We start from the raw sequence: 115,343 nt of genomic DNA, 5'->3' as shown, positions 1-115,343 counted from the left end.
GACCAGCACCGCGAGCACCGCCGCGATCACCCCGGCCGACAGGTCGCCGGCCACCAGCAGCCGCTTGCGGTTGAACCAGTCCGCGAACACCCCGCCGGGCAGCGACAGCAGCAGGAACGGGCCGTACTCCAGCGCGTACACGGCGGCGGTCTGCAACGCGGAACCGGTCAGGTGCAACACCAGCAGCGGCAGGGTGATGCGGTAGACCCAGGTGCCGGCGTTGGAGATCACGTACGCCGACAACAGCATCTGGTAGTGGCGGCCCAACCCGCGCTGAGGCGGCTGCGTCATCGATGGCTCCCCAGTGATCGTCTCTCGACGGCACCCGAAGCTAGCGCACCAACACTTCGGCGCTACCCGAACCGTCCGTATGGTCGCGGGGGTGCTACGACCACCCGTACGCCAATGGTGTCGTTCCTACCAGCTCGGACTCGGTGGATCGCGTGACCATTTCGGTGTGCGTGTGGCGTAATACCCTGACGCCCGGGGGAGTGGCACAGGCGTCCCCTTGTTTCCGTCGCAAGTTCTGGTTAATCTCGCATATGCGGGTCTGGGGTGATGTGAGCCCGAATGGGGAGGGTGAGCGGCCCGTATTCCGTCGAACTCTGCGACGGTGATATTCGAGGGTGTGAGTCGGCTTCCTCTGGTCTTGTGTGGCGTCCGATCACCATGAGGGGAGGGATTGGCGATCGCTACGGCGGAATCTGTGCCCGTGCGCTCCGAGCTGCTGCCCCGATGGCGGTTCGAGCATGTTTTCCCGGCGGCCGACGTGGTCCTCGGCCTCCCCGACGTGGTCGCCGCCAAGGTTCAGGACTTCGTCACACGCTATCGAGGACGGATCGCGGAGCTCGCTGGTGGCTCTTTTGCCCAGGCCTGTCGCGATTGCGAGGATCTGCTGGGAGATGCCCTGCTCTTCGCGACGTACGCGGAGGCCGTCGACGCATTCGATGACGCCGGCGCGGCGGAACTGCTGGACCAATGCGACGACCTGTTCGCCCTGCTCGCCGAGGAGGCGTCCTTTTTCGAACAGGAGATCGCGGCCTTCGGTGACGCCCATGTCGCCCGGCTGCTGTCGGATTCCGAAGTGGCGGCCTATGCGAATTACGTTCGCAAGGTCCGGGCCGGGGTCGCCGCCGAACCGGCGCCCGACCTGCTGCCCCGGCTCGAACAGGCCGGCAGCGCCGCGTGGACCAGGCTGGCCCGGCAGCTGCTCGGCCGCATCAGCATTACTGACGGCGAGGACACACTCAGCCTCGGCGAGGCGTTGAGCTCGCTCTACCAGCCCGACCGGACCGTGCGCCGGCGGCGCTGCGTAGCCGTCTCGGACGCGCTGACCGCTGAGGTGGACCTGCGGGCGACCGCGCTGATGGCGCTGGCCCGGGCGCAGGCGCTGGAGAGCCAGCTGCGCAAGACGCCGGACTGGTTGCACGACCAGCGGGTGGACAACCAGTTCTCGGCCGCCGAACTCGACGCCCTGCTGGCCGCTGTGCGCGCTCGCGGCGAGATCGTGCACCGCTACTACCGTGGCAAGGCAAGGCTGTTCGGACGAACCCTCGACGAGACCGACCGCTACGCGCCGGTCGGCCCCGGGCTGATCAGTCTGGAGTGGACGGACGCGGTGTCCGTGGTGCTGTCCGCGTTCACGGCCCTTGGCCCCGAATTCGTGGACACCGCCCGGCAACTGCTGGCCGACGGCGCGGTCGACGCGGCGCCCCGGCCGGGCAAGCCGCGCAGCGCCAAGACGTTCAGCGCGCCCGGCGGCTACGCCCTGGTGCTGATGAACTTCACCGGCACGCTGCGGGACGCGCTCACCCTGGGCCATGAGCTGGCGCATGGCGTGCACACGCGTCTGTCCGCCCAGCACGGCGCGCTGAACGCCACTTCGCAGCCGATCGTGGCCGAATCCGTCGGCCTGTTCGCGGAAACCCTGGTGGCCCAGGCCTTGCTCGGCCAGCTCACCGACGCGGACGAGCGGCTGGCGGTGGCGGCCCGGCTGGTCGAGGACCGCCTGACCGCGGTCTTCCGGCAGGCCACGTTGCACGAGTTCGAGCACCAGGTGCACACCGCGGCGTGGCAGGGGCGGTCCCTGGACGCCGCCGACCTGTCCGGCATGTGGTTGGCCGGCCAGGAAAAACTCTACGGCGACGCGGTCACGCTCACGCCCGGCTACGCCCACTGGTGGAGCTACCTGGACAGCTTCTTCCTGGCGCCCGGCGAGCTGCCGGCCTACGTCTTCGGTCAGCTGGCCGCGCAGGCCCTGCGCGCGTCGCACCGGGCCGACCCCGACGGATTCGCCCGGCGCTACCAGGACATGCTGCGCGCCGGGGCGAGCCGGCCGCCGGCCGACCTGTTCGCGTCCCTGGGACTGCGGCTGGACACCGAGCAGAGCTGGCACCGTGGCCTGGACGAGCTCTCCGTCGAGGTCGACGAGTTCGCCGACCTCGCGACGACTTCCCCTATGGCCCGCCCGGATCCCCCACGGGCCGACCCCCCATCGCAGGAAGGAGGTGACCCGCCATGACCGTTGCCCTGCGCGTGCGCAAGACCAGCATCGCCGGTCAGTCCAACGAGGGCTGAGCAGGACCGAGACGGGTTCCTGGTGGACGACTCTACCGTCCACCAGGAACCACCTGGCCGATCGTATACCGGAGAGATCCCGCCATGGCTGCAGACGTTCTCCCCCAGCTCAAGCACACTTCGCCCATCTTCGTGCTGGACGACACCATCTACGTCGGCGGCTACGGCGAGGCGACGGAGATCCCGGACCCGGAGGGGTCCATCCGGCTGCTGTTCGACCTGCTCGACGGCACCCGCACCGTGGCCGAGCTGCACGCGGGGGTCGCGGCCCGGTACCCGCGGGTGACCCTGGACGAGGTGCGGACCGCCATCGACCAGTTCGACAAGGCGGGCTTCCTGCAGAACGGGGCGGTCACCGCCGAGGGCCTGTTCGACGAGTACGAGATCGGGCGCTGGGAGCGCAACTTCAACTTCTTCGGCTCCTACGTGAGCCTGGACGAGAACAAGTACGAGTACCAGCGCAAACTCCGGGACGCCCGGATCGTGCTGCTGGGCCTGGGCGGCCTGGGCTCGCACATCCTGCTCGACCTCGCCGCCATGGGCGCGGGGCACGTGCGGGTCAGCGAGTTCGACCGGGTCGAGCTGTCCAACCTCAACCGGCAGATCCTGTACCGGGACGGCGACATCGGCCAGGCCAAGATCGACCTGGCCACGGCGCGGGTCCAGGAGTTCAACCCGCGCATCGAGATCGAGAAGCGGCCCGGCCGGATCGAGTCCACCGAGGACGTGGAGCGCATCGTGGACGGCGCCGACGTGGTGATCGCCGTCGCCGACCGGCCCAAGATGGAGCTCGCGCAGTGGATCAACGCCGGCTGCGTGCGGGCCGGGGTGCCGCTGGTCACCGGCGGTCTGGAGACCCAGCGCGCCGTCTACTACACCGTGATCCCCGGTCAGAGCGGCTGCGTGGAGTGCTGGCGGACGCAGGTCTACCAGGTGGATCCGGTGTCCGCCGGCCTGCTGACCGAGAAGCGCCGGCGCAACATCGGCGGTGACAACGCCGCGTTCTGTCCGCTCGTCACCATGACCACCGGCCTGCTCATCGGCGAGGTGACCCGCCTGATCACGGGCATCGCGCCGCCGGCCGCGCTGGGCCGGATGATGGAGCTGCCGTTCGCGGACTTCCAACTGCGCGAGTGCGAACGGTGGGATCGGGTGACGGACTGCACGGTCTGTGGGCACCTGGGATAGCCGTGGTACACCGGTTGGCATGAGCGCGTTCGGGGAGTGGACGACAGCCGAAGGCCTGCCGGCGTTCGACTACCGGGCCGGGCGCGTGGTGTGGGACCGGATCCTCGATCCGCCGTGCGATCGGCACTGGGTGCACGTCGGCAACCGGCGGATCACGCTGGTGGCCGACAGCGACGGGCTCAGCGGCGTGTGGGACGAACACACGGGCTGCCGGTGGCTGGCCGAGCACACAGGCGTGAGCCGGCTGGGGGAGTTGTCGACCGCAAGCGCGGCGGACAGGCTGTTCGGGCCGACGTTTTCCCGGGTGGCGGTGGTCAGCGACGGCGTGCGGCTGGAGCGCACGGTGCTGTGCCCGGAAGGAGAAGCGCCGTGGCTCCTGATCCGGGTCGACGTGTTCAGCGAGAAGGCGTTGCGCGGCAAGCTGATCGAGCAGTGGTCGGTTCAGCCACGCGTGGTCAGCCTGGAGTTCGGTCCCGCCGTGGAACCCGCGGTTGATGATGGGCCGGCGGTGCTGTTGGAGCAGGTTGGCGGCTCGCGGGTGGTGACGGAGTCCGGGCCGCTGTCCGTGACGGTGGAGCTCGACCTGCCGCCGGGCGGTCGTAGCACGGTCTGGTTCCGGTTCGGCGTGGACGACGGTTCGGCGCTGGTCGACGCGGCGGGTCTGTACGACAGAAGTCTGGCTCTGTTACGGGAAAGGCTGCCGGCGGCGACGGCGGAGCGGGCCCCGGAGGCGGCCCGGGAGATCCCGTGGCACGCGGCCCTGCTCACCGGGGGCGCGTGCGTGGACGGCGTGCTCGGCGGGCACACCCTCGACCAGGGATCGGCCTACTCGTTCCGGCACGGCTTCAACGGCGCGGCCCGGGATCCGTTGCAGCACGCGCTGCCGCTGGTCTACCTCGAACCGGATCTCGCGCTTTCCGTGCTGCGCAACACTTGTTCCTGGGGCAGCCCGGACGGTGACCTGCCGTATGCGCTGGACGGCCGCAAACAGCCGTGGACACAGGCATTTCGACCGTCCGACCAGAACTTGTGGGCGCTGTGGCTGGCTGCCGAGTACGCGGCGGCCACCGGCGATCTCGCGGCTTTCGCGCAGCCGGTGCCGTACCACCCCTGCCACGGGGCCGAGCCGGTGCCGCTGGCCGAGAACCTCCGGCGGCGGTTCCGGTTCTTCGTCGACGAGGTCGGCCTGGGGGAGCACGGGCACGTGCGGATCCTCAACGCCGACTGGAACGACCTGGCCATCAGTGAGTCCGGAGTGGACAGAGAACTGATGGTCGAGCGCGGCGAGTCGGTGCTCAACTCGGCGATGGCCGCTTGGGTGCTGCCCGTGTACGCCGGCCTGGCCTCGCGGCTCGGCGACCCGGTCACCGCCGCGGCGGCGCTTTCGTACGCCGAGGACCTTCGCCTGCGGGTGGCCGAGGAGTGGAACGGCCGATGGTTCCGGCGGGCCTACGGACCCGACGCCGTGGTCGGCGAGGACGCCCTGTGGCTGGAAGTGCAGCCGTGGGCGATGCTCTGCGGCGCCGCCGATCCGGCGCGGGCGCGGGCCCTGCTGGCCACCATCGACGAGACCTGCCGGGCCGGCTCGCCCCTCGGCGCCCGGATCCGCCGTCCCGGCCCGATCTGGCTGTCCATCAACATGACCCTGATCTGGGCCGCCGCCCGCTATGGCCCGGACCTGGCGTGGGACGAGTGGCGGCGAATGAGCCTGCACGCCCATGCCACCGCCTATCCCGGCATCTGGTCCGGCGTGCTGTCCGGGCCGGACTCCTATCTGGAACCGGAGAGTGCCCGTCCGGGCGAGACGTGGGTGCTGCCCGACCTCGGCGCGGCCATGCAGGCCTATCCCGTCGCCAACCTGCACAGCCACGCCCAGCCACTGCTCGGCTACCTCCGGTTGCTCGGTGTCGAACCGACCGCCGACGGCCGACTGCGCTGCGGCGGCGGTGGTTCGTTCACGAGCCGCACGCTGACCGTGCACCCGGATGGTTCCGGTCGCCTGACCGGTCTTGGGGAGGTTGAGGTGCTGCACGGCGGTGGCCGCACCGGTTGGGCCACCGAGGTCGCCTGGCCTGGGACTTCCGGGTAGCCGGACAGGAGTGGCCGGGCGGGATTGGTGACACTTCGGGCAGAGCTGCTGGGTCGACGGCGGAACGGCTGGCACCATGGGACGCCACCGCGGTCGACACGAGGGCGAGGCACGACGTGATCAACTGGGATCGGTGCGGGGAGAAAGTCATCTGCGTTTTGGCCCCGTGGCAGATTCGGTGGATACGCGAGGCCATCGTCGACTACCGCGACCGGATCAGCCTGGGCGGCGACGGCCGGGACATCCGGGCCGTGGCCGGTTCGCTGCTGGCCGACATGCCGGTCCGGGACAACGTGATGGTCTTCCGCAACGAGGAGCACCGCATCGCGTGGGCGTGGCTGCTGGACGCGCTGCGGACCTCGGCCGACGACCACAACACCGAGGCCGAGGACTGGTCCTGGCTGTTCGAGCTGGTCGACTTCCTGCTCACCGCGGGCGACCGGCCGTTGGCCGGACTGCCGGACGACCCGTTGATCTGAACGAACCGCCTGTCCGCGAGGGAAAGCGGTTGCCCTTTCGACCCTTGCGTCCCGTAGGCGGTGATTCTACGGTCGGGCGATCTTCGAGCTGGGGAGGCGCCGATGCGGGCGTTGGCGGCGGTTCTGTCGATCATCTTCCTGCTGACCGGGTCGGCGGTCGCGGCGGCGCAGCCGGCCTGGACGTCGATCACCTGGGGTCCATGTCCGGACAATCCCCCGGACAGCGATTGCGGCACGCTGGCGGTGCCGTTGGACTGGAACAAGCCGTGGGGGCCGACGACAACGCTGGCGGTGGCCCGGCACAAGGCGACGGATCCGGCGCACCGCAAAGGCGTGCTGATGGTCAACCCCGGCGGCCCGGGCTCGTCCAACGCCGAGTTCGCGCTGTTCACGGGATACTTCAGCCCGCAGGTCGAGGCCGACTTCGACATCGTGGGCGTCGACGAGCGGGGCACCCAGGGCAGCAGCATCATCCGCTGCGACTTCCCGACCCCGGAGCCCAGCGACGATCCGACCACCCCGGCCGAGTTCGAGGCGCTGCGGGCGTACAACCAGCAGGTCATCTCCCAGTGCCGCAAGGACAACAGCCCGATCTTCGACTACGCCAACACGGCGATCGGCGCTCGGGACATGGACGCGGTGCGGCGGGCGCTGGGGGAGCAGAAGATCAGCTACAACGGCATCTCCTACGGCACACTGCTCGGCCAGCAGTACGCCGAGATGTACGGCGACCACGTCCGCGCCATGGTGCTGGACAGCAACATGGACCACAGCGTCAGCCTTGAGAAGTTCATCACCGACCGCGCCGACACCGCCGAGGACGTGTTCACGCAGTTCGTGAAGTGGTGCGACACCAACGAAACCTGCGTGCTGCACGGTCAGGACGTCGTGGCCGTCTGGCAGCAGGCCCTCCAGGCCGCCGGCCAGTTGGACTTCCGCGGGATCGTGTTCAACACCCTGTACGGGCCGAACTTCGCCGCCGTCGCCCAGATGATCGCCGACCAGGCGGCCGGCGGGCATCGGGTCACCCCGCAGTTCGAGTACAACTACCCGTCGATCCGGCTCGCCACCGTGTGCCAGGATTTCTCGTTGCGTATCAAGGACTTCGCCCAGTACTCGCGGCTACGGGCGGAGGAGCTCCGGCACGCGCCGATCATGCAGGGCAGCCCGATCGGCCACGACGAAGCCACCGCCTGCATCGGCATTCCCGGCCCGCCGGCCAACCCGCCGCATCGCCTCGACCTGTCGCACGCGCCCACCATCCTGCTGATGAACTCCCGGCACGATCCGGCGACGTCCTATGCGTGGGCGCTCGACATTCACCGGCAGGCGCCGGGGAACACGGTGCTGTTGACCTATGAGGGCACGGGGCACGATGTGTATACCCGCAGCAGTTGTACGCGGGCGGTGGAGGATGCCTATTTGTTGACGTTGAAGGCGGAGACGGGGAGTTGTCCTGAGGTGTAGGGGTTGCGGGTGGGTTTTGGGTGTGTGTGGGATGTGTGGAGTGGGCGGGGGTGGGGTGTTTTTTTGGGGTGGCTCCGGGTGGATTTTGCGTGGAGCCTCTGGGCGATGGCAGTCGAGGCAAAGAAGCGGGCAGGCTGCGCCTGCCTCGATCGTCGGCAGCTTATGCCATCGCCCCCCTCCACGCAAAATCCACCCTCCGAGGTAAGGGGTGGGGGTTGCTGGGGCGGTCGCGCTTTTCGGCGCTGGCGCTTTGGCTAGATTTGGATCCCCTTCACCTTTTCCTGGCCCCTGCTGCATTCATCTCCCGCTCTTCGCTTGGGCGGCCTTCTCGCCACCCTCTTCCTGGCTTTCTGGTCCCGCCCTTCGCCGGCCAGTTCTTCCTCCTTGTCGGGTGCTGTTTCGCTGTGGAGTTGTCAAGGAACGGGTGGTCAGTATTGATGGGGCCGGGTGGTGTAGTGGCGGCCTTGTGGAGTGACCCAGTGCAGGGTTCCGCCTTTGTCCAGAGTTGCCGTGTAGTTGCCATGCTTCAGGTGGTGGTGATGGGTGCAGTAGCCCTTGAGTTGGTTGGCGGAGGTTTTGCCCTGGGGCCAGGGGGTGGTGTGGTCGATCTCCTGAATGGGTGTGGTGCAGCCGGGGGCGGAGCAGACTCCGCCGGCGCTGAGCTCGGAGAATTCTTTGATTCTGGCGGTGGGGCGGTACTTCTCCCTGCTCAAGGCGTCGGCGCGGTCGTACTCGTCGAGGAGGAATCCGCGCCAGGGGCCGTGCATGGCCAGTTCGCGGGCGGAGTCGGCGGCGATCGGGCCGTACCCGTCGAGCAGACCGGGGTCTTCGGTCAACCCCATCAGGGTCTCCAGTGAGATGGTGACGTGGACTTTGACCTTGCGGTCCACCCCGTAGCCGAGGAAGCGGTCCAGGAAGGCGTCGGCTCGTTTCTGGTCGGTGGTGCGGTCGTCTTTGACCAGGGCCCGGGCATCCTGAGTCAGGAGGTCGTAGGCCTGGCGGGCGTCGATGGCTGGCAGGATGATGCTGAGCTGGGCCATGCCGTCGGGTAGCGGGGTGAACTCGACTCGCCGGTCCTCGCGGGCCTTCAGCCGGCGCTGGTCATAGCCGAGAGGGTCAGCCTCCGCCACGGCCTTGGTGGCCCGGCGGGCCAGTTGAGTGCGGGTCAGGCCGGGGGCCACGTCCGCCAGGGCCTCATCCACCTGAGCCACCAGTTCAGGGTCGGTCAGGTGCACCACCCGGTCATCCACCGTCTTGAGCCGACGGGCATCGATCTCCCCACGTCTCAACAGTTCCGCACATCGGGGTAGCCGGTCCAGGACGTCGCTGTATTCCTTCTGACGAACCACCGACTGCTCCGGCTCGTGAGTCGCCATGGCGATCTCGGCGGTGTCCTCGATTCCCCGAATCAGGCTGAGCTCGACGTAGTGGAGAGCCGCCATGGCCTTACGAGCCACGATAAGCAGAGTGAGCTTCTGATCATCGGTAAGGCCCTCGACATCCACACCCAGGAGCAGGTCCACCATGACCCCTGCGGGTTCCATGGACTCCAGCTCTCGGGTGATTTCCTTCATGCCTCCAGAATACTCGCACACATGATCGAACTCGAATCACTAACGGGTGAACTCAAGTCTGCAAAGAAAACCTTTTCCCGACCATCCCACCCCAAGAACCCCCGCCCCTTACCTCGGAGGGTGGATTTTGCGTGGAGGGGGCGATGGCATAAGCTCGTCCGCGATTCGAGGCAGGCACAGCCTGCCCTCGTTTTGCCTCGACTGCCATCGTCCAGAGGCTCCACGCAAAATCCACCCGGAGAAACCAAGGGAACTCGCTAAGACAATAAACGCCCCCGACCCTCGTCAAACTATTCCCCTGTCAAGCCATGCCCCTGCCCCGTGTCACCCCAAACGCTCCGCCCCCTACCCCGCCATAACCTCCTCCATCCCCCCGCTCTCCCGCCATTCCCTCAACAGCGCATGAAACGCAACCGCTCCCTTTCCGTACCCCTGTCGCATCCGTGGCATACCCTCGTTGTTGTAGTACCCCGGCGTGCACTCGGCGTGAAACTTGTACAGCGTCTCAGCGTTCTCGCCCAACGCTTCCTGCCACGCCTCCACCGCCGCGCTACTCGGCTCCACCCGCCGAGCCCCCCGCTTCTCCGCCTCCCGAACAACCTCAGCGATGTGCCCCGCCTGCTCGTCGAGGATGTGCACGAAGTTCACCGCCGCAGCGTTCTGCAACCCACCCATGAGGAACAGGTTGGGGAAGCCGTCGCTGTAGAACCCATGCAGGGTGCGGAGTCCACGGCCCCAGTGTTCACGAAGCGTGGTGCCGCCGCGTCCGTGCACGGGCAGTTGGCCGGTGAGGACGTCGGACATGCCGACGCTGAAGCCGGTGGCGAAGATGATGCAGTCGACTTCGTATTCGCGGTCGCCGACGACGAGGGATCGCGGGGTGATGCGGTCGACGCCGCCGTGGTCGGCGGTGTCGACGAGGGTGACGTTGGGGCGGTTGAAGGTCTGGAGGTATTCGTCGCTGAACGTGGGCCGCTTGCACATGTAGCGGTACCACGGTTCGAGCAGGGCGGCGGTGGCCGGATCCTGGACGATGTCCGTGACGCGGCCCCGGATCTGGTTCATCTTCTGGAAGTCGGCGATTTCGTCGGCCAGTTCCCGCTCGGCAGCGGTGAGCGTGTCGCGAACTTCGACGGGCGTGAGGTTGTGCAGCATGTGGGCGCTGGAGGTCCAGCCGTCGGACACCAGGTCTTCGGACTCGGCCTGCCCGCCGGCGACGATGTTGAGGAAGTTCTCCATCCGCCGCCGTTGCCACCCGGGTGTCAAGGACGCCGCCCACTCCGGGTCGGTACGACGGTTGCCGCGAACGTCCACAGTGGACGGGGTGCGCTGGAAGACGTACAGCTCCCGGGCGTCGCGCCCCAGATGCGGCACGGCCTGGATCGCCGTCGCGCCGGTGCCGATGAGAGCGATTCGCTTGTCGGCCAGCTTGTGCAGGCCGCCGTCGGCGTCGCCGCCGGTGTAGTCGTAGTCCCAGCGGCTGGTGTGGAAGGTGTGGCCGGCGAACGTCTCGATGCCGGGAATGCCCGGCAGCTTGGGCCGGTCCAGGGTCCCGTTGGACACCACGACGTACCGCGCCCGCATCCGGTCGCCCCGGTCGGTGGAGACGAGCCAGGCGTCCTCGTCCCAGCGCAGTTCGGTGACACCGGTCTGGAAGCAGGCGTCCCGGTACAGGTCGAAGTGCCGCCCGATGGCCCGGGCGTGCTGGCGGATCTCCTCGCCGGGCGCGTACTTCCACGTCGGCACATAGCCGAGTTCTTCCAGCAGCGGCAGGTAGACGTACGACTCGATGTCGCAGTGGATGCCGGGGTAGCGGTTCCAGTACCAGGTGCCGCCGAAGTCCCCAGCCTTGTCGATCACCCGGATGCGCTCGACGCCGACCTGCCGCAGCCGGGCGGCGGCCAGCAGCCCACCGAAGCCGCCGCCGACGACCACGGCGTCCACCTTGTCGTGCAACGGTTCCCGGGTGAAGTCCGGGTCGGCGTGCGGGTCGGCGCCGTAGTCGCCGGCCGGCTGGTACTGGGCCGAGCCCTCGGGGCGGATGCGTCGATCCCGCTCGGTCCGGTACTTGGCGCGCAGCGCCGCCGGATCGAACCCCAGTTCAATGGACAATGTCCTGCCCTTCGTGAGAGTTAGACGGCGGCCCAGCCGTTGTCTACGGGGAGCACGGCGCCGTTGATGTTGGACGCCGCGTCGGAGGCGAGGAAGACGATGGCCGCAGCCTGCTCGTCGGCGTCGGCGATGCGGCCGACGTTCTGCTGCAGGTACCGGCCGACGACCTGAGGGCCGTGCCCCTCGGGGTCGGCGTTGACGACGATGCCGGTGCGGGTGCCGCCGGGCGCGATGGCGTTGGCCCGGATGCCGGCGTCGCGGTACATGACCGCCACCGACCGGGTCAGCCCGACCAGGCCGTGCTTGGCCGTGGTGTACGCGGTGCCGGCGGCGCTGCCGCGCAGCCCGGCCTCGGAGATGGTGTAGACGATCGATCCCTTGCCCTTGGCCAGCATGACCGGCAGCGCCGCCCGGGTGAGCAGGAACGGGGCGGTCAGGTCGACGGCCAGGATCCGGTGCCATTCGGCGTCGGTGACGTCCGCGGCGGCGGCCATCGAGTCGGCGATGCCGGCGTTGTTCACCAGCACGTCCAGGCCGCCGAAGGTCTCGACCGCGGTGGCGACCACCTGGTCGATCACGGCCTGGTCGGTCAGGTCGCCGACCACCTCCACCGCCTTGCCGCCGGCCGCGGTGATCTCCTCGACCACGGTCTTGGCCGCGTCGCCGTTGAGATCGGCGATCACGACCTTCGCGCCGGCGGCGGCGAACTGGAGTGCCGCCGCCCTTCCGATTCCCGAACCCCCGCCGGTGACCACAACGCTCTGTGTCATAGGTGCACCGTACAACTTGTTGGCACGGAGCGCCATATAGTCAGTCGACGACAAAAAGTAGTAGGGTGCTTGACATGCCCGAGAAGACAGCGGCGCGGATGGGACGTCCGCCGCTCACCGAGCGGCGCAAGGCCGAGACGCGCCTGGAGGTGGCTCGCGTCGCCGTGGACCTGTTCCTGGCCAAGGGGGTCGCCGACACCACCGCTGAGGAGATCGCCGAGGCGGCCGGCATCTCCGCCCGCACCCTGTGGCGCTACTTCCCGACCAAGGAAAGCTTCGTCACACCGATGCTGACCGGCGGCATCGAGCACACCGCCGAGCGGCTGCGGTCCTGGCGCCGCGACCAGGACGCGGCCGACCTGGTGGACCTGCTTTGCCCGCCGAACCAGCACGCCACCGACGATCTCAAGACGGTGCGGAGCCTGATTCGCCTGACCCGCACCGAACCGGGCCTGCGCGCGGTCTGGCTGGAGGCGCACCGCGACGCCGAGCCGGCCTTCGCCCGGGCCCTCGCCGACCGTGCCGGACTGGCCGAGCCCGACCTGGCCGTCACCGTTCAGGCAGCGATGATCAACGTCGCGTTGCGGGTGGCCGTCGAGCACTTCGCGTTCCACGCCGAGGTGAAGTCCTCCGTCTATCAGGCGGCGATGCGAGAGGCTTTGCTGACCGCGGTCCGTGGCTTCCCGGGCTGACCGGCGCAGAGCCCTCGAACGACTAGGAGACACGATGTTCGACACTGCCCGCGCGATCGCCGACGGCCTGCGGTTTCCCGAAGGGGCGTCGGTCGGCGCGGACGGCTCGGTCTTCGTTCCGGAGATCGAGGGGCGTGCGCTGACACGGGTGCATCCCGACGGTCGTAAGGAGACGGTCGCCGAGTTCTCCGGTGGTGCCAACGGTTGCGCGTTCGGTCCGGATGGAGCGATCTACGTCTGCGACAGCGGTGGCTTCACCTTCGACGGCGACGACGGTGTCCGCCGTCCCAACGGCCGGGCCGATGACAACACCGGCGGCACGCTGTGGCGGGTCGACGTCGAGACCGGCGCCGTCAAGGCGGTGTTCACCGAATGCGACGGCGAGCGCATCGGCGGCCTCAACGACATCGTCTTCGACACCAACGGATCCTGCTACTTCGTGGACACCACACGGGGGATGCTCTACTACGGTGATCCCGTCGCCCGCACGGTCCACGTCGCAGCCGGCGGCTTGCACATCCCCAACGGCGCTGGTCTGTCCCCGGACGGATCGCGGCTCTACGCCTCCGAGACGTTCACCGGCCGCCTCCGGTGCTACGACATCGCCGGGCCCGGCAAGCTCGTCGAACGGCCCGACCTCCACCAGCACGAGGGCAGCCGGAACCTGAAGTGGGACGGCCTGGCCGTCGACGCCGCCGGCAACGTGTGCGTGGCCGACCTGCCGGGCTCCGGCATCCGCGTGATCAGCCCGGAAGGCAAGGTGCTCGGCGCGTTCGTCACGCCGGTCGAAGACCCGTACGTCACCAACGTCTGCTTCGGTGGCGACACCGCCTACGTCAGCTCCGGCGGCCGTGGCGTGGTGTACGAACTGCCGTGGCCGTGGGGCGGCCTGCGCCTCAACTGCCAGCCGTGAGCGTCTTCATCGTGACGTAGCTGCTCACCGCGGCCACCCCGGGCAGGCTGGCCAGCCGGTTGGCGTGGAAGTCCTCGTACGCCGGCAGGTCGGCCACCTCCACCTGGAGCAGGTAGTCGTAGTTGCCGGTGACGTGGTGGCTGTGCACCACCTCGTCCAGCTTGAGCACGGCCTGCTCGAAGGCCACCACGTCCGCGCGGGCGTGCCGCACCAGTCGGACGCCGGCGAACACCCGCAGCCCCCGGCCGACCGCGGCGGGGTCGATCAGCGCCCGGTAGCCGCGGATCACCCCGGTCTCCTCCAGTCGGCGCACCCGCCGCAGGCACGGCGACGGCGACAGGCCGACCCGGGCGGCGAGATCGGCGTTGCTGATCCGGCCGTCCTGCTCCAGCACGGCCAGTATCGAGCGGTCCACGTCATCCACGTTGGCAGGATATTGCGCCAGCCCCCGCCCTACCACACCACCTGCCCCGATCCAGGCGCTAGTTGCTGCCAAAGTTGCCGCAATCGGGGCTTTCCGGCCATTCCGTTGGCCATTCTCGTGGTGTCAGAGACATCCACGGGAGGGCAGTATGACGGGCAGCAGCACGGTCGTGGTCCACGCCGACCGCCACGTCCACCCCAGCCGCGCCGTGGCGCCGCCGATCTACCAGACGGCGACGTTCTCGGCCGACGACGGGGACGACTTCGCGCGGGTCGCCGTGGAGTCCCGGGGCCACGACTTCTACACCCGATACGGCAATCCGAACCACACTCAGGTCGCGGCGGTGGTCGCGGAGCTGGAGCACACCGAGGCGGCGATGGTCACCGCCTCGGGCATGGCCGCCCTCACCACCACCGTGCTGGGCCTGGTGTCGGCCGGCGACCATGTGATCGGGCAGAAGTCGACCTACGGCGGCACCGGGTCGGTGCTGCTGAACCTGTTGCCACGGCTGGGAGTGTCCACCACCGTGGTCGACCAGACCGACCCGGAGCAGTTCGCGCGGGCGTTGACGCCGAAGACCCGGCTGATCCTGGTGGAGACGCCGAGCAATCCGCTGTTGCAGGTCACCGACCTGTCGGCGGTGGCCGAGCTGGCCCGCGCCAACAACGTGCTGACCGTGGCCGACAACACCTTCGCCACGCCGCTGAACCAGCGGCCGGCCGACCTCGGGATCGACCTGGTCTGGCACAGCGCGACCAAGTACCTCAACGGCCACACCGACGTGTCGGCCGGGGTGCTGGCCGGATCGGCGGAGCTGTTGGACCGGATCTGGGACACCGCCGTGCTCACCGGGGCGGTGCTCGGTCCGGTCGACGCCTGGCTGCTGCTGCGCGGCTTGCGCACCCTGCCGCTGCGGGTGGCTCGCCACAATGCCAACGGCCAGGCTCTGGCCGAGGTGCTGAGCAAGCATCCGGCGGTGGCCCGCGTGCACTATCCCGGTCTGCCCGGCCATCCGCAGCATGCGTTGGCGCGCAAGCAGATGAACGGCTTCGGTGGCGTGCTCGCGGTTGAGCTGACCGGTGGTTTCGCGGCGGCCGACGCGTTCCTGGGCCGGCTGCGCTACAGCCGCCGGTCGGCCAGCCTCGGCGGCGTGGAGTCCCTGGCCGTGCACCCGGCGTCAATGTGGCGAGGAATGCTCAGCGAGGAACAGATCGCCGCGTCAGGGGTTCCGCTGGGCCTGGTCCGGCTGGCCGCCGGCACCGAGGACACCCCCGACCTGATCGCCGACGTCCTGGCCGCGGCGGACGGTGTTCACCACAAGCAGGTTCACCACAAGCAGAAGGAGACCAGCGCCTCATGAAAACCCTGATCACTGGCGGCATGGTCGTCAGCATGGACCCGGCCGTCGGCGATCTCACCCGCGGCGACGTGCTCGTCGAAGACGGCGTGATCGCCGCCGTGGCCGAGCGGATCGACGCCCCGGACGCCGAGGTGATCGACGCGACCGACCGGATCGTGCTGCCCGGCTTTGTCGACAACCACCGCCACACCTGGCAGACGGCGTTCCGCGGCATCGGCGCCGACTGGACGTTCGACGACTACGTCGTGGCGATGCACGGCACACTCAAGCCCCAGTACCGGCCCGAGGACGTGTACCTGGGCAACCTGTTCGGCCGTCTGGAGGCCCTGCACTCCGGCGTGACCACGATGCTGGACTGGTTCCACGCCGCGCAGAGCCCCGAGCACGCCGACGCCGCCCTCGACGGCCTGCGAGCCGTGCCCGGGCGGTCGATCTTCTGCTACGGCGCGGGATACCGCACCAAGGACGCGATCGAGGCCGAGGTCCGCCGAGTGCGGGCCGGCGTGACCGAGGACGGCCTGGTGACCATGGCCTTGGGCCTGCGCGGGCCGGGGGAGTCCACAATGGACGTGGTGGCCGCGGACATGAAGCTGGCGGCCGAACTCGGCCTGCGGACCAGCGTGCACGTCGACGGGCTGTCGGGCGGCCGGCCGGTCGCCGAGCTCCGCGAGCACGGATTGCTGTGGGACACCACGACTTTCGTGCACGCCAACGGGATCAGCGATGACGAGCTGCGTTTGGTGGCCGAGGCCGGCGGCTCGGTGTCGATCAGCCCGGACGTCGAGGCGAAAATGGGCTTCGGCTGGCCGGAGACCGGCCGGGTGCTGGCCGCCGGCCTGCGCCCGACGCTGTCGGCCGACGACGTCCCGTCTGCCGCTGGCGATCTGTTCTCCACCATGCGGACCGCCTTCGCCGCGCAGCGCGGCCTGAACGGTGGCCTGCGGTCTCGGGATCTGCTGGAGTTCGTGACGGTCGACGCGGCCGCCTCGTGCGGGCTCGGCGCTCGCACCGGCAGCCTCACGCCGGGCAAGGAGGCCGATGTCGTTCTCCTGCGGGCCGATGACCCGACGGTTTTCCCGGTCACCGATCCGGTCGGCGCCATCGTCTCCGCCGGCCATCCGGGCCTGGTCGACACCGTTCTTGTCGCCGGCCGCGTGGTCAAGCGGGACGGCGTGCTGATCGGCGTCGACCTGCCCGCGCTGCGAGCCCGTCTGCTGGCCTCCCGCAACCGCATCGCCGCGGCCGCCGGCATCCCGGTCGACGGCACCTGGCGTCCCTGACCCTGACCGCACAAAACCCGCCACTCCCCAGCGGTGGCGGGTTTTGTGCTGTCGTCAGCGGGCGGCGGCGGTGCGGAACGAGCGGACCGCCAGCGGGATCACCACGGCCAGCATCACGGCCAGGCTCACCAGGGCGACGATCACCGGGTGCTGGGCCGGTAGCCCGTCGCGCACCGGCGAGGACGGGTTGCCCCACAGGTCGCGGCACGCGGTCACCACGGCGCTGACCGGGTTCCAGGCTGCGATGGGCCGGATCCAGTCGGGCATGCCGTCGGTGGACAGGAAGGCACTGGACAGGAACGAGAACAGCACCACGACCAGCGCGCCGACGGCGTCGATGGTCTCCAGGGTGCGGATCACCAGCCCGACCAGCACGCCGACCCACAGCATGGTGTACACGAACAGCAGCAGGATCCCGTACCCGGCAAGGGCTTCCCACAGTCCGGTGTGGATCCGCCAGCCCAGCAGCAGGCCGGCCACCGACACCACGACCACAGTGCCGGCGGCCAGCACCAGGTCGGACAGTGTCCGTCCCATCAGGACACTGGTGCGCGAGATGGGCAGCGACCGCAGGCGATCCATCAGTCCGGTGCGCAGGTCCGACGCCACGCCGATGGCCGACGGCCCGATGCTGGCCAGCCCGACCTGGGCGGCGCAGCCGGCCAGGATGTACTCCTGGTAGTCCCCGGAGCCCGGCACCACGATGAAGTTCTTGAACAGGTAGCCCAGCACCAGCATCATCACCAGCGGGTTCATCGCGATGCCGATGAACTTGCCCGGCGCCCGGCGCAGGTGCGTCAGCTGCCGGCCCACCAGCGCGAAGGTGTCGGTGAGGGCCGAACCCCGCTCGCCGATGACGCCGCGTTCGAGCGCGAGGCTCATGACTGTCCGCCCTCCCCGGAGGATTTCCCTGTCAGCGTGAAGAAAACGTCGTCCAGCGACGGCCGGCGCAGCGCGAAGTCGACCACCTCGACGCCGGCGTCGCTCAGGGCCGTGGCGGCCGCGGCCACCGCGCCCATGCCGGCCGGCAGCTGCGCGGTGATCACGCCGCTGTCCGCCGACGCGCTCGGCTCGCCCACCGACACCTTGGCCAGCGCGGCCAACGCCATGGCCCGCTGGGCCGGCTGGGCCACCGAGACCTCCAGCCACTCCTCGCCGACCTTGCGCTTGAGCTCGTCCGGCGTGCCCTCGGCGATGACCCGGCCGGTGTCGATGACCACGATGCTGTCGGCCAACTGGTCGGCTTCCTCCAGGTACTGCGTGGTCAGCAGCACCGTGGTGCCGACGGCCACCTGCTCCCGCACCATCCGCCACAGCAGCACCCGGCTGGTCGGGTCCAGCCCGGTCGTTGGCTCGTCCAGGAACACCACCGGCGGGTCGGCGATCAGACAGGTGGCCAGGTCCAGCCGCCGCCGCATGCCGCCCGAGTAGGTGCCGGCCGGCCGGTCGGCCGCGTCGGTGAGTTCGAAGCGCTCCAACAGCTCCGTGCTGCGCTCGCGGGCCCGTTTGCGGCCCAGCCGCAGCAGAGTGCCCAGCAGCACCAGGTTCTCCCGCCCGGTGAGCAGCTCGTCCACCGCGGCGTACTGGCCGGCCAGCCCGATGCGCCGGCGCACCTCCCGTGGCTGGGTCAGCACGTCGTACCCGGCCACCTTGGCCTGGCCGGAATCAGGCCGCAGCAAGGTGGCCAGCGTGCGCACGGTGGTGGTCTTGCCGGCGCCGTTCGGGCCCAGCACCCCGAGCACGGTGCCCGCGGGCACGGCCAGGTCCACCCCCGTCAGCGCCTCATGGTCCCCGTACCGCTTGCGCAGCCCCTCTGCCCAGATCGCGTAGTCCATCTCTCGCTTCCCCTAGCGGTTGGACGTGCCCATCACCCGGCGAAGGCTGGTTGGGCGAATCGACAACAGCACCCCGTCGGCGAATTCACGCCGCTGCCGTCCGGGACAGACTCCCTCGCGCACAGGCTAGGTGAGGCATCGGCCGAAGGACAAGGTAAACGGGTGAAATTGACGTGCCCTTTTTCCGGGATCGCACGATACCGCTACGTGTGAAGTTTGCCCCAAGGTGCACGGGCGCTGCGCCGTGCGGACCAGTAGAGTCACGGTTACATGCCGCCTTCCCGAGGCGTGCCCGTGACCTTCCGGGAAAAAGCGTGACCGGTCCTGAAGTCGCCTTGACGCAGGTTTGAGCGCGGGCAAGTATGGATGGCGGATTGATCACTGGAGTGACATGCGGGTAAACCGCGTGTTAGGTGCGACTCGTCGGGAGCGGGTCGAACCAGACACATCCGATGATCACGCCGGCACTGCTGGGGAGCGGTGTCGTGGAGGAAGCGGTATCCGAGTCGCTATCTGGGGGTAGAGATGTCACCTGCTGTTTTACTGGTCCTGGAGACCGTAGAACAGGTCACCGCGCCTGCCTGACGTCTGGCCCGCGCCCGGGGTGGTCCGGGCGGGGTGACGAGCCGCGGGCGCCCGTGTCCCGCCGGCTGGGGATCTTCTGTCGTGCACGTCCTGCTCGCACGCGCTCTGGCGGCGCGCCGACTGACGTGGCTGCTTCGCGTGCCCGGATACGTTTCGTGGTGCGCTGAAAATGTGATTCTCGCCCCGGGAAGTGCTCGGGGTTGATTGTCATGCCTTTACCAATCGCGCTGGTGCCGTGACTGGCGGCACTCGGGGAGCTGTGCATGTCTGAAAAGGCTCGTATTCCGTCGTTCGCTGTTATTTCCGGTGCTCAGGTGCAGCGTGCGCTCACCGGGCGCGAGAAGCAGGTAACGGAGCTGGTCGAGGCGACGTACCGCATGCACGGCGCCGGTGAGACAGTGAATCCGCCGTCATACTTTCTTCGTTTTCCGGACAGGCCCAGTTCACGCATCATCGCGCTGCCGGCGGCGCTGGGCGGCCGTCGTCCGGTGGACGGCATCAAGTGGATCTCGAGCTTCCCGGAGAACGTGGCGGCGGGGATTCCGCGGGCCTCGGCCGTGCTGGTGCTCAACGACCACGACACCGGCTATCCGTTCGCCTGCATGGAGAGCTCCATCATCAGCGCCACCCGGACGGCGGCCTCGGCCGCGCTGGCCGCGGACTGGCTGACCCGCGACCGCACCCGGCCGGCCCGGGTCGGCTTCGTCGGCGTCGGCCTGATCGCCCGGTACATCCACACCTACCTGGCCGGCACCGGCTGGAGCTTCGACGAGATCGGCGTGCACGACCTGTCGGCCGAACACGCGAACGGTTTCTCCGACTACCTGCGCCGTTCCGGCGCCACCGCGCGGATCACGGTGCGCGAGAGCGCGGAGGACCTGATCCGCAACAGCGACCTGGTCGTGTTCGCCACCGTGGCCGGCAAGCCGCACGTGACCGACCCGTCCTGGTTCGACCACAACCCGGTGGTGCTGCACGTGTCGCTGCGCGACCTGGCCCCGGAGATCATCCTCGGCGCGACCAACGTGCTCGACGACATCGACCACTGCCTCAAGGCCGACACCTCGCCGCACCTGGCCGAGCAGCTCACCGGCAACCGGGACTTCGTGCACGCCACCCTGCCGGAAGTGTTGGCGGGCAAGGCGAAGCTGCCGACCGACCGGCCGCTGGTCTTCTCCCCGTTCGGCCTCGGCGTGCTCGACCTCGCCGTCGGCCTGCACGCCTACGACGAGGTGCGCGCCGACGGCACGCTGGTCGAGGTCCCGGACTTCTTCGCCGACGTGCACCGCTACGGCAATGCCTGAGCCGGCGTCGGACTTATCCCACCAGCAGGGGGTCGGCACGTGCCAGTGATCACCAGCCCGCAGGAGTTCAACGTGGAGGACCTCTACGTCGACCTGGCTCCGGTGTTCGACCGCCGGCTGTTCCTCAAGTGCGAGGGCTTCAACTTCGCCGGCTCCATCAAGCTCAAGGCGGCGGCCAGCATGGTCGAGGCGGCCGAGCGGGCCGGCCGGCTCGTGCCGGGCTCGACGCTGGTCGAGTCCTCGTCGGGCAATCTCGGCATCGCGCTGAGCATCATCGCGGCCAGCCGGGGCTACGGCTTCGTCTGCGTCACCGACTCGCGCTGCAACCTGACCACGCGCCAGCTCATGGAGAGCCTGGGCAGCACGGTGCACGTGATCGCCGAGCCGGACCGGGACGGCGGCTTCCTGGGGGCCCGCATCAACTACGTGCGGGCCCTGTGCGCCAGCGACAGCAAGTACGTGTGGCTCAACCAGTACGCCAACCCCGACAACTGGGGCGCCCACTTCCGCACCACCGCGCCGGCCATCGCGCAGCGGTTCCCGGACCTGGACGTGCTTTTTGTCGGCGCGGGCACCACCGGCACGCTGATGGGCTGCGCGCGCTACTTCCACGAGGCCGGCCGCAAGGTGCGCATCGTGGCGGTGGACAGCGTCGGCTCGGTGACCTTCGGCGGGCCGCCCAGCCCCCGGATGATTCCCGGGCTGGGCACCAGCGTGCGGCCGCAGCTGCTGGACGAGTCCTATGTGGACGACGTGGTGCACGTCGAGGAGCCGGACACCATCCGCATCTGCCACCAGCTGGCCCGCAAGGGCTTCCTGTTCGGCGGTTCCACCGGGACCGTGCTCTCGGGCGCGCTGAGCTGGCTGGACGAGCACGCGGACGGCAAGGACATCACCGCGGTGGCCATCGCACCCGACCTGGGGGAGCGGTATCTGGACACGCTCTACCAGCGCAACTGGCTGCAGGACATCTACGGCGACCACGTGGTCGCCGCCATCGACGCGCCGGACGCGTACGACGCGCTGGCGCGCTGATCTGGGGGAACAGGAGTGCTCGGTGAGGACTGAGGGACCAGGCGACGGTCTGCCGCTGTCGGCCGCGCAGACCGAGATCTGGGTGGGCCAACAGCTCGACCCCGGCAACCCGGTCTACAACACCGGCGGCTACGTGGACATCCGGGGCGGACTGGACGTCGACCGGTACCAGGCGGCGCTGCGGGCGACCGTGCGCGAGGCGCAGACCCTGCGCGTTCGGTTCACCCCGGGCGACGGGGAGCCGCGCCAGGTGGTGCACCCGTTCGCCGACTGGCCGTCGCCGGTCACCGACCTCACCGGCGAGGCCGACCCGGCGGCCCGCTCGGTCGAGCTGATGGAGGCCGACCTGGCGCGGCCGCTGGACTTCGACAACGGGCCGCTGTTCCGGTTCGCCCTGCACAAGATCGGGCCCGAGCACTACCACCACTACGTGTGCACGCACCACATCGTGCTCGACGGCTTCTCGTACGGCGTGTTCTACAACCGGTTCTCCCGGATTTACGACGCGCTGGGCGAGGGCACGGACCCGACCGATGGGGTGCTGGCCCCGGTGTCGGAGCTGCTGGACGACGAGGCCGCCTACGCGGCCGGGCCGAAGCTGGCGCGGGACGAGGAGTTCTGGCGCGAGCGGTTCACGGAGACGCCCGATCTGACCAACCTGTCCGGCCGCCGGCCGGCTACCCCGCGCAGCTACCTGCGGCGTTCCTCGGTGTTGTCGGACGTGATGGCCGACGTCAAGGCGGCGTCGTGGCAGGCGCGGGTGGCCTGGCCGACCTTCGTCATCGCCGCGGCCGGCGCCTACGTGCAGCGCATGACCGACAGCGACACTGTCATGCTCACCATGCCCGCCACCGCGCGCACCGGCGCCAAAGCGCGGGCGATTCCCGGCATGCGGGCCAACTTCCTGCCGTTGCAACTGCGCATCGCCGCGGCGACCACCCGGGCCCAGTTGCTCGCGCAGGCCGGCGAGCAGGTCAGCCTGACCGTGCGCCACCAGCACTTCCGCGGCCGGCAGGTGCGCCAGCTGATGGGCCTGGACCACGCCGACCAGCGCCCGTTCGGGCCGACCGTGAACGTGCTCGACTACGGCGCGAGTTTCTCCTTCGGCGACTGCGTGTGTGTCATGAACGACCTCACCAGCGGGCCGGTGGAGGACTTCCAGATCACCGCCTACGAGACGTCGGACGGGGAGCTGGGCTTCCACTTCAACGCCAACCCCGAGGTCTACCGCGAGGAGGAGCTGGCCGCGCACCAGCGGCGGTTTCTCGACTACCTGACCGACTTCGTCCGCGTCGACGCCGACCGGCCGTTGAGTCGGATCGACGTGGTCGACGCGGCCGAGCGGCGGCAGTTGTTGGTGCAGTGGAACGACTCCGCTCGCGACGGTGGCTTCGAGGGTGTGGTGGAGCGGGTCCGCCGGACCAATCCTTCTTCGGTGGCCGTGGTGGATGACTCCGGGCCGGTGACCTACGGGTCGTTGGTGCGGCGGGCGAGTCTGGTGTCCCGTGAGGTGGACCCGGGTTCGTTGGTTGCTGTGCTCTCGGACCGCAGTGCTCGGTTCGTGGCGGCGGTGTTGGGCGTGCTGGGGGCCGGCGGCGCGTATGTGCCACTCGATGTGCACGCCCCTGTCGCGCGCATCTCATCGCTGCTGGTGGACAGCGGCGTCCGGTTGTTGTTGGTGGCACCGGAGTTCATCGAGCTGGCCGCCGAGGTCGTGCCGCTCGACGGTTCGGTGCGGGTGGTCGTGCTCGGCGATCGCGAGGACGACGAGTTGGCGCCGGTTGTCGGTGCTGAGGACGATCTGGCCTACGTGATCTTTACGTCGGGGTCGACGGGTAAGCCCAAGGGTGCGATGGTGCATCGCCGGGGCATGGTGAATCACCTGTTGGCCAAGGCTGAGGATCTGGCGGTGTCGGCGACTGATGTGGTGGTGCAGAACGCGCCGTTGACGTTCGACATCTCGGTGTGGCAGATGCTGTTGCCGCTGATGGTCGGCGGCACGGTGTGTGTGGTGGACCGCGAGGTCGCCGCCGATCCCGATGCCCTGTTCGCGGTGCCGTGCACGGTGTTGGAGGTTGTGCCGTCGCTGCTGCGGGCCGCCTTGGATGGTTGGGATGCCGGTTCTGGTGTGCCGGAGTTGGCCGATCTGCGGTGGTTGGTGGTGACGGGTGAGGCATTGCCGCCGGATCTGTGTGCCCGGTGGTTTGAGCGTTTCCCGTTGATTCCGCTGGTCAACGCTTATGGGCCCACGGAGTGCGCGGATGACGTTACGCACGCGGTGATCCGGACCGGCCACGAACTCGGTGACGTCCGCGTCCCGATCGGCCGGGTGGTGCGCAACACGCAGTTGTATGTACTGGGTGACGGCTTGCAGCCGGTTCCGGTCGGTGTCCCGGGTGAGCTGTACGTCGGTGGCACCGGTGTCGGTCACGGGTACCTGCACAACACACCCCGCACGGCCGTTTCCTTCATGGCGGACCCGTTCTCGGAGGTGCCTGGCGCGCGGATGTACCGCACCGGTGACCGGGTTCGGTATCTGCCTGATGGTCAGTTGGAGTTCTTGGAGCGTCGGGACTTCCAGGTGAAGGTGCGGGGCCACCGGATCGAACTGGGTGAGGTCGAGGCCGTCCTGCGAGCCGTCCCGGGGATCACCGACGTAGTGGTCGACGTCCGGGTCGACACCGCCGGCCAGCAGCGGCTGGTGGGCTACGTCGTCGGCGCGGTCGACCCGGCGGTGGTGCGCGAGGGCGTCGCCGAGGTGCTGCCGGAGTACATGGTGCCGTCAGTGGTGATGGTCCTCGACGCGCTTCCCCTGACCCCCAACGGCAAGGTCGACCGGAAGACGCTGCCCGTGCCGGAGGCGGCGGCCGTCGGCGGTGGCCGCGCCGCGCGGGGCCCGCAGGAGGAGATCCTGTGCACCCTGTTCGCCGAGGTGCTGGGCCTGCCTTCCGTTGGCGTGGCCGAGAGTTTCTTCGACCTGGGCGGGCATTCGCTGCTGGCGACCCGCCTGGTCAGCCGGGTCCGCTCGGTGCTGGGCGTGGAGGTGCCGGTCCGGGTCCTGTTCGAGGCCCCGACCGTCGCCGAGCTGGCCGAGCAGCTGAACGGATCTGTGGACGTCCGGCCGGCCCTGGTGCCGGCTCAGCGTCCCGAGGTGGTGCCGCTGTCCTTTTCCCAGCGACGACTGTGGTTCCTGAACCGTCTCGAAGGCGCCGCGTCCGCGGCCTACAACGTCGCCTCGGTCGTGCACCTCACCGGCCCGCTGAACACCGATGCCCTGGTGGCCGCGGTGGGCGACCTGGTGGCCCGGCACGAGAGCCTGCGCACGGTGTACCCGGACGTCAACGGCGTCCCGCGCCAGCTGGTGCTGGACCCGGCGGCGGTCGCGCTGATCGTGCCGACCACCGAGATCGCCGAGTCCAAGCTGAACTCCGCCGTGCGCGAGACGGCGGCCAAGGGCTTCGACGTGGCCACCGAGCTGCCGGTGCGGGCCCATCTGTTCACTGTGGACACTGACCGCCACGCCTTGGTGCTCGTGGTCCACCACGTGGCCGCCGACGGCTGGTCCATGGTCCCGGCCTTCCACAACCTGGCCGAGTCCTACGCCGCCCGCGTCGCCGGGCAGGTGCCCGATCCGCCGCCACTACCGGTGCAGTACGCGGACTTCACGTTGTGGCAGCACGAGTTGCTGGGCAGCGAGGACGACCCCGAGAGTGTTGTCTCGAAGCAGCTGGAGTTCTGGCAGGGTGCGCTGGCCGATCTGCCTGACCAGATCGAGTTGCCCACCGACCACCCGCGACCGGCGGTCACCAGCTACCGGGGCGACCGCGTCGACTTCGAGCTCGGCCCCGACCTGCACGCCCGGATCGCCGAGCTGGCCAAGACCAACGGCGCCACGGTGTTCATGGTGCTCCAGGCCGCCCTGGCCGCACTGCTGTCCAAACTCGGCGCGGGCAACGACATCCCGCTCGGCACGCCGATCGCCGGCCGCACCGACGAGGCCCTGGACAACCTGGTCGGCTTTTTCGTCAACACGCTGGTGCTGCGCAACGACGTCTCGGGCGACCCGAGCTTCGCCGACCTGATCGCCCGGGTCCGCGCCACCGACCTGGCCGCCTACGCCCACCAGGACGTGCCGTTCGAACGGCTGGTCGACGTGATCAACCCGAGCCGCTCGCTGGCCCGGCAGCCGCTGTTCCAGGTCATGCTGGTGTTCCAGAACAACGCCGTTTCCGACCTCACACTGTCCGGAGTGGACACCGAGGTGCGGCAGGTGCCCACCGGCACGGCCAAGTTCGACCTGACCTTCGAGTTCGCCGAGCAGCCCGACCACGGCGGCCTGACCGCGCTCGTCGAGTACAGCACCGACCTGTACGAGGCCGACACCGTGCGGGCGCTGGCCGGCCGCCTGGTGCGGTTGCTGACCGCGCTGGTCGAACAGCCGGACCGGCCGCTGAGCGGATTCGACGTGCTCGACCCGCAGGAGCGCCACCGGATCCTGCACGAGTGGAACGACCACGTCGTCGAGATCCCGGACGGCACCATCACCGATGGCTTCGAGGCCCAGGCAGCCAGCACGCCCGACGCGATCGCGGTCGTGTTCGAGGACACGCGGCTAACCTACCGTGAGCTGAACGAGCGGGCCAACCGCCTGGCCCGGACCCTGGTGCGGGCCGGCATCGGCAGCGAGCAGATCGTGGCCCTGGCCCTGCCCCGCTCGGCCGAGATGATCGTGGCCGTGCTCGCGGTGCAGAAGGCCGGCGCGGCCTACCTGCCGGTGGACCCGGACTACCCGCCGGACCGCATCGCCTACCTGTTCGCCGACGCCCACCCGGCCATGGCGATCACCACGGCCGCCACCGGCGACGGCGTCCCGACGGATCTGCCCCGGCTGCTGCTGGACCGGGAACTGTCCGAACAGGACGGTTCCAACCTCACCAACGCCGACCGGATCCGGCCGGTGACCCAGCTCAGCCCGGCCTACGTCATCTACACCTCCGGCTCGACCGGCCAGCCCAAGGGCGTGGTGCTGCCGCACGCCGGCATCGTCGCGATGACCGCCGAGCAGCGGCTGCGCTTCGGTATCGGCCCGGACACCCGGATGCTCCAGTTCGCCTCGCTCAGCTTTGACGCGGCCTGCTGGGAGATCAACACCGCTCTGCTCTGCGGCGCGACGCTTGTCGTGGCGTCGGCCGAGGAGCGGGCCGGCGGCGCGCCGGTCGCCGAGCTGATCCGCCGGGAGCAGGTGAACCTGGGCGTGCTCTCGCCGACCGTGGTCGCCGCCTTCCCGCCGGACATCACCCTGCCCACCGACCTGGTGTTCATCCTCGCCGGCGAGGCCTGCCCGCCGGAGTTGGTGGAACGCTGGTCCGGCGACCGCGCGATGATCAACGCGTACGGGCCGACCGAGGCCACGGTGTGCGTGACGATGAGCTCGGCGCTGACCACCGAGACGCCGAAGCCGCCGATCGGCCGGCCGCTGGCCAACACCCGGCTCTACGTGCTGGACCAGGCCCTGCGCCCGGTGCCTGTCGGCATTCCCGGCGAGCTCTACATCGCCGGCGTCGGCGCGGGGCTGGCCCGGGGCTACCTGAACCGGCCGTCGCTGACCGGGTCACGCTTCGTCGCCGACCCGTACGGCGCGCCCGGCACGCGCATGTACCGCACCGGCGACCTGGTGCGCTGGACCGCCAAGGGCGAACTGGACTACGTCGGCCGGGCCGACAACCAGGTCAAGATCCGCGGCTTCCGCATCGAGCTGGGCGAGGTCGAGTCGGCGGTCGCGAGCCACGACGACGTCGCGCAGGTCGCGGCCGTGGTCCGCGAAGACCGGCCTGGCGACAAGCGGCTGGTCGCCTACGTGGTGCCGGCGGCGGGCGTCGAACCGGAGATCAAGGCGCTGCGTGAGCACACCGCCCACCAGGTGCCGGACTACATGGTGCCGTCGGCCTTCGTTCTGCTGGACCGGATTCCGCTGACCACCAACGGAAAGCTCGACACCAAGGCGCTGCCCGCGCCGGACTACGCGACTGTGGTCGGCGTGACCGAGGCGCGCACCCGGCAGGAGGAGATCGTCGCCGGGCTGTTCGCCGAGGTGCTGGGGTTGCCGCGGGTCGGCGTCGAGGACAACTTCTTCGAGCTGGGCGGCGACAGCATCCTGGCCATCCAGGTGGTCAGCCGGGCCCGCAACGCCGGCCTGGTGCTCAGCCCGCGTGACGTGTTCCTGCACAAGACGGCCGAAGCCGTGGCCGCTGTCGCCGAGGACGTGGCCGATGAGGCCGAGGTCAGCGCCGACGACGGCATCGGCGAGGTCGGCCTGACGCCGATCGTGCACTGGCTGGCCGAGCAGTCCGGCTCGGTGACCGGGTTCCAGCAGTGCGCGGTCGTGCAGACGCCGGCCGGCGCCGACCTTGACATGCTGGCCGCCGCGTTGCAGGCCGTGCTCGATCGCCACGACGTGTTGCGGATGCGCCTGCGCCGCAACGAGTCCTGGCGGCTGGAGGTCCGGCCGACCGGTGCGGTCGCCGCGACCGACTGCCTCACTCGGGTGGATGCCACTGGGGCGAGTGAGGACACGCTGCGGGCGCTGGTGATCGCGCAGGGCGCGACCGCACAGGCCGGCCTGGACCCCGACGCCGGGCAGATGGTCCGCGCGGTGTGGTTGGACGCCGGCCCCGACCAGCCGGGCCGCTTGATCCTTGTGTTGCACCACTTGGTGGTTGACGGTGTGTCGTGGCGGATCCTGGTGCCCGACCTGGAGGCGGCGTGGAACGCGCTGGCCGATGGGGTCGAGCCGGACCTCGCGCCGGTCGGCACCAGTTTCCGCCGCTGGGCCGAAGTCCTGGCGGCGGAGGCCACCAGCGTGCTGCGGGCCGACGAGCTGCCGACCTGGCTGGCCATGACCGCCGAGCCGGAACGTCCCTTGGGCACTGGGGAGTTGGACCCGAATCGGGACGTCCACGGCACGGCGCGGCAGTTGCGGCTGCGGCTGTCGGTGGAGCAGACGGTCGCGTTGCTGACCGAGGTGCCGTCGGTGTTCCACGCCGAGATCAACGACGTGCTGCTGGCCGGTTTTGCGTTGGCGGTGGCCGATTGGCGGCGTCGCCGGGGTGGCGATGCCGGCAACGGCGTGCTGATCGAGATGGAGGGCCACGGCCGCGAGGACATCGGCGAGCGGGTCGACCTGTCCCGCACGGTGGGCTGGTTCACCACGATCAACCCGATCCGGCTCGACCCCGGCCCGGTCGACTTCGCCCAGGTGTGGGCCGGCGGGCCGGTGGTCGGCGACGTGCTCAAGCGGGTCAAGGAGCAGTTGCGGGCGGTGCCCGACAAGGGGATCGGCTACGGCCTGCTGCGCCACCTGAACCCGACCACCGCCGGCGTGTTGGCGCGGGCGCCCCGGCCGCAGATCGGCTTCAACTACCTCGGCCGCATGAGCACGCCGAAGCCCCAGGACTGGGCGGTCAGCGCCGAGCAGGAGGCGCTAGGCGGGGCCGGCGCGGACCCGAGCATGTCGCTGCCGCATGTGGTCGACGTCAACGCGCTCACCGAGGACCGGCCGGAGGGGCCGCGCCTGGTCGCCACCTGGACCTGGGCCGGGCGGCTGCTGGACGAGCCTGCGGTCGACGACCTGGCCCGCAGCTGGTTCCGTGCCCTGGACGCGCTGGTCGAGCACGCCCGCCGGCCCGACGCCGGCGGCTACACGCCCTCGGACCTCTCGCTGGTGTCGCTGACCCAGGAAGACATCGACGAGTTCGAACTGGAAGCTGAGGAATGGTCATGACGAATCCGTTCGACGACCAGGACGGGCGCTTTCTCGTCCTGGCCAACAACGAGGGCCAGCACTGCCTGTGGCCGGTGTTCGCCGAGGTGCCCGGGGGCTGGTCGGTGGTGCACGGCGAGGACAGTCGCCAGGGGTCACTCGACTACGTGGAGCAGCACTGGACGGATATGCGTCCGGTGAGTCTGCGGGGGGTGTGAATAACGAGAGAACTGTCCCAAGTTTTCTTGCGCACACCTGCCGGCAGAGTTATCTTGGGTACTCCCCGAATGGGGTTCCGGTAGAGGTATGTATCACCGTCGTGGCCAGCATTGTGTCCGTTGTTCGTGGGGAGCGCGGCGCATGGCGGGCGGTGGAGAATGATGGGGTGGAAGCATGACCATGTCCATTGACGAGCGCAGTGTCAAGATCAAGGAAATCGTGTGCAGAATTCTTGAACTCGACGAGGACGAGGTGACCGACACCAGCCTCTTCCAGGAGGAACACGGCGCGGACTCGCTGCGCGCCATCGAGATCCTGGCGTCCGTCGAGAAGGAATTCAACATCGTCATCGATCAGGACAAGTTGTCCCAGCTGGTCAACTTGAAGGGCGTCTACGACGTCGTCGCCGACGCGGCCGGCTGGTAGGCCGATCATTCTGGCGATACGGGGAGCAGCACGCACATGCCGCTCCCCGTATCGGTGGAGAACGCTGGAGGGGGAATAATGTCCCACGTAGTTTCCGGCGCGGCCTCCGGGTTGCCGCGCCGGGTTGTCCTGACCGGTCTTGGGGTTGTCTCCAGTATCGGCATCGGGGTGGATGAATACACCGAGGGCATCCGCTCCGGGCGCAGCGGGGTGCGCCCCATCTCGGCGTTCGACACCGAGGGCTTCGCCCACTCCAACGGCGCCGAGGTGGTCGGCTTCGACCCGACCGGCTGGATCCGCACCGTGCCCGTCGAGCAGTTGGGCCGGGCCAGCCGCTTCGCCACCGCGGCGGCGCGGATGGCTGTCGAGGACGCTGGCCTGGCTGAGGGCGAGCTGTCCCAGCGGCGCGGCATGGTGTCCATCGGCACCACCGACGGCGAGGCTTTCGAGATGGACGGCCTGGTCGGCGTCGAGTTGGCCGGGGGAGCGGCCGACTTCGACCCGGTGCACGTGCGCCGGACGCCGGCCTCGCAGCTGTCCACGGCCATCGCCCAGGAGCTGCGGCTGTCCAATGTGGAGACTTCCACCATCGGCACCGCCTGTTCGGCCGGCAACTACTCGATCGGCTACGGCTTCGACGCGGTCCGCTTCGGCGAGGCCGAGTTCGCGCTCTGCGGCGGCGCGGACGCGGTGTGCCGCAAGACTTTCTCCGGCTTCTACCGGCTGGGCACGATCGCACCCGAGTGCTGCCAGCCCTTCGACATCAACCGGCAGGGCATCCTGACCGGCGAGGGCGCGGGCGTGCTGCTGCTGGAGCCGCTGGACTCCGCGCTGGCCCGTGGCGCCACCATCTACGCCGAGGTGCTGGGCTACGGCCTCAACTGCGACGCGCACCACCCGGTCGCGCCCAACCAGCAGAGCGTGGCCCGCTGCATCGAGCTCGCGCTGGAGAACGCCGGCGTCAAACCGTCCGAAGTGGACCTGATCTCGGCCCACGGCACCGGCACCAAGGCCAACGACATCTGCGAGACCGCGGCCATCCGCGAGGTGTACGGCGGCCAGCCGCCGCGCACCGTGTCGCTGAAGTCCATGCTGGGCCACAGCATGGGCGCGGCCAGCGCGCTGGCCGCCGCGGCCTGCTCGCTGGCGATCAAGCACGGGTTCATCCCGCCGACGATCAACCACGTCGAGACCGACCCGGAGTGCGGCATCGACTGCGTGCCCAACGTGGCCGTGGAGGCCGACCTGAAGATCGTCCAGAACAACGGGCTCGCGTTCGCCGGCAACAACGCGATCACCGTGCTCGGCAAGTACGAGGGGGACCGGTGACCGCCGACCGCATGATGATCACGGGCTGGTCCGTGGTCAGCCCGTACGGCGTCGGCCGCGACGCGTTCGTCGACGGCGTGCACGCCGGCCGGGCCACGGCGTCCGATGTGGACACCGAGCGCTGGCAGGTGCCGGACCGCCGGGCCAGCCTGGTCCCCGGCTTCGACGTCCGCGAGGCGCTGGGCAAGAAGGGGACCCGCTCGATGGACCGGGTCACCGGCCTGGCCGTCACCACGGTCGGCAGGCTGATCAAGGACGCCGAGGGCAACCAGGTGATCGACACCGGCCCGGACACCGGCCTGGTGCTGGGCACCACCACCGGCAGCGCGCAGTCCATGATGGACTTCACCCGGACCTCGCTGACCGCCGAGCAGCCCTTCTACGTCGACCCGGCGGCGTTCCCGAACACCACCATGAACTGCGCCGCCGGCCAGTGCGCGATCTGGTACCAGCTCAAGGGCCCCAACGCCACGATCGCCGGCGGCCGCACCGCCGGCCTGACCGCGCTGACCTACGGGCGCCGGCTGCTGCGTTCCCGGCGGGCGGCCAAGGTTCTGGTCGGCGGCGTCGAGGAGTACAGCAACGCCCGGTCCTGGCTGGACTTCCACAGCCGCGGCGACAAGAACCACGACGCCGTGCTGGGCGAGGGCTGCGTCATGCTGCTCATGGAGCCGGCCGACACTGTCGGCGCCTACGGTCAGCCGCTGGCCGAACTGCTGGCGGTCGAGTCCTCGGCCTACCTGGACAACGACCTGCGGCCGGCCCTCAAGGCCCGCGTGGACAGCGTCCTGGCGCAGGCCGGCGTGCAGCCGTCCGAGGTGTGGGCGGCGGTCGCCTCGCAGGCTCCCGACGCCACCGCCGAGGCCGAACGCGCGGTGCTGACCGAGGTCTTCGGTGCGCCGACGGTCAACCGGATCACCACCGGCGACCTGATCGGCGACACCGCGGCGGCGTCCGTGTCCTTCCAGATCGCCTCGTTGCTGGCGGCGGCCGAGCGTGACCCCGAGGCGGCCGGCAAGGTTGTGCTGGTCAGCTCGGTGGACCGCAGCGGCACCACCGGCTGCGCCGTGCTCCGGCTCCTGGGGCAGGTGTGAGGTGAGCGGTTTATCGCGGCGCAGTCCGGTGATCGCCGACGTGCGGGTGCACGCCGGTCTGACCGCCGACGGCGCGAAGTGGCGGGCCGCCGCGTCGGCCCGCATCACCGGTGACGAGCCGGTGTTCGCGGGGCACTACCCGGGATTCCCGATCTTCCCGGGCGTGTGCGTGCTGGAGTGCGTCACCCGTGGCGCCGAGCTCACCGCCTCGGAGTTCACCGCCCCTGGGCCAGGTGTGCTGCGGGGCATCGAGTCGGCGCGCTTCCTCGGCGCGGTGTTCCCGGGCGACGAGCTCGACATCGCCCTGGAGTGGACCGGGCGGGACGGGGACTGGGTGTGCAAGGCGACCGTGTCGGTGGGGAGCCGGTCGGTCGGCAGTGTGCGTCTGGGCTACAAGGCAGGGGTGGCGGCGTGAAGGTCACCCTGCCGGAGCTGCGGCGCCTGCTGCCGCACCGCTATCCGATCCTGCTGGTCGACCGGGTGCTCGACGTCGTGCCCGGCGAACGCATCACCACGGTGAAAGCCGTGACCTGCAACGAACCCTGGTACGCCGACCTCGCGGACGAGGTCACCGACGAGGAACTGGCCTATCCCTCGACCCTGCTGGTCGAGTCGTGGGCGCAGTCGGCCGGCGTGCTCGCCATGCTCACCGCGGGTGGACCTGAGGCCTTGCACGACAAGGTGATGCTGCTCGGCTCGGTGTCCGGAGTGGACTTCCACGGGCCGGTGCTCCCCGGCGACGTCGTGGAGCACCACATCGTCTTACAGCGTGACATGGGCGAAACCATGATCTTCCACGGCGAGAGCCGGGTGGCCGGGCGGACGGTGGTCACCGTGACCACCGCCGTGATGGCCTTCCGGCCGGCCGAACAGCTGCGCCCGGAGAAGGCCGGGGCAATCAGCGGGGGTTTGCGACGATGACCGACAACAACGGCAGAGTGGCACTGGTCAGCGGCGCGTCCCGCGGCATCGGACGGGCGGTCGCGCAGCGGCTGGCCGCCGACGGCTTCGACATCAGCTTCTGCTACCGCAGCGACGAGAAGGCCGCCGACGAGCTGGAGAAGGAGCTTGTCGGGCTGGGCGTGCGGGTGCTGGCGCGGCGGGTCGACGTCAGCGACAGCGAGGCGGTGCGCTCCTGGGTGGGCGACACCGAGCAGTTCGGCCCGATCGAGCTGGCCGTCACCTCGGCCGGCATCACCCGCGACGGGCCCCTGGTGAAGATGCCCGACCAGGACTGGCGGGCCGTCATGGACACCAACCTGGACGGCGTCTTCCACGTCGGCCGGTCCGTGGTGTTCCCGATGATGAAGCGGCGCCGGGGATCGGTGATCGCGATCTCCTCGGTGTCCGGTGTGTACGGACTGGCCACGCAGACCAACTACTCGGCGTCCAAGGCCGGCGTCATCGGGTTCGTCAAGGCCATGGCCAAGGAGGTCGGCCGCTACGGCATCAAGGTCAACGCGGTGGCCCCCGGCATGATCGAGACCGACATGACCGAGGCGCTGACCGCGCAGGCCCGGGCCAAGCTGCTGGCCGGCATTCCGTTGGGGCGCTTCGGCACCGCGGCCGAGGTGGCCGACATGGTGGCCTACCTGGCCTCGCCGGGCGCGGCCTATGTCACCGGGTCCGTGTTGGAGATCCACGGCGGCATCAGCATCTGACGGGGAGGAGGACGTGATCACTCGCGGGGAAGCCGAGAACTGGGACGCGGTCGTGGTCGGCGCCGGGTTCGGCGGGCTGGTGTGCGCCGCCTACCTGGCCGTCAGCGGCTACAAGGTCGTGGTGTTCGAGCACCACGACGTGGCGGGTGGCAACGGGCACACCTTCCGTCGCCGCCGGGCCTACGAGTTCGACGTGGGCGTGCACTACCTGGGCGACTGCGGGCCGGACGGGCTCATCCCGGGGATTCTCTCCGGGCTGGGCCTGGCCGAGCGGGTGCGGTTCCTGGAGATGGACCCGGACGGGTTCGACCGGATCCAGCTGCCCACCGTCACGGTGGACGTGCCGGCTGGCTGGGACCGCTACCGGGACCGGCTGGTGGCCGCGCTGCCGGCCGACGCCCACGGCATCGACACCTATGTACGCATCGGCCGGGAAGTCTGCGACCTGCAACGGTCCGGCCTGTTGCGCAGTGAAGGACTTGGCCAGCAGTCCCGGGAAAGCCTGGAGCTGATGGTCATGGCCCGGGGCAGCCTTGCCGCGCTGTTCGACCACTGTGGACTGTCCACGAGGGCCAGAACGGTGCTCGCCGGGCAGTCGGCCAACTACGGCGCGGCACCGGACCAGGTCACTGTGTCCACGCACTTGAGCATGGTCGACCACTACCTGCGCGGCGCCTACTACCCGGAAGGCGGCGGCCAGGCGTTGGTCGCCGCGCTGGTCGAGGTGATCGAGGCGCACGGCGGCAGCCTGCGCACCCGCAAGCGGGTCGAGCGGATCACCATCGAGGACGGCAAGACCACGGGCGTGCAGCTGGACGACGGCGAAGTGCACACCGCGCCGCTGGTGGTGTCCAATGCGGACTTCCGCCGTACGGTGCTGGATCTGGCCGGCGGTGAGCAGAACTTCCCGGCGGCGCTGGTGCGCAAGACACGGAAGACGCAGATGCGCCTGGCGTTCGCCGTTCTCTATGTGGCACTGGACATCGAGCTCCCCGACCGGCCGAACGCCAACCTGTGGTGGTTCCGGGACGAGGACATCGAGTCCATGTACCGGGAACTGGCCGAGGGCACGCCGAAGGAGATCCGGTCGGCGTTCTGCTCCTTCGCCTCGGTGAAGGAACAGGGCCGGGCCGACGTGTGCCCGCCCGGCCACAGCAACTTCCAGGTGATGACCCTGGCCCGGGCCGACTACCCGGACTGGGGCGTGGCCGGCGGCCCGGCCGACGGGACACGCTACCGGCGCGACCCGGCGTACCAGCGCAGCAAGCAGTGGTGGACCGACGAACTGCTGCGCACCGCGGAGCAGGCTCTCGGCCCGTTCCGCGACCACATCACGCACCTGGAGTTGGGCACGCCGCTAACCCACGAGCGGTACACGCTCTCCAGCGGCGGCACGCCCTACGGGCTGGCGCACTGGGGCGGGTTCGGGGCGCGCCCCGACACCCGAACCGTGGTGGACGGCCTTTATCTGGTCGGTCAGAACACACGCGCCGGGAGCGGGGTCTCCGGCGCGATGATCGGGGGGATCTCCTGCGCCGCACAGATCCTCGGGCGGCCGCTGCTGCCCGAGGTGCTTGGCGGCGCGGTGCTCGCGAACCCGGCCCTGCTGCCCGAGCGGGCGGCCGACTGGGATCCGCTGGCGGTCTCCAGGGGGACCCAGCGGCGCCGGGCCAAGGGCCTGGCGCGGGTGGGATGAGCGCGCTCGCGCGACAGCGGAAACACAACCACGGCAACAACGGTTCAAGAGCGGGGAATCTGGCGATGACTTCCAGTGCGCAGGTGCGGCCGGACGGCGCATCTTTCGAGGACAACACGCTGTTCGGCAACGTGCAGCCGCTTGTCGACACGGCGCTGCTGCCGGCCGGCGACGGGCAGCCCCGGGTGGTGCGCGCCGCGCACCGGCTCTACGAGCACCTGATCAGCCTGTGGGCCCCCGGCGCCATCGAGGCCGCCTTCGACCTCGGCGTGTTCGACGAGCTGGCCAAGGGCCCGGCCACCGCCGACGAGCTGGCCAAGTCCTTGTCCACCAACGCGAAGGCCACCCGCGTCCTGCTGGACGGCCTGAACGCCTACGACCTGCTGGTCCGCACCTGGGACGCCGACGGCACCGTGGTCTACGTGCTGCCCGACGAGGTCCGCGACGTGCTGCGGCCCGACGGTCTGTTCAGCCTGGCCGGCAAGATCGGCTATGACCGCCAGATGGCTTGGGGCGCCTGGCGAAACCTGGCCGAGACGGTGCGCACCGGCGCGCTGGCCGACGACGGATCCCAGCAGCACAACCAGATCTCGGCCTCGGAGTACGAGTCCCTGGTGCGCGGCATCAACTTCTGGGCCCCGCCGGTCGTGCACGCGCTGTCCGCGCAGCTCAAGGAGCACGGCTGGGCCGGCGACAAGACGGCCGGCATGCTCGACGTCGGCTGCGGCACCGGCATCTACAGCCAGCTGCTGCTGCAGCAGTTCGCCGGCCTGACCGCGACCGGCCTGGACGTGGAGCGCATCCTGCCGCTGGCCATCGCCCAGAGCGAGCAGCTGGACGTGGCCGACCGGTTCCACCCGCTGCGCCGCGACTTCTGGCGCGAGGACTGGGGCACCGGCTTCGACCTGGTGCTTTTTGTCAACATCTTCCACCTGCAGACCCCCGAGGACGCCCGCGACCTGGCCATCAAGGCCAACAAGGCGCTGGCCGACGGCGGCCTGGTGGCCATCGTCGACCAGATCGTGGTCGAGGACGAGGTCCAGCAGAACTCCACCCAGAACCGGTTCTTCCGGCTGTTCGCCGCCTCCATGATGGCCACCGGCGGCGGCGACGCGTACACGCTCGACCAGTACGACGAGTGGCTGACCGGGGCCGGCCTGCGCCGGGTCGCCCTGATCGACACCCCGATGCACCGCATCCTGCTCGCCGGCCGCGACTGAGTCGCATGCCCTGGTCGAGCACGCCGAACGGGAGGAACCCGCGTGGTTCCTCCCGTTCGGCGTGCTCGCCGTCAGCGGCTGCTCAGGACCAACTCCCGCTCGGCAATGTGCTCCGGTTCGGCGACCGCGGCTCGCGCCCGGCCCGCGGCCAGCACCGCCCGCCCGCTGATCGTCACCACGACGATCAGCGCCGCCAGCGCGCCCAGCGTCAGCACGTCCGGGTGGATCAGCGACTGGCCGCGCAGCGCCTGCCAGGTGACCAGCGCGATCAGGCCGGCGTAACCCAGAGCGGCGACCATCACCAGGCCGACGCGGACCTTCTCGTCCCGCAGCAGCAGCCAACGCCCGGCCAGCAGGCCCAGCAGCATCGCGAACAGCGGCAGCGCCTGCAGCGCGTGCATGCCGACGAAGTGCGGAATGCGCAGGTCGCCGCCGGTGGTGGACCAGTCGGTGATCGGCATGCCGGGGCCGCCGTCGGGCACGCCGACGCTGTGCCCACCGATCACCGGGGGCTGGCCGCCCTGGTCGAGGACGCGCTGCTGGTCGGGGGTGGGCAGGTTCATCAGCTCGCCGAGGGCCATGCCGATCACCGACAGGCTCAGGCCCAGCCGCAGCGCCCACGCCGTGGAGCGGCGGCCCGGCTTGGCGATCATCACCAGGATGGTGATCACCAGAGTGGCGATCCAGACGAACGCCACCATGAAGCCCATCGCGTTGTAGAACGCGCCGTCCAGCTCGGTGGCGTAGTTGAAGTGGGACATGCGGCCCCGCACGACCTGGGTCAGCAGGATGATCCACTCGCCGCTGGACAGCACCACGATCGCGGTGCCCGACCACCAGCCGACCTTGCGCAGTTTCGGCCGGGAGGCCGGCAGCAGCGAGATCACCCAGGCCAGCGTGACCGTGTACAGCGTGAACGACACGGCGAACTTGAACGGCTTCAACCAGACCGGAGCCCCGACCAGCATTCTCTGGTCGACGACGAGTCCCACCGCGCAGACCGCGATCAACGCGACCATGGCGATCGCGAACACCATCAACGGCCGATGCCAGCGCAGGACGCTCCGCATGGCTGCTCCCTTCCACAGTTCTCGTGTGGTCCTCACCTTGCCGGGTCGGGGGTTGCCGCCACACGGACGCTACGACCCAGATCGATTGGGGGGGTAAACCCCACCACCGTGGGCCCAGACCCACTGACCGGGGCCATGGAGCTCGGGCAGGATCATGGCCAACATCGGTTTCTGGAGGGATCTGAGCATCATGAGGCGCCTGCGTCTGACCGGACTGGCCATCGGACTCTCCGTCGTTTCGGTGCTCGGCTTCGTGCTGGTGACCTGCACCGTGGTCGCCGGCCTGCTGTCGTTCACCGTGCTCGGCGGGTTCCTGTTCCTCGGCCTGGTGGCGGCCCAGCGGCCGTTCACCGACCTGCACCTGCGCAGCGCCGAGAAGGTGCTGGGCCGGAGCATCCCGCGCACCCCGCGCACCCCGACCGAGGGCGGGCCGCTCGCGCGGTTCCTCACGGCCCTGTCGGACACCAGCACCTGGCGGGACATCGCGTTCCTGTTCTTCAACTTCATCAGCGGGATGACCATCCTGCTGGTGCCGGTGGCGCTGTTCCTGCACGGGCTGACCGCGTTGCTGCTGCCCGTGTTCTGGAACACGCTGCCGGTCGGCCGGCACGGCTTCCCGTACATGTCGGGGTTCTGGGTCACCAGCGCCAACGAGGTGCAGGTCGGCCTGGGGCTGGCCGCGGTGTCGTTCCTGCTCTGGTGGATCTTCACGCCGGCCCTGCTGCGGCTGAACGCGCTGATCACCGCGGCGTTGCTGGGCAGCAGCTCGGCGTCCGCCCCGGGGTACGCCGGCCAGCCGCAGGTCGGCGTGCGGTAACCGCCTACACCTCGATCCGCCACGCCCGCTGGCGTGGCGGATTTTGGCTTGTTCTTGTTCGGACACAAGAAAAGGGCGGTGCCGTGGTGGGGGAGTACCACGGCACCGCCGACGTACGGCCTCGGTGGGGACGGGATGAGGCCGGTGGGATGGGGGGAACCGGGCCGGCGGCGCGCACACGCCGCCGTGGTGGGGTGGATCCCGGTTGTGCCCCGCCATCCGAGGCGACAGCGGGAACCGGGGATGGGGTGATTCCCGGCGCCCCGCCGTCCGGTGGGGTGATTCCGGCGAGTGTCGCGCCGCCGGCGGTGTTGGGGGGACATCCGAGTCACCGCCGCCGGGCTCCCCTCCCTGGTACTCGAGGGGTCCTCTCCGGACATGCTCAATTCTGTCCTGCCGGCCATCGGGGGAGCGATGGTGGCAGAACCACGGTCGCGGTGGGGTTAACCCCCGTGCGTGACCACGACACGCAACGTTATGACGAGTGAACGGGTGGGGATCCCTGTGAAGCGTTCGGGGTTGAACGACGTCCTTCCGCTGTCGCCTTTCCAGGAGGGGCTGCTGTTCCACGCGGTGGTCGACCCGCAGGCGGTCGACGTCTACACCGTGCAGCTGGTGCTGGACTTCGACGGCCGGCTGGACGCGGCTCTGCTGCGGGCGAGCGCGCAGGCGTTGCTGGCGCGACATGCCAACCTGCGGGCCGGTTTCCGCTACACCAAGTCCGGCCAGGCCGTGCAGGTCATCCCGGCCGCGGTCACGTTGCCCTGGCAGGAGATCGACCTGTCGGGGCTGCCCTCGGCCGAGCGGGACGCCGAGCTGGAGCGGATCACCGAGGCCGACCGGGTGCAGCGCTTCGACGTGGCCAAACCACCGCTGCTGCGGGCCACCTTGGTTCGACTATCAGCCACCGAGCACCGGTTCCTGTTGAGCAACCACCACATCCTGGCCGACGGCTGGTCGATGTCGGTGCTCGTGCGCGAGCTGTTTGCTTTGTACAACAACAATGACCTGCCGCGGGTGACTCCCTACCGGGACTACCTGTCCTGGCTGGCCAAGCAGGACAAGGCCGCCGGGCTCCAGGCCTGGCGCACGGCCCTGGCCGGCTTCGAGGAGCCGACCCGGGTGGCGCCGGTCAACCCCGACCGGGTGCCGGTGATGCCCGGCAGCGCGATCGTCGAGCTGTCGGAGGAGGTCACGGCCCGGCTCAGCGGCTGGGCGCGGGCCAACGGCCTGACCCTGAACACGGTGGTGCAGGGCTGCTGGGCGATTCTGCTCGGCGTGCTCACCGGGCGGCAGGACGTCGCGTTCGGCGCCACGAATTCCGGTCGTCCGCCGGAGATTCCCGGCATCGAGACCATGGTGGGCCTGTTCATCAACACCGTGCCGGTGCGTATGCGGCTGCGGCCCGGCGATTCGCTGCTGACGGCGCTGACTTCGCTGCAGGACCAGCAGTCGGCGCTGATTCCCCACCAGCACCTGGGCTTGGCCGAGGTGCAGGGTCTGGCTGGTGTGGGCGAGCTGTTCGACACCGTGCTGGTGTTCGAGAACTATCCCTTGGACGCCAGCGGTTTGGACGCGCCGGCCGAGGGGCTGGCCGTGCGCTTCGCCGCCGGCCGCGACGCCAGCCACTATCCGTTGAACCTGCGGGTTTCTCCCGGCAAACGGTTGCAGCTGCGGCTGGAGTACGGGCCGGATCTGTTCAGCGCCGCGGAGGCCACACAGATCGTCAACCGTGTCGTCGGCCTGATGGCCACTGCGGTGGCGGAGCCGGACCGGTTGCTGGGGCGCATTGATGTGCTCGATTCGGCGGAGCGGCGGCAGTTGTTGGTGGAGTGGAACGACTCCGCTCGGGACGGTGGTTTCGAGGGGGTCGTGGAGCGGGTGCGCCGCTGTGACCCGTCCTCGGTTGCCGTGGTGGACGACTTTGGCCCCGTGACTTATGGGTCGTTGGTGCGGCGGGCGAGTCTGGTTTCCCGTGCGGTGGAGCCGGGTTCGTTGGTTGCTGTGCTGTCCGACCGTAGTGCGCGGTTTGTGGCGGCGGTGCTGGGTGTCCTCGGGGCCGGTGGCGCGTATGTGCCGTTCGACCCGAACGCCCCGGTGGCCCGGCTGTCCTCGTTGTTGGAGGACAGTGGCGCCCGGTTGTTGCTGGTGGCACCCGAGTTCGATTCGCTGGCCGCTGAGGTGGTGCCCGCTGATGGTTCCGTTCGCGTGGTTGTGCTGGGCGACGGCGAGGACGACGAGTTGGCGCCGGTTGTCGGTGCCGAGGATGATCTGGCTTATGTGATTTTCACGTCGGGTTCTACCGGCAAGCCCAAGGGTGCGATGGTGCATCGGCGCGGCATGGTCAACCACCTGCTGGCCAAGGCCGAGGACCTTGACGTGGCGGCCGGCGATGTGGTGGTGCAGAACGCGCCCCTGACGTTCGACATCTCGGTGTGGCAGATGCTGTTGCCGCTGATCGTTGGCGGCACTGTGCGGGTTGTCGGTCGTTCCACGGCGTCTGATCCTGATGCCTTGTTCGCGGTGCCGTGCACGGTGTTGGAGGTTGTGCCGTCGTTGCTGCGGGCCGCCTTGGATGGTTGGGATGCCGGTTCTGGTGTGCCGGAGTTGGCCGATCTGCGGTGGTTGGTGGTGACGGGTGAGGCGTTGCCGCCGGATCTGTGTGCCCGGTGGTTCGAGCGTTTCCCGTTGATTCCGCTGGTCAATGCTTATGGGCCCACGGAGTGCTCGGACGACGTGACCCACGCCTTCATCCGCGCCGGCGACTCGCTGAGCGAGGTGCGGGTGCCGATCGGCCGGGTGGTGCGCAACACGCAGTTGTATGTGCTGGGTGACGGCTTGCAGCCGGTGCCGGTGGGGGTTCCCGGTGAGCTCTACGTGGGCGGCACCGGCGTTGGCCGCGGGTATCTGCACAACCCGACCCGGACGGCGATCTCCTTCATGGCCGATCCGTTCTCGGACGTGCCTGGTGCGCGGATGTATCGCACCGGTGACCGGGTTCGGTATCTGCCTGATGGTCAGTTGGAGTTCTTGGAGCGTCGGGACTTCCAGGTGAAGGTGCGGGGCCACCGGATCGAGCTGGGTGAGGTCGAGGCGGCGCTGCGGGCCGTGCCGGGGATCACCGATGTCGCGGTGGACGTGCGCGCCGATTCCGCTGGTCAGAAGCGCCTGGTGGGCTACGTCGTCGGCGCGGTGCAGCCGGCGGTCGTGCGTGACTCGGTGTCGGGCGTGCTGCCCGAGTACATGGTGCCGTCGGTGGTGATGGTCCTCGACGCGCTTCCCCTGACCCCCAACGGCAAGGTCGACCGCAAGGCGCTGCCCATGCCCGAAGCCGTGACCGGTGGTGGCGGGCGTGCGGCTCGGGGCCCGCGCGAAGAGATCCTGTGCGGACTGTTCGCCGAGGTGCTGGGCCTGCCTTCCGTTGGCGTGGCCGAGAGTTTCTTCGAGCTCGGCGGCCACTCGCTGTTGGCGACCCGCCTGGTCAGCCGGGTCCGCTCGGTGCTGGGCGTGGAGCTGGCGGTACGGGCCCTGTTCGACGCGCCGACCGTCGCCGCGTTGGCGCAGCAGCTGGACGCTTCTGACCAGGCCCGACCCACGCTGGCCCCGGTTGAGCGGCCCGAGGTGGTGCCGTTGTCCTTCGCGCAGCGGCGGTTGTGGTTCCTCAACCGCCTCGAAGGCATCAGCTCGGCTTATAACGTCACTGCCGTTATCCGACTCGACGGCGCGGTCAACGAGGAGGCCCTGGCCGCCGCGGTGACCGACGTGGTGGCGCGGCACGAGAGCCTGCGTACGGTCTACCCGGAGATCGACGGTGCCCCGCACCAGCTCGTCCTCGACGCCGCCACCGAGCAGTTCACCCAGGTCGACGTGACCGAGGCCGCGCTGGATTCATGCGTCACCGAGGCTGTGCGCCGAGGCTTCGACCTGTCCGTGGACACCCCGATGCGGGTCACGCTGTGCACTGTGGACAGTGAGCGCCATGTCCTGGTCGTGGTCGTGCACCACATCGCCTCCGACGGCTGGTCGCTCGCCCCGCTGGCCCGCGACCTGTCGCAGGCGTATGCGGCGCGGGTCGGGGGCAGCACGCCGCTGTGGACGCCGTTGCCGGTGCAGTACGCGGACTACACGTTGTGGCAGCACGAGTTGCTGGGCAGCGAGGACGATGCCGAGAGTGTTGTCTCGAAGCAGCTGGAGTTTTGGAAGGGCGCGCTGGCCGATCTGCCCGACCAGCTCGAACTGCCCACCGACCACGCGCGGCCGGCCGTGGCCACCTATCGCGGCTCACGCGTGGCCTTCGACCTGGACGCCGACCTGCACGCCAGGCTGACCAAACTGGCCCGCGCCAACGGGGCCAGCCTGTTCATGGTGCTCCAGGCCGGGTTGGCCGCCCTGCTGTCCAAGCTCGGCGCCGGCGCGGACATCCCTCTCGGCACACCGATCGCCGGCCGCACCGACGACGCCCTCGACGACCTGGTCGGCGTGTTCATCAACACCCTGGTGCTGCGCACCGACGTCTCGGGCGACCCGAGCTTCGCCGATCTGATCGCCCGGGTCCGCGCCACCGACCTGGCCGCCTACGCCCACCAGGACGTGCCGTTCGAGCGGCTGGTGGACGTGCTCAATCCGAGCCGCTCGCTGGCCCGGCAGCCGCTGTTCCAGGTCATGCTGGCCCTGCACAACAACGCCGAGGTGCGCATCGACCTCGGCGGCGTGCGCGGCGAAGTGGTGCCGGCCGATCTCGGCACGGCCCGCTTCGACCTCGCCTTCGAGTTCGCCGAACTGGCCGGCTCCGGTGGTTTGCAGGCAGTGGTCGAGTACAGCACCGACCTGTTCGAGGCCGACACCGTGCGGCGCATGGCCGACCGGCTGGTGTGGGTGCTGCGGGCCATGGTCGCCGACCCCAAGCTGACCGTCAGCCGGCTCGACGTGCTCGCCGAGGACGAGCGCGAACGCCTGCTGCGCACCTGGAACGACACCGCTGTCACCCTGCCCGAGGTCTCGCTGCCCGAGCTGTTGGAAGGAGTCGTCCCAGACTCGGTGGCCGTGGCCTGCCAGGGCACCACGCTGACCTACGCCGTGTTGCACGCCCGGGCGAACCGCTTGGCGCGCCTGCTGATCAGCCACGGCGTCGGCCCGGAGTCCCTGGTCGGCCTGGTGATGCCCCGCACCGCGGACATGGTCGTCGCCCTGCTGGCCGTGCTCAAGACCGGCGGAGCCTACCTGCCCATCGACCCCAACTACCCGTCCGACCGCGTGGCTTACATGCTGGCGGACGCCAACCCGGTCGTCGTGCTCAGTGACTCTACTGTGGACATCGACTGCGCCGCGCCGCGCGTGCTGATGGATCAGGTTGACCTGCAAGGGTTCTCCGACGCCACCATCACCGACGCCGAGCGGACCGCTCCGCGTCACCCGCTCAACCCGGCGTATGTGATCTACACCTCCGGGTCTACCGGCAAGCCCAAGGGCGTCACCGTGCCGGTGCGGGCGTTCATCAACCTGCTGATGGACATGGTGCGCCGCACCGAGATCACCCCGGACGACCGGTTCCTGGCCGTCACCACGCTCGGCTTCGACATCTTCAACCTGGAGATCCTGGTGCCGCTGCTGGTCGGCGCCCGGCTGGTGGTCGCCGGCCGCGACGAAGTGCTCGACCCCGAGGCGCTGGCCCGGCTGTCGGTGGCCAGCGAGGCGACGATCATGCAGGCCACGCCCAGCCTCTGGCACGCCCTGGTCGGCAGCCACCCGGAAAGCCTGCGCCGCCTGCAGGCCCTGATCGGCGGCGAGGCCGTGAGCCGCACCCTGGCCAACTCCCTGGTCGCGGCCGCCGCTGGCGTCACCAACGTCTACGGGCCGACCGAGACCACCATCTGGTCCACCGCCGCCGACCTGACCACCTTGCGGCCCGGCTCGCCGCAGATCGGCAAGCCGCTGGCCAACACCCAGGTGTACGTGCTCGACGGGGCCCTGCGGCCGGTGCCTTCCGGGGTGAACGGCGAGCTGTACATCGCCGGCGACGGCCTGGCACGGGGCTACCTGAACCGGCCGTCGCTGACCGGGTCGCGCTTCGTGGCCAACCCGTTCGGCGGGCCCGGTTCGCGCATGTACCGCACCGGTGACGTGGTGCGCTGGGGATCCGACGGCGAGCTGGAGTACGTCGGCCGCACCGACCACCAGGTCAAGATCCGCGGCTTCCGCATCGAGCTCGGCGAGATCGAGGCCGCCCTGCTGGCCCGGCCCGAGATCACGCAGGCCGCCGTGGTCGTGCGCGAGGACCGGCCGGGGGACAAGCGCCTGGTCGCCTACCTTGTGGCCGCCGAGCTCGGCGACCTGCGCGGGGAGCTGGGCCGGGTGCTGCCCGACTACATGGTGCCGTCGGCGTTCGTGTCCCTGGACGCGCTTCCGTTGACCGCCAACGGAAAACTCGACCGCAAGGCGCTGCCCGTGCCCGACCTCGGGCCGGTGGCCGCCGACGACCGGCCGCGGACCCCGCAGGAATCCATCCTGTGTGGACTGTTCGCCGAGGTGCTGGGCCTGCCCGACGTCGGCGTGCGGGACGGCTTCTTCCAGCTGGGTGGGCATTCCCTGCTGGCCACGCGGTTGATCAGCCGGATTCGGGCCACGCTCAACGTCGAACTGCCGATCCGCGTGCTGTTCGAGGCCCCGAGCGTGTCGGCCCTGGTCGGGCGGCTCGGGGAGCAGGTCGACAACGACGCGTTCGAGACGCTGACCCCGCTCCAGCCCAGCGGCACCCAGACGCCGGTATTCTGTATACACCCGACCGGCTGCATCGCCTGGTCCTACCTCGGGCTGGCCCGCCACCTCGGCCCCGACGTGCCGCTGTACGGATTGCAGGCCCGCGGCATCACCCGGGACGCCGTGTTGCCTTCCGACATCGGGGCCATGGCCGCCGACTACCTGGAGCACATCCAGAAGGTGCAGCCCAGCGGGCCCTACCGGCTGCTCGGCTGGTCCTTCGGCGGCGTCGTGGCGCAGGAGATCGCCGTGCAGCTCCAGGACCGGGGGGAGCGGGTCGAGCTGTTGGCCAGCCTCGACAGCGACCCCCTGCCGGATGGCGACGCCATCCCCGACGACCGTCTGCTGATGGCCAACATCCTGGAGTTCTTCGGCCACCAGCCGGCCCCCGGCGACGCGGAGCCCACCCCGGCCCGGCTCGTCGAGCTGTTCCGGGCCGAGGACAACCCGCTGGCCGTGCTCGACGAACGCCAGATCGCCAACCTGCTCGACGTGTGGCGCAACAACGTCCGGCTGCACCGGGACTTCCAGCCCCGCCGCTTCACCGGCCGGATGGTGCACTTCTCCGCCATCGAGGGCGCGGCCGATCCGTCAGCCGCCGTCCGCCGCTGGGCCCCGCACATCGACGGAACCATCGACGTGCACCCCGTGCCCGCCCATCACGACTACCTGATGGCACCGGAGCCCCTGGCGCACATCGGCCAGGTGCTTGCCCGTCTGCTGTCCGAGTGAGCCCCCGCCGGTGGCGGCCTCCAGGTCGCCACCGGCGCTACGCTCTCGATCATGAGCCTGTCGATCGAGGTGGTCACCGACGTCACCGACGAGGTCCTGTCGGCTTTCTCCCGCCTGCTGCCGCAACTGTCCAGCACTGCCAAGCCCTTGGACCACGCCGCGCTGGCCCGCACCGTGTCGTGCGAGACCAACACCGTGCTCGTCGCCCGTGACGGCTCGGAGATCGTCGGCAGCCTCACCCTGGTGATGTTCCCGCTGCCCACCGGCCTCCGGGCCTGGGTCGAGGACGTCGTCGTCGACCACTCCGCCCGCGGGCGCGGCGTTGGCGCTGCCCTCACGGCCGAGGCCGTCCGCCTCGCCCGCTCCGGCGGCGCACGGACCCTCGACCTCACCACCCGCCCGTCCCGTGAGGCCGCCAACCGGCTGTACGTGCGGGAAGGCTTTCAGCTGCGGGAATCCCAGGTCTACCGGCACCCGCTCACGTGATCATGAACTCCTCGACCCGCAGCGGGCGGTTGACGATGCGCACGTCGCCGAGCCAGCCGTTGAACACCTGGTCGACCTGGCCGGCGTTCTCGTGGCCGCCGAGCAGCCAGTGCTTGGCCAGCGTGGTCAGCCCGACGGCCGGGGTCGAGGGGTTGCGGACCAGCGGGCAGCCGTCCACGTAGAGCACGGTGTGCCGGCCGTCGTTGACCACCGCGACGTGCCACCAGTGGTTCAGCGGCAGCTCGTGGCCCCAGTTGGTGGACGGGCCGTTCTGGTTGAGCGGGTAGACGTTCCACTGGAGTTCGCGGTCGCCGGACAGGGACAGGGTGACCAGCGGCTCCTGCGGATAGTCGGAGGTTTTGCCGGCGTCGGCGGCGCTGCCGCCCCGGGAGACCATGCCCTGCCAGGAGTTGGCGTCGTCGTTGAAGTCGGCCGGGATCTTGAAGAACGCCTCGAACGTGTAGCCGTGGGCGAAGGTCTCCGCGTTGAGCGGGGCCCCGGGCGCGGTCTGCAGGAACGTGCCGTGCACGGCCGGACGTCGGCCGCCGGTGAACCGCAGGCTGCCGTGGCCGGGCTGGTTCGGGTGATGGTCGGCGGTGTAGGTCAGGGCGTTGGCGGCCGTACCCGGCATGGTCTGGACCTGCGCGAGATCGTTGCCCCGCCCCGAAAGATCGGGCGCGGGCCCGGCCGCGGCGCCCTCGGCGTGGCCGTCGAACCGCCAGTACGCCAGCGTGCCCGGCACGACCATCTGCCGGGCCGGGCGCGGCGGCCGCTGCGGCGCGGGGGCGAAGCCGGCGAACCGGGTCGCGAAATCCACCGACAGCGAGAAGTAGTCGACGTCGGTGGACAGCTGGACCTCCTGCGCGGCCAGGAGATTCCGCTGCGCCGCCGGCTGCGCCATGATCCACGGCGACCGCGTCTCCACGTCGATCACGTTGCGGGCCAGGTCGAAGTGGTACAGCCGGATCATGGCCGCGCCGCCGTAGTACCGGTTCTGGTAGTTGGTGATGTGCAGGTGCACGTCGTGGCCGGCGGTGTTGGCCCGCACGGTGCGCCCGGCCGGCCAGTAGTGGCCGTTGAGGGTGAGGAAGACCTGGTCGTTGTCCTTGATCAGCTGGTCCCACAGCTCCTGGCCGTGCTCCGAGAGGTCGGCGGTGCCGTCGTCGTAGGCGCCGACGATCTCGTGCGTGGTCAGGATGACCGGCGAGTGCGGGTGCGCCGCGATCACCTGCCGGGCCCAGGCGATTCCGGCCGCCGACGGCCGCCAGTCCAGCGCCAGCACCAACCACTGCCGACCGGCGGCGCGGAAGGTGTGCCAGGTGTTGTAACCGTCCGGCGTCGCGCCGCCGAAGCTGGGGGAGTGGGCGAATCGCTTGGGCCCGAACGTCTCCAGGTACGGAGTGTCGCCCCGCTGGTCGTCGCCGCTCACGTCGTGGTTGCCGGCCACCACGCTGTAGGCGACGCCCGCGCGGTCCAACCGGTCGAACACGGTCGTTACGGCGGCGAACTCCGACGCGAGACCGTTCTGGGTGATGTCGCCGAGGTGGGCCAGGAACACGATGTTGTCGGTGCTCTGGCCGATCAGGTAGTCGAAGGACGCCGCCAGCGGGGCCGGGTGGATGCGGTCCTGGTCGAACAGGTACTGCGTGTCCGGCATGACAGCCAGCGTGAACCGGGCGCTGTCCGGATCCGGCCGCCAGCCGCGCGAGTTCGTCGAGTTCGATGACTCGTCCGCCGCCGCTGCCAGTGGCCCGCCGGCCAGGCCCACCGCCGCCATCCCGGCTCCGACCACGCCGCCGCGCAGGAAGGACCGCCGGCTCGGCCCGCCCGGATTCGCTTCGGAACGGAACTTGTCCCTGCACATGACGGCTCCCTCGATTGTTCGGAAGGCCGGTATATCCGACCGCGGGGGACCGGCGGGCGAACCCCCGGCCAATACCGGGTGTCACTCGATCTGGTGATTGGTGGCCGCCGGCCGTTGCGGCCGACCCGAGGCGTGGCACGTTAGGCCGAACGGCCCATCGGCGCGCAGCGCGGCGCGCCCTCCTTGACTAGCCAGGGGAATTCACCCGTGCTGCACCGCATCGAACCCGTCAACGCCCAGTCCTGCACCGTCCGCTTCCGCCTGGATCGCGACCACATCGGCCGCGCCGGCACCACCTCCCTCGTCGGCGACTTCAACGGCTGGCAACCCGGCCACGCCCCGTTCGTCTACCGCGGCTTCGGCGGCTACCAGGCCGCCATCGTCGTGCCCACCGGCTCCACCATCCGGGTGCGCTACCTCTCCGAACGGGATGGTTGGGGCAATCCCGACAACGTCGTCGCCGTGGACGGCGCCGACTCGGTGATCCATGTGCGGCCGGAGCCGGCCTGACCGTCGCCCGGCGCTGACGCTGCCGTCAGTGCGTTCCCCCCGCGCCCGGGACTTGACCTCCACCTTGCTCGAAGTTGGACAGTGTCCGGCGAAACGAGCGAGAGGGGGCTGGGGTGCGCGCGGTGCGGATTGCCCGGTTTGGTCCGCCGGAGGTGCTGGAGCCGGTGGTCGTCGACGACCCGGTGCCGGGGCCCGGCCAGGTGGTCATCGACGTCGAGTACGCGGGGATCACGTTCGTGGAGACGCAGATCCGCGCGGGCCGGCCGCCGGTGGCGGCGATGCTGCCGACGGTGCTGGGCAACGGGGTGGCGGGAGTGGTGGCGGAGACGGGCCCGGATGTCGACCGGGGGCTGGTCGGCAAGCGGGTGACGGCGAGCTTGAACGGGCGCGGCGGATACGCGGAGCGGGCGGTGGCGGAGGCGCAGCGGCTGATCGAGGTGCCGGACGGCCTGGGACTGGATCAGGCGGCGGCGCTGATCGCCGACGGCCGCACAGCGTTGGCAGTGCTGGGGGCGGTCGGCGATCTGGCCGGGGCGACGGTTCTCGTGGAGGCGGCGGCGGGCGGCGTGGGCGGGCTGTTGGTGCAGCTGGTGTCGGCGGCCGGTGGACGGGTGGTGGCAGCGGCGAGCGGGGCGGCCAAGCTGGCGGTGGCCAAGGAACTGGGGGCGGAGGTCACGGTCGACTACTCCGAACAGTCCTGGACCGAGGGCATCGACCGGGTGGACGTCGTTCTTGACGGCGTGGGCGGCACTATCGGCGAGCAGGCCCTGTCGCTGGTCCGCCCGGGTGGGGTGTTCTGCCCGTACGGCGCGGCGGCCGGCGCCGGGGTGTTCGGGTCGGCGGCCGATGCCGGACGCCCGGACGTCCGCACAGCCACGACCGGCATGCTGGACGTGGCCCGGCAGGTGGCCCTGGCCGGGGAAGCCATCGCGTTGGCGGCGTCCGGGCGGCTGCGCGCCACCGTGGGCCAGGTCTTCGCCCTCTCGGACGCCGCCGACGCGCACTCCGCCATCGAGAACCGGGCCACGATCGGCAAAACGCTGCTCTCGGTCTGAGGAAACGTCGTCAGTTGGCCGAGGCGGCCGACTTTCCGTGCAGCACAACGTTGGCGCTGCTGACCTTCTTGATGGCCGACTCGATCTGGGACATGCTCGACGACGAGCTCAGGCCGGGCACGGTGGCGGACTTCAAGGCGTACAACGTGAACGTGTAGGGATGTTCACGACCACCGGGGCACGGACCGAAGTACTGCTGGGTGACGGCGCCGCTGCCCATCGCCTTCTGCTTGGCCCCGTTCTGACCGGGCACCGTGTAGCCGGCGCCGAGACCTTCCGGCAGTGACACGGTCGCGGCGGGGATGTCCCAGATCGCCCAGTGCACCTTGTCGCCGCCATTGGCGATGTCTCGCAGCACAATGGCGTAGCCCTTGGCGTTGCTGGCGCCGGCGTCCCATGACAGCGGCGGCGACACGTTCTTGCCCGCCTTGTGGGTGAAGGCGCAGGTGTAGTGGTCGGGAATGGTCGCGTTGTCGGCGAACGCCGTGCTGCTGAGGGCGAAGTCGCCGGCCTGGGGCGCGACGAACGCCATGATCGCGGCGGCGGCCAGCGCCGCGCGCGAGGAGAAGAGGAATGCCACTGCGTCCTCCCATAGTCGGATGGGGCGGGCGGGTGGATAAGGAAACCTTCTTAACTTTTACTCATCTCGGACAGGGCTGTCAAGAAAGCGCTTTCAGGACGAGTTGAACTCTCACGTTCGCCTGCGTCGATGAGGATCCGACGTTTTCAGGGTTTTCAGTCCCGCGTCTTGACCTCGATATGGGTCGAGGTTGGACGATCATCGCCATGACGACGGTGCGAATCGGTGTGGGAATCTCGACCAGCGATCTCGATGGGCAGCACAAGGTTGTCGCCGCCGCGCGACAGGCCGAGCAGGCCGGCTTCGACTCGGTGTCCATTGCGGACGTTCTGCGCGGTGACGGGGGACCCACCCTGGAGTGCGTGGTCGCCGCCGCGGCGGTGGCGGCGGCCACCGAGCGGGTGCGGATCGAGTTCGGTGTCCTGGTGCTGCCCACTCGACACATTGCCTGGCTGGCCGCTCAAATCCAGGCGCTACAACATGTTTCCGACAACCGGATCGTGCTGGGCGTGGGAATAGGCGGTTTCCCGGACTCACCGCTATGGCGGGCGCTGGGCGCGCCGCGACGCCGACGCGACCGGGTCATCGAGGGAATGCTCGATGTGCTGCCGCGACTGGTCGCCGGCGAGCCGACCGCGGTCAACGGCGAGGTGATCACCCTTGGGCCGCCGGCACCCATGCCCGTCGTCCTGATCGGCGGGCACTCCGACCACGCGATCCGACGCTCGGTGAGTCACGGCGACGGCTGGTTCCCCTCGCTGATGAGCCCGGCCACCCTGGCGCGTCGAGCCGCGACCCTACGTGATCTTGCCGTCGCGGAAGGCCGCGCCCGGCCGCTGGTCCATTTCGGCACGCACGCGGCGCTCGGGCCGGACGCCGCCGAGAAGCGGGCTGAGATGCTGCGCACGCTGACCGAGAACTTCGGCCTGACGCCCGAGGACGCCGCCAGCGTCCCGATCACCGGCAGCGCCGCGCAGGTGGCCGACCGGCTCGCCGAGTACGCGGCGGCCGGGGCCGACAGTCTCACCATCGTCCTCGACGGGCGTGACTGGGAGGCCCAGCTGGACGTTCTCGCGGAAGCCCGCGCGCTGCTGCGGGCTTGAGCGGCTTACCGGGGCGTGACCAATTTGCCTTATCAGGAAAGGAGTCTTGACACAGGTACGGCCGAACTGGTGGATTCGAACCTGGCAGTTGGGGCGTGTCGTTCGGCCGTACTGGCGGGCAGTGTGGCGGCTGGCGGCAGCGGGCCGTGGGGGTAATGGTGCAGCAGCCGCTGGGCGAGTTCCACGCGCGTGTCCGGGAGACGCCGGGGGCGACCGCGGTGGTCTTCGGCGACCGGAGACTGTCCTTCGCCGAGCTGGACGAACTGTCGGCCCGCCTAGCCAACGCCCTGGGCGACCGCACCGGTGAACTGGTGGGACTGTCGGTCCGCCGTGGCCCGTGGATGGCGGTGGGACTACTCGGGATCCTGCGTTCGGGGGCCGGATACGTGCCCTTCGACCCGGCGTACCCGCCGGCACGCCTGGCGTGGATGCGCGAGGACTCCGGAATCCGCCTGATGGTCACGGAATCCGCCCTGGCGTCCCGACTGGGCCCGAACTTGGTGCTGTTGGAGGACATTCTCGGCAGCCACCCGGCGCAGGCGCCGGATCCGGCCGTGCGGTGGGAAAACGCCGCATACCTGATCTACACCTCCGGGTCCACCGGACCGCCCAAGGGAGTCACGGTCACGCACCGGAACCTGGCCTCGGTGTTGGCGGTGTGGCAGGAGATGTACCAACTGCGCGAGCATCCGCTGCGGTTCGTCTCGGTCACGGGGCTGGCGGTCGACCTGTTCCTGGCCGACCTGCTGCGGTCGGTGTTCTGCGGCGGCACGCTGATCATCGCGCCGGAGGCGGCGATCGTCGACCCGGCACTGCTGCTCGACCTGTTCGCCGAACACCAGGGCGACGCCATCGAGACGCTGCCCGGCCTGGTCAAGGCGATGGGCCGGGTGGGCAAGCTGCCGCCGCTGCGGTTGCTCTCGGTCGGCTCGGAGGGCTGGCCGGCCCGTGACTTCCGGGACCTGGCCGGCCAGATGGACCCAGACACCATTGTGGTCAACGCCTTCGGGGCCACCGAGACCACGATCGACTCCTGCGTGCTGCGGCCCACCGTGGACCACTTGGGGGAAAACGCCTTCGTTCCGATCGGGCCACCGGTTGCCGGCAGCACCGCCTACGTCCTCGACGACGAGCTGCGCCCGGCCGAGGAGGGCGAGCTGTACATCGGCGGGGCCGGGGTGGCGCGCGGCTACCACCAGCGGCCCGGACTGACCGCCGGCCGGTTCCTGGCCGACCCGTTCGCCGCCGACGGCACTCGCATGTACCGCACCGGGGACGTGGTGCGGCGCCGGCCCGACGGCTGCCTGGACTATCTGGGCCGGGTTGACGAGCAGGTCAAGATCCGGGGCTTCCGGATCGAACTGGGCGAGATCGAGAACACGCTGCTGGCCCATCCCGGAGTCTCCCGGGCAGCGGTGGTCGGGCGGCCCCGCCTGGTCGGTTACGTCGAGGGCACGGCCACCTCGGCCGAACTGCGTGACTTCCTCACCGACCGACTGCCGGCGCACATGGTCCCGGGTTCGGTGCTGGTTCTGGACCGATTACCTTTGCTGCCCAACGGAAAACTCGACCGCCGAAGCCTGCCCGCCGCCCCGGGGCCGCAGGAGTACGAGCGGCCGCGCACCGAGACCGAGGCGACGCTGGCGCGGATCTGGGCCGAGGTGCTGGGTGTGGACCGGGTCGGCGTGCACGACAACTTCTTCGACCTGGGTGGGGATTCCATCCTCGGCATCCAGATCGCCGCCGCGGCCCGGGCCGAACTCCGGGCGGTGTGGCCGTATCGCGCGTTGTTCGACCGGCCGACCGTGGCCGAGCTGGCCCCCGTGCTGACTCCCGTGACCACGCCCGAGGTCAGGCCCGTTACTGGCCAACGGCTTCCGCTGTCGGTGAACCAGCAGCAGCTGTGGTTCCTGCACGAGCACCAGCCCGGCAGCGACTACAACCTGGGCAAGGCGCTGCGACTGACCGGGCCGCTGGATCGGGACCGGCTCAACCAGGCGCTGACCGAGTTGGCCGCACGGCACAGCATGCTGCGCACCACCTTTGAAGACGGCGCGCAGATCGTGCACCCACCGGCCCCGATCGAGGTCCTGGTCACCGAGGAGCCACTGGAACAGGTGCTGCTGGCCGAGGCCGGCGTGCTGTTCGACCTGCGCCGAGGACCGCTGCTGCGCTGCACACTGGTGCGCCAGAGCGCCGAGGACCATGTGCTGGTGCTGATGATGCACCACATCATCACCGACGACTGGGCCAACGAGGTGCTGCTGTCCGACCTCGCCGCCCTCTACTCCGGCCACCAGCTGCCGGAACTGTCGGCCGACTACGCGGATTACACGCTGTGGCAACGGGAACGGCTGGCCGGCGACCGCATGCGCCGGCAACTGGATCACTGGCGGGCCGAACTGGCCGGGTTGACGCCGACCGAGGTGCCGCCGGACCGGCCACGGCCGGCGATCCGGGAGAGCGCCGGCAACACACGGATGCGCTTCCTGCCCGCCCCGGCGACGGACCGGCTCAAGGAGTTCGCCCGCGACCGCAAGGTGAGCCTGTTCACCGTGCTGATCGCCGCCTGCCAGCTGCTTTTCGCCCGCTACGGCCGGCAGTCGGACGTGGCGATCGGCACCGCGCACGGCGGCCGCGACCAGGCCGAGTGGGCCGACCTGGTCGGATACTTCGTGAACACCGTGGTCATCAGGTCCACGGTGGACGAGAACCAGACCTTCGCCGGCCTGCTGGCCCAGGTGCGGGAGACGGTGCTGGACGCCGTGGCCAATGCCGACGCGCCGTTCGAGAGCGTCGTGCGAACGCTGGCCCCGCAACGTGATCCGTCCCGTCTACCGCTGGTGCAGGCCATGGTGGTGATGCAGAACGCGCCGAGCCGCGGCCGGCGGTTCGCCGGGCTGATCGCTACCGAGATCGAGGTGCCGATGGTGGCGGCCAACTTCGACCTGGCACTGGAGTTCCGCGAGATCGACGGCCGGCTGCGGGTCGGCGCCAACTTCAGCACCGCCCTGTACGAGGCCGCCACCATCGAAAGCCTCATCGAGCACCTGGCTGGCCTGTTGGCGGAGATCGCCGAGTTCCCCGACCGTCCGCTGCGCACCCTGCCGCTCCCGGGGGCTCGCAGCCTCGTGGGTCCGCCGGCCGCACCGCCGGGCGACTGCGCGTATGACCTGTTCGAACATTGGGCCCGGCAGGCCCCGGACCAGGTGGCCGTGATCGACGGTAAGGCCCAGTTGACCTACGGCGAGCTGGCGCACCGCGTTGCCCGGCTGGCCAATCACCTGGCCGCGCAAGGGGTTGGCCCGGAGGTCCCGGTCGGCGTGCAGTTCCCGCGCTCCTTCGACCTGATCACCGCCCTGCTGGCCGTGCTCAAAACCGGCGGCGTGCTGGTCCCGCTCGACCCCAGCTACCCGAGTGACCGACTGGCCTACATGGTCGAGAACAGCGGTGCGGCCCTGGTTCTCACCTCCGTCGACGCGGCCGACGCGCCGCCGGTGACCAGCGTCGTACGGCCGGAGAACCTGGCCTACGTGGTCTACACCTCGGGTTCCACCGGGCAGCCCAAGGGCGTGGCCGTCACGCACCGGTCGCTGGTGAACTACGTGCTGGACAGCGGCCCACGGCTGCGGATCGAACCGGGGGACCGGATTCTCGGCCACAGCCCGGTCAGCTTCGACGCTGGGCTGGCACAGACGCTGGTCCCGTTGATGTGCGGGGCAACGCTGTGTCTGAGCCGGTCCGACGGCATCCCACTGGAGGATCAGCTCAACGCCGACGGCGTGACCATGCTGCAACTGCTACCTGACCTGCTGTCCACTGTGGAGCCGGACCGGGTGCCGGCGATCAAGGCGGTGTTCACCGGCGGCGACGTGTGCCCGCCCGAACTGGCCGCGAAGTGGTTGCCGGACCGGGTGTTCGGCAACATCTACGGCCCGACCGAGACCACCATCGGCGTCACCATGAGCGAGGTCCGCAACCCGGCTGCGGGGATCTCGATCGGCGGGCCGCTGGGCGGGGCCACCTGTCACGTGCTTGATCCGCACCTGCGGCCGGTGCCGGCCGGCATGGCCGGTGAGCTGTACGTCGGCGGCGCGGTGCTGGCCCGCGGCTATGTGCGTCGGCCGGGCGGCACGGCGGAGCGGTTCGTGGCTGACCCGTTCGGCGAGCCTGGGGCTCGGATGTACCGCACCGGCGACCTGGTGCGGGTGCGCGCCGACGGGGACCTGGAGTTCCTGGGCCGGGTCGACGCGCAGGTCAAGGTGCGCGGGCACCGGATCGAGCCGGCCGAGATCGAGGCGGCGCTGACCCGTCGCCCCGAGGTGGCCGAGGCCGCTGTGGTGGTGCGGGACAACCGCTTGATCGGCTACATCGTCACCACACTGGCCGTGTCCGAGGTGCGTCGGTTCCTCGCGGAATCCCTGCCGCAGGCCATGGTTCCGGCCGACTTCGTCGTCTTGGACGCACTCCCGCGGACCGCCGCCGGCAAGGTGGATCGGAACGTGCTACCCGCCCCGGAACGGGCCGTCGCCAGGTACGTCGCAGCCCAGACGCCGGCGGAACGGGCCCTGGCCGAAGCCTGGGCCGCGGTGCTCGGCCTCGCCGAGGTCGGTGTGCTGGACAACTTCTTCGAGCTGGGCGGGGATTCCATCCTGAGCGTGCAGATGGTCACCGAGCTGGCCAAGGCCGGCTGGCGCACCACGACCCAGGACATCTTCCGGCACCAGAGCATCGAACAGCTCGCGCCCACGATCACCGTGCAACGCCCCGAAACCCCCAGCGAGGACGACGGCCCGGCGCCGCTGACCCCTATCCAGCGCTGGTTCTTCGAGCGGTTCACCGCCGGCCCCGACCACTTCACCATGCCCCGGTTCGTGGAACTGGCCCCGGGCGTCGACCCGAACGCCGTCCGCGCGGCCGTTCAAGCGGTGCTGGAACACCACGAGGTATTGCGCACCCGAGTCGACGGCGACCAGTTGCGAATCGACACCGACCTCGGCGAGTACTGGGAGCAGTACACCGGAACTGACATCGACGCCCGGGTCGAGGCGGCCCACGGCGAGCTGAGCCTGCGCGACGGGCCGCTGGTCAAGGCGATCTTCTTCGACCGTGGGTCCCGGCTTTTGCTGATGGTGCACCACTTCGTGGTCGACGGCGTCTCCTGGCGCATCCTGCTGGACGACCTGCGGACGGCATACACGCAGGTGACGACCGGAGATCCGGTGGATCTGGGACCCAGGACCACCTCCATGCGGCACTGGGCCCGGCGGCTGGTGGCGCACACACAGTCCGGGGCGTTCGATCACGAGATCGCCTACTGGACCTCGCTTCTGCCGACTGAACGGCCTGCCGCGGCTCCAGTAGCCAGCACAGCCCGCCTGGAGGTCCGGCTGGACCAGGCCGAGACCCGGGCGCTGCTGCGGGAAGTGCCGGCCGCGTACCGGACTCAACCCAATGACGTGCTGCTCAGCGCACTGGCTGTTGCCCTGGGCGGACATGTCGTGGTCAACCTGGAGGGGCACGGGCGGGAGCAGCTGTTCCCCGAGATCGACCTGAGCCGCACGGTGGGCTGGTTCACCAGTCAGTTCCCGGTTCGGCTGGACCTTCCGTCCACTTCGGACTGGGGCGTCCGGCTCAAGGCAGTCAAGGAGCAGCTGCGGGCCGTGCCCGGCCAGGGGATCGGCTTCGAGGCGCTGCGCCAGCTGACCGACGCGCTGCCGGGCCGGGGCGAGGCCGGAGTCAACTTCAACTACCTGGGCCAGTTCGACGACCTGGACCCGGCCGGAGGCCTCTACACCGGCCGTGAATTCCCTACCGTCGACTGCCTACACCCGACCGAATCCCGGCCGTTCCCGCTGGAGGTGACCGGCCGGGTCGCCGCCGGCGAACTGGTGCTGACCTGGGACTACTCCCGTGACCAGCGCCAGCGCGCGGAGATCGACGCGCTGGCGGCAGCCATGCTGGCCGCGCTGCGGGAGATCACCGCGCACTGCCGGGCCGGGTACGGCGGCCGCACCCCTTCGGACTTCCCCTTGGCCGACCTGACCCAGGACCAGGTAGACGGGCTTGTCGGCGACGGCCGGGCGATCGAGGACGTGTATCCGCTCAGCCCGCTCCAGGCTGGCCTGCTCTACCACTCGCTGACCGAAGACGTGTACGCCCGTCGGATCAGCTGCCAACTCGACGGCGTCACCGACCTGGACGCGCTGGCGGCAGCCTGGCGGGACGTGGTCGCGACCGCCCCGGTGCTGCGCAGCACCGTGCACTGGGTGGGGCTCAGCGAGCCGGTCCAGGTCGTGCACCGGGACGCGCGGCCGCGGATCGACCAGCACGACTGGCGGTCCCGGTCGGCCGAGGAACAGCGGGCCGGCATGGCCCGGCTATTGACCGAAGACGAAGCGGTCGGACTTGACCTCAGCGAGCCCATTCCGCTGCGGCTCAGGCTGATCCGCCTGACCGACACCCGAGTTCAGATGCTGCTGACCACGCACCATCTGTTCGTGGACGGCTGGAGCATGTCCCGCCTGCTCGACCGGGTGTTCGCGGCCTACGCCGGGGAGCGGCCGGTGGCCGACCGGCCGTATCGGGACTATGTGGCCTGGCTGCGTGATCAGGACGAGCAGGCGGCGGTCGACTTCTGGCGGAACGAGCTGGCCGGCTTCACCGCGCCGACCCCGCTGCCGTACGACCGGACACCGCCGGCCAACCACCGGACCACCCGCACGCGAACCACGGTCGTCGCGCTGCCGGACCTGCGCGAATTCGCCCGGCACAGCCGGGTCACCGTGAACACGGTCATCCAGGCCGGGTGGGCGATGGTGCTGGCCCGGCACGCCGACGTGACCGACGTCGTGTACGGGGTCACCGTGTCGACCCGGCCGCCGGACCTGCCCGGGGTCGAGACGATCGCCGGGCCGCTGATCAACACACTGCCGGCCCGGGTCCGCCTCCGACCGGACGAGTCGGTGGCGGGGCTGCTGTCCCGTTTGCAGCAGGAGCAGGTGCGGGCCCGAGGGTTCGATCACCTGCCGCTCACCAGCCAGCAGGCGGCCAGTGAGATGCCGCCCGGGGTGCTGCTGTTCCAGTGCGGGATCGCAGTGGAGAACTACCCGGGAGATCCGCTCCACCCGTCAGGTAACGGCATCAGCGTTACCGAGTTGAGGGGTGGGGACGCAACCCACTTCCCGCTCGGGCTGGTGGTGTACCCCGACGCCGCCGAGCTGCACCTCACCTACGACACGGAACTGTTCGACGCCGCCACCGCCGACCGGTTGGCCGGGTACCTGGTGACGTCGCTGCGCGGGCTGACCAAAGGTGGTCGGGTGCTGGACATCCCGATGCTCACCGACACGGAACTGTCCGATTTGGATGATTGGCGACAGTCGGCCGGGACCGCCGAGCCGCGTTGTATACCGGCGCTGTTCGCCGAGTGGGTGCGTCGCACGCCGCAGGCCCTCGCGCTGCCCGGGATGACCTACGCCGAGCTGGACGAGCGTACTAATCGCTTGGCGCACAAACTGATCGAACAGGGTGCCCGGCCGGAGACCTTCCTCGCCACCGACGACGTGGTCGGCATGCTGGCCATCCTCAAGACCGGTGCCGCCTATGTGCCCGTGGACCCGAAGCTGCCGGCCGAGCGGCGGCGCTGGCTGCTCGACGACTGCGGGGCCCGGATCTTCGTCACCGGCCACGAGGACGTGACCGACTACCCGGCCACGCCGCCGACGGTAGAGTCGCATGTGGACAATCCCGCCTACCTGATCTACACCTCCGGTTCCACCGGCCGCCCCAAGGGCGTGGTGGTGACCCATCGCGGTGTGGTCGATCTGGTGGACACCTTCGTGCAGCGGACCGGTCTCGGACCTGGGGCGAAGATGCTGCACTGGCTCTCGATCGGCTTCGACGCCGCCTTCTTCGAGTTCTGCGCCGCCTTCCTGACCGGGGCGACCGCCGTCCTGCACCGGGGCGACACCGCCAACCTGATCGACACCATCGCCGCTGAGGGCGTGACCCACCTGGTCGTCCCGCCGGCTGTGCTGGCCACCCTGTCGGCCGAACGCATGCCGGCCGGGGTGACCGTGGTCAGCGCGGGCGAGGCGTGCACCGAGGAACTGGCGCGGCGGTGGTCGCAGAACGGGCGGATCTTCAACGGCTACGGCCCCAGCGAGGCCACCGTGTCCACCACCCTGGCCGGGCCGCTGGCCGCCGGCACCGTGCCGATCGGGCGGCCGACCAACGGCACGACCGTGTCGGTGCTGGACCGCTGGCTGCGACCGGTGCCGATCGGCGCGGTCGGCGAGCTGTACCTGGCCGGGCCGAGCCTGGCCCGCGGCTACCTCGGGCAGCCGGGGCTGACGGCCAGCCGCTTCGTCGCCGGCCCCGATGGGCAACGCGTGTACCGCACCGGGGACCTGGTCCGCTGGGGACACGACGGGAACCTGCACTTCGTCGGTCGGGCTGACGATCAGGTGAAGGTACGGGGGTTCCGGGTCGAGCCGGGCGAGGTCGAAGCGGCGTTGGACCGGCACCCGGCGGTTGGTCGGGCAGCTGTGCTGGCCGTGGGGGAGGGACCGGCGCGGCGGCTGGTGGCCTACGTGGAGGCGACGGCCGACGAGCAGGAGCTGCGCGAGCACCTGGCTCAGCGGCTGCCGGATCACCTTGTGCCGCGACAGTTCGTGCTACTCGAACAACTCCCGTTGACGGCCAACGGCAAGGTCGACCGGCGGGCGCTGCCCGAACCCGGGACCCAACGGGCCGAAGTCGACGAGCCGCCGCGCACCGACAGCGAACGGGAAGTGGCCGCGATCTGGCGGGAGCTGACCGGCCGTGACCACATCGGCGTGCGGGAGAAGTTCTTCGAGGCCGGCGGGTCCTCGCTGACGCTGCTCCAGTTGGCCGGCCGGCTGGCACTGCCGGTCGGCGACCTGCTGGACCACTCGACCATCGAGGCGATGGCCGCGCGACTGGACGCCGGGGCCGACGCGGGTGACCAGGAACTGTGAGACGGGGGAGCATGGCGCAGGAAGCGATCGCGATCATCGGTGTCGCGCTCCGGTTACCGGACGCGCACACCTTGGACGAGCTGCACGAGAACCTGGCCGCCGGCCGGGACAGCGTGCGCCGGCCGGCGCCGGACCGGGTGCGCCATGCCGGTGGCACGACTGATGCGGCCTACGTGCCCGGCGGCTACCTGGACCGGGTGGACCTGTTCGACCACCAGTTCTTCGGTCTGTCCCTGGCCGAGGCGCAGGCCATGGACCCGCACCAGAGGCTGGGCCTGCACTTGGTGCACGAGGCGGTGGAGAACGCCGGCTACGCCCCGGGAAGCCTGCGTGGCTCGGCCACGGCGGTGATCGTCGGCGCGCCCAACCAGGCCTACGCCGCCGGCTACGAGGACGACGACCCGAACCAGATCCTGGGGTCGCTGCCGTCGGCGATGGCCGCGCGCATCGCTTACCTCTTCGACTTCGCCGGGCCGACCCTCGTCGTGGACACCGCGTGCAGCGGCAGCCTCGCCGCCGTGGCGCTGGCCGTGGAGAAGCTGCGCGCAGGCCAGGCTGATCTGGCTGTGGCCGGCGGCGTGTCCCTGGAAACCGTGCTGCAACTGGACAAGGACCACGACCCGCTGCTCGGCGTGATGTCCCAGGTCGGAGTGTGCCGGCCCTTCGATGCCGCCGCGGACGGCACGACCGGCGGCGAAGGCGGCGGATTCGTGCTGCTCAAACGACTTTCGGCAGCGCTGGCCGACGGCGACCACGTGCACGCCGTGCTGCGGGGGATCGCCGTCAACCACAACGGCGCCGGGGCCACCAGCATGAGCGCCCCCAGCGCGCGGGCTCAAGCCGCCGCGATCAGGACTGCGTGGCAGGACGCCGGGGTGGCTGGCGCGGAAATCGGGTTTGTCGAATGCCACGGTTCGGGCACGCCGCTGGGCGATGTGGTCGAGGCCGATGGCCTGTACCAAGCGTTCGGCGAGCAGTTGCCGCCGATCGGGGCCGTGAAGTCCAACTTCGGGCACCTCGACCACGCCGCCGGCATGGCCGGGCTGTTCAAGGTGCTGGCCGGGCTTCGGCATTCGACGCTGTACCCGACGGTGCACTACAACACGCCCAATCCGCTTTTCCCGCTACCCGTTCCGGTGCAGACCGCGACGGAGCCGTGGCCGACGCTTGTCGCCGGGCTGAGCTCCTTCGGCCTGACCGGCACCAACGTGCACGCCGTGCTCGAACAAGCCCCGGCCCAGGTGACCACTGTGGACGATGGCAAGCCTCGGCTGGTCACCGTTTCCGCCCGCACGCCCACGGCCCTGCAAAGCTGTGCCTTTCGCCTGGCCGAGTTCCTGGACGCCACCGAACGCAGCCTGGCCGAGGTGGCCTTCGCACTGAACGCCGGCCGCGACGATCACCCTTACCGACTTGCGTTCACCGTGCACAGCGCCAAAGAACTGGCTGAGGCGCTGCGCGCGGCCAAGGTGCCCGAGCCGGCCAGGGAAACACCCGTGGTGTTGCTGTTCTCCGGCGACACCGAGATTTCCGATGCGGCGTGGGCCGATCTCGCCGCTCAGCTCCCGGTGGATCCGGCGTTGAGCGGAACTGTCCTGCGGCAGCGGGCTTTGTACGATGTCCTGGGTCTGCCGGACGCACGGCTGGTCGGGTCCGGTCACGGCAATCTGGCGGTCCGGCTGATCCGTGGCAAGATCACCGAGGCGGAAGCGCTCGCGGGCCTGACCCAACCGTCGACTCCGGCGAACCAGGAGGGCCTGCGACGGGCCGCGCGAGGCTTTGTCGCCGACGGGGCCGTGGTGCTGGAGATGGGCTCCGACGGCGAGCTGTCCCGTGGAATCGCCGAGCTGGCCCCGGAACTGCCCGTGGTGCGCCTGCGATCACTGGCCTCGCTGAGCCGGCTGTACGAACTCGGTGCCACCTTGCAGTGGACCTCGAAGGCTCCGCGAATCGAGGCGCCGACCTATCCGTTCGAGCCGGTGTCCTGCTGGCACACGCCGCCCGAGCCGGACGAAACCGTTGCCCACCAGGCGTCTGCGGATGTCACGCAGGCGGTCGCCCGGCTGTGGGCCAAGGCGCTCAAGGCCCCGGACATCGACGCCGACTCCAACTACTTCGAACTCGGCGGCACCTCGATCGCCGGTATCGGACTGCTGCGGGAGATCGAAGCCCGGTTCGGCGCGCGGCTGACCTTCGCCGACCTGTACGCCAACCGGACCGTCGGCGAGCTGGCGGCGCTGATCGAGCAGCGGGCCGGCGTCGCCGAGGACTGGACGGTGCCGGTGGTGTCCCGGGCCGGCCGGCTGCCGCTGTCGATCAACCAGGAACAGCTCTGGTACATCGACCAGCTCGAACCCGGCACCGCGCTGTACAACATCCCGACCGATGTCCATTACGGCGGACCGCTGCACCGAGCGGCGTTGCAGGCCGCATTCGCCGACCTGGTCGACCGACACGAGGTCATGCGCAGCCGCTTCATCCTCGGCGACGACGGCCGGCCCCATGTGTTGCTGGACGCGCGCCCCGAGCTCCGTCTGGTCGACCTCAGCGACGAGCCCGAGCGGCTGGCCGAGTACGCGGAGGCCGAGAGCATCCAGGGCTTCGACCTTGCCACCGGCCCGTTGGTGCGGGGTGTGCTGTACGCCCTCAGCGAGGTGGATCACCAGCTGCTGATCACCTGGCACCACACGGTCTTCGACGGCTGGACGCCCCGGATCTTCATGCGTGACCTGTCCGAGTTCTATCGCGCCCGAGTCACCGGTCAGCCGGCGGGCTTGCCGGACCTGCCCGTCCAGTACGTGGATTTCGCCTCGTGGCAACGAAACTGGCTCGACGCCGAGCGGATGGAACGCGGGCTGTCCTATTGGCGCACCCAGCTGGCCGGGCTGCGCCAGCGAGAACTCCCGCTGGACCGGCCTCGCCCGCAGGTCGAATCGCACGCCGGCGCGCTGATGGCGTTCGCGCTGCCGCCCGAGCACGCCGTGGCGCTGCGCGAGTTCAGCCGCCAGGAGGGTGTGACCACCTTCGTCACGATGATGGCCGTGATGGATGCCCTCATGCACCTCTGGGCCGGGCACGAGGACGTCGTGATCGGCGCGGCCACCAGCGGGCGCATCAATCCGGTCACCCACGAGCTGGTCGGCTACTTCAACAACCTTCTCCCGTTCCGGACCACTGTGGACGGTGGCGTCTCATTCCGCGAACTGGTCCGGCGCTGCTCGGCCACAGTCACCGGGGTGCTGGACCACGAGGAGATCCCGTTCGGCTCCATCGTGGCCGACCTGCACCCCAAGCGAGACGCGGCGCGGCACCCGATCTTCACCGTGACCTACACGCACCAGAACACGGAAACCCACCCCGCTGAGATGGTCGGGCTCACCGCCTCGCCCAGCGACGAGGGCAGCTACGGCATCGCCGCCGGCACTGCCAAGGTTGACCTGACCATCGGACTGTCCGATCAGGACGGTGGCCCGATGAGCGGCTACCTGGAGTACGCCACCGACCTGTTCGACGAGTCGCACATGCGGCGGCTCATCGGGCTGTATCAGGAGATCGTCGCCAAGGCCGTGGCCGACCCGGACCGGCCACTGTGCGACTACCAGGACTCGGTGTGGTCGGCGATCCGTGGCCACGCCCCGGAGAACCTGGCCCTGGTCGACGGCGAGAACTCCTACAGCTACGGCGAGATCTGCCGTCGGGCCGAGGAACTGGCCGCTCGCCTCAAGGCTTCGGGGGCCGGCCCGATCGTGCCGGTGCTGGCCGAGCGCCGGGTGGACATGGTGGCCGGCTGGCTTGCCGTGCTGGCCGCTGATCGGGCCTTCGTGCCGCTGGATTCGGTCGTGCCGAGGGAACGTATCGACCAGATCCTGACCGATGTCGGCGCGCCGATGATGATTGTCGACACGGAGCTACGCGAGCTGGACGGCCAGTCCGAACCGGCCGCTGATCTGGCCTACGTGGCGTTCACCTCGGGCTCCACCGGTCGGCCGCAGGGCTGTGCGATCGGTCATGACAGTCTGCTGAACTTCCTGCGCTGGAACGGGAAGATCATGCGGTTCTCCACCGGGGACCGGCATGCCCAGACGTTCTCGGCCGGCTTCGACGCCTGTATCGCCGAGATCCTCTCCCCGCTCTACCACGGCGCCACCCTGCACGTGCTGCGAGACGTGAAGCAGACTCCGGCGACCCTGCTGAAGTGGTTCGCGGACAACGGGATCACCTCGGCCACCCTGTCCACTCCGTTGACCGAACTGCTGATCAGCGACTACATCGAGCAGCCGGGACTGGTCCTGCACACGTTGTGGACCGGTGGCGACCGGCTTCGCGTCCGGCCGCCGGCCTGGCTGCCCTTCCAGGTGCTGAACATGTACGGACCAGCCGAGTGCACCATCGTCACGACATGCTCGACGGTCGCCCCGGACGGGGACGACCTGCCGGACATCGGCCATCCCATCGCCGGCGTCGACGCGTACATCCTGGACGGAGCCGGAAAGCCGGTCGAGGCGGGTGAGATCGGCGAGCTGTACCTGGGCGGGGTGGCGGTCGGCCGCGGATACCATCGGCAGCCCGGCCTGACGGCCGTGCGGTTCGTGGCCGATCCGTTCGCCGCCCGGCCGGGGGCCCGGATGTACCGGACCGGCGACCTGGCCGCCTTCCGGCCGGACGGGGCGATCGACTTCCACGGCCGGGCCGACAAGCAGATCTCGTTGCGTGGCTTCCGGATTGAGCCGGCCGAGGTGGAACGGGCCCTGGTCGCCCAGCCGGGCGTGCGGGAAGCCCTTGTGGTGAGCGAGGAACTGCCTTCCGGTGCGCCGCGCCTGATCGGGCACGTCGCCGGCGAGGCCGTCCCGTCCGAGGCCGAGCTGCTGGCGGCCGTGGCCCGGGCGCTGCCGGCGTACATGGTGCCCAGCCGGGTGGTGGTGCACGACACGCTGCCCAAGACCTCGAACGGCAAGTTCGACCGCGCGAGCCTGAGTCAGGAGAAGAAGCCCATGACCACTGTTGCCGGAGCCACTGCCGCCAGTCCGGTGCGGGTGCTGTCCGGGATCTGGTCGGAACTGCTGGGCCGCGAGCAGATCGGGCTGGACGAGGACTTCTTCCAGATCGGCGGCGACTCGGTGCTCAGCGTCGGCGTGGCGGCGCGGGCCGCCCGGGCCGGGGTGGCGATCACCCCGCAGGACGTGTTGCGGAACCCGACCCTGCGCGGCCTGTCCGCCGTGGCGTCGACCGTGACGGCCGAGGAGGCGCCGGTCGAGGGCGCCCCTGAGCTCACCCCGCTGATGCGAAATATGCTGGATGTGCCGGGCAGCACCGCAGCCGACTTCGTGGTGTTCGAGATGCTGGACGTCCCGGCGGGCATCGACGCCGACGCGCTGCGCGCCGCCGTGCAGCGACTCACTGAGGCGCAGGAGCCGCTGCGCTATCGGTTCCGCCGCAACAGCCTGGGCTGGCGGATCGAGCTCGCCGCCGAGTCCGGGCACGTGTTCGACACCGTGGCGCTGCCGCCGCTGGGCCGGGACGAGGAGTTCGAGATCGTCCGGGCGGACCGGGACGAGCTGCTGGCGGAGATCGACATCCAGCGCGGTCCCCTGCTGCGGGCCCGATTCTACCAGCGCGGCCCGCGGCGCGGCGGCGTCTTGCTGCTGGTGGTGCACCACTTCGCGCACGACGAGATCTCCACGGTCCCGATGCTGGAGGATCTCAACGCCGGGTTGACCGGCCCGGTGGAGCCGAGGCCGGCGGCGTGGCGGGCGTGGTCGCGGCACCTGGTCGAGTCGGCCCGATCCGACGAGCTCGCCGGTGAGCTGACCTACTGGACCAGCGTCCTGCGCGGCGGTCGGTCGGACGGCGCCGCGCCGCTGGCGGCTGTCCCCGGGACCGATCCGGTTGTGCAGTACCGGATCGTGCAGCTGGGCAGTGGCGGCTCGGTGCTGCTGCAGCCCGGTGCGCCCAGCCGCGAGGCCGCCCTCGCCGCCGTGGCCTGCGCGTGGGCTCGGTGGCGTGGCACCCCCAACGCCTACCTGTTGACCGTGGGCCATGGGACGCCCAACACCTTCCGGCCGCAGGACCGGTCCCGGTCGGTCGGCTGGTTCACCAACTCCTTCCCTCTGCTGGTCCCGGTATCGCCGGACGCCCGGGTGGCGGACACGCTGGCGACGGTGGCGGACACATTGCAGGCCGTGCCCAACGACGGTGTCGGGTACGGGATCTTGCGGCACCTCAGCCCGGACACCGATGCGGTGCGACGCCTGCGGTCGCTGCCTGAGCCGGAGCTTCTGGTGGAGCACAAGGTGAGCGGGGTGAACTCGTTCCGGGTCGGCGCGGGCCGGCTCGGCGTCCTCAGCCCGATGTTCGGCAGTGAGAACAGGTCCCTGCTCGCCTCCATGCCGATCGCCGTGTCCACCGCCGTGGTCAACGGGGAACTCCACCTGCACCTCGCGCACCACGGCCGGTTCGACGCGGACGAGCTGGCGGCCTTCGGCGACCAGCTGGCGACCGCGTTCGCTGAATTCGCTGGGGAGAGCTGATGCCCCGCCCCGTCGCGCTGCGATCCATCGCCCATTTCCTGCCGGACAAGGAAGTCCGGGTCGCCGACTTACCGTTCACCGACCAGGAGTGGGAGACCTGCCGGCAACTGGGCATCGACCGGGTTCGAGCTGATGACGATCTGTCCGCCGTGGACCTGGCCGTCAACGCCGCCACCCAAGCACTGGCTCAGGCCGGCCTCAGCGCCCAGGACCTCGACGCCCTGATCGTCGTGGATTCCCGGGCGCCGGAGACACTTCTGAGCTCCGAGGCCACCCGTGTACAGGCTGCGCTGGGTGCCCGGCGCGCGGTCACCTTCGGCATCGGCGGTCAGGGTTGTGTCTCCTTGGCACCGGCATTGCGGGCGGCGCGAGCGTTCCTAGCCGACGAGGAGACCGCCGAGCACGTGCTTGTCATGCACGGGAGCAAGCCCGCGACTCCGAACCGTTATCGGCATCCGGTGACCGTGAGCGGGGACGGCGGCCAGGCCGTGGTGATCGGCCGTGGGGGCCCGCTGCGCGTGTTGGACATGGTGCAGTTCAGCAACGGCGAGTACTGGGACCTGTTCGCTGTCGAGTTCCGGGACCGGCCGGTGGCGCAGTGGCGCGAGGAGTGCGCCGACCAGCAGCGGTACTCGTTCAAGCTGGCGATGGAGACCCGCAACCGCTTGCGTGACCTGTACCGGGACCTGTTGGCCCGTAACGGAATGGTTCATGGTGACGTGCACTGCCACCTGGGCCAGAACCTGTCCGAGGCGTCGCTGCGGTTCACCGCCGAGTCGCTGGACGTGGAGATGGCCAAGGCCTGCGCCGACAATCTGCGCCGCTACGGGCACCTCGGGCCGAACGACATGCTGCTGAACCTGACCGCCGCGATCGACGGTGGCGAACTCGGCCCCGGGCAGCGTGCGGTGCTGCTGGGGGCCAGCCCGGTGGCCGCGTGGAGCCTGCTGCTGGTGGAGAACGGGGACAGCGGGGCAACGGAGCACTACCTGTGAGGGAGAACGCGATGGACGTCCGGGCGGAGCTGACGGAGTTTCTCAGCGGGGCGACCGGTGACCGGATCGGCCCGGACGAGGACTACTTCGCCAGGGGCTTGGTGAACTCGCTGTTCGCCCTGGAGCTGGTCACGTTCGTGGAGCGGCGGTTCGGCCTGGCCGTCGAGGTGGAGGACCTCGACCTGGACCACTTTCGCACCATCAACCGGCTGACCGATTTCGTCCACATGAAGACGGCGGCCTGAGGTGGAGCTCGATCCGGCCGAGGCGGCCCGGTGGGATCTCAGCGGCGGTTTCCCACTACATGTGGTGAAACAGCTGGCCTCCCATGACTGGCTCGGCGGCACCCCCTTGGCACTGGGCGAGTTCTGCGCCCAGGTCGGCGGCGTATGCAGCTCCTTGCGCGGTCTGGTCACCGTACAGGCCATGGTGTCGGCCGCCCTGTCTCGCTGGGGAACTTCGGCCCAGCGGTCGCACTGGCTGCCCCGCCTGGCTGCCGGCGAGGAGATCGCCGGCTTCGCCGCCACGGAGCCCAGCGCCGGCACCGACCTCACCGCGGTCACCACCACGATTGAGCCCGGCCCCGACAGCTTGACCGTCAGCGGCGACAAGCGCTGGGTCACCTGCGGCGGCATCGCCACTGTCCTGCTCGTCCTCGGCGTGCTGGACGGCAAACCAGCCACCGTCCTCGTCGAGACCGACCGCCCCGGCGTCCATCTCGACCCCGTGCAGGACCAACTGGGCATGCGGGCCGCCCACATCGCCCACGTACGAATCGACAAAGTCCGGGTGCCTCGCTCAAACCTGATCGCACCGCCTGGTTTCGGCTTGTCCCACGTAGTCGCCACAGCTCTCGACCACGGCCGCTTCACCGTCGCCTGGGGCTGCGTCGGCATGGCCGAGGCCTGCCTACGCGACGCCGCCGAACACGCGACCTCCCGCGTCCAGGCCAGCGTCCCCCTGTCCGATCACCAATTGGTGCGATCGATGCTGGCCCGCGCCGCCGTCGACACCGACAACGCCCGCCTCTCCTGCACCGCCGCCGCGCAGTCCCGAATGGACGGTTCTGCCGACGTCATCGCCCGCACGGTCATGGCCAAGTACACCGCCTCCCGGGTCGCTGCCGCGGTGAGCGCCGACGCCGTGCAGATCCTCGGCTCCGCCGGCATCGCCCCCGACAGCCGGGCCGGCCGGTTCTATCGGGACGCCAAGGTCATGCAGATCATTGAGGGCGCGGACCAGGTGTCGGAGCTGCACATCGCCGACCATGTGCTGCGCAAGCACCGGAGGAGGACATGACCAAGACTGTCAAGTGCCTGGTGTGGGACCTGGACGACACTTTGTGGGATGGCGTCGTACTGGAGGGCGACGCCCCCGAGCCTTTCGCCGGTGCCGTGTCCACGCTCCGTACCTTGGACGAACGCGGCATCCTGCACGCCGTTGCCAGCCGCGGCGAACCCGACGTCGCCGCCGCCCACCTCGCCGCCCACGGCCTGGCCGAGATGTTCAGCGTCATACAGGTCAACTGGGGAGCCAAGTCTGACTCGGTCCAGTCGGTGGCCGAGGCTCTCAACATCGGCCTGGACACCATCGCTTTCGTGGACAACGATCCGCTGGAACGCGCCGAGGTCGCCCAGGCGCTACCGATGGTTCGCTGCTATCCCGCCGACGAGGTCCCGTGGCTGCCCCGCAGGGTCGAGTTCCAGCCCGAGTTCGTCACCCCCGAGTCCCGGCAGCGTCGGCAGATGTACCGTGTCGAGGCCGCTCGCAAACAGGCCGAGCAGGGCCACACCGGTCCGTCCGCCGAGTTCCTTGCCTCCCTTGACCTGGAGATGACCGTCCGCCGGGCCGCCGAGTCGGACCTGATCCGGGCCCACGAACTCACCGTCCGTACGCACCAGCTCAACACCACCGGCTGGACCGCCGACCTCGACGAGCTCCGCCGCCTGAGCCGTTCCCCGAATCATGAGGTCCTGGTCGCCAGCCTCCGTGACCGCTTCGGGCCTTACGGCACTATCGGCTTGGCCTTGAGCGAGATCCACTCGGACCGCAGCGTTCTCAAGCTCCTGCTCATGTCCTGCCGCGTCATGTCCCGTGGCGTCGGCGCCGTGCTCCTCAACCACATCATCACGCGCGCCCTGGCTTCCGGCCGTCGCCCCATGGCCGAGTTCGTTCCCACCGACGTCAACCGAATCATGCTGGTAACGCTCCGCTTCGCCGGCTTCGCAGTGTCCTCTCAGGACGGTGGCCGCTTGCTCCTGGGCTATTCCGGTGACCGTCCTCCGTCTCCCGCCGACCATGTGCGGCTACTGTCGTGAAGGTTGATCAGATGAACAGGCCAGTAGGCGTGATCGGCGCCGGCACCATGGGTCTCGGCGTCGCCCAGAGCCTCGCCGCCGCCGGCCACCAGGTCGTCGTCCTGGAGCCCGTAGAGTCCGTCCGCTCCGCTGCCCCCGACCGCCTTCGCGACGGCCTTCGCCTGGCCACGCTCCTCAAGCACTTCACCGGCGACCTCCCTCAAGCCCTCTCTTCTGTGCTCTGGACGTCCACTCCAACCGACCTCTCCACCGTCCACTTCGTCATCGAATGCGCCCCCGAACGCATCGCTCTCAAGCAGGACCTCTTCCACACCCTCGACCCCATCTGCCCTGCCGACACCGTCTTCGCCTCTTGCACCTCCGCCATCCCCATCACCCTCCTCGCCTCCGGCACCTCTCGCCCCGACCTGTTTCTGGGCATGCACTTCATGAACCCCGCGCCCCTCAAACCCGTAGTCGAGGTCGCCGTCACCCCTCAGACCGCCCCTGCCACCCTCCTCCGTGCCAACGAGCTTCTCGCCTCCATGGGCAAACGCTCCCTGGTCGTCCGCGACGCCCCCGGCTTCGTCTCCAACCGTGTTCTCATGTCCACCATCAACGACGCCGCCACCGTCGTTCAGGAGGGCACCGCTTCCCCTGCCACCGTCGACCAGCTCTTCGAGGACTGCTTCGGCCACCGCATGGGCCCTCTCCACACCGCTGACCTCATCGGCCTGGACACCATCGTCGACACCCTCCACGTCCTCCTGGAAATCACCGGCGACCCCCGCTTCACCCCCTGCGACTTACTCACCCGCATGGTCCGCGCCGGCCACCTAGGCAAAAAGACCAACCAAGGCTTCTTCAACTAAGCCAACAGACGCTCCCACAACGCCCCGACGACGCCCCAACAACGCGCCCACCACCGCACCCACGACGCACCCACGACGCACCCGCCGCCGACCCACCCAACGCCCCCACCTGACGCACGCACCTACGGACCCCAACCACGGTGCCAGGTGGCAAGGCCGCGACGGCACCCCGGAATCGTCAACGCAGAAGTCGGCCGTCGTGGCCGCGGCAGCGGATCACCAGCCCACGAGTCTGTGATGTTCCAAGCCTTAGGGCGGGTCCGCCGAGACGATCTCAGAACGGCGGCTCTTCCACCGGTTCCGGCCTGGTGATGTACGTCTGCCCCCACCTCGTCTCGACGGTAGCCGTCCCATCCTCCGCGATGCTGACCTTCGCCTTGGTCGCATGCTTGTACCGGTGATGCCTGCGATCCAACGGCCCCAGATTGGCCCCAGTGCTCTTGCCCTCCGGCCACGCCACCGCATGATCGACATCGCACGACCGCGACGGATGCGAACAACACGGCATCACACACGTCCTGTTCCGCGTCCGAATGAACCGATCCACCTCCGCCTTCGGCCGATAGATCCCCGGGCTGTACTCCAACAAGTTCCCCGCCGGATCCGTCAGCAACCGGTGAAACACCGTGCCCGGATGGGCCATCAGGTCCCGCACCACCTCCGCCGGGATCACCTGCCCGGCATCCAGCTGCCCCGGCCGATCATCGACACCCAGCAGCGCAGTGATCGGCACGGTGACCTGGATCAGCGCCTTCGACCCGGCGCTCTTCGGCTCCTCCAACACCAACGCGGCCACCACATCCGCCCGCACCGCATCCATCGACCGCCCGCTCTTGGGCTCCTGCCGCGCCAACCGATCGACCTTCGCATACATCGCCTGCGCGACCTCCACCGGCTGCTCACACTTGATCGCGGCCATGCCGTCATCCTCGTCGTAGAGCACGACTTTCCGATCCCGCCGCCGCTCCGCGCACCGCCGAGCATGCCCGGCGGGATCCGCCCGCTGCAACCGACTCCGCACCGACCGCCGCAGCTGTTGGCAACACCGGCCCTCGGCGGTCTCCAGGGTCTTCGTGACGGCCTTCTGCGCCAGCTCGGGCTTGTAGTTCTCGGTCGGATCGACCAACCCGTGCGCCGACCACTCACTGATCATCCCGGCGTCCATGGCGTCCAGCACGTCAGGAAACACCGTGGCGACACGGGTAGCCCAGTCCACAAGAGACGAAGCGTTGCTGGGCGACAACTGCAGGGCCATGCCGATGTCATTGACGGCCCAGTCGTCGACGTTCAACTCGGCGATCAACCGCAGCCGCTCGGCCTGGGTCTTGCGAAGGACTCGCTCGCATTCGATCAAGCGAGCGACTTTCTCTTCCATACCAGCGATTCTACTCGCCCCGAAAGATCGACTTCATCACTCGAACGGGTAGAAAGCGTTGGGGGCAAAGGAAAATCGGTGGTAATAGGTCGTTTGTGTGGTGGCGTAAGGGCGGGTGGAGACGTTGCGCCGCAATGGGTCTAGGTGACGGCTGTGGACGGTGCTGGCACGGCACGGTGCGGCGGGATGTAGACAAGGGCTGGTTGGGTGATGTCGATCAACGCGGCGGTGTCGACCAAGCCGACCGGGCGGCTCAGGTCCCAGGCCGGCCAAAGCGTGAAGGCCTTACACGCGTTGCGCAACCTGTGACAAGCAGCCGCGATACGCAACTCAGGAATGGAAGCCGAGTCGCTGGCTGATCTCCGCGGCGCCGGCCATGATCTTTTCGGCGACTTGGGGGAAGGACTCGGCGCTGAGGCGGTAGGACGGGCCGGAGACGGTGATCGCTCCGACGACCGAGCCGCCGCTGGTGCGGATGGGGGCGGCGACGGCGTTGAGGCCGATCTCCAGCTCTTCGGTGGTGCAGGCCCAACCCAACTCCCGGACCTGCATGAGCTGGGTGTTGAGCATGGCCTTGAGGGTGACCGTGTGCTCGGTGAATCGATCCAGCCCGTGGTCGAGCACGGTGGCCAGCTCGTCCTCCTCGGCCCAGGCGAGCAGCACCTTGCCGCTGGAGGTGGCGTGCGGGGCGGTCCGGCGGCCGACCCAGTTCTGCGCGGTGATGGAGGAACTGCCCTGCTCCTGGGCGATGTTGATGATGGCGTCGCCGTCCAGCACGGCGATGTTGACCGTCTCCCCGAGCTCGCCGGCCAGCCGCCGGCACACGCGCTTGCCCTCGCGGGGCAGGCTCATCCGAGCGGTGGTGGCCCCGGCCAGCCGGATGACGCCGAAGCCGAGCTGGTACTTGCCCCGTTCGCCGAGTTGTTCGACCAGTCGGTGCGCCTCCAGGGCGCTGATCAGCCGGAACGCGGTCGACTTGTGCACGTCCAGCTCGCCGGCGATCTCGGTGACGCCCAGTTCACCGTGTCTGGCCAGGATCTCCAGGATGCTCAGCGCCCGGTCCACCGACTGGACCTGGCTGCCGTTGGGGGTGTCCTCCTGATCTCCACGGCCGTTCCTCATGTCGCAACCCTAGTCGCCTGGCGCGTCGAATCTCGGATGAACGTTGACGCGGGCCCGCTCAACCTTGCATCCTGTTGCGTATCGCAGCCCCGGTTGTGCAACACGCAACAGAATTGCGGGCCTGATACGGTGATCTTCCAGTGGAGGAGGCCTTCCTGATGCGATCGGTGGTGGTCCCGTGATCGAGCACCTGGTCACCTCGGGCACCTTCTCTCTCGACGGCGGCACCTGGGACGTCGACAACAACGTCTGGCTGGTCGGGGACGACCGCAAGGTGCTGGTCATCGACCCGGCCCACGACGTCGACGCGATCGCCGAGCGGATCGCCGGCCGTCGTGTGATGGCGATCGTGTGCACGCATGCCCATGACGACCACGTCAGGCAGGCGCCGGCGCTGGCCGACCTGGTCGGCGCGCCGATCATGCTCAACCCGGCCGACGAGCTGTTGTGGCAGCAGACCCATCCAGGCCGTCAGCCCGACCTGGAGCTGCGGGACGGGCAGCTGCTCACCGTGGGCGACATCGAGCTGCGGGCCCTGGCCACGCCCGGGCACTCGCCGGGGTCGACCTGCCTGTACGCCCCCGAGCTGAGCACCGTGTTCACCGGGGACACCCTGTTCGAGGGAGGTCCCGGCGCCACCGGGCGCTCGTTCTCCAGCTTCGACACGATCATCGACTCGATCCGCGAGCGGCTGCTGACGCTGCCCGAGGACACGACCGTGCACACCGGGCACGGCGGGTCGACCATGATCGGCGCCGAGGCGCCGCACCTGCCGGAGTGGCTCGCCCGCGGCCACTGAGTCGGCCGAGCTGCGAAGACAGGCGGAGTTTCCCGCAGAGTGTTGACCGCGGTCACGACCGACCCTAACGTGGCATACGTCTGATATATCAATCCGCGAGAACAGGTACGACGGGAGGCTCGCCGCATGGCGGCAACGGTCGACCGTGAACCGGAGCCGGGTTCGAGAGTTCGTTGACCACAGTGGGCTGTCCCGTTAGGAGCGAACCGACATGGGCGCCACCCCTCGTGTTGTCATCATCGGAGCCGGGATCGTGGGTGCGAACCTGGCCGACGAGCTCGCCGAACGCGGCTGGCACCAGGTCACGGTCGTGGACCAGGGGCCGCTGCCGCTCACTGGCGGCTCGACCTCGCACGCGCCGGGTCTGGTCTTCCAGACCAACGCGTCGAAGACGATGACCGAGTTCGCCACCTACACCGTCGAGAAGTTCAAGGCGCTGGACGGCGAGTGGTGCTTCAACCAGGTCGGCGGCCTGGAGGTCGCCACCACCCCGGAGCGGCTGGCCGAGCTGCACCGCCGGCAGGGGTGGGCGACCTCGTGGGGCATTCCCGGCGAGGTCGTCGACCCGCGGCGGTGCGTCGAGCTGCACCCGCTGATCGACCCGGAGCCGGTGCTGGGCGGGTTCCACACGCCGACCGACGGGCTGGCCAAGGCATCTCGGGCCGTGGTGGCGCTGGCCCGGCGGGCGGAGTCCCGAGGTGCGATGTTCCGTGGCTCGACCCGCATCACCGAAGTCCTCCAACAGGGCGGCCGCGTGACGGGTGTCCGGACCGCGGAGAACGACGTGATCCCGGCCGACATTGTCGTGTCCTGCGCCGGATTCTGGGGTCCGGCGGTCGGCGAGCTGGTCGGCATGACGGTGCCGCTGCTGCCGCTGGCCCACCAGTACGCGCGGACCGGGCAGGTCGCAGACCTCGTCGGGCGCAACGACGAGGCGATCGAGGCGCGGCTGCCCATCCTGCGGCACCAGGATCGGGACCTGTACTACCGCGAGCACAACGACCGGCTCGGCATCGGCTCCTATGCCCACCGGCCTATGCCGGCAGACATATCCGACCTGCCTGACGTTGAGGACCCGTCCGAGGCGGCGATGCCGTCGATGCTGCCGTTCACCGAGGAGGACTTCGCCCCGGCCTGGGAGGACAGCAAGGCGCTGCTGCCGTCGCTACGTGCGGCGAAGATCGACACCGGGTTCAACGGGATCTTCTCGTTCACTCCGGACGGCGGGCCGCTGATCGGCGAATCCCCGGATGTGGCCGGCTTCTGGATCGCCGAGGCGGTGTGGGTGACCCACTCGGCCGGCGTCGCCCGCGCCGTGGCGCAGCTGCTGGTGGACGGCCGGAGCTCGGTCGCGTTGCACGGCTGCGACGTGCACCGGTTCGATGTGATCGAGACGACCGCGGCCTACGTCGAGGAAACGTCCCAGCAGAACTTCGTCGAGGTCTACGACGTGCTGCACCCGTTGCAGCCCAAGGCATCGCCGCGAGACTTGCGGGTGAGCCCATTCCACCAGAGACAGCGAGAGCTGGGCGCGTTCTTCCTTGAGGCCCACGGCTGGGAGCGGCCGCACTGGTACGAGGCCAACGCTCACCTGGTCGCGCAACTGCCGCCGGAGTGGCAGCCGCCGGCACGCGACGAATGGTCGGCGATGTTCCACTCGCCGATCGCCGCCGCGGAGGCGTGGCAGACCCGCACCGCGGTCGCCCTGTACGACATGACTCCGTTGAAGCGCATCGAGGTCAGCGGGCCGGGCGCAGTCGAGTTCCTGCAGCGGCTGACCACCGGCCAAATGGACAAGTCCGTCGGCTCGGTGACCTACACCCTCGCCCTGGACGAGGCCGGCGGCATCCGCTCCGACCTGACCGTGGCCCGGCTCGACGAACACCTGTTCCAGGTGGGCGCCAACGGCAACCTCGACGTGGACTATTTTCGACGGATGGCGCCGGAAACGGTGCAGGTACGGGACATCACCGGCGGCACCTGCTGCATCGGGGTCTGGGGTCCGCTGGCCCGCGACCTCGTGCAACCGCTGACCGGCGACGACTTCTCCCACGAGGCACTGAAGTACTTCCGACTCAGGCGGGCCCAGATCGCCGGCATCCCCGTGACCGCGATGCGACTGTCCTATGTGGGCGAACTGGGCTGGGAGATCTACGCCAGCGCCGCGTACGGCCAACGGCTGTGGGACCTGTTGTGGGAGGCCGGGCAGCCGCTGGGTGTCGTCGCCGCCGGCCGGGCCGCGTTCAACAGCCTCCGGCTGGAGAAGGGATACCGGTCCTGGGGCACGGACATGACCACCGAGCACGATCCGTACGAGGCGGGTCTCGGCTTCGCCGTGAGCAAGAAGAAGACCGGGTACGTCGGCCACGCGGCGATTGCCGGCCGGAGCAACGAAAGCGTCAGCCGTCGGCTCACCTGTCTGACCGTGGACGACGGTCACAGCATGGTGCTGGGCAGCGAACCGGTTTTTGTGGACGGTGTGTCCTCGGGGTACGTGACCTCGGCGGCGTTCGGCCACACCATCGGCAAACCGATCGCCTACGCCTGGCTGCCCGCAAACCTGACCGAAGGCGCCAAGGTGGAGATCCGGTACTTCGACCGGATGATCCGGGCCGCCGTCGCCGCCGAGCCGCTGGTCGACCCGCAGATGGCGCGGATCCGCCGATGACCCGCCGTCAGATGATCGCCCGGATCGCCTTCTCGAAGCCGGTGACGTGGTCGCGGGCGATGGCCTCGGCCCGGGCGCTATTGTCGTCGGCGATCGCCCGCAGGAGGCCGGTGTGCTCGGCGATGTGGCGGTCGAAGTGGGTGATGCGGTCGAGGAACAGGCAGAAGATGCGGGTGGCGAGGTTGTTGTAGCGGACCAGGGTGTCCTCGAGGTGCGGGTTGCCGGCGGCGCGGTAGATGGCGCGGTGCACCCGGAGGTCCCAGTCCATCAGCTGGTGCCGGTCCAGGGTCGCGATGTCGAGAGACTCGATGGTGTCGGCGATCTGGGCCAGCTCGGCGCGCACGGTCCTGGTGGCGTGCTCGGCGGCGCGGCGGGCGGCCAACGGCTCCAGTTGGACGCGGATCTCGGAGATGTAGGCCAGGTCGGTGATGTCCACGCCGGTGGCGAAGGTGCCGCGGCGCGGGTAGCTGATCACCAGGCGGTCCACTTCCAGCCGCTTGAGCGCCTCGCGCACGGGGGTGCGGCCGACGTCGAGGGACTGGGCCAGCGCCACGTCGTCGATCGGGGCCAGCGGCGGGATGTCCAGCATGATCAGCTGGTGTTGGATCGCGGCGTAGGCCCGGTCGGCCAGCGAGGCCGACGCCGGTTCGAGGTCGCGGGCTGCGGTCACGGTGGCCATCCTAGTGACCGCCGGGCGCTGCCGGGCTGTCAGGCCACATTTTTACGCAGATTGATATATCAATCGAGTATCTGAGTGGAGACCCTGTGAGCCAGACCTTCACCCTGACGCTGAGCTGCCCCAACCGCACCGGCATCGTGCGGGCGGTCAGCGGCTACCTGTTCGAGCGCGGCTGCGACATCGGCGAGCACCAGCAGTTCGACGACGCCGTGCGCCAGCGACTTTTCATGCGCACCCAGGTGACCGCCCCCGACGGCACCGACCTGGCCGAGCTGTCCCGCGGCTTCGAGCCCGTGGCCGCCGAGTTCCAGATGACCTACGACTTCAATTCCGACACCAAAGCCCGGATTCTGGTCCTGGTGTCCAGGCTCGGGCACTGCCTGAACGACCTGATCTTCCGCTGGCGGGCCGGCAGCCTGGGGGCCGACATCGTCGCCGTCGTCTCCAACCACGAGGACCTACGTCCCATGGCAGAGGCTGCCGGGCTGCCGTATATGTACATCCCCGTCACTCCCGAGACCAAGGCCGCCGCCGAGGCCCAGTTGCTGCGGCTGGTCGACGACTACGACGCCGAGCTGGTGGTGCTGGCCCGCTACATGCAGATCCTCTCCGACGCCACCAGCAAGGCCCTGTACGGGCGGGCCATCAACATCCACCACTCGTTCCTGCCCGGCTTCAAGGGAGCCAAGCCCTATCACCAGGCCTATGACCGTGGGGTGAAGCTGGTCGGCGCCACCGCGCACTACGTCACCTCCGACCTCGACGAGGGGCCGATCATCGAGCAGGAGGTCATCCGTATCGACCACACCTACAACGCCGGTGCTCTGCAGACCGTCGGCCGCGACGCCGAGGCCCTGGCGCTGTCCCGTGCGGTGCGGTGGCACTGCGAGCGTCGGGTGCTGCTCAACGGGAACAGCACGGTGGTGTTCCCATGATCAGGGGCAGGGCTGTCCATTTCCACCATGGCACAACGTGACCAACGGCTTGCTGGCGTCGATGACGTAGGTCGACAGCATCATGGTCTGGACCTTGCCGACGTTGCGGGCGTTGTGCACGACACCGGTGGGGATCAGGAACGGCGAGCCGGAGTGCAGGGTGATCGAGGGGCGGTCGTCGAACTCGATGACCACGTCGCCCTGGACGATGTAGCCGACCTCGGGCCCGGGATGGGTGTGCCGGCCGGATTCCTTGCCGACGGGGATCTCGAAGCGGGTCTGCACGATGTCCCAGCCGGGATTGGGCGAGGCGAGTCGTTGCAGCTGGACGCGGACGACGCCGTCGGTGGGGCCGGGGCCGATCGACGGGCTTGGAGACGGGCTGGAGGCGGCATTCGACGCGGGAGACGCACAGGCGGCGGCGAGTCCGAGGGCCGCGACCGCGCCGCCCGTACGGACCAATTGGCGACGATTCATCATGTTCGCCGACGCTAGACAGCCGAGGGCGAAGGCCGCGAGCGTCGGATGACGGTGCTGGTGTACGTCGACAGGCCCCGCGGGCTGCCACGACGATCATCGTGGCAGCCACCCGATCACCGCTGGGGCGCCAGCTCCTTCGACCACAGCACGGCGCCGGAGTTGTCCCGCAGCCGCACGGTCATCGCCTCGGTCTCGGCCGAAACGGAGACCTGGCCGAAGAACTGGAACTCGGTGGCCGGCGAGGCGTTCGCGTACGGGGGAGCCTTCACGAACACCTGCTGCGCGCCGAAGGTGGTGTCCACGGCGTCGGGCGGGAAGGCGCCGGCGTTGAGCGGGCCGGAGGTGAACTGCCAGAACGGGTCGAAGTCCTGGAAGGCCGCCTTGTCCGGGTCGAAGAAGTGCGCGGCCGTGTAGTGCACGTCGGTGGTCAGCCAGACGGTGTTGCGGATGCGGTGGCGCTTGACGAAGCTCAGCAGGTCGGCGATCTGGAGCTCCCGACCCAGCGGCTTTCCGTTGTCCCCCTGGGAAACCGCCTCGAACTTGCCGCCGGCGTCGGTGACCACCTCGCACAGCGGCATGTCGTTGGAGATCACCTTCCACCTGGCCGTGGACCGGGCCAGCTCGCGCTTGAGCCAGGCCGCCTGCTCGTGGCCGAGGATGCCGCCGTCGTTGAACGCCTGCTTGTCCGGCGAGTTGGCGTCCCGGTACCAGCGCATGTCCAGCACGAACACGTCCAGCAGCGGCCCGTGGTGCAGCACCCGGTAGATGCGGTTCTCCTTGTCGTACACCGGATTGATCGGCACGTACTCGTGATATGCCTGGCGGGCCCGGTACTTCAGCACGTCGACCCGCTTCTCGGTGTAGAGCGGGTCGTCCAGGATCTCGCCTGGGTACCAGTTGTTGTGCGTCTCGTGGTCGTCCCACTGCTGGATCTGGGCCACCTCGGCGTAGAACCGGCGCAGGTTCTCGTCCAGCAGGTTGTACTTGTAGTTGCCCCGGTACTCGTCCAGCGTCTCGGCGACCTTCGACTTCTCCTCGGTGACGATGTTGCGCCACAGGCTGCCGTCGGGCAGCGTCACGGTCGGTTCGATCGGGTCGTCGGCGTAGATGTTGTCGCCGTTGCAGAGGTAGAAGTCGGGGTCCAGCTTGCGCATCTGCTCGAAGATCCGGTAGCCGCCGCGCGCGGTGTCGATGCCGAAGCCCTGCCCGGCCAGATCACCCGACCAGACGAAGGAGACGTCCTTGGCCCGCCGCGGCACGGTGCGCAGGTGGCCGCTCAGGGGCGGGCCGGCCAGCGACGTGTCGTACAGGTCGACCGGAGTGACGCGGTAGTAGATGTCGGCGCCGTCGGGGAGGCCGGACAGCACGGTCTTGCCGGTGAAGTCCGAGCCGGGCAGCAGCAGCGCGCCGGGCACCGTCCTCGTCCGGCGGAACGTCGGTTCGGTGGCGACCTCCACCACCATACGGGCCGGCCGGTCGGCGCGGGCCCACACCGTCGCCTGGTCGGCCAGCACGTCGCCGCTCTGCAGCCCGTGTGTGAGCATCGGTCGGCCGGCCCGGACCAGCGCGGGCGCCGCGCCGGCCGGGTCCGCCGCCAGCCCGCCGGCGACCATCGCGCCACCAGCGGCGACCGCGCCGCGGAACAGGGTCCGCCGGGACAGTGACATCACTCGACCTCCAGACTCGTGGTTCCCCAGCTTCCTATCCCGCCGGGGCGAACGCCACGTGACCGGTCGGTGAAGCTTCAGTCGTGGTCGGCGCAGCAGGGAGTGGGATTGGGCACCTCGAACGGGGCGTACCGGCCCGGGCCGGCCGGCGTCACGGCCAGCACCAGCTCGCCGGCCTGCCATTCCGGGCGCAGGTGATCACGAGTGTCCAGCACGTCGTCGGGCCCCGGCTGGTCCGGCCCGCCGATCACCTGGAAGCGAGTGATCGGCGACCGGGCCAGCACGTCGCCGACCCGCACGCCGCCGGTGAGTCCGCCCGAGCCGGGGAAGACCACGGCACGGCCGGAAACACGGTGCTGGGCAAGTGCTTCGACGGCGGCGGCGGACAGATCGGGCGGGCCTGAACGATCGGCGCCCACAGCCACTCCGGCCGTAAAGTCGACGAGTTCCGACCACGGACCGTCGAATTCGAGCGACACGGCGACATGGGGCCGCGCACCGCGGATCAGATGCGTGCAGGCGACGACCGGGAGGCGGAGCCGGTCCACGAGGTCGTGGATCAGGTGGTCCGCCTCCCGCAGCGATCGACTGCCGGTGTCGACGCCGACGATGGTCACGACGGCAGGACCCACAGGGGGTTGCTGTAGAACCACAGGTCGCGCCACGGGTCGGCAGAGCCGAGCACGTCCATGGCCGGCCCGACGGGATCGACGGCGGGGCCCCGAAGGCCGACGGCGGTGCGGTTTCCGTCGGTGCCGCGCAGCCGCACGTATCGCGGCGTGCCGACCCGGCCCAGCGGATAGGTGAACCGGACCGTGCCGGCGGACTTGTTGACCTCGAAGGACTTCACGACCTTGGCGGTCGGCGCGACGAAGCCGTCCCGGTCAGCCGCGGGGCCGGTGACGTCGCCGGCGATGACGTCGATGCGGGCCAGCAGCGGCACGAACTGGGCCCAGTTCGGCCCGTTGGCCAGATCGACGGAGATCACCAGGTCGACCTCGGTGCCCCGGCGGACGTGCAGCATGCCGCCCAGCGGCACCTCATCCCGGCCGTTGCGGGCCCGCAGCCGGACGTCCAGGCCGCTGATCAGGCCGCCGTGGTCGACCCACACCCGCCCGGCGCGGATCCCGTCCATCACCGCCGCGTACGAGAAGCCGCTCGCGCCGACGTGGGTGCGGGAGTAGTAGCCGGGCCAGAAGTCGGTGTCGGTGAGGTTGAGGTCGCCGCCGTAGACCGGGTCGTTGTACTTGCCGTTCTTGACGAAGTCCGAGCCCGGACCGCGCACCGCGTTGTCGGCGTACACGTTGTGCGAGTCGGAGTTCGCGGTGATCCACCAGGGCTTGCCCTCGGCCAGCAGGCTGTCCCACAGCCCGCCCACGGTCGAGGTCATCCAGTCGAACCCGCCCCAGGTGCGGTAGCTCTCCAGCGGATAGCCGGGGAACGAGTCGGCGCTCGGGCTGTTGTCATAGCCGCCGCGGCCGCTGCCGGGACCGTGCGGGGCGGGGATGCCGGCCCCCTGGTGGCCCGGCGCGCCCTCCATGCCGACAGCGATGTGCGGGGCGGCGTCCCGCCACCCGCGGATCTCGTGCGGCGAGTCGATTCCCTTGCGGGCCGGGTGGTTGGCCAGGAACAACGCGTCCTGCACGCGGCGGCGACGCACGGCGTCGGCCAGGAAGCTGACGCCGGCGATGGCCATGGCCTCGTTGGCCGGGGTGCCGGCGGTGGCGCCCTTGACCGCGCCGTCGAAGGAGTTCTCGAACTCCTTGAGCAGCGCGACCTCGTTGCGGCCGGGGTGCACGAACACGGTGCCGTGCTCGGCCGCCGGGATGTTCCACTCCAAACCCTGGAACACCAGCGTGTCGTCGACGGCGTCGCGGGCGGCGACGATGTCCGGGTTGACCTTCTCCACGCCGATCTTGGCGTGCTGCTCGCTGCCGTGGTCGGTGATGACCATCCAGTCCAGCCCGTACGCGTTCGCGTGCCGCACGTGGTCGATCACCCGGTACTTGGCGTCCGAGCTGTACTGCGTGTGGATGTGGTGGTCGCCGGCCAGCCACAGGAAACCGTTGCGCGACGGGCGGTTGCGGTCCGGGCCGGCGGCGGCGGTGCCGGCGGTCAGCACGCTGGCCGTGGCCAGCCCCGCGCCCAGCAGCCCGGCCCGGCGGAACATCGATCTACGCGATAACTCGTCCGGGCTCAGGGCCTCGTCGGGCACGTCGACGTCGGCGGCCGCCGGCACGTGCTCGTGCGAGTGGTGATGGTGATCGTGATGGTGTCCCACCGGGAACCTCTTTCCGGGCCGACTCGGGCGTTCCGGGCGAAGCCTCACCTGTCGGGGCAAATCACGCCTAAACGGCATATGACGTGAAGGTGTCCATCCGCTGCGTGCTCGCGGGCACACGATGGGTTGCCCGTGAATTCGGCGACCGTCAGGAATCCGCGCCGCGGCGGACGATCGTGGTGGGGACCATGGTGCGGCGGGCCGGCTGGCCGGCGCCCGGGCCGAGGCGGTCGAGCAGCAGCGTGGCGGCGCGGCGGCCCACCTCGCGGGCGTCGTAGGAGACCACGGTGATCGGCCGGTCCAGCAGGTCGGCCAGTTCGAAGTCGTCGAAGCCGGCGAGCACGGTGTCGGCGCCGAGGCGGCGGATCTCCCGGTAGGCGCCCAGGGTTATCCGGTTGTTGGTGCAGAACAGGGCGGTCGGCGCGTCGGCCCGGTCGAGCAGTTCCCGAGCGGCCGCAACGGCGCTGGGAATGTCGTCCGGGCCGCGGCGGATCAAGTCCTCGCGGGGCGTCAGGCCGGCCTCCTCGTGCGCCGCCCAGTAGCCGCGGAACCGCTCGGCCCCGGTGTACCGGGTGGGTGGGTTGCCCAGGAAACCGACCGACCGGTGCCCGTCGGCCAGCAGCCGCGCGGTGGCGGCGCGGGCGCCGCCGAAGTCGTCGACCAACACTGTGTCCACATCGATGCCGGCCGGCGGGCTGGCCGCCAGCACGATCGGAATCCCGCCCAGCACGGCCGGATCCAGGTGCTGGTGCCGGGATCCGGCCGGCACCACGATCATGCCGTCGACCCGGCGGGAGAGCAGGTCGTCGACCAGCTCGTGCTCGCGCTGGACCTGGCCGGCGGTGTTGCCGAGCACGAGCCGCAGGCCGTGCTGCTCGGCCACCTGCTCGGCGCCCAGCGCGAGCTGGGAGTAGAACGGGTTGCCGAGATTGGTGACGACCAGGCCGATCATGCCGCTGGGCCGGCCCAGCCGGAGGTTGCGGGCCACCTCGTTGCGGCGGTAGCCCAGTTCCCGCACAGCGGCGAGCACCCGTTCCCGGGTGGCGCTGCTGACGTTCTCGTCCTTGAGCACCCGGGACACGGTCATCGCGCTCACTCCGGCCCGCGCCGCGACGTCCCGCATCGTGGGCGTGGCGTTCGAGGGCACGGTGGTGGCGCTTTCTGTGAAATCGGCACGCTTTTCGGCCATTGTAGGCGATGATCAGCGGTCGGGGCCGGAGCGCGGCCGTGTCGCCCACCGGGCCGCGCCGAGCAGGGGAGCGTCCACCGGACGCTGGGCCGTGCGGAGCTCGACGGTGACGTCGAGGCCGGCTTGGAGCGGACCCTCGACGAGGTCCCAGGAGGCGGCGATCGAACCGCCGACGACCAGCACTGTCGCCTCGAACCCGGCCAGCCACGGGCCCATCGCCACCCCCAAGGCGTGAAAGGCGTTGGCCAGCACGGTTCGCGCATGCGGGTCGCCGTCGCGGGCCAGTTCGGCGATGACTTGCACGTCTGGCGCGTCGTGGCCGTAGGCGGCGCGAATTGCCCGCCGCGACACGGTTTCCTCCAACGGGCGGCCGCGGTAGTGCACCCGGTGGGCGCTGCCCTCCGGCGGTACCAGCGGTCCGTCGTTCACCGGCACGCCGTCGTCGAGGAACGCCGAGCCGACGCCGCTGCCCAGCGTCAGGCACACCGCGCGCCGGTGTCCGGCCGCCGCTCCGGCGACGTACTCGCCGATGCCGAACGCGTCCGCGTCGTTGAGGAACCGCAACACGGCCGGTTCGGGCAGCCGGCGGGTCAGCTCGGCCCCGACATCCACGCCGTACAGCGACTCGAACTTGCCGACGTCGTGAAACAGGCCGATGCCCGCGTTGTAGTCGAACGGCCCCGGCACCGCGACACCCCACCGCGCCCCGGCCGGGGCTTCGACCTTCGACGCGGCGGTGACGATGCCGTCGAGGATCTCCTCCCGGCTGCCCTGCGGAGACAGCGGCATTCGCACGGGGACGTCCACCGTCGCGCCGTCCACCAGCGCGGCGGTGACATGCGTGCCGCCGATCTCCAGCACAGGAACCGGGCCCATGTCAGCGCATTGCTCCGAAGCTACCGTCACGCAATGCATTCTCGATGTCCTCAAGGCTGCGCCCGCGGGTTTCCGGGACAAAACGCAGGACGAACAGGAACGCCAGCGCGTTGACCACGGCGAACAGCCAGAAGGTGCCGGTGGTGCCCAGGGCGCTGGTCAGGGAGAGCGTGGTGAGGCTGACCAGCAGGTCGAACACCCAGACGGCCAGGGTGGAGGTCGCCACCGCGACCGACCGGACCTCGAACGGGTACATCTCCGGGCCGGCCAGCCACACCACTACCGAGAGACTGCCGCCGTTGCCGGCGATGTAGCCGAGGACGCCCAGAATCACCACCCAGCGGGCCGGGCCCTGCGGGGCCGGCTGGATCATCAGGACCGTGGCGAGGGCGGCCAGGCACAGCACCGCGACCGGCAGCAGCGTCAGCAGCAGGCGACGGCGGCCGAGGCGGTCCACCAACCGGACGCCGATGGCGACCATGAGGAAGTTGACCACGCCGACGCCGACCGTGGTCAGCATCGCCGCGTCGCGGCCGAACCCGGCGTCGCCGAGGATCGTCGGGGCGTAGTAGATGATGGCGTTGATGCCGGTGACCTGGGACGCGATGGCCAGGCCGAGGCCGGCGACGAGGGCCGGGCGCAGCCATCGGGCCCGCAGGGCGGCCAGGCTGCCCTGCGGAATCGTGGCGGCGTCGGGTCGGTGTCCATCGGGAACCGCGGCGAGGTCGGCGATCTCGGCCTCCACCGCGGCCGCGTCGGGCCTGATGCGGGTCAGCACTTTTCGTGCTGCCTCCGGGTGGCCGTGGGTGAACAGCCAGCGCGGGCTCTCGGGCAGCGCGAGCATGCCCAGCAGCAGGGCCACGGCCGGCGCGAGGCCCAGACCGAACATCCAGCGCCAGCCGTCGTCGAGGGCGTAGCCGGAGAGGTACGCGGCCAGGATGCCCACGGTGATGGCCAGTTGGAACAGCACCACCAGGCCGCCCCGCCGGGCCGGGGACGCGAGCTCGGCGACGTACACCGGCACGGCCTGTGCGGCCAGGCCGACGGCGAAACCCAGCACCAGGCGGGCGATCCCGAGCGTCCACACCTCCGGCGTGACCGCGGCCAGCGCCGCGCCCGCGGCGAACACCGCCGCGGCCACGATGATCGCCCGGCGGCGGCCTATGCCGTCGGACATACGTCCCGAGGAAGACGCGCCGGCGATGGCCCCGACGATGATCGCGCTGGTGATCAGCTGCTGTCCGGTGTCGGCCAGGCGGAACTGCCCGGCGATCGTCGGCAGTGCCCCGGAGATGATGCCCGTGTCGTACCCGAACAGCAGCCCACCCAGGCTGCTCACGGCGGCGATCACCAGCAACGAGCGGTTCATGACGGCTGTCCTTCCCGGACGAGGGCCTTGATCACGTGCACCCGCCGGTCGCCCAGCGGACGGAGGCGGTAGGCGCCGACGGCGGCGGGCACGGTCAGGGTTTCGGCGAAGGCCAGGTCGTGGACGCGGCCGTCGGAGGTCTCGATCACCACGCCGTCGCCGGCGGAGACGTTGAGGATGTGGAAGCGGCCTTGAGTGTTGTCCTCGGCAGTGCCGTGGTCGAGCACGAAGCGCCGGACTTCGTAGAAGAGTTCCGGTAGTGCGCCAAGGAGTTCCTCGCGCCAGCCGGGGCCGGTGCGAAGGGGGCGAGGAGGCTGGATCAGGTCGTGGACGACGTCCTCGCCCTGACGGTCGCGGTCGAGATTGGCGAAGCCGTGGTCGTAAGGGAGCGGACGGGAGTTGCCGCGGGCGTCCCGGCGCAGCCAGTCGTAGAAGCGTAGGGAGTACAGGTAAGGCGTGGCGCTGATCTCCAGGACGAGATTGCCGGCGCCGGACGCGTGCGGGGTGCCGGCGGGGATCAGGTAGAGCTGGCCGGGTTCGGCGGGATGTCGTCGCACGAAGCGTTCGACGTCCATCGGCTCGCCGCGCTCGATCGCCAGCTCGACCTGCTTGCGCATCAGGCCGAGGTCGGCATCCTGTTGCAGGCCAAGGTAAACCCCCGCGCCGGGGTCGGGGCTGGCGGTGACGTAGTAGGACTCGTGCTGGGTGTAGGGCCAGCCGAACCGGTCCCGCATGTACTCCGCCCGCGGATGGAGGTGCAGGGACAGATTGCCGCCGCCGACGGTGTCCAGGTAGTCGAAGCGGATGGGGAACGAGGTGCCGAACTCGGCGTGCACGGCCGGGCCGAGGAAGGCCGCCGGGTGCAGCACGCACAGCAGTTGGAACGGCAGTTCGACGTCGGCCTCGGGGTCGCCGACGAGCACGCCGGCCTCGGGGGCGATCAGCTCGTAGCCCAGCGCGGTGTTGCCGGCCTGTGGGGTGAAACCCAGTTCCCGGGCCGCCCACTGGCCGCCCCACGGCGTCGAGTTGAAGTACGGGCGGGTGCGCACCGGTCCGGTGGCCAACTGTTCGAGCGTGGCCCGCATGGCCGGGCCGTCCAGGGACGCCGGGTTCGCCGGGTCGCGGAGGTCTATCCAGCGGTCGATGCGGTGGGCGATGGCGTCGCGGTGGCCGTCGGACATAGGCCAGTCGGCATAGAACAGGCGACGTAGGTCGCCAGGTAGAGCGTGGCGACCGAGGTTCACACCCACAGGCAGATCGCCGGCGGCGATGGCCGCCTCGGCGTAGCGCTTGGGCAGGTCGGCGTACCACAGCACGTCGTGGTCCGACAGTGCCGCGCCTGGGCCGTAGACAACCAGGATTCCGTTGACGGGCCGGGTTATCTGGGGCAGCTCGCGGTAGATGTCGGAGACGCTGTTGTCGGCCAGCCCTAGGTAGTGCGGGTCGGAACCGTCGTCACCGGTGCGGCGGCAGATGGTGTCCCAGTCGGCCTCGTATGTCCGGAGGTCTAGGTCCCTGGTCGTAGTCCCAGCCGCCCGCAGCGTGTCGAGAAGGCAGGCGATCGCCGTGGTCCAGTCGAGCGCCGCCGGCCCGTCCACGGCGAGCACCGCGGGCGCTGGCGGCAGGGACCGCGCTGCGGCGGCCCAGCCGCGGGCGACCTCCCCGGCCACCGGGGCGTAGCGCGGGTTTCGGTCGTAGGAACGGGTCACAGCGGCCTCCGATACCGGTCTTGTTAACGTTAACGATGACTGCGAGGCTTTCAGCCGTCAAGACTTGTCGGTCGGTGTGGTTATCGTTAACAATCCGATGATGTCGTCGCATCCAACACTCCGCCGGCGGTGGCTGGTCGACGCGGTCGTGGTGCTGGTCGCCGCGGCTTCGGTGTCGACGGTCGTGGCCGGTTCCAGCGCCGGGGCGCCCGCGTACACCGAGCCGTCGGTGTTCACGATCGGCAGCCCTGACCAGTCCGACGCCGAGTTCGCCCTCTCCCCGGGGGACTACCAGAAGTACCCCTCGGCCTTCCCCCAGGACGCGACCTACACCGTGGGCCTGAGTCGTACGAGGGATTGGCCCTACATCCAGCCTGGGCCGGCCGATGCCTGGGCCGGCGGCAAGTCCCACGCCGACACGATCAACTACTCCCTGGCCGCCGTGCCGGCCACGGACCTCATCCTGCGGATCGACTACGTCGACACCCATGACAGTGCACCTCCCACCGTGGAGGTGTTGTCCAACGGGCATTCGGTCGAGTCGGTGACCACGCCGGCCGGCGGCGGCGCTGGGGTATATGGCATCGGCTCCTTCTCCGGCACGACGGGCTACGTCAACCGTCCGCACGAGATCGGCGTGCTCATCCCGAGGGACACCTTGGCCGCCGGTCGAAACAGCCTCGTCCTGCGGAGCACCGCCGGCTCCTGGGCGGCTTATGACTCGGTGCGCCTCGTGCCCGCGCCCGGCCAACTCGGCGCGGTGCGGGTGCTCGCGGAGACGCCCACCGTGCTGTTCAAGTCCGACCAGCGCCAGCTCGTGGACGTCGACGTGCAGAACACGGCGGGCCCGGCCGCGGCCACCATCACCGCGACCCTCGGCCGCGACAGCGCGCGGACCACGATCGCCTCGCTGCCGGCGGGCCGGTCGACGCAGCGCATCGAAGTGCCGGCGGCGCCAGGACCAGGACCATCCAAACTGGACATCACCGTCGCGCTCGACGGGCAGCCGGCGGGAACGTACGCCACCAGTCTGCCCTACCAGCGGCGCTGGCAGGTGGACATCATCAACGGCAGCCACCTCGACATCGGCTACCACTACGACCAGGCGACGACTCGCCAGCTCCAGGACGCGTTCCTGGACCAGGCGGTGGCCCAGTGCGCCGCCACCGCGAACCGTCCGGACGCCGAACGCTACCGGTGGACGGTCGAGCAGGCCTGGATGATCGACGACTACGTGCAGGACCGCCCGGCCGACAAGGTCAAGGCGCTCGGCGGCTGTGTGGCCGCCGGCCAGATCGAGCTGACCGCCTCGTACGACAACAATCTCAGCGACCTGGGCAGCACCGAGCAGCTGATCCGGGCCCAGGACAAGGGAACCCGGACGTTCGCGGCGAAGTTCGGCCGGCCGGTGACCGCCGCGATGCAGGACGACGTCACCGGGGTGACCGCGCAGAAGACCCAGCTGCTGGCCAAGCAGGGCGTGACGATGCTGATCAACGGCTCCAACCCGGACCACACCGGGCGCTGGAGCGTGCCGCACACCGCCCAGGACTTCCCGGCGCTGTACCACTTGCAGGCGCCGGACGGCAGTTCGGTGCTGACGTTCCTCGCGGCCAACTCCTACGACGAGGGCTACAAGCTGAACTGGCAGGGGCTCAAGTGCGGCCTCGCGCCGTGGCCGAGCGACGACCCGAACGACACCTGTGGCACCGCGCCCACATTGCCGTACCATCCGGTCGCCGCGCCCTCGCCGGCCCAGGTGCGGGACGTCACCGCCAAGACAGCCGCCGGGATCGCCAACTGGTTCCCCGGTCTCCAGGCCGGGCGGTACCCGCAGTCGGTGTACCCGCTGATGTTCTTCGAGGACTCCACGCCGCCGATGAACGGCATCTCGGACGTGATCCACACCTTCGGCCAGCAGTACGCCTGGCCGAAGCTGGTGATGTCCACGCCGTCCCGGTTCTACCAGGACGCCACCACTGCGCCCGGGCAGAAGGCGAAGTCCGGGTATTCGCCGGATCCGACCTCGCGGGACGCCTCGCAATTGCCGGTCAAGAGCGGTGACTACCCCGACTGGTGGTCCGACGGTGCGGGCTCCTCGGCGTTCGAGACTGGCGAGAACATGCAGGCCCAGGTCCGCACTGGCAGCGCGGAAACCCTTGGCGCGCTGGCCCCGTCGGCCAACCAGCAGTGCCTGGTCGACTCCGCCTACCGGGAGGAGGAGCTCTACACCGAGCACACCTGGGCCAGCCCGGAGCTGATACCCGACGATCCGCAGTGGGCGGTGAAGAAGGCCCACGCCGACAAGGCTTCCCGCTTGAGCACGGACGCGATGGACGCCGCGACGGCGGCATTGGGCGGGCAGGTCGCGAACCCGTCGGCCAATCCGGGCATCGCGGTGTTCAACTCGGTGTCGACGCGGCGCAGCGATGTGGTGACGACGACGGTTCCCGACGGGTGGTCCGGGCAGTTGGTCGATGCCCAGACCGGTGCTGTGACGCCGTACGAGCCCGCGGGGCCGGGCAAGATTCGGTTCATCGCGGCCGATGTTCCGGCTGTCGGCTATCGGACGTACGAGCTGCGGTCCGGTGCGAATCCCACTGTCGGCCTGGATTCGGCGCTGCACTGGGATTCGGGCCAGGGAATCCTGGAGAACCAGTACTATCGCGTGACCGTGTCGACGGACACCGGTGTCGTGAAGTCGGTGTACGACAAGGCCGCCGGCCGTGAACTCGTGGACACGACGTCGGCCTTCGGCCTCAACCAGTACGTGTACCGGCCCAACCCGCAACGCGACGGGCGAACGACGCCGGACAAGCAGTGGTCGCCGGGGCGGGCCACGGTGACCGTGCAGTCGGCCGGGCCGGTGAGCGTCAGCATCAAGGTCGCCTACCCCGACACCCCTGGTGGCAAGGATGGCACCGGGGCGGCGACCGGCGTGGAATCAGCCGGCGCCACCTTCACCCTGTACGCCAACACCAAACGGCTGGACATCGCCGACGACATCGACAAGACGTGGGTCACCACACCGGAGGAGGGCTACTTCGCCTTCCCGTTCAAAGTGGACAAACCCACGGTGACCTATGAAGCTCCTGGCACGCCGGTGACTCTGGGCGCGGGCCAGCTTCCCGGCTCGTCCATGGACTGGCAGGCCGTGCGTGGCTACGCCGACCTGTCCAACGCCGGCGGCGGGGTCACCATGTCCACAACGGACACACCGCTGATGGAGTTCGGGCATATCCGCAGCATGGAGTTGCAGCCACGGCCCGGCCGCCTCGACCAGTCCGGTCCGGACCCGGCCGCGCCGACGCCCGACAACGGATCGGCCTTCTCCTACGCGTTCAACAGCCTGTGGAACACCAACTACCGGCAGGCCCAGTCCGGTCCGGTCAGCTTCCACTACTCGATCACCAGCCACGACAAGGGATTCGAGCCGGTGGCCGCGACCGGCTACGGCATGGGCGTGCAGACCCCGCTCGCGTCGGCGCCGCTGTCGCCCTCGCATGCCGGCACCTACCCCGGGGGCGCGAAGTCGCTGGTGTCGGTCGATGCCGCGAACGTCTTCGTGCAGGCGGTGAAGCAGGCCTATCCGGTGCGTCAGGCCAGTTCGCTCACCCTGCCGCTGACCGTCCGCCTGCTGGAGGTCGCGGGGAAGTCGGGGACGGTGCGGCTGCGGCTGCCGTACAAGGTGACGGCGGCCCAGCTGGAAAGCCCGTCAGAACAACCGAACGGGCCGAAGCTGGCCGTGGTCGACTCCGGCTCCGGCTCAGAGGTGATCGTGCCGGTGGGCCAGCACGAGATCGTCACCGTGGGCGTGCGGCCGGCGACACCCCAAACCGCCGCGACTCCACTGGTGTGTGCATCCGACTTCGCGCTCGCGCCCGACGGTTATCAGAACTACGCCAAGGCTTTCCCACACGACGTCGACTACACCGCCCAGCAGGACCCGGGGTTCACCGCCGGCGTCTCCTACCCGTCGGCGACGACACCATGGGTCTCCACCCAGGGCGGCAGCGTCGTCAGTCCACGGTGGAGCTACATTCAGCCCGGTCCGTCGGACGACTGGGCCGGTTCCCGGCCGCACACCTTCACCCTGAGGTTCACCGTGGCCGAACCACGTGACCTGACCTTGAGCCTGTGGCTGCTCGACAGTCGCTCGCCGGCCATCGATGTCGCGCTCAACGGTCAAGCAGGCAAACGGATCCAGTTGCCATCCGGTGGTAGTTCCCAAACCATCGCGTTGCATGGCCTCAAGGCGGGCCAGAACTCCGTCACGATCACCACCACGGCCGGTTCCTGGCTGGCCTACGACGGGTTCGCCATCGGCGGCTGACCGCTGCTCGGCGAGTTCGCCGTCAGACGCGCGTGACGGCGAACTCGCCGGGGCGGATCTGCTGCTGGCAGGCGCCGCAGACGGTGGTGGGGTGGAGTTCCGCGCCGCAGTTGTGGCGGAACACGGCCTTGCGCGCGCCGTCGCCGGTGTAGCGCTCGCCCCATTCCCGGAGCATGAGGATCACGGGCACGAGGTCGATGCCGGCCTGGGTGAGGTGGTACTCGAAGCGCGGCGGGTGCTGGGAGTACTGGGTCCGGGTGAGCACGCCGGCCTCCTCCAGCCGGCGCAGCCGCCCGGTCAGCAGGGTGCGGGGCGCGCCGGTCAGCTTGGCCAGGTCGGAGAACCGGTGGTAGCCGTACATCAGCTCGCGCAACACCGGCAGCGAGTAGCGGTCGCCGAGGATCTCCAGCGCGTCGGTCATCGAGCACTCGCGAGGAGTCGGTAGCGATTCTGTACTCACCCTGCTACGGTACACCATGGTTGGTCCAGAAAGTGGACTGAGTGGGGTGGTGTCATGGTCGGCGTGGACGAACTCCTGTGGCGCAACGCCGAGTTCGCCGCCGGGGCATTCCAGGAAGGGCTGCGGCTGACGCTGCGAGGAGGCGGGCTGATGGTCATCGGCTGCGTCGATCCCCGGGTCGATCCCGCGCACGTGCTGGGGCTGCGGAACGGAGAGGCCGCGGTGCTGCGCAATCCCGGCGGCCGGATAACGCCATCGACGTTACGGGCCCTGAAGACCCTGGCCAAGGTCGGCGAGGTCTACTCCGGGAACCAGCCGCGCCCGACGAACCTGGTCATCCTGCACCACACCAAGTGCGGCCTGACCGGGCTGACGCCCTACGTCGACCTGCTCGCCGAGTACTTCGAGGTCCCGGCGGCGGAGTTGCCCGCGCGGTCGGTCGACGACCCCTACGGCTCTGTGCGGGCCGACGCGGAGATCATCCGGCAGCGCGTCCACCGCCCGAACTACCTCGTCTCCGGCTTGGTCTACGACGTCGACACCGGGCTCGTGGACGTTGTCGTGCCGCCCGCCCAGGTGCCCGTCGACTGAGGCAACGCCGGCCTTCCGGGGAGCAGCGGCAGGGCCAGTTCCTGGACACCGCCGCACGTCAGGAAGGGCCCCTTCCTGACGTTGAACGTCAGGAAACGCGCCTTGATCTTGGCGGCGTGCGGTGAAGGGGTCCTTCCTGACGTTGGGGATGGGGGAGGCGGGGTCGGTTTGGCTTGAGGGGTGGTCAGGGCAGTTGGAGGCGGTCGGCGAGGCCGGCCGCGGCGAAGGCGGCCTTGATGTCGTCGATGCCCTCGGTGAAGTGGGACCAGCTGTCGCAGTGCGCGGGGACGACCCAGCGGGCGTCGAGGAGCTGGGCGGCGGAGGCGGCGCCGGCGCTGTCGAGGACCAACAGCTCGCCGTCGAAGATGGGGAGGCGGGGAGCGCCGGCGAACAGGATGGCGGTGTGCACGGGGGCGAAGCGATCGGCGATGAGGCGGACGTGGTCGAGGGACGCGTTGTCGCCGCTGACGTAGACGGTGGGCAGGTCGTCGGCGGTGAGCACGAAGCCGGTGACCTCGCCGGCGACGGCCAGGACGGCTGAGGCGCCGGCGGCCTCGGGGCCGTGGAGGGCGGGAACGGCGGTGACGGTCACGTGCCCGCCATCTGGACGGGACAGTTCAGTTGTCTGCCAGGGCTGTAGGCCGAGGGCGGTGCCGCCGAGGCGGACGGCGCCGCTGGGGGTGGTGACGGTGACGGGAACGGTGGCCAGCAGGGCTCGCCCGGAGTGGTCGAGGTTGTCGGGGTGCTCGTCGTGTGACAGCAGCACGGCGTCAATGGGTCCGAGCTCGGCCAGGGTCACGGCGGCGGGCGCGGTCTTGGTCAGGCCCGGCGGATAGTCGCCGGGGGCATCGAAGGTCGGGTCGGTGAGCAGGCGCAGACCGCCGTACGAGATGAGCGCGGTCGGGCCGCCCAGGACGCGGATGGCCAGCTGGTCGGTGGAGGACATGGCGAAACCTCATGGATGAGTAGGGGTGTATCCGTGAGATGACGCTAGCGTCATCTCACGGATAGAAGCAAGTGGTACCGTGAGAAGCGTGGATGTGACGGTCGACGGCGAGCTGGTGCTGCCGGTAGCGCCCGGGGCGGACCAGCACCCGGCGCTGGACCTGGCCAACAGCGCGGTGGCCCTGCCGGCCGGCCACTTCGTCGACCTGCTGGGCACGCCCACGGCGGCCGAGCGATGGCTGCTGGCCCACGACCTGGTTCCGGCCGGTGCGGAGCTCCACATGCGGGAGATGTGCGCGGCCCGGATGCGGACGCTGCGCGAGCAGATCCGAGTCCTGCTCGACTGTCTCCTCGCCCAACACCCGGCGCCGACCGAGGCGGTGGCGGCGGTCAACGACGCGATGACCAAGGCTCCCGCCGCATCCCTGCTGCACTGGGACGCCGCCAACGGCCCCCATCGGGCCACGGCCCATCCCACCACCCAGCTCGTCGACCACGCCCTGGCCGTGCTCGCCGCCGACGCCGCCGACCTGCTCACCACCGCCGACGCCGAGCGCCTCACCGCCTGCGGATCCCCACCCTGCAACCGTTATCTGCTGCGCCACGGACGCCGGCAGTGGTGCTCGACCCGGTGCGGTGATCGTGTGCGGGCCGCCCGTGCGTACGCCCGCCGAAGCTGAGGACGCCGCTTTGACCAGCACACCGGATCTCGGTCCCGCGCCCCAGCGCATCACTGTGGACACGGCGCAAGTGCGGCGGTTGATCAACGACCAGTTCCCCCGGTGGGCCGGTCTCCCGGTTCGGCCGGTGGCCAAGAGTGGTTGGGACAACGTCACTTTCCACCTCGGCGACACGATGCTGGTGCGGCTGCCGAGCGCGGCCGAGTACGCCCTGGCGGTCGACAAGGAACAACGGTGGCTGCCGGTGCTCGCGCCCCGACTGCCGCTCCCGATCCCGGTCCCGGTGGCGAAGGGGAGTCCCGGCGCGGACTATCCGTTCTCGTGGTCGATCTACCACTGGATGCAAGGCGAACCGGCGAGGGCCGACCACATCTCCGACCCCGTCCGGTTCGCTCTCGATCTGGCTGAGTTCCTGGCCGCCCTGCAGAGGATCGACGCCGCTGACGGCCCGCAGCCGGGCAAGCACAACTGGTTCCGGGGAGCCACCCTGCGCACCTACGACGGCATCGCCCAGCGCGCACTCACGACACTGGACGGCCATATCGACGTCGATCTGGCCCGTGAGCTATGGAAGACCGCGCTGGACGCCCCCTGGGACGGAGTGGACGTCTGGTTCCACGGTGATGTCGCGCCGGGAAACCTCCTGCTCGACGGCGGGAAGTTGGCGGCGGTCATCGACTTCGGGACCTGTGGCGTCGGCGATCCGTCCTGCGACCTGGCCATCGCCTGGACGCTGCTCACCGACGGCGGCCGGCAGGCGTTCCGCGAGCGACTGTCCGTCGACGAGGCGACATGGGCGCGCGGGCGCGGCTGGGCGCTGTGGAAAACGCTGGTCACCTGCGCGCAGACCGTGGGCCGAGCCGACGAGGAGGCCACGACCGCGCGCGGCGTCCTCGACGGCATCCTCGCCGAATAGTGGTCAGGCGATGCCGGCCTCGATGAGCTGCTGCCAGACCTCGGCCTGGTCGGCGGTTCGCACCTCCAGCTTCTCGGCCTTGGCCAGCTTGCTGGCGCCGACGTCGGCGCCGGTGATGAGCAGGTCGGTGTTGGCGGAGACCGACGAGGCGATGGTGGCGCCGGCCTTCTCGCACAGACGCTGGAAAGCGGGGCGGGGGACCTTCTCACCGGAGCGGGGATCGCTGATCGCGCCGGTGACGACGACGGTCTGACCGGCCAGTGGCGCGCCGGCGGCGACCACCGGGGGCAGATCCTCCTCGCGCACGTCCAACGAGACGCCGTAAGCCCGCAGCCGCCGGAGTTCGACGCGAAGCCGGGTGAGGTGCTCGATCAGGGAGGCAGCGACCCGAGGCCCGATGTCCTCCACCTCGACCAGCCGTTCCTCGCCGGCGTCGGCGACGTCCTCCAGCGAGCCGAAGCCGGCCCGGCACAGGCGGGTGGCGGTGCCCTCCGACGCCATGGGAATGGCCAGCCCGATCAGGGCCCGGCGCAGGCCGACCTGGCGGCTGGCGGCGATGGACTCGATCATGCGGGTCGCCGAGGTCTCGCCGATGCGGTCGAACTCCAGCAGCCGGTCCTTGGTCAGGGCGTAGAAGTCGGACGGGTTCTCCAGGTCGCCGGACTCGGCCAGGCGCTCGATCCACACCGGACCGACGGCCTCGATGTCGGCGGCCGCGCGGGAGGCCCAGTGGATCAGCCGGCGCACCGTCTGGGCCGGGCAGGAGACGTTGGTGCAGAACAGTTCCCGGCTGTTGCCCTGCTCGGTCAGCGGCGCCTGGCAGGACGGGCACGCGGTGGGCGGCACGATCTCCCGCTCCGCGCCGGTGCGCTGGGACTCGTCGAGCACGCCGGCGACGAACGGGATCACGTCGCCGGCCCGGCGCACCAGCACCGTGTCGCCGATGCGGATTCCCCTGGCCTTGATGACTTCCTGGTTGGCCAGGGTGGCCCGGGTGACCGTGGTGCCGCCGACGAACACCGGCTCCAGCCACGCCACCGGGGCGATCTTGCCGGTCTTGCCGACGTCCCACACGACGTCAGCCAGCACCGTGGTCTTCTCCTCGGCGGCGAACTTGTAGGCCAGCGCCCCACGCGGCGAGTTGGAGCGGGCTCCCGCCGCCGCGTAGGCGTCCCGGTTGGCCAGCCGCAGCACCGCGCCGTCCAGGTCGTAGTCGCGGTCGTTGCGGCTGCGTTCGATCTCGGCGATCACCGCCTGGGCCTGCTCGGCGTCGGCGCACAGCCGCATGTCGGCGGCCTCCAGGCCCAGGGCCTGCAGGGCCTGCTCCAGATCGGCCGAGGCGGCGTCGGTGTAGAGGTCGAAGGCGAACAGCCGGAGCCGCCGCTCGGCCACCGTCGCCGGGTCCTTGGCCCGCAGCGTGCCGGCGGCCGCGCCCCGCGGGTTGATCAGCGGCTTGTCCGGGTGCGCGGCGTTGTAGGCGGCGAAGGTGGAGCGCAGCATCACCGCCTCGCCCCGCACCTCCACCCGGCCCGGGGCGTCGATGCGCTCCGGCACGCCGTCGACCAGCGCCCGGACCAGCATCGTCACGTCGTCACCGGTGGTGCCGTCACCGCGGGTGACCGCCCGCACCAGCCGCCCGTCCTCGTAGACCACGGCCAGCGACAGGCCGTCCAGCTTGGGCATGACCGCCATCGGCTGCCCGGGGAACCGCTCGAAGAACGCCGCCACCTGGTCGGGCTTGGTCGCCTTCTCCAGCGACAGCATCGGCCGCGAGTGCCGGACCGGCGCGTGCAGCACCGCCGGCGCGCCCACCTGCTCCAGCGGGTTCGGGTCGGGCGCCAGCTCCGGGTGCTGCCCGATCAGGGTCCGCAGCTCGTCCTCGACCGTGTCGTACTCGGCGTCGGCCACCAGCGGCGCGCCCCGGTAGTAGGCGTCACGCAGCGCCACGATCTGGTCAGCGAGCTCTTGGATGCGGTCCCCGGTGTTCACGGCGCTGACGCTACCGGCTCACCCTGACAATCGACCTGCGCGTACTCCCGGCGACGGTGCGCTACGCTCGGCCACCGACAGTGCCAGCCACACCGAGAGGTCTCCATGTCCAAGGTCAAGTTCTCCACCAACCACGGCGACTTCGTGCTGCAGCTGGACGCCGACAAGGCCCCGAAGACGGTCGCGAACTTCGAGCAGTACGTCAAGGACGGCCACTACGACGGCACCGTCTTCCACCGGGTGATCCGGGGCTTCATGATCCAGGGCGGCGGGTTCGAGCCGGGCATGCGCCAGAAGCCGACCAACGCGCCCGTGCAGAACGAGGCCGACAACGGGCTGAAGAACACCAAGTACACCGTCGCGATGGCCCGGACCTCGGACCCGCACTCGGCGACGGCGCAGTTCTTCGTCAACAGCAGCGACAACGACTTCCTCAACCACAGCGGCAAGACCGCCCAGGGCTGGGGCTACACGGTCTTCGGCGAGGTGGTCGAGGGCCGCGAGGTCGTCGACGGCATCGAGGGCGTGAGCACCGGCTCCAAGGCCGGCCACCAGGACGTGCCGAAGGACGACGTGGTCATCAGCAAGGCCGAGATCGTCGGCTGAGACCGGTCAGGCCGTGCGGGCGGGTGCCTGCACGGCCGGCTACGGCGGGTGAGAAGTCATGCGGGCAGAACCGGTCGCGTATGTTCCCAAGAGGCAGCCGGACGTCGCGGAGCCGTGGCGGTGTTTCGGCGCCGACGAGGAAACGTATGAACGCTGGGCGCCCCATGTCTGCGGGATCTGCTGTCTCAAGATGGTCGGCGACACGCTCGGCCGGACCACGGATCTCTCGCTCCACGAGCTGACCGTCATGTGTGTCGACCGTGGCGGGTTTCGGGTCAACGCCGACGACACGATCGAGGGTGTCTTCCACCATCCGCTCGCGGCGCTCGGGAACGACCTGGGCATTCCATCGCGGGTGGCCCCCGGGGTGGACGTCGCACAGGCCAGGAGCGTGGTCGCCGAGTCGGGTTTTGTGCTCTTCTCGGTCGACCTGGCCAGGTTCGACCAGCGGCTGCGGGGCGGTCATCTGCTCCTGCTGCACGACTATCTCCCCGCGGCCGACGAGTTCGTGCTGCACGACTGCTCCTCGGCCGTCGGGCAGCCGGGCCGGGACGTACGGCTCACGAGTGCCGTGCTGGCCCGGATCGGCAACAACAAAGGCCTGATCGTGGATCCGAGCTGAGCGCCGACCGGATCGATGTGGTGTCGCTGGGTTTCGGCCAGTGTTGGACGTCATAGGCGTTTCACGGCGTCGAGCACGAGAAGCACGGGGTGCAAGGCCGTCCGCCCGGTGCCATGGACGATCTGCTGTCGGCAGGAGACGCCGGTCGCGGCGATGAAGGTGCCGGCGTCGGCGGCGCGGACCGCCGGGAACAGGCGGTCTTCGCCGATCTTCATGGACAGGTCGTAGTGCTCGGCCTCGAAGCCGAAGGAGCCGGCCATGCCGCAGCAGCCGGCGTCCAGCTCCTCGACGGTCACGCCCGGGATGCGGCGCAGCAGTTCAACAGTGGCGCGGGTGCCGACTTCGGCCTTCTGGTGGCAGTGCCCGTGTAGCAGGATCTTTTTGCCGGGCAAAGCCCGCAGGGTGAGCCGGCCGTCGTCGATGGCTTCCAGCAACAGGTCCTCGATCAGCCGGACCCTGCTGACCAGTTCGGGTTGCTCGTGCAGCATCATCAGGCACGACGGCTCGCAGCCGGTGATCGGCGTGTCGGGGCCGACGGTGTCCAGAAGGGCGCGCAGCTGCCGGCCGGCGCGGCCGACCAGGCCTTTGGACAATGCGGCCCGCCCGCAGCACTGCTCGCCGGTCAGCCTGACTCGATACCCGGCCAGTTCCAGGAGTTCGATCGACGCCTGGCCGACATCGGGGTCGGTGAAGCTGGTGAACGAGTCGGCCAGGAACGTGACCGGCCGCGTCCCGGAACCACGGGTGTGCCAGCGGAACCACGACCGGAGGGTGCGGCGGCGGAACCGGGGGAGCGGCCGCTTGGTGGTGATTCCCAGCAGTGGGCGGAGAAAACCGCCGAGATTGGACAACGGCGCGGTGGCGGAGCCGAGGCGGTTCAGCGTGCGGATAGCGCCGAACAGCCTGGTGCGCAAGGGAATGCCGTGCCGGTCGTGGTAATGGGACAACGCCTCGCTCTTGAGCGTCGCCATGTCCACGCCGAGCGGGCATTCACTCTTGCACGCCTTGCACATCAGACAGAGGTCGAGGATTTCGTGCAGCCGCTCATCTCCGAGTGAGCGAGCCGGGTCCGGTGTGGACAGTGCCTTCACGAGCGCGTTGGCCCGGCCGCGGGTGGAGTCCTCCTCGTCGAGCGTGGCCATGTACGACGGGCACATGGTGCCGCTGCCACGCTTGCGGCACAGGCCGATGTTCATGCAGCGGTCGGCCGCGCCGCGCATGCCGCCGACGACTTCGAAGTCCAGCCGGGTGCGGAACTCGACAGCCGCCGGCAGTGCGGGATCACGCAGGTGCTCGGTCATCAACGGCGAGTCGACGATCTTGCCCGGGTTGAGCCGACCTGACGGGTCGAACAATCCCTTGACCTGTCGCATCGCCTCGTACAGGCGGTCGCCGAAGACCTCCCGGTTGAACTCGCTGCGGGCCAGGCCGTCGCCGTGCTCGCTGGAGTTGGCGCCGCCGTACTCCGCGACCAGGTCCTTGACCTCCCCGGCCACCGCGCGCATCCGCCGCACCTGCGCCGGGTCGGTGAGGTCGACGAACGGCCGGATGTGCAGGCAGCCGACCGAACAGTGCCCGTAGAAGCCGGCGTTCATGCCGTTTCGGTCGAGGATTTCCTTGAACCGCAGGGTGTACGCGGCCAGGTGCGTCGGATCCACCGCCGTGTCCTCCACAAACGCCAGCGGCCGGTGGGATCCGACGCTGGCCGCCATCAGCAGGCCGAGGCTGGACTTGCGCACCTTGAGCAGCGCCGACTGCTGCGCGGGCGTCTCCGCGCGCAGCGTGTGGTAGCCGTGTCCGTTGGCCTGCCACGACTTCGCCAGCTGGTCGAGGCGGGCCACGAGCTCGTCCCGGTCGTCGCCGGTGAAGCTGACGAACAGCAGCGCCTCGGGATCGCCGACCAGGATGTCGCCCAGCGCGGCGTACTCGATCTTCTGCCGGGACAGGTCCAGGATCGTGCGGTCCATCAGCTCGACGCCGGACGGATCGCCGGCCAGCGCGTCCTGGGTGGCTTCGATGGCGGCTTGCACCGAGGTGAAGTGGCCGACGGCGATGACCGTGAACCGGGGCTTGGGCACCAGGTCGACCAGGGCCCGGGTGACCACCACCAGCGTGCCCTCGGAGCCGACGACGAACTTGGCCAGGTCCATCGGGCCGTCCGGGGTGAGCCGGTCCAGCCGGTAGCCGCCGGCCCGCCGCCAGAACGCCGGATAGTCCCCGGCGATCGCCCGCGCGTTGTCCCGCACGATCTCCCGCAGGCCCGGAAACTCCGTGTCGGGGCCGAAATGCGCGCCTACGCCGTCCGCGAGCACGACGTCCAGCTCGCGGACGTGGTCGATGGTCATGCCGTAGCGGATCGAGCCGCTGCCGGCGGAGTTGTTGCCGATCATGCCGCCGATGGTGGCGCGGTTGCTGGTCGAGGTGTCCGGCCCGAACATCAGGCCGTGCCCGGCGGCCGCCGCGTTGAGCTGGTCCTGCACGACCCCCGGCTCCACCAGCGCGGTCCGGGCCTCCGGGTCGATGGCCAGGATCCGGTTCATGTGCCGGGAGAAGTCCAGCACGAGGCCGGATCCGGTGGTCTGGCCGGCGAGGCTGGTGCCCGCGCCGCGCGGCACGATCGTCTCCCCGCGCCGGAGAACCGTGACGACGTCGTCGGCCGAGCGCGGGAAGACGACTCCCTTCGGCTCGATCGCGTACATGCTGGCGTCACGGGAGAACAGGTGTCGGGTGTAGTCGTCGAACCGGGCGTCGAGGTCACCGCCCACCGAGCACCTCCAGCGCCGCGGCGACGCCGGCCGGGTCGATGGGCACACCGCAGAGCCGGAGTCCCATTTGGACACCGGAGAGCGTGCCGGCGAGGCTGAGATCGTTGAAGTGCCCGAGATGCTCGATGCGGAAGACCTGGCCGGCCAGCCGGCCGAGGCCCACGCCCAGGGACATGTCGAACTCCCGCAGGATGAGTTCCCGCACCTTGTCGGCCTCCGGCAGCACGACCGCGGTCACGGTGGCCGAGTGTTCCCGGTCGTCGGCGCACTGGATGCCCAGGCCCCAGGCGTGCACCGCCGTCCGGGTGGCGAGGGCGTGCCGGCGATGGCGTTCCCAGACGTTCGGCAGCCCTTCCTCGTCCAGCATCCGCAACGATTCCCGCAGGCCGTAGAGGAGATTGGTGGCCGGTGTGTACGGGAAGGAGCCGCCCTCGTTGGCGTCGAGGATCGGCTGCCAGTCCCAGAACGACCGCGGCAGGCCGGCGGATCGGTTGGCGGCCAACGCCTTCGCGCTGACCGCGGTGAAGCCGAGACCGGGCGGCAGCATCAAGCCCTTCTGTGACGCGGCGATGGTGACATCGATGCCCCACTCGTCATGGCGGAAGTCCACCGATCCCAATGAGGACACTGCGTCCACAAGTAGCAGCGCGGGATGCCCGGCCTGGTCGAGCGCCTGCCGGATCTCCGGGATGCGGCTGGCCACGCCGGTGGAGGTCTCGTTGTGCACCACGCACACCGCCGCCGTGTCGGGCCGCAGGTGCTCGGCCATCTGAGTCGGATCGACGCCGTGCCGCCAGTCGCCGGGCACGAAGTCGATCCGCAGGCCCAGGCTCTCGGCCATCTTCCGCCACAAAGCGGCGAAATGCCCCGTCTCGAAGCACAACACCCGGTCTTCGGGGCTGAGGGTGTTGACCAGGGCCGCTTCCCACGCGCCGGTGCCCGACGCGGGGTAGACGACGACCGGCCCGGCGGTGCCGAAAACCGGTCGCAGCGCGGTCAGGAGGTCAAGTGTGAACGCCGCGAACTCCGGGCCGCGGTGGTCGATTGTCGGGGCCGAGATCGCCCGCAACACCTGGTCTGGCACGTTCGTCGGGCCGGGGATCTGCAGAAAGTGCCGTCCGCTGTGCGTAGCCACCGGTCCACGGTAGCGCTCAGCCGCGCCACCAGGCGGTGAGATCTTCGGCGATGTCTCCGGCCTGGCTCGCGCCAGCGGCCACCGCGACGTCGACGAACTGAGGATCGAGCAGGTCGCTGACGGCCTGGTAGAACGGCGTCGCGGTGATGACGCGGACCTGGAACCCGTGCGCGGCGAGAATGTCGGCCTCGCGAGCGTGATTGTCGTTGGGCACCGGGGCCAACACGAGCACCCGTCCACTGCCACCGAGGTCGACCAGTAGATCGGCGTTGGTGCCGGAGCGCACGCCGCCGTCGACCCAGACCGAGCCGGCCACGGTCACCGGCGGTGCCACGCCGGGCGCTGCCGTCGAACACGACACTGCGACGGCCAGCGAGACGCCGTCCGCCGCCGACCAGGCTCGGGCCTGTCCGGTCTCGGCGTTCACGGCGGCGATCCGGAGCCGGGGCGACCATGGGCCCTCGGGCAGGGTCGCCTTCCAGAGCTCTTCGGCCTGGTCACTGGAGATCGGCGGGATCGCCGCGACAGCCGCCTGTCCGATGCTCCGTGCGGACTCAGTGTCCGATGTGGACTGCGCCATGGCTCGTCGCAGCAGGTTCTTGTCGCCGTAACCGGACTTGGCGTTGGCGGCATGCCACCTGGCCCGGTCGACCATGCGGCCGGGCAGCTCCGGCAGGCCGTCGGGGGTCATGGTCAGCCAGGCGCCGGCCACCGATCCGGCCGAGGTGCCCAGCACGACGTCGGCCTGGTCCAGCGGCAGCCCGGCGGAGACCAGTCCGTGCAGCAGGGCTGAAGTCCAAGCCACGCCGACCGGCCCGCCGCCGCCCAACACCAGTGCGTTCACCGGAGCGGGGTGAGCATGCGGCGGGGCTGGGACAGCTCTTTGGACACAGGGTCCATTTCCGCGGCGGGCACCTGGTAGCCGGGACCGGGCTCGGTCCTGATCTCCGGAACCGGGACTACTGCGCCGCATTTCTGGCAGCGGCTCTCATGGTCGATCAACCCGCCGTCGGCCTCGTGTCGGAACACGCGCTTGGCCGCGCCGGGGGAGTAGGTCTCGTCGCCCCAGTGCAACAGGGAACGCACCACCGGCCACAGGGCCAGGCCGCGGTCGGTCAGGTGGTACTCGACGACGCCCGCGTCCTCCTCCCGGGCCAGCACTCCCTCCTGGGTGAGGGACTTCAGGCGGCTGGTCAGCACCGCGCGCGGGATGCCGAGTTGGGTGGCGAAGTCGCCGAACCGGCGCACGCCGAACAGGGCGTCGCGGATGATCAGCAGCGTCCACCGCTCGCCGACCACCTCCAGCGCCCGGGCCAGCGAGCAGTTGGCCTCTGCGTACGTGTGGGGAAGGGCCATGTGCCCACTCTACCTCGACAGTTCGCTCACTGAACCGCAATCGTGTTACTTTCGAGTTCAGTGAACGAACTGACCGGAGGAAGCATGTCCGACCTGCTGGATCTGGTGCTGGAGGCGCACGGAGGCCTGGACCGGTGGCGACGGGTCCAGCAGGTCCGGGCCCGGCTCGACCTCACCGGCCCGACCTTCGTGGCGCTTGGCCAGGGCACGACGTTGGTCGGGGTGGACGTCGAGGTCCACGTGCACGAGCAGTGCACCGTGTTCGCCGGTTTCACCGGCCCTGGGCGACGCGGCGTCTACACCCCGGACCTGGTGACCGTGACCGAGGCGGACGGCACCGTCCTGGCCCAGCGGGGCGCGCCGCGGGAGTCCTACCCGCTGGGGGACGCGGACGCGGGCTGGGATGCCTTGCACGCCTTGTACTTCGCCGGGTACGGCTTGTGGAACTACCTGACCACGCCCTATCTGCTGACGCTGCCGGGCATGCGGACCGAAGAGCTCGAACCGTCCGAAGTAGACGGATGGTCACTTCGGCGGCTCCGCGTGACGTTCCCGCCGCACATTGCCACCCACAGCACCGAGCAGGTCTTCTACTTCGGCGAGGACGGCCTGCTGCGGCGGATCGACTATGCGCCCTACGTGTTCGGCGGCCGGCCCGGCGCCCACCACATCGACGCCCACGAAACGGTGTCCGGCCTGGTGTTTCCCACCCACCGCCACGTGCGGACGGCGGTGGGCGGCCGGGTCGGCGCCGAGGCGATCATCACCCTCGACCTCGCCGACATCAGCGTGGCATTCGCCGACTGACCGAGGAGCCGCACATGTCCTTGACGAGAAAGAGAGAACCCCAGTGAGTGAAGGTCCTGTTCTGGTCACCGGCGCGACCGGGCAACACGGCGGCACCGGCGCGTACGTGGTGCGTCGGCTGCTGGCGGAAGGCCTGCCGGTGCGGGCGCTGGTCCGCCGCCTGGACGAGCGGTCCGAGCAGGTCGCCGACCTCGGTGCGGAGCTCGTCGTCGGCGACCTCACTGACTACCGGAGCCTGACGGTGGCGCTGGACGGGGTGTCCGCGGCCTACTTCACGTTCCCGGTCGACGCGGGCATCGTGCCGGCGGCGGCCCACTATGCCCAGGCGGCAAGGGATGTGGGCGGCGAGTTCCGGACGGTGGTGATGTCGATGGGGCCGGCGACGCAGCGGCACCCCAGCCACCTGGGCCGCAGCCAGTGGCTGGCCGAGCAGACCCTGCAGTGGGCCGGGCTGGACGTGACGATCCTGCGTATGGCCGCCATGTTCCACGAGAACCTGCCTTTGTTGTTCACGCGGTCGGTGCGCGACGAGGGCGTCATCCGCAACTGCTTCGGCGACAACCCGATGAGCTGGCTCAACGCCCTCGACGCGGCGGAGCTGTGCGTGGTGGCGCTGCTGCGTCCGGAGCGGTTCGCCGACAAGGTCGCGCACTACCTGCCCGGCCCGGAACTGTACGACTTCCACCAGGTCGCCAAGATCCTCGGCGACGTGCTCGAACGCCCGGTCGGCTACGAGCCGATCAGCCGCGAGGCCTGGACCGAGTCGCTGCTGGGCCTGGCCGCCTCGCCCGAGGCCGGCCTGCTCCAGCCGAACATGGCCCGGCACATCGCGGCCTGCGGCTATGCCGTGGCCAACTCGCAGGAGCGCGGCAACACCGACTACCACGACACCGGCCTGTTCCAGCGGGTGACCGGACGCGAACCCGTGCTGCTGCACCAGTACCTCACCGAGCAGGCCGGCAACTTCCGGTGACGGACGTGGTCATGACCGGGGGCGGTTGATCAGTCGCGAGAGCACGATGACGCTTTCCGTGCGGTCGATGACGTGGCTCTCGCGCATGCGCTGGATCGCCTGTTCCAGATGGGGAATGTCGGCCGCGCGCATATACACGAGCGCGTCGGCGGCGCCGGAGACCGTGCAGGCCTCGATCACCTCGGGGATCGCGTCCAGCTCCCGTCGCAGGGCGACCGGCGTCGGGTTGCCGCGGCAGTACACCTCGACGTACGCCTCGGCCGACCAGCCCAGCACCTCGGTGTTGACCAGGGCGGTGAAGCCGGCGATGACCCCGTCGGCGACGAGGCGGTCCAGCCGGCGTTTGGCCGCCGACGGCGACAACCCGGCGGCCTGGCCGATCTCGGCGAAGGTGCTGCGGGCGTTGACGGTGACGCACCGGATGATCGCCTCGTCGATGCTGTCCATGGGCCCCTCTCCGGAGGTCGCAAAAATCCGCCACAACATAGCAAGCCGTGCAAAATATCGGTGGTGGTCGGCAATCGATGGCGATTGAGTGCGCGGCGGGGGCGCTCCTAGCATCGAGGCGTGTCCTTGAACGAGACCGAGTCGGCCGCGCTGGCGGCCATCGACGAGCAATCCGTTGCCACCACACTGCTTGAGCTGCTGGCCATGCCCAGCGTGACCGGGTCGGCGGCGGAGTCGGAGGCGCAGCACTGGCTGGCCCACCGCCTGCGCCGGCTCGGCCTCGACGTCGACCTGTGGTCGATGGATCTGCCGGCGCTGCGGGCGGATCCGGACTTCCCCGGGTCGGAGGCACCACGCGACGAGGCCTGGGGCCTGGTGGCCGCGACGGAGCACGGCGGCGACGGGCCGACGGTGATTCTCCAGGGGCACGTCGATGTGGTGCCGCCGGGCGATCTCGCGCGCTGGGAAGGTGATCCGTTCACGCCTCGCACGGTGGGCGGCATCGTGCACGGCCGTGGGGCTTGCGACATGAAGGGCGGGGTGGTGGCCAACCTTGCCGCGCTGGAGGCGATCCAGGCCAGTGGCGTGCGGCTTCGGGGTCAGGTGGCCGCCCATTTTGTTGTCAGCGAAGAGGATGGCGGCCTCGGTGCGTTCGGCACGTTGCGGCGCGGGCACACCGGCGACGCGTGCGTCATCACTGAGCCAACGAGTGGAAACCTGGTGACTGCGAACGCGGGTTCGCTGACCTTCCGCATCGAGGTGCCCGGTCAGGCCACGCATGCGAGCACGCGGGAGGCCGGCGTCAGCGCTGTCGACGTCTACCTGCCGATCCATCAGGCCCTGGGCCGGCTGGAGGCCAGCCGCAATCGCGCGCCCGACCCCCGGCTGGCGCGGTATCGCCTGCCGTACGCGCTGTCGGTGGGCAAGGTGTGCGCCGGAGACTGGGCCAGCAGCGTGCCCGACCTACTGGTGGCCGAGGGTCGACTCGGCGTGCAGCTCGGCGAGGATCCGGCCGTGGCCCGGAAGCAGTTCGAGGAGTGTGTCGCGCAGGCGTGCGCGGACGATCCGTGGCTTCGAGATCATCCGGCCACGGTGACCTGGGCCGGCGGCCAGTTCGCCAGCGGCCAGCTGCCGGTCGGGGATCCTTTGCGTGGCTTGGTGGGGGAGGCCTGCGCGGATGCGACGGGCCGCCCGCAGCCGGAGGAATGTGGTGCCCCTTATGGCAGTGACCTGCGGCTGTACTCCGCCGCCGGCGTGCCGACCCTCCAATTCGGACCAGGCGATGTGCGGTTGGCCCACGGGCCAAAGGAACAGGTCCCGCTGGCCGATGTGCTGGACGTGACCCGCACGCTGGTGCTGGCCGTGCTCAGAGCTGCGGGATAGTTCTTCCATCTCACGGGAAAGTCGGGGTTTGCCATTGCGTTTCCGGCCTGGTGGCAGGATTCTGAGGATCCCTGCTGGCTCCGACACGTCACATGCCGCCACATCTCGTGTCCGCTACCGATTCGAGAGTGCATCGTGCTGCGAAAAACTCGGACCCTGCTCGTCATCGCCGCGACATGCCTGGTCTCGGCCGCGCTGACCCTGCCGGCCACCGCGACCCCCGCCGCCACCCACCCGACCGTGAAGGGCAAGGTCTACGCCGGCTACCAGGGCTGGTTCGGGGCCGCGGGCGACGGGTCGCCGATCAACAACTGGGTGCACTGGTCGGGTGGCACGGCCCCGTCGCCAGGGAACCAGACTTTTGAGATATATCCGGACATGCGGCCCTATCCGGCCAACGACCAGTTCCGCACCGGATACGCCAACCTGGGCAACGGCCAGCCGTCGACGCTGTTCTCCTCGTACCTCAACCAGACCGTCGACCTCCAGTTCTCCTGGATGCAGAAGTTCGGCATCGACGGCGCCGCGCTCCAGCGCTTCACCAGCGACATCCTTCAGCCCGGGTCGGCCCGCTACAACCAGCGCAACACCATCACGGCGCAGGCGCGGGACGCGGCCCAGAAGTACGGGCGGGCCTTCTACGTCGAGTACGACCTGTCCGGGATGACCGACGACCGCGAGCAGGCCGTCAAGAACGACTGGACGAACGTCGTCAAGAACTCCCTGCACCTGACCGATTCCCCGGCCTACGCCTACGAGGGCGGGAAGCCGGTGATCGAGCTGTGGGGCCTGGGTGTGGTCGGCTCGGCCGCGAACATCAACCCCAGCCTGGACCTGATCAACTGGTTCAAGGGGCAGGGCCTGTACGTGATCGGCGGCGTGCCCCGTGGCTGGCGCACCGACACCAACGCCAAACCCGGCTACGCGCCGGTGTACCAGGCGCTGAACATGGTGTCACCGTGGAACGTCGGCTCGAAGACGGTCGACGGCTCGCTGTTCGCCGCCGACCTGGCGGCGCTGTCCGCCCGGGGGCAGGACTACCAGCCGGTGATCTATCCCGGCTTCGCCTGGTCGAACTGGAACGGCGGGGCCCGCAACATGATTCCGCGACTGGCCGGCGCCTTCATGTGGCAGCAGGCGGCGGCGCTGCGGCAGGACGGCGTCAAGCAGGCGTTCATCGCCATGTTCGACGAGTACGACGAGGGCACGGCGATCGCGCCGCTGGCCGAGGACTCGTCGATGATCCCGACCAACCAGTACTTCCTCACCGCCAGCGCCGACGGCACCTTCCTGTCCTCGGACTTCTACCTGCGGCTGTCCGGCGCGGCGACCAAGATGATCAACGGCTCGGCCCCGCTGACCACCACCGTGCCGATCCCGCCCACCGACGGCGCGGTGGCCTTCCGCACCGGCTTCGAGCCCGGCCTGGACGCGATGCCCAGCGCCGCGCCGGAGCTGGCCGCCACCAACCACGTGCTGCGCGCACAGGGTTCGTCGGCCAGCCAGCGGCAGGTGTTCGCCGTGCACATCCCCGTGCAGGCGTCGACCAAGCTCAGCTACGACCTGGTGTCCGCCAACGGATCCGTGACGGTCGACGTGCAGTTCACCGATGGCACATCGACAACCGGCTTGCCGGTGCGCACCACCACGTCCGGGAGCCGGGTCACGCGTGACCTCGGTTCGGCGGCGACGGGCAGGACGATCAGCGCCATCCTGGTGGACGCTGCCGGCGCGCACGACGCCTCGATCGACAACCTGGAGATCGCCAGCTGAAGCGACAGCGCCGCCTCCTCGCGGGGGCGGCGCTGCCCTGGTCAGGCCGGGGTCTTCGGCGTTCGGCTCGACTGCGGGATCGGCTCCCGGTCGAAGACGCTGATCAGGTAATTGATCTTGCCGTCCCGCACCGTGATGTACTCGACGCTGCGGTAGTCGGCCACGTAGCGCATCTGCGTGATGGAGACGACCGCCGCGCGGTCGTCGTCGCCGAGCACGTCGATCAACTCGCCGCTGATCATGTCGGCCACGAACGTGGCGAGGAACTCTCGATAGCCGCCGACGCCTTCCATGCCCACGACCCGGCGACGCGGCGCCTGGCACACCACGTCATCGGCGACGAGGCTCAGCGCCTTCTCGACGTCCCCGGAAACCCAGGCGCGGCCGTACTCCTCAGCGATCTTCAGTGCGGATCCGTTGTCCATGGCGGCCATCCTCGACGTCATATATGTCATCCCCTGACATATACTTGGCCGGAGATGAGATCCGATCGCCTGCTGTCGATCCTGTTGCTGCTCCAGACCCACGGGCAGCTGTCCGCCGCGGATCTGGCCGAGCGCCTGGAGGTCTCGGTCCGCACGATCATGCGTGATGTGGAGGCGCTGTCCACTTGGGGCGTGCCCGTCTACACCGTCCGTGGCCCGCAGGGCGGCATCGCCTTGTTGCCGGGCTTTCGCACCGATGTCACCGGGCTGACCGCCGACGAGTCGCGGGCGCTGTTCGTGCTGCTGTCCGGCTCCGCGCACGCCGAACGACATCCTGCCCCTGTTCCTTCGTGTCCAGGAGGCCGAATTGTCCGAAGTGGACGACGAACCCGGTTGGACCAGGGTCGAGCTGCGGTTCCGGGCGATGCTCGGCGTCGAGACCCTGCTCGCCTTCGGCCCCGGCGTCGAAGTCCTCGCCCCCGACGACGCGCGCCAGGCGCTGGCCCGCCACGCCGAAGCCACCGCCGCCGTCTACCGTCGGCCATAGTGAAGGCATGTACACCGGCAACCCTGACGTCCCCGATGACGTCTTCGCGGACGTCCTGAGGCAGATCGACGACTTCGTGCGCACCCGGGTGATGCCCCGCGAGGTCGAGATCATGACCACCGACGCGATCCCCGACGACCTGCGCGCGCAGGCGGCGGCCATGGGGCTGTTCGGGTACGCCATCCCGCAGGAGTGGGGCGGGCTGGGCCTCGACCTCGTCCAGGACGTCGAGGTGGCCATGGCACTGGGCTACACGTCGCTGGCGCTGCGCTCGATGTTCGGCACCAACAACGGGATCGCCGGGCAGGTGCTGGTCGGTTTCGGCACGCCGGAGCAACGGGCGCGGTGGCTGCCCGGTATCGCCTCCGGCGAGATCGTGGCGTCGTTCGCGCTGACCGAGCCGGGGGCCGGCTCCAACCCCGCCGGCCTGCGGACCGCCGCCCGGCCGGACGGCGACGGCTGGATCATCGACGGCGGCAAGCAGTTCATCACCAATGCCACCGAGGCCGGCCTGTTTGTGGTCTTCGCTCGTGTCCGACCGGCTTCGGAGTCCGGCACCGGCATCGCGGTGTTCCTCGTCCCGTCCGACACGCCCGGGGTTCGGGTCGGGGCCAAGGACGTGAAGATGGGCCAGGAGGGTTCACGCACCGCCGAGGTGGCCTTCACCGGGGTCCGGGTCGGTCCGGAGGCCCTGGTCGGTGGGAACGGCGAGGTGGGCTATCGGGCCGCGATGACGTCGCTGGCTCGTGGCCGCATCCACATCGCCGGGCTGGCTGTCGGCTGCGCGCAGCGGGCCCTCGACGAGTCCGTGGCCTACGCCGCGACCGCCACCCAGGGCGGCACGCCGATCGGTGACTTCCAGTTGGTGCAGGCCATGATCGCCGACCAGCAGACTGGAGTGTTGGCCGGCCGTGCGCTGGTCCGCGAGGCCGCCCGCCGCTACGTCACCGGGGAGGATCGGCGGATCGGGCCGTCGGCGGCGAAGCTGTTCTGCACGGAGATGGCCGGCAAGGCAGCCGACCTCGCCGTGCAGGTGCATGGCGGCAGCGGCTACATGCGCGAGGTGGCGGTCGAGCGCATCTACCGTGACGTCCGGCTGCTGCGGCTGTACGAGGGCACCAGCGAGATCCAGCGGCTGATCATCGGCGGTGGACTGGTGCGGGCCCAACAGAAGAAGGCCCGCTGACTCACCCGGTCGGCACGCCCGCTTGTGCCTGTTCCACGTTTCGCCGCAGGGCGGCCAGCCCGGCCGCCAGTTGGTCGAGGGATCGCCCGGCCAGCGGGCCGGCCAGCCAGTGGCGAAGGCCGTCCTCGAAGGTGGGGGTGGCGGCGGCCAACAGCCGCCGGCCCTCGGTGGTGAGCTCGATCAGCGAGGACCGGCGGTTCTCCGGGTTGGGTCGTCGGCTGACCCAGCCCGCGGCCTCGATGCGGTCGACCGCCTTGCTGGTGGCGCCCACGGTGATCGCGACCTCGTCGGCGATGTCCTGCACTCGGCAGGCGGGTCGGCCGTCGATGATCCGCAGGAACTCGAACTGGCCGAGGGACAGGCCGTGCTCGGCCCGCAGGCGTTCGCCGAGCACGTTGTACAGCCTCGTCTCGTAGCGGACGAGGTCGACGAACACCTGCGTAAGGTCGGTCACAGTCACTCCTTCGAGCTTCCGCAGAAGGTTATTCCTAGGAATATAGTCTGGGGAGGCTAAAGACCGAAAGGGGCGGGACTGATGATCGTCGACACCACGCTCGGAGCCGTTCGCGGACGGGAGCTGCCCGACGGCAGCCGGGTCTTCGCCGGCATCCCGTTCGCCGCGCCACCGGTCGGCGAGCTGCGGTTCCGCCCGCCGCAGCCACTATCGCCGTGGACCGGGGTGCGCGACGCCGTCGAGTTCTCGGGCGCCCCCGTGCAGGGCGTTCCGTCGCTGGTCGGGCCGCAGGAGACCAAGATCCCGGCCCTGCCCGGCTTTCCCACCGGCGAGCTCGGTGAGATCTCCGAGGACTGTCTGTACCTCAATGTGTGGGTGCCCGCGACGCCGGCCGACGGGCCGCTCCCGGTGATCGTGTGGATCTACGGCGGTGGCTACGAGTCCGGCTCGGCGGCACCGCCGTACACCGACGGTGCCGCGCTGGCCCGCCAGACCGGTGCCGTGGTCGTCGCGGCCAACTATCGGCTGGGCGCGCTGGGATTCCTGCACCTGGCCGACTTCGGGCCCGAGTGGGCCGGCGCGACCAATCTCGGCTTGCAGGACCAGATGGCCGCGCTGCGCTGGGTTCGCGACAACATCGGCGGTTTCGGCGGCGACGCGGGGAACATCACCTTGGCCGGCCAGTCCGCCGGGGCGTTCTCCGTCGGCACGCTCTTGGCGGTCCCGACCGCCGCCGGGCTGTTCCACAAGGCGATCCTGCAGAGCGGCAACGCTTCCCGGAGTATCGACCGGGCCGCCGGTACCGGCATTGCCGAGGATCTGGTTGCCGCCCTTGGCCTTGACGGTCCGGCGGGGCTGCGCACCGTTCCCGTCGAGCGAATCCTGGAGAAGCAGGGCACCGTGATCGAAGGCGACATCGGCCGCCGCAACCTGCCGGGCGGCCGGACCTGGGGCGCGGTGATCGACGGGGACGTGGTGCCGGTCCCGTCGCACCAGGCTGTCGTGGCCGGGGTGGCGGCGCACATCCCGTTGTTGATCGGCGCGACTCGGGACGAGGTCCAGCTTTTCCAGGTCCTCAACGGTGATCGCTTCCGGCCCGCCGACGAGGCGGCCCTGCTGGCCGAGATGAGCCGGGCCGGCGCCGGCGATCCGGTCAAGCTGCTCGACGCGTACCGCGCTCGCCTCGGTTCCGCTGATCTGTCCACTGTGCGCAGTGCCTTCCTGACCGACGCCGTCTACCGGCGGCCGGCGACTCGCCTCGCCGCGGCACAGGTCGAAGCGGGCGGTCGTGCCTACCACTACCTGTTCAGTGATGAACCTTTTGGCTCCGCCATGGGCGCTTGCCACGGTGCCGACCTGCTCCACACCTTCGACGCGCTCGCCCTCGTCGGGGCCGACACCCCAGCGCGCCTGGCCATTCGGGACGCTCTCGTGCAGGCGTTCGCCGCCTTCGCCGCCACCGGCGACCCCGGCTGGCCCGGCTACGACGCCGGCAGTTCGCGGGCCATCGGCGGTGACAATCCGATGGCCCCCGAACCGCCCGCCGACGACGTCACAGCGGCTTGGGCATAGCTCAGCGGACCAGCTGCGCGGGCCGCGTGGCCAGGTTGAGCAGGTGTTCCAGCGGGCCCCGCCGGAACAGCCGCTGCCAGAGGGTGGCCGCGAGCGCGGTCACGAGGATGAACCCGAACAGCACTCCCACGGACGGGCCGGGGAGGTCTTCGATGCCCAACGCGCCGATGGCGAGCACGTGCCCGACGTAGGCGGTCAACGACATGGCGCCGACGGCGATCACCGGGGCCAGTAGCCGGTGGACGTGACGCACGGCCAGGAGCGCCAGGGCGACAACGGTGATCGCGACTCCGAGCGCGCCGGCGATCTCGAAGGGCGTGCCGCTGTGCGGGGAGGCGACGAGCAGCGCGGCGGGGGAATCCGTGCCGACGGTGCCGCTTTCACCAGCCAACTGGCCCATGGCGTCCGGAGACACGGCCAGCAGCGCCTGCCGGCCGCCGAAAACCTCCAGCGCCAGCCAGGATCCGCCGTAGCC

At 69.9% G+C, this 115,343-nt stretch carries 81 protein-coding genes and 2 pseudogenes (2 of these 83 running past the window's edge); 51 read left to right on the top strand and 32 right to left on the bottom strand.

Annotation, left to right across the window (positions count from 1 at the left end):
- Positions 1–291 carry the 5' end (the start) of an MFS transporter gene (locus JJ691_RS17610; protein WP_211769835.1) on the bottom strand. The gene continues 936 nt to the left of window position 1, outside the view, so only the first 291 of its 1,227 coding nucleotides appear in the window; it begins with the start codon at positions 289–291; its stop codon lies beyond the left edge, outside the window.
- Between the two features lie 415 nt (positions 292–706).
- Between JJ691_RS17610 and JJ691_RS17605 the strand changes: the two genes are divergently transcribed.
- The 5 genes from JJ691_RS17605 (at position 707) to JJ691_RS17585 (ending at position 7,800) form a co-directional block, all read left to right on the top strand.
- Positions 707–2,521, top strand: coding sequence for a M3 family metallopeptidase (locus JJ691_RS17605; protein WP_211769834.1), 1,815 nt, complete (start codon positions 707–709; stop codon positions 2,519–2,521).
- Positions 2,522–2,661: 140 nt separating this feature from the next.
- Positions 2,662–3,765, top strand: a complete 1,104-nt coding sequence (locus JJ691_RS17600; protein ID WP_211769833.1) for a HesA/MoeB/ThiF family protein — start codon at positions 2,662–2,664, stop codon at positions 3,763–3,765.
- A 19-nt stretch (positions 3,766–3,784) separates the two neighbouring features.
- Entirely contained in the window at positions 3,785–5,854 is a 2,070-nt protein-coding gene (locus JJ691_RS17595) for a GH36-type glycosyl hydrolase domain-containing protein (RefSeq protein WP_211769832.1), read from the top strand.
- Positions 5,855–5,970: 116 nt separating this feature from the next.
- Complete coding sequence (locus JJ691_RS17590; RefSeq protein WP_211769831.1) at positions 5,971–6,333, top strand: hypothetical protein; 363 nt, start codon at positions 5,971–5,973, stop codon at positions 6,331–6,333.
- Between the two features lie 102 nt (positions 6,334–6,435).
- Positions 6,436–7,800 carry an alpha/beta hydrolase gene (locus JJ691_RS17585; protein WP_211769830.1) on the top strand — a complete coding sequence of 455 codons (1,365 nt, stop codon included), beginning with the start codon at positions 6,436–6,438 and terminating at the stop codon, positions 7,798–7,800.
- Positions 7,801–8,228: 428 nt separating this feature from the next.
- Here the strand turns inward: JJ691_RS17585 and JJ691_RS17580 are convergent, their stop codons facing one another.
- From JJ691_RS17580 to JJ691_RS17570, 3 genes are all read right to left on the bottom strand, one after another.
- Entirely contained in the window at positions 8,229–9,374 is a 1,146-nt protein-coding gene (locus tag JJ691_RS17580) for a DUF222 domain-containing protein (protein ID WP_211769829.1), read from the bottom strand.
- A gap of 345 nt (positions 9,375–9,719) precedes the next feature.
- Positions 9,720–11,486 carry a flavin-containing monooxygenase gene (locus tag JJ691_RS17575; protein WP_249228000.1) on the bottom strand — a complete coding sequence of 589 codons (1,767 nt, stop codon included), beginning with the start codon at positions 11,484–11,486 and terminating at the stop codon, positions 9,720–9,722.
- Between the two features lie 20 nt (positions 11,487–11,506).
- Positions 11,507–12,256 carry an SDR family NAD(P)-dependent oxidoreductase gene (locus JJ691_RS17570; RefSeq protein ID WP_211769828.1) on the bottom strand — a complete coding sequence of 250 codons (750 nt, stop codon included), beginning with the start codon at positions 12,254–12,256 and terminating at the stop codon, positions 11,507–11,509.
- A gap of 74 nt (positions 12,257–12,330) precedes the next feature.
- On the opposite strand from JJ691_RS17570, the gene JJ691_RS17565 reads away from it, so the two are divergent.
- Positions 12,331–12,948 carry a TetR/AcrR family transcriptional regulator gene (locus JJ691_RS17565; RefSeq protein WP_211769827.1) on the top strand — a complete coding sequence of 206 codons (618 nt, stop codon included), beginning with the start codon at positions 12,331–12,333 and terminating at the stop codon, positions 12,946–12,948.
- Between the two features lie 34 nt (positions 12,949–12,982).
- On the top strand, positions 12,983–13,861 hold the full coding sequence (locus tag JJ691_RS17560) for an SMP-30/gluconolactonase/LRE family protein (RefSeq protein ID WP_211769826.1): 879 nt from the start codon (positions 12,983–12,985) through the stop codon (positions 13,859–13,861).
- On the opposite strand, the gene JJ691_RS17555 is transcribed toward JJ691_RS17560, so the two are convergent.
- Positions 13,845–14,285, bottom strand: a complete 441-nt coding sequence (locus JJ691_RS17555; RefSeq protein WP_211769825.1) for an Lrp/AsnC family transcriptional regulator — start codon at positions 14,283–14,285, stop codon at positions 13,845–13,847. The two genes, JJ691_RS17560 and JJ691_RS17555, sit on opposite strands and share 17 nt — an antisense overlap.
- A 148-nt stretch (positions 14,286–14,433) precedes the next feature.
- Between JJ691_RS17555 and JJ691_RS17550 the strand changes: the two genes are divergently transcribed.
- Positions 14,434–15,645 carry a trans-sulfuration enzyme family protein gene (locus tag JJ691_RS17550; protein ID WP_211769824.1) on the top strand — a complete coding sequence of 404 codons (1,212 nt, stop codon included), beginning with the start codon at positions 14,434–14,436 and terminating at the stop codon, positions 15,643–15,645.
- Positions 15,642–16,925 carry an amidohydrolase family protein gene (locus JJ691_RS17545; protein ID WP_211769823.1) on the top strand — a complete coding sequence of 428 codons (1,284 nt, stop codon included), beginning with the start codon at positions 15,642–15,644 and terminating at the stop codon, positions 16,923–16,925. Before JJ691_RS17550 ends, JJ691_RS17545 begins: the two co-directional genes overlap by 4 nt.
- A gap of 54 nt (positions 16,926–16,979) precedes the next feature.
- Here JJ691_RS17545 and JJ691_RS17540 read toward each other — a convergent pair whose 3' ends face one another.
- The gene (locus tag JJ691_RS17540; RefSeq protein WP_211769822.1) at positions 16,980–17,807 is read right to left on the bottom strand and encodes an ABC transporter permease; all 828 of its coding nucleotides are present in this window, start codon (positions 17,805–17,807) and stop codon (positions 16,980–16,982) included.
- The gene (locus JJ691_RS17535) at positions 17,804–18,760 is read right to left on the bottom strand and encodes an ATP-binding cassette domain-containing protein (protein WP_211769821.1); all 957 of its coding nucleotides are present in this window, start codon (positions 18,758–18,760) and stop codon (positions 17,804–17,806) included. The genes JJ691_RS17540 and JJ691_RS17535 overlap by 4 nt, the downstream gene beginning before the upstream one ends.
- Positions 18,761–19,608: 848 nt before the next feature.
- On the opposite strand from JJ691_RS17535, the gene sbnB reads away from it, so the two are divergent.
- From sbnB to JJ691_RS17475, 12 genes are all read left to right on the top strand, one after another.
- Positions 19,609–20,649, top strand: a complete 1,041-nt coding sequence (gene sbnB, locus JJ691_RS17530; RefSeq protein WP_211769820.1) for a 2,3-diaminopropionate biosynthesis protein SbnB — start codon at positions 19,609–19,611, stop codon at positions 20,647–20,649.
- Between the two features lie 39 nt (positions 20,650–20,688).
- On the top strand, positions 20,689–21,684 hold the full coding sequence (gene sbnA / locus JJ691_RS17525; RefSeq protein ID WP_211769819.1) for a 2,3-diaminopropionate biosynthesis protein SbnA: 996 nt from the start codon (positions 20,689–20,691) through the stop codon (positions 21,682–21,684).
- 22 nt (positions 21,685–21,706) lie between these two features.
- Positions 21,707–29,464 (top strand): non-ribosomal peptide synthetase, encoded by a 7,758-nt coding sequence (locus JJ691_RS17520; protein WP_211769818.1) that lies wholly within the window; start codon positions 21,707–21,709, stop codon positions 29,462–29,464.
- Entirely contained in the window at positions 29,461–29,661 is a 201-nt protein-coding gene (locus JJ691_RS17515; RefSeq protein ID WP_211769817.1) for an MbtH family protein, read from the top strand. The genes JJ691_RS17520 and JJ691_RS17515 overlap by 4 nt, the downstream gene beginning before the upstream one ends.
- Before the next feature lie 175 nt (positions 29,662–29,836).
- Positions 29,837–30,088 carry an acyl carrier protein gene (locus JJ691_RS17510; protein WP_211769816.1) on the top strand — a complete coding sequence of 84 codons (252 nt, stop codon included), beginning with the start codon at positions 29,837–29,839 and terminating at the stop codon, positions 30,086–30,088.
- Between the two features lie 78 nt (positions 30,089–30,166).
- The gene (locus tag JJ691_RS17505; protein ID WP_211769815.1) at positions 30,167–31,417 is read left to right on the top strand and encodes a beta-ketoacyl-[acyl-carrier-protein] synthase family protein; all 1,251 of its coding nucleotides are present in this window, start codon (positions 30,167–30,169) and stop codon (positions 31,415–31,417) included.
- A complete protein-coding gene (locus tag JJ691_RS17500; protein ID WP_211769814.1) occupies positions 31,414–32,511 on the top strand; it encodes a beta-ketoacyl synthase N-terminal-like domain-containing protein in 1,098 nt (365 codons plus the stop codon). Before JJ691_RS17505 ends, JJ691_RS17500 begins: the two co-directional genes overlap by 4 nt.
- Before the next feature lies 1 nt (position 32,512).
- The gene (locus JJ691_RS17495) at positions 32,513–32,926 is read left to right on the top strand and encodes a 3-hydroxyacyl-ACP dehydratase FabZ family protein (RefSeq protein ID WP_211769813.1); all 414 of its coding nucleotides are present in this window, start codon (positions 32,513–32,515) and stop codon (positions 32,924–32,926) included.
- Positions 32,923–33,432 carry a 3-hydroxyacyl-ACP dehydratase FabZ family protein gene (locus JJ691_RS17490; RefSeq protein ID WP_211769812.1) on the top strand — a complete coding sequence of 170 codons (510 nt, stop codon included), beginning with the start codon at positions 32,923–32,925 and terminating at the stop codon, positions 33,430–33,432. The genes JJ691_RS17495 and JJ691_RS17490 overlap by 4 nt, the downstream gene beginning before the upstream one ends.
- The gene (fabG, locus tag JJ691_RS17485) at positions 33,429–34,172 is read left to right on the top strand and encodes a 3-oxoacyl-ACP reductase FabG (protein WP_211769811.1); all 744 of its coding nucleotides are present in this window, start codon (positions 33,429–33,431) and stop codon (positions 34,170–34,172) included. The genes JJ691_RS17490 and fabG overlap by 4 nt, the downstream gene beginning before the upstream one ends.
- Before the next feature lie 13 nt (positions 34,173–34,185).
- On the top strand, positions 34,186–35,868 hold the full coding sequence (locus tag JJ691_RS17480) for a phytoene desaturase family protein (RefSeq protein WP_249227999.1): 1,683 nt from the start codon (positions 34,186–34,188) through the stop codon (positions 35,866–35,868).
- Between the two features lie 65 nt (positions 35,869–35,933).
- Positions 35,934–37,088, top strand: coding sequence for a class I SAM-dependent methyltransferase (locus JJ691_RS17475; protein ID WP_211769809.1), 1,155 nt, complete (start codon positions 35,934–35,936; stop codon positions 37,086–37,088).
- A 71-nt stretch (positions 37,089–37,159) separates the two neighbouring features.
- On the opposite strand, the gene JJ691_RS17470 is transcribed toward JJ691_RS17475, so the two are convergent.
- A complete protein-coding gene (locus JJ691_RS17470) occupies positions 37,160–38,158 on the bottom strand; it encodes a hypothetical protein (RefSeq protein ID WP_249227998.1) in 999 nt (332 codons plus the stop codon).
- A 190-nt stretch (positions 38,159–38,348) separates the two neighbouring features.
- Between JJ691_RS17470 and JJ691_RS17465 the strand changes: the two genes are divergently transcribed.
- The 3 genes from JJ691_RS17465 to JJ691_RS17455 all read left to right on the top strand — a co-directional run bounded on the left by JJ691_RS17465 (position 38,349) and on the right by JJ691_RS17455 (position 46,949).
- Entirely contained in the window at positions 38,349–38,975 is a 627-nt protein-coding gene (locus tag JJ691_RS17465) for a sensor domain-containing protein (protein ID WP_211769808.1), read from the top strand.
- Between the two features lie 456 nt (positions 38,976–39,431).
- Positions 39,432–46,463, top strand: a complete 7,032-nt coding sequence (locus tag JJ691_RS17460; protein ID WP_211769807.1) for an amino acid adenylation domain-containing protein — start codon at positions 39,432–39,434, stop codon at positions 46,461–46,463.
- Between the two features lie 51 nt (positions 46,464–46,514).
- Positions 46,515–46,949, top strand: coding sequence for a GNAT family N-acetyltransferase (locus tag JJ691_RS17455; RefSeq protein ID WP_211769806.1), 435 nt, complete (start codon positions 46,515–46,517; stop codon positions 46,947–46,949).
- Here JJ691_RS17455 and JJ691_RS17450 read toward each other — a convergent pair.
- A complete protein-coding gene (locus JJ691_RS17450) occupies positions 46,942–48,813 on the bottom strand; it encodes a LamG-like jellyroll fold domain-containing protein (protein WP_249227997.1) in 1,872 nt (623 codons plus the stop codon). The genes JJ691_RS17455 and JJ691_RS17450 overlap by 8 nt on opposite strands.
- A 207-nt stretch (positions 48,814–49,020) precedes the next feature.
- Here JJ691_RS17450 and JJ691_RS17445 point away from each other — a divergent pair, with 207 nt between their 5' ends.
- Together JJ691_RS17445 and JJ691_RS17440 are read left to right on the top strand one after the other, a co-directional pair.
- Positions 49,021–49,323, top strand: a complete 303-nt coding sequence (locus tag JJ691_RS17445; protein ID WP_211769805.1) for a hypothetical protein — start codon at positions 49,021–49,023, stop codon at positions 49,321–49,323.
- A gap of 122 nt (positions 49,324–49,445) precedes the next feature.
- Complete coding sequence (locus JJ691_RS17440) at positions 49,446–50,378, top strand: zinc-binding dehydrogenase (protein WP_306291375.1); 933 nt, start codon at positions 49,446–49,448, stop codon at positions 50,376–50,378.
- A 10-nt stretch (positions 50,379–50,388) separates the two neighbouring features.
- On the opposite strand, the pseudogene JJ691_RS17435 reads toward JJ691_RS17440, so the two are convergent.
- Positions 50,389–50,886 (bottom strand): annotated as a pseudogene (locus JJ691_RS17435) (YbhB/YbcL family Raf kinase inhibitor-like protein); the annotation flags it as partial.
- 278 nt (positions 50,887–51,164) lie between these two features.
- Here JJ691_RS17435 and JJ691_RS17430 point away from each other — a divergent pair.
- The 8 genes from JJ691_RS17430 to JJ691_RS17395 all read left to right on the top strand — a co-directional run bounded on the left by JJ691_RS17430 (position 51,165) and on the right by JJ691_RS17395 (position 71,754).
- The gene (locus tag JJ691_RS17430; protein WP_211769803.1) at positions 51,165–52,061 is read left to right on the top strand and encodes an LLM class flavin-dependent oxidoreductase; all 897 of its coding nucleotides are present in this window, start codon (positions 51,165–51,167) and stop codon (positions 52,059–52,061) included.
- Between the two features lie 158 nt (positions 52,062–52,219).
- Positions 52,220–61,063 carry a non-ribosomal peptide synthetase gene (locus tag JJ691_RS17425; protein WP_211769802.1) on the top strand — a complete coding sequence of 2,948 codons (8,844 nt, stop codon included), beginning with the start codon at positions 52,220–52,222 and terminating at the stop codon, positions 61,061–61,063.
- A gap of 11 nt (positions 61,064–61,074) precedes the next feature.
- A complete protein-coding gene (locus tag JJ691_RS17420) occupies positions 61,075–67,590 on the top strand; it encodes a non-ribosomal peptide synthetase (protein ID WP_211769801.1) in 6,516 nt (2,171 codons plus the stop codon).
- Positions 67,590–68,585, top strand: coding sequence for a 3-oxoacyl-[acyl-carrier-protein] synthase III C-terminal domain-containing protein (locus tag JJ691_RS17415; RefSeq protein WP_211769800.1), 996 nt, complete (start codon positions 67,590–67,592; stop codon positions 68,583–68,585). Before JJ691_RS17420 ends, JJ691_RS17415 begins: the two co-directional genes overlap by 1 nt.
- Before the next feature lie 11 nt (positions 68,586–68,596).
- A complete protein-coding gene (locus JJ691_RS17410; protein WP_211769799.1) occupies positions 68,597–68,830 on the top strand; it encodes an acyl carrier protein in 234 nt (77 codons plus the stop codon).
- A gap of 1 nt (position 68,831) precedes the next feature.
- Positions 68,832–69,884, top strand: coding sequence for an acyl-CoA dehydrogenase family protein (locus JJ691_RS17405; RefSeq protein ID WP_211769798.1), 1,053 nt, complete (start codon positions 68,832–68,834; stop codon positions 69,882–69,884).
- Positions 69,881–70,903, top strand: a complete 1,023-nt coding sequence (locus tag JJ691_RS17400; RefSeq protein WP_211769797.1) for an HAD-IIIC family phosphatase — start codon at positions 69,881–69,883, stop codon at positions 70,901–70,903. Before JJ691_RS17405 ends, JJ691_RS17400 begins: the two co-directional genes overlap by 4 nt.
- Before the next feature lie 11 nt (positions 70,904–70,914).
- The gene (locus tag JJ691_RS17395) at positions 70,915–71,754 is read left to right on the top strand and encodes a 3-hydroxyacyl-CoA dehydrogenase family protein (RefSeq protein ID WP_211769796.1); all 840 of its coding nucleotides are present in this window, start codon (positions 70,915–70,917) and stop codon (positions 71,752–71,754) included.
- Positions 71,755–72,028: 274 nt separating this feature from the next.
- Here the strand turns inward: JJ691_RS17395 and JJ691_RS17390 are convergent, their stop codons facing one another.
- A complete protein-coding gene (locus tag JJ691_RS17390; RefSeq protein ID WP_211769795.1) occupies positions 72,029–73,129 on the bottom strand; it encodes a DUF222 domain-containing protein in 1,101 nt (366 codons plus the stop codon).
- A 330-nt stretch (positions 73,130–73,459) separates the two neighbouring features.
- A complete protein-coding gene (locus JJ691_RS17385; protein ID WP_211769794.1) occupies positions 73,460–74,251 on the bottom strand; it encodes an IclR family transcriptional regulator in 792 nt (263 codons plus the stop codon).
- Positions 74,252–74,429: 178 nt separating this feature from the next.
- Between JJ691_RS17385 and JJ691_RS17380 the strand changes: the two genes are divergently transcribed.
- On the top strand, positions 74,430–75,050 hold the full coding sequence (locus tag JJ691_RS17380; RefSeq protein ID WP_211769793.1) for an MBL fold metallo-hydrolase: 621 nt from the start codon (positions 74,430–74,432) through the stop codon (positions 75,048–75,050).
- A gap of 211 nt (positions 75,051–75,261) precedes the next feature.
- Positions 75,262–77,718, top strand: a complete 2,457-nt coding sequence (locus tag JJ691_RS17375; RefSeq protein WP_211769792.1) for a GcvT family protein — start codon at positions 75,262–75,264, stop codon at positions 77,716–77,718.
- A gap of 7 nt (positions 77,719–77,725) precedes the next feature.
- Here JJ691_RS17375 and JJ691_RS17370 read toward each other — a convergent pair whose 3' ends face one another.
- Positions 77,726–78,397 carry a GntR family transcriptional regulator gene (locus JJ691_RS17370; protein ID WP_211769791.1) on the bottom strand — a complete coding sequence of 224 codons (672 nt, stop codon included), beginning with the start codon at positions 78,395–78,397 and terminating at the stop codon, positions 77,726–77,728.
- 86 nt (positions 78,398–78,483) lie between these two features.
- On the opposite strand from JJ691_RS17370, the gene purU reads away from it, so the two are divergent.
- Entirely contained in the window at positions 78,484–79,332 is an 849-nt protein-coding gene (purU, locus tag JJ691_RS17365; protein ID WP_211769790.1) for a formyltetrahydrofolate deformylase, read from the top strand.
- Here purU and JJ691_RS17360 read toward each other — a convergent pair whose 3' ends face one another.
- The 8 genes from JJ691_RS17360 to JJ691_RS17325 form a co-directional block, all read right to left on the bottom strand.
- Positions 79,333–79,812 carry a cupin domain-containing protein gene (locus JJ691_RS17360; protein ID WP_211769789.1) on the bottom strand — a complete coding sequence of 160 codons (480 nt, stop codon included), beginning with the start codon at positions 79,810–79,812 and terminating at the stop codon, positions 79,333–79,335.
- A 113-nt stretch (positions 79,813–79,925) separates the two neighbouring features.
- Positions 79,926–81,479, bottom strand: a complete 1,554-nt coding sequence (locus JJ691_RS17355) for an alkaline phosphatase D family protein (RefSeq protein WP_211769788.1) — start codon at positions 81,477–81,479, stop codon at positions 79,926–79,928.
- 77 nt (positions 81,480–81,556) lie between these two features.
- Positions 81,557–82,096 (bottom strand): hypothetical protein, encoded by a 540-nt coding sequence (locus JJ691_RS17350; RefSeq protein WP_211769787.1) that lies wholly within the window; start codon positions 82,094–82,096, stop codon positions 81,557–81,559.
- On the bottom strand, positions 82,093–83,760 hold the full coding sequence (locus tag JJ691_RS17345; RefSeq protein ID WP_249227996.1) for a PHP domain-containing protein: 1,668 nt from the start codon (positions 83,758–83,760) through the stop codon (positions 82,093–82,095). The genes JJ691_RS17350 and JJ691_RS17345 overlap by 4 nt, the downstream gene beginning before the upstream one ends.
- 148 nt (positions 83,761–83,908) lie before the next feature.
- Positions 83,909–84,949 carry a LacI family DNA-binding transcriptional regulator gene (locus tag JJ691_RS17340; RefSeq protein ID WP_211769786.1) on the bottom strand — a complete coding sequence of 347 codons (1,041 nt, stop codon included), beginning with the start codon at positions 84,947–84,949 and terminating at the stop codon, positions 83,909–83,911.
- A 12-nt stretch (positions 84,950–84,961) separates the two neighbouring features.
- Positions 84,962–85,825, bottom strand: a complete 864-nt coding sequence (locus JJ691_RS17335; RefSeq protein ID WP_211769785.1) for an ROK family protein — start codon at positions 85,823–85,825, stop codon at positions 84,962–84,964.
- 1 nt (position 85,826) lies between these two features.
- On the bottom strand, positions 85,827–87,194 hold the full coding sequence (locus JJ691_RS17330; protein WP_211769784.1) for a sugar porter family MFS transporter: 1,368 nt from the start codon (positions 87,192–87,194) through the stop codon (positions 85,827–85,829).
- Entirely contained in the window at positions 87,191–88,903 is a 1,713-nt protein-coding gene (locus JJ691_RS17325) for a class I mannose-6-phosphate isomerase (RefSeq protein WP_211769783.1), read from the bottom strand. Before JJ691_RS17325 ends, JJ691_RS17330 begins: the two co-directional genes overlap by 4 nt.
- A gap of 100 nt (positions 88,904–89,003) precedes the next feature.
- Here JJ691_RS17325 and JJ691_RS17320 point away from each other — a divergent pair, with 100 nt between their 5' ends.
- Positions 89,004–93,236 (top strand): polysaccharide lyase family protein, encoded by a 4,233-nt coding sequence (locus tag JJ691_RS17320; RefSeq protein ID WP_211769782.1) that lies wholly within the window; start codon positions 89,004–89,006, stop codon positions 93,234–93,236.
- Positions 93,237–93,258: 22 nt separating this feature from the next.
- Here the strand turns inward: JJ691_RS17320 and JJ691_RS17315 are convergent, their stop codons facing one another.
- Positions 93,259–93,696 carry a winged helix-turn-helix transcriptional regulator gene (locus JJ691_RS17315; RefSeq protein WP_249227995.1) on the bottom strand — a complete coding sequence of 146 codons (438 nt, stop codon included), beginning with the start codon at positions 93,694–93,696 and terminating at the stop codon, positions 93,259–93,261.
- 54 nt (positions 93,697–93,750) lie between these two features.
- On the opposite strand from JJ691_RS17315, the gene JJ691_RS17310 reads away from it, so the two are divergent.
- The gene (locus tag JJ691_RS17310; protein ID WP_211769781.1) at positions 93,751–94,287 is read left to right on the top strand and encodes a carbonic anhydrase; all 537 of its coding nucleotides are present in this window, start codon (positions 93,751–93,753) and stop codon (positions 94,285–94,287) included.
- A 184-nt stretch (positions 94,288–94,471) separates the two neighbouring features.
- On the opposite strand, the gene JJ691_RS17305 is transcribed toward JJ691_RS17310, so the two are convergent.
- Positions 94,472–95,233 (bottom strand): MBL fold metallo-hydrolase, encoded by a 762-nt coding sequence (locus JJ691_RS17305; RefSeq protein ID WP_211769780.1) that lies wholly within the window; start codon positions 95,231–95,233, stop codon positions 94,472–94,474.
- A gap of 88 nt (positions 95,234–95,321) precedes the next feature.
- On the opposite strand from JJ691_RS17305, the gene JJ691_RS17300 reads away from it, so the two are divergent.
- Entirely contained in the window at positions 95,322–95,912 is a 591-nt protein-coding gene (locus JJ691_RS17300; RefSeq protein ID WP_211769779.1) for a CGNR zinc finger domain-containing protein, read from the top strand.
- 10 nt (positions 95,913–95,922) lie between these two features.
- Positions 95,923–96,828: an aminoglycoside phosphotransferase family protein gene (locus JJ691_RS17295; RefSeq protein WP_211769778.1), complete on the top strand. Its 906-nt coding sequence runs from the start codon at positions 95,923–95,925 to the stop codon at positions 96,826–96,828.
- A gap of 3 nt (positions 96,829–96,831) precedes the next feature.
- Here the strand turns inward: JJ691_RS17295 and ligA are convergent, their stop codons facing one another.
- Positions 96,832–98,817, bottom strand: coding sequence for an NAD-dependent DNA ligase LigA (ligA, locus tag JJ691_RS17290; protein ID WP_211769777.1), 1,986 nt, complete (start codon positions 98,815–98,817; stop codon positions 96,832–96,834).
- 105 nt (positions 98,818–98,922) lie between these two features.
- Between ligA and JJ691_RS17285 the strand changes: the two genes are divergently transcribed.
- Both JJ691_RS17285 and JJ691_RS17280 read left to right on the top strand, forming a co-directional pair.
- A complete protein-coding gene (locus JJ691_RS17285) occupies positions 98,923–99,423 on the top strand; it encodes a peptidylprolyl isomerase (RefSeq protein ID WP_211769776.1) in 501 nt (166 codons plus the stop codon).
- Between the two features lie 58 nt (positions 99,424–99,481).
- Positions 99,482–100,045, top strand: coding sequence for a hypothetical protein (locus tag JJ691_RS17280; protein ID WP_211769775.1), 564 nt, complete (start codon positions 99,482–99,484; stop codon positions 100,043–100,045).
- 50 nt (positions 100,046–100,095) lie between these two features.
- Here the strand turns inward: JJ691_RS17280 and JJ691_RS17275 are convergent, their stop codons facing one another.
- From JJ691_RS17275 to JJ691_RS17260, 4 genes are read right to left on the bottom strand one after another with little or no spacing between them, the layout of a single operon-like run.
- Positions 100,096–102,810, bottom strand: a complete 2,715-nt coding sequence (locus tag JJ691_RS17275; protein ID WP_249227994.1) for an FAD-binding and (Fe-S)-binding domain-containing protein — start codon at positions 102,808–102,810, stop codon at positions 100,096–100,098.
- Positions 102,800–103,945, bottom strand: a complete 1,146-nt coding sequence (locus tag JJ691_RS17270) for a pyridoxal-phosphate-dependent aminotransferase family protein (RefSeq protein ID WP_211769774.1) — start codon at positions 103,943–103,945, stop codon at positions 102,800–102,802. The genes JJ691_RS17275 and JJ691_RS17270 overlap by 11 nt, the downstream gene beginning before the upstream one ends.
- 16 nt (positions 103,946–103,961) lie before the next feature.
- Positions 103,962–104,789 carry a patatin-like phospholipase family protein gene (locus JJ691_RS17265; RefSeq protein WP_211769773.1) on the bottom strand — a complete coding sequence of 276 codons (828 nt, stop codon included), beginning with the start codon at positions 104,787–104,789 and terminating at the stop codon, positions 103,962–103,964.
- A complete protein-coding gene (locus JJ691_RS17260) occupies positions 104,786–105,301 on the bottom strand; it encodes a winged helix-turn-helix transcriptional regulator (protein ID WP_211769772.1) in 516 nt (171 codons plus the stop codon). Before JJ691_RS17260 ends, JJ691_RS17265 begins: the two co-directional genes overlap by 4 nt.
- A gap of 84 nt (positions 105,302–105,385) precedes the next feature.
- Here JJ691_RS17260 and JJ691_RS17255 point away from each other — a divergent pair, with 84 nt between their 5' ends.
- Together JJ691_RS17255 and JJ691_RS17250 are read left to right on the top strand one after the other, a co-directional pair.
- Positions 105,386–106,108 (top strand): hypothetical protein, encoded by a 723-nt coding sequence (locus JJ691_RS17255; RefSeq protein WP_211769771.1) that lies wholly within the window; start codon positions 105,386–105,388, stop codon positions 106,106–106,108.
- Between the two features lie 43 nt (positions 106,109–106,151).
- On the top strand, positions 106,152–107,081 hold the full coding sequence (locus tag JJ691_RS17250) for an NmrA family NAD(P)-binding protein (RefSeq protein WP_211769770.1): 930 nt from the start codon (positions 106,152–106,154) through the stop codon (positions 107,079–107,081).
- A 9-nt stretch (positions 107,082–107,090) separates the two neighbouring features.
- Here the strand turns inward: JJ691_RS17250 and JJ691_RS17245 are convergent, their stop codons facing one another.
- Entirely contained in the window at positions 107,091–107,528 is a 438-nt protein-coding gene (locus tag JJ691_RS17245) for an Lrp/AsnC family transcriptional regulator (RefSeq protein WP_211769769.1), read from the bottom strand.
- A 120-nt stretch (positions 107,529–107,648) separates the two neighbouring features.
- Between JJ691_RS17245 and JJ691_RS17240 the strand changes: the two genes are divergently transcribed.
- Together JJ691_RS17240 and JJ691_RS17235 are read left to right on the top strand one after the other, a co-directional pair.
- Positions 107,649–108,911, top strand: coding sequence for an ArgE/DapE family deacylase (locus tag JJ691_RS17240; RefSeq protein ID WP_249227993.1), 1,263 nt, complete (start codon positions 107,649–107,651; stop codon positions 108,909–108,911).
- A 135-nt stretch (positions 108,912–109,046) separates the two neighbouring features.
- Positions 109,047–110,684, top strand: a complete 1,638-nt coding sequence (locus tag JJ691_RS17235) for a glycoside hydrolase family 71/99-like protein (protein ID WP_211769768.1) — start codon at positions 109,047–109,049, stop codon at positions 110,682–110,684.
- A 41-nt stretch (positions 110,685–110,725) separates the two neighbouring features.
- Here the strand turns inward: JJ691_RS17235 and JJ691_RS17230 are convergent, their stop codons facing one another.
- Positions 110,726–111,109, bottom strand: coding sequence for a nuclear transport factor 2 family protein (locus JJ691_RS17230; RefSeq protein ID WP_249228242.1), 384 nt, complete (start codon positions 111,107–111,109; stop codon positions 110,726–110,728).
- A 54-nt stretch (positions 111,110–111,163) separates the two neighbouring features.
- Here JJ691_RS17230 and JJ691_RS53180 point away from each other — a divergent pair.
- From JJ691_RS53180 to JJ691_RS17220, 3 genes and pseudogenes are all read left to right on the top strand, one after another.
- Positions 111,164–111,274 (top strand): annotated as a pseudogene (locus tag JJ691_RS53180) (HTH domain-containing protein); the annotation flags it as partial.
- A 211-nt stretch (positions 111,275–111,485) separates the two neighbouring features.
- Positions 111,486–111,656 (top strand): WYL domain-containing protein, encoded by a 171-nt coding sequence (locus JJ691_RS52370; RefSeq protein WP_249228241.1) that lies wholly within the window; start codon positions 111,486–111,488, stop codon positions 111,654–111,656.
- A 7-nt stretch (positions 111,657–111,663) separates the two neighbouring features.
- Positions 111,664–112,842 (top strand): acyl-CoA dehydrogenase family protein, encoded by a 1,179-nt coding sequence (locus tag JJ691_RS17220; protein WP_211769765.1) that lies wholly within the window; start codon positions 111,664–111,666, stop codon positions 112,840–112,842.
- Position 112,843: 1 nt separating this feature from the next.
- On the opposite strand, the gene JJ691_RS17215 is transcribed toward JJ691_RS17220, so the two are convergent.
- Positions 112,844–113,296: a MarR family winged helix-turn-helix transcriptional regulator gene (locus JJ691_RS17215; RefSeq protein ID WP_211769764.1), complete on the bottom strand. Its 453-nt coding sequence runs from the start codon at positions 113,294–113,296 to the stop codon at positions 112,844–112,846.
- Between the two features lie 81 nt (positions 113,297–113,377).
- On the opposite strand from JJ691_RS17215, the gene JJ691_RS17210 reads away from it, so the two are divergent.
- Positions 113,378–114,868, top strand: coding sequence for a carboxylesterase/lipase family protein (locus JJ691_RS17210; protein ID WP_211769763.1), 1,491 nt, complete (start codon positions 113,378–113,380; stop codon positions 114,866–114,868).
- A 1-nt stretch (position 114,869) separates the two neighbouring features.
- On the opposite strand, the gene JJ691_RS17205 is transcribed toward JJ691_RS17210, so the two are convergent.
- Positions 114,870–115,343, bottom strand: partial view of a DUF418 domain-containing protein gene (locus JJ691_RS17205; RefSeq protein WP_249227992.1) — the 3' end only. It continues 639 nt past the right edge of the window; the window shows 474 of its 1,113 coding nt (coding positions 640–1,113); the start codon falls outside the window, past its right edge; it ends in the stop codon at positions 114,870–114,872.

It is taken from the genome of Kutzneria sp. CA-103260, assembly GCF_018263855.1.
Lineage (GTDB): Bacteria > Actinomycetota > Actinomycetes > Mycobacteriales > Pseudonocardiaceae > Kutzneria.
Note: the sequence above shows the minus strand (reverse complement) of the source record. Positions and strands in the feature narration are given on the sequence as shown.

Coding starts and splice junctions, on each gene's coding strand:
- JJ691_RS17600 (WP_211769833.1), top strand. CDS start 2,662: ATGGCTGCAGACGTTCTCCCCCAGCTCAAGCACACTTCGCCCATCTTC.
- JJ691_RS17595 (WP_211769832.1), top strand. CDS start 3,785: ATGAGCGCGTTCGGGGAGTGGACGACAGCCGAAGGCCTGCCGGCGTTC.
- JJ691_RS17585 (WP_211769830.1), top strand. CDS start 6,436: ATGCGGGCGTTGGCGGCGGTTCTGTCGATCATCTTCCTGCTGACCGGG.
- JJ691_RS17580 (WP_211769829.1), bottom strand. CDS start 9,374: ATGAAGGAAATCACCCGAGAGCTGGAGTCCATGGAACCCGCAGGGGTC.
- JJ691_RS17570 (WP_211769828.1), bottom strand. CDS start 12,256: ATGACACAGAGCGTTGTGGTCACCGGCGGGGGTTCGGGAATCGGAAGG.
- JJ691_RS17565 (WP_211769827.1), top strand. CDS start 12,331: ATGCCCGAGAAGACAGCGGCGCGGATGGGACGTCCGCCGCTCACCGAG.
- JJ691_RS17560 (WP_211769826.1), top strand. CDS start 12,983: ATGTTCGACACTGCCCGCGCGATCGCCGACGGCCTGCGGTTTCCCGAA.
- JJ691_RS17550 (WP_211769824.1), top strand. CDS start 14,434: ATGACGGGCAGCAGCACGGTCGTGGTCCACGCCGACCGCCACGTCCAC.
- JJ691_RS17545 (WP_211769823.1), top strand. CDS start 15,642: ATGAAAACCCTGATCACTGGCGGCATGGTCGTCAGCATGGACCCGGCC.
- JJ691_RS17540 (WP_211769822.1), bottom strand. CDS start 17,807: ATGAGCCTCGCGCTCGAACGCGGCGTCATCGGCGAGCGGGGTTCGGCC.
- JJ691_RS17535 (WP_211769821.1), bottom strand. CDS start 18,760: ATGGACTACGCGATCTGGGCAGAGGGGCTGCGCAAGCGGTACGGGGAC.
- sbnB (WP_211769820.1), top strand. CDS start 19,609: ATGTCTGAAAAGGCTCGTATTCCGTCGTTCGCTGTTATTTCCGGTGCT.
- JJ691_RS17515 (WP_211769817.1), top strand. CDS start 29,461: ATGACGAATCCGTTCGACGACCAGGACGGGCGCTTTCTCGTCCTGGCC.
- JJ691_RS17510 (WP_211769816.1), top strand. CDS start 29,837: ATGACCATGTCCATTGACGAGCGCAGTGTCAAGATCAAGGAAATCGTG.
- JJ691_RS17505 (WP_211769815.1), top strand. CDS start 30,167: ATGTCCCACGTAGTTTCCGGCGCGGCCTCCGGGTTGCCGCGCCGGGTT.
- fabG (WP_211769811.1), top strand. CDS start 33,429: ATGACCGACAACAACGGCAGAGTGGCACTGGTCAGCGGCGCGTCCCGC.
- JJ691_RS17475 (WP_211769809.1), top strand. CDS start 35,934: ATGACTTCCAGTGCGCAGGTGCGGCCGGACGGCGCATCTTTCGAGGAC.
- JJ691_RS17470 (WP_249227998.1), bottom strand. CDS start 38,158: ATGCGGAGCGTCCTGCGCTGGCATCGGCCGTTGATGGTGTTCGCGATC.
- JJ691_RS17465 (WP_211769808.1), top strand. CDS start 38,349: ATGAGGCGCCTGCGTCTGACCGGACTGGCCATCGGACTCTCCGTCGTT.
- JJ691_RS17455 (WP_211769806.1), top strand. CDS start 46,515: ATGAGCCTGTCGATCGAGGTGGTCACCGACGTCACCGACGAGGTCCTG.
- JJ691_RS17450 (WP_249227997.1), bottom strand. CDS start 48,813: ATGTGCAGGGACAAGTTCCGTTCCGAAGCGAATCCGGGCGGGCCGAGC.
- JJ691_RS17430 (WP_211769803.1), top strand. CDS start 51,165: ATGACGACGGTGCGAATCGGTGTGGGAATCTCGACCAGCGATCTCGAT.
- JJ691_RS17420 (WP_211769801.1), top strand. CDS start 61,075: ATGGCGCAGGAAGCGATCGCGATCATCGGTGTCGCGCTCCGGTTACCG.
- JJ691_RS17415 (WP_211769800.1), top strand. CDS start 67,590: ATGCCCCGCCCCGTCGCGCTGCGATCCATCGCCCATTTCCTGCCGGAC.
- JJ691_RS17410 (WP_211769799.1), top strand. CDS start 68,597: ATGGACGTCCGGGCGGAGCTGACGGAGTTTCTCAGCGGGGCGACCGGT.
- JJ691_RS17400 (WP_211769797.1), top strand. CDS start 69,881: ATGACCAAGACTGTCAAGTGCCTGGTGTGGGACCTGGACGACACTTTG.
- JJ691_RS17395 (WP_211769796.1), top strand. CDS start 70,915: ATGAACAGGCCAGTAGGCGTGATCGGCGCCGGCACCATGGGTCTCGGC.
- JJ691_RS17390 (WP_211769795.1), bottom strand. CDS start 73,129: ATGGAAGAGAAAGTCGCTCGCTTGATCGAATGCGAGCGAGTCCTTCGC.
- JJ691_RS17385 (WP_211769794.1), bottom strand. CDS start 74,251: ATGAGGAACGGCCGTGGAGATCAGGAGGACACCCCCAACGGCAGCCAG.
- JJ691_RS17375 (WP_211769792.1), top strand. CDS start 75,262: ATGGGCGCCACCCCTCGTGTTGTCATCATCGGAGCCGGGATCGTGGGT.
- JJ691_RS17370 (WP_211769791.1), bottom strand. CDS start 78,397: ATGGCCACCGTGACCGCAGCCCGCGACCTCGAACCGGCGTCGGCCTCG.
- JJ691_RS17360 (WP_211769789.1), bottom strand. CDS start 79,812: ATGATGAATCGTCGCCAATTGGTCCGTACGGGCGGCGCGGTCGCGGCC.
- JJ691_RS17355 (WP_211769788.1), bottom strand. CDS start 81,479: ATGTCACTGTCCCGGCGGACCCTGTTCCGCGGCGCGGTCGCCGCTGGT.
- JJ691_RS17340 (WP_211769786.1), bottom strand. CDS start 84,949: ATGGCCGAAAAGCGTGCCGATTTCACAGAAAGCGCCACCACCGTGCCC.
- JJ691_RS17335 (WP_211769785.1), bottom strand. CDS start 85,825: ATGGGCCCGGTTCCTGTGCTGGAGATCGGCGGCACGCATGTCACCGCC.
- JJ691_RS17330 (WP_211769784.1), bottom strand. CDS start 87,194: ATGAACCGCTCGTTGCTGGTGATCGCCGCCGTGAGCAGCCTGGGTGGG.
- JJ691_RS17320 (WP_211769782.1), top strand. CDS start 89,004: ATGTCGTCGCATCCAACACTCCGCCGGCGGTGGCTGGTCGACGCGGTC.
- JJ691_RS17310 (WP_211769781.1), top strand. CDS start 93,751: ATGGTCGGCGTGGACGAACTCCTGTGGCGCAACGCCGAGTTCGCCGCC.
- JJ691_RS17305 (WP_211769780.1), bottom strand. CDS start 95,233: ATGTCCTCCACCGACCAGCTGGCCATCCGCGTCCTGGGCGGCCCGACC.
- JJ691_RS17285 (WP_211769776.1), top strand. CDS start 98,923: ATGTCCAAGGTCAAGTTCTCCACCAACCACGGCGACTTCGTGCTGCAG.
- JJ691_RS17280 (WP_211769775.1), top strand. CDS start 99,482: ATGCGGGCAGAACCGGTCGCGTATGTTCCCAAGAGGCAGCCGGACGTC.
- JJ691_RS17260 (WP_211769772.1), bottom strand. CDS start 105,301: ATGGCCCTTCCCCACACGTACGCAGAGGCCAACTGCTCGCTGGCCCGG.
- JJ691_RS17255 (WP_211769771.1), top strand. CDS start 105,386: ATGTCCGACCTGCTGGATCTGGTGCTGGAGGCGCACGGAGGCCTGGAC.
- JJ691_RS17245 (WP_211769769.1), bottom strand. CDS start 107,528: ATGGACAGCATCGACGAGGCGATCATCCGGTGCGTCACCGTCAACGCC.
- JJ691_RS17230 (WP_249228242.1), bottom strand. CDS start 111,109: ATGGACAACGGATCCGCACTGAAGATCGCTGAGGAGTACGGCCGCGCC.
- JJ691_RS17220 (WP_211769765.1), top strand. CDS start 111,664: ATGTACACCGGCAACCCTGACGTCCCCGATGACGTCTTCGCGGACGTC.
- JJ691_RS17210 (WP_211769763.1), top strand. CDS start 113,378: ATGATCGTCGACACCACGCTCGGAGCCGTTCGCGGACGGGAGCTGCCC.